Source organism: Streptomyces sp. NPDC041108, assembly GCF_055592645.1.
The window spans coordinates 227387-342611 of record NZ_JBVIYK010000004.1 but is presented as its reverse complement, the minus strand read 5'-3'; the positions used below and the strand labels follow the sequence as shown (position 1 = coordinate 342611).

The window sequence follows — 115225 nt, the reverse complement described above, 5'->3', positions numbered from 1 at the left end:
TGCTCCAACGGCGGCGGTGGCGGCGGTTACGGCGACCACGGCCACGGCGGTCACGGTCCGTCGTACGGCGGCTCCCACGCGGACGGCCACACCGGTGACTCGCCGGGCGTGGCCTCCGGCAACCACGTACAGGTTCCGGTGCACATCCCGGTCAACGTGTGCGGCAACAGCGTCGACGTGGTCGGCATCGGCAACCCGGCCACCGGCAACGACTGCTCCAACGGCGGCGGTGGCGGCGGTTACGGCGACCACGGCCACGGCGGTCACGGTCCGTCGTACGGCGGCTCCCACGCGGACGGCCACACCGGCGGATCGCCGGGCGTGGGCTCCGGCAACAGCGTGCAGGTCCCGGTCGACGTGCCGGTCGACGTGTGCGGCAACAACATCGGCGTGATCGGCATCGGCAACGGGGTCACGGGCGACGACTGCGGGAACTCGGGCGGCGGAGGGGCGCACGAGAACCCGGACGGCGGCCACCGGACCCCGCCGGGCGACTCCGAGGAGGCGTCCCCGCAGACGCCGGACAAGCCGGTCCGGCCCGGCGACGAGATCCCCCGCGGGGACACCAACACCCCGGGCACCCAGACCGTCGACCGGCCCGACGGTGTCGCGCAGCTCGCCCAGACCGGCGGCGACCTGCCGCTGGGGCTCGTCCTCCCGGTGGGCGCGGGCGCTCTGATCGGGGGCGCCCTGATCTACCGCAAGGCACGGGCGGCCGCTCTGTAACCGGCCCCGCCCCGCCATGACGGAAGCGGGCCCCGCAGTCGCGGGGCCCGCTTCCGTCATGCCGCGCGCGTCACCAGGTGGCGCGCACCTGGCGGATGATCCGTCGGCGCAACCGCACCCTGCGGCTGCCGTCACGCAGCAGGCTCAGTCGGTCCAACTCCCAGTGTCCGTACTCGGCATGGTCCGTCAGCAGGCGTGTGGCGTCCTTGCGGGAAACCCCGCGCGGTACGTACACGTCGACAAATTCGTATTCCGGCATCGGTATCTATTGTGCGGGCTGGGGCCCGGTACGGATAGCGTCTGCACTATGTCTGATGCTGCGCAGCCCACCGCTGCCGAGGTACGCGCCGCCGCCGAGGCGGTCAAGACCGCGCTCGACCGCCACCTGGCCGCGGTCGAACGCCGGTCGGGGGAGGACGACCCGGCCGTCTACGAGGCGTTCAACGAGCTGGCCGCGGCCGCCGAGGAGTACGACGAACTGCTCTACGACCGCTACGACGAGGTCACTCCCTTCGAGATCCCCGGCACCGAGGACATGCCGCCGTACACCGGCCCCGAGGAACCCGGCGCGCTCAGCGTCCTGATCCGCCGGGACTACACGGTGGCCGAGCCGCAGCGTCTGCTGGCCCAGGCCCAGCGGGTGGAGGCGGCGGAGGAGCCGGCCGGCTCCGAGGGGGCGGCGAGCACCGTGCACGGTGCGCTGGGCCTGCTGTTCGGGGAGTTCGAACCGGACGAGATCGTCTCCCGGCACAAGGAGTTCGGGCTGGAGGAGGGCGACTCCACGCTCTGGGTGACCGCCGCGGACGACAGCGCCGATCCCGGCGAGTGGCTGGAGGCACCCTTCGACGGGGTCGATCCGCAGCGGGTCGTCTGCCGCTTCGACGTCAGCGCGGTCTTCGACGACGAGCCGGACGACGACGAGGACCTGGAGCCGCTGGACGCGGACCGGTAGCGGTACCCGGGGCACCCGGCGGCTCGCGGGGTGCCCCGGTCCGGCGGCACGGCACCCTCTAGCCCACCGGGGGCACCTGGGCCCTCAGCAACGCGGGCAGCCTTGTGGTGCGGGGCTTCGCCGGGGTCTCGGCCACGGCTCGCGGGAGCGCCTGCTCCACGCCGTGCACGACGGACAGGTGCCGCTCGGCCCGTCCGAACGCGGTGTAGACCCACGGGCGCGTCAGCAGCCGTGCCGCGTCGCCCGGCAGCACCACGACCGCGGCCGGCCACCGCTGCCCCACGGCCTGGTGCGCGGTGAGCGCCCAGCCGTGCCGCACGGTCTGCTCGACCCGCTCCTTCGGTACGACGACGGCCGTGCCGGCGCACTCCAGATGCAGCCCCTCGGCGTCGGCCTTCACCACCCGGCCCGGCGTCGAACGGCCCGGCACGGGGGAGTAGGCCACGCGGTCGCCCGGGTCGAACCCGCCGAAGCGGCCCGGGCCGGGGTTCAACCGCTCCTTGAGCGCGGTGTTGAGCGCGCGCGTGCCGGCCGCCCCGCCGTGCCCGGTAGTGATCACCTGCACCTGCTCGGCGGGGATCCCGAACGCCCTCGGCACCGAGTCCACCACGAGCTGCGCGGTCCGGTGCACCGCCTCGCCCGCGTCCCGCACCGGCACGATCACCACCTCCTTGCCGGGCGCGTCGACCTGGTTCAGCTCCCCGATCCCGATCCCGGAGACCAGTTCGCCGACGGGCCCGGGGTCGGGTGTCCGCGAGGCGATCTGCGGGCAGGCGCGCGCGGCCAGCAGGTCCGCGAAGACCCGGCCCGCCCCGGCGGACCACAGCACCCCCGGGTCGCCGCTGAGCACCAGCCGGGCCCCGTCGGGCAGCGACTCCATGAGCAGGGCGGCGGTCTCGACGTCCAGCTGGGGCGCGTCCAGCACCACGAGCAGGTCGAGGTCGAGGGCCCCGTCCCCGTCACGGCCGGGTCCCTCGGCGCCGGACAGCAGCCCGGCGAGGGTCGTGACGGCGGCGGGGTCGACCCCCTCGGCGGTGGCCGACCCCTCGGCGGCGGCCGGAGGGGAGACGAGGCGCCGCCTTCCGTCCGCGCCGTGCGTCGCCGCGTACGCCCGCAGTCCCAGTGCCCGGGCGGCCGTGAGCAGCGCCGCCGGTTCCGCGCGGGCCGCCTCGCCGCCGGTGTGCAGCACGAGTCCGTGTCCGGCGACGGCGCGGATCAGCTCCGCGGCGGAGCGCGGTGCCGAGGCGGCCGCCGACGCCCAGTCCGCCGTGTCCTGCTTGGGCAGGGAGTTCATGACGCGGGCGAGTCCGTCGGCCAGGCTCTCCTCGGCGAGGGCGTAACGCTCCAGGCCGACGAGGACACGGACCGGGCGCTCCTCCCCCGCCTCGTCGCCCTCGGTGCCGTCGGCCGGGGGCGCGGGCCGGGCCGCGGTCGGGGTGTCGTCGAGCGCGTCCTGGAAGACCAGGGCCTCCCCCTCGGCGACGGCGTTCTGGACGGCATCGTCGGGGTCGGGCACGGAACGCTGGGCGAGCGCGGCCTCCAGCGCCGGGGCCTCCAGCGCCGTGTGCCCGGCGACGGCCGCCTGCTCCAGCAGCCACACGGTGACCGCGCGGCCCCGCCGCTCGTCGTCCGGGCCGCACTCCGCGCCGAGCAGCGCTCGCGCGAACCCGTCGGCCTGCTCCGGCCGTACACCGGCGACCCGCAGCAACTGCCAGGGATCCGCGCGCAGCCGGGCGCCGGCGCCCTCACCCAGAGCCTCGACGACCTGCGCCACCAGCGCCTCGGGGGCGCCGCCCTCGGCCAGCACCGCGCGGACGTCCTCGACGGTCTCCTGCGAGAGGGCCGTCGCACCGGCCGCGGGCGTCACCGGCTGCGGCCGCCGAACGGCTTCCGGCGCGGGCCGGCGCGGAGCGGGCTCCGGCCCGGCGAAGGCGGTGGCCGTGGGCTTCTGCCCGCCCTCCACGGCCCGTACGGCGGCCAGCAGATCGGCGGCCGTGCCGCTGAGCCTGGCCCCGCTCGTGATGGGTGCCTTCTTCTCCGCCTTGCGCCGCTCGATCCGCTCCCGCTCCAGCCGCTGTGCCGCCAACTCGGCCTGAGCCTCGGAGGTTTCGGGCGCGGCTTCGGTGCCGTCACCCGCGGTCCCGTCGGTGTCGCCCGCGGTCCCGTCGGCGTCGCCGTCGGCGGCCTCTTCACCGGCCTCCGTGTCGCCCGCCCCGTCGGTCCCACCGGCTTCGCCCTCGGCGGTGACCCCGCCCTCGGCCTCCCGGTCGCCGGGCGCGTCGGTGCCGTCGGCGGAAGTCCCGTCGCCCCGTCCCTCCGGCTCGTCCGGCTCCGTGGTCGCGGGCTCCGTGCTCACAGCGTGCTCCAGTCGTGATCGGGATAGCGGTGCACGGGCGCCGACACGTCGTCGAGAGCCCGGCAGATCTCGTCAGGAAGACTAAGGCTCTCCACTGACAGTGCCCCCGTGAGCTGCAGCGCGTTGCGCGCGCCGATGATGGGCGCGGCCACGCCGGGCCGGTCGCGGACCCAGGCGAGGGCCACCTGGATCGGGGTCACCGCAAGGCCGTCCGCGGCGGTCTGCACCGCGTCGACGATGCTGGTCGCCGTGTCGTCGAGGTACGGCGCGACGAACGGGGCCATGTGCTCCGAGCCGCCCCGCGAGTCCGGGGGCGTGATGTGGCGGTACTTGGCGGTCAGCACGCCCCGGCCGAGCGGGGAGGACGGGAGCAGACCGATGCCCAGGTCCAGTGCGGCGGGCAGCACCTCGCGCTCGACACCGCGCTGCAGCAGGGAGTACTCCAGCTGCGTACTGGCCAGGCGGGTGCGTATCCCGGGGGCCGCGAGCTGCCAGGTGGCCGCCTTCGCGAGCTGCCAGCCGCAGAAGTTGGAGACCCCGGCGTAACGGGCCCGGCCGCTGCTGACGGCCAGGTCGAGGGCCTGGAGCGTTTCGTCCAAGGGGGTTTCGGGGTCGTAGGCGTGGATGTGCCACACGTCGACGTGGTCGGTGCCGAGCCGGGCCAGGGAGGCGTCGAGGGCGGCGAGGAGATGGCCGCGGGAGCCGTCGAAACGGCGGTGGGGGTCCGGGACGCTGCCGGCCTTCGTGGAGATCACGAGGTCGCGGCGGGGCACGAGCCCGTCCATCAACTGCCCGAGCAGATACTCCGCCTCGCCGTCGCCGTACACGTCGGCGGTGTCGACGAGTGTGCCGCCCGCCTCCCAGAACAGCTTCAACATGTCCGCGGCGTCATGCTCGTCCGTGTCACGGCCCCATGTCAGGGTGCCGAGCCCGATCCGGGACACTCGCAGGCCGGTACGGCCGAGATGCCTCTGCTCCATGAACGGCGACATTACTGGCCGGAGTTCCCCACGTGGGGGCCTGTGGACAACCGATTTCCGGGTGCGCGGCCCCCCGGACCCGGTGCGGGCGACCGCATCCGACCCGCACCCGTCGCCGGAAATCCCCGCCTCGCGCGTGCCGGCCCGCGACAGCCCGGTAGGGTCGGCGCGACAAAGACGTTACTGATCGGTAAGGGAAGGCGGGTCTCAATGAAGCTCGGGATCAACCTCGGCTACTGGGGCGCCGGGATGGACGGGGACAACCTGGCCGTGGCCCAGGAGGCCGACCGGCTGGGTTACGCGGTGTGCTGGGCGGCGGAGGCGTACGGCTCGGACGCCGCCACCGTGCTCAGCTGGGTCGCCGCCAAGACCGAACGCATCGACGTGGGATCGGCCATCTTCCAGATCCCGGCCCGCCAGCCCGCGATGACCGCGATGACCGCCGCGACGCTGGACTCGCTCTCCGGCGGCCGCTTCCGGCTCGGCCTCGGCGTCTCCGGACCGCAGGTCTCCGAGGGCTGGTACGGCGTCAAGTTCGACAAGCCGCTCGCCCGCACCCGCGAGTACGTGGAGATCGTCCGCAAGGCGATGACCCGCGAGCGTCTGTCGCACGACGGCGAGCACTGGACACTGCCGCTGCCCGGCGGCCCCGGCAAGCCGCTGAAGCTGACCGTGCACCCCACCCGCGAGCACATCCCGCTGTACATCGCCGCGATCGGCCCGAAGAACCTGGAGCAGACCGGCGAGATCGCCGACGGCGCCCTGCTGATCTTCCCCTCGGCCGCGCACCTGGAGGACACGGCCGTCACGTACCTGCGAGCGGGACGGGAGAAGGCCGGCAAGACCCTCGACGGCTTCGACATCTGCCCGACCCTGCCCCTCGCCGTCGGCGACGACAAGGACGTCGCGACCCTCGCCGACACCTTCCGCCCGTACACCGCGCTGTACGTGGGCGGCATGGGCAGCCGCAAGCAGAACTTCTACAACCAGCTCGCCCGGCGCATGGGCTACGAGAAGGAGGCCGCCGAGATCCAGGACAAGTACCTGGCCGGCGACAAGGCCGGGGCCGCGGCCGCCATCCCGCACGAGCTGATCGACCAGACGACGCTGCTCGGCTCCGTCGAGCGCATCGCCGACCGGATGACGGCCTACGCCGCGGCCGGGGTCACCACCCTCACGCTCGCCCCGGCGGGCTTCACCCTCGACGAGCGGATCGCCTCGCTGCGGGCCGGTTCGCAGGCCATGGAGCTGGCCGGGCTCGGGTAACCCGAACGGCGCAGTGGCGGACGAGAATCGACAAGGAAAGTACTACGGCCGTGGTGGGGGCTCGGGGGTCTTCCCCGCCACGGCCGTCACCCGGGACAACGCGGCAGGCTCTGCTCGGTTACGCCCCCGCGCCGCTCCCCGCATCATTCATTCGGCGGATTTGTCCGACACAGCTGTTGCCCGGCTCCTGTCACCCCATTTGACTCGTTTTCTGCAGGACCCTGCCAGGCCCCTGCAGAGAGGTGTCCTTCGATGCTTTCGGCCAAGAGTCTGTTCCAGGAGATCGTCGACAACGACGAGTCGTTCCGGCTGTTCTGTTCCATCGCCGCCGGCGGGGAGACACAGGGCGGCTGGGAGAACGCGCGCATCGCCGCCCTCGTCCCGCCGAGCGAGCGGACGCTCGCACCCAAGATCACCCGTCATGGTGCCGACGAGGACAAGCACGGGCGGATCTTCAACGCCCTGATGAAGAAGCGCGGCCTCCAGCCCGTGGAGGTCCCCACCGAGACCGACTACACCATGCTCCTGGAGCGCGGCGGCATCGGCCTCGCGCACGAGAAGCTCAAGGCCGATGACCCCCTCTCGGTACAGGACGTCATCGTCTACCTGTGCCACAGCCGGGTCACCGAACAGCGGGCCGCCGACCAGATGGTGATGCTCCGCAAGCACTTCGCACGGCACCCCGAGATCGGCAAGGCCGTCCGGATGATCTCCGACGACGAGGACAACCACCTCGCCTACACCCACGAGGAACTGCTGCGCTACGCGGCGGCCGGACACGGCCGCTTCATCCAGCGGACCCTCCGTGAGTGCGCCCTCGCCGAGATCGCCGTCCACCGGGACGTCAGCCTCGCGGTGATGGACCGCATGGGGCGCATCCTGGGCTGGCCGAAGGCCAAGGCCGCCGTTCTCGCCGCGGGCATCCGGGCGGTGTACGCCTACGAGCGGGTCCTCGGCTGGCGCCGCATGGTCAGCCTGGAGATGCCGGCCCGTCGCGACGCCCTCGGCGGCCCGGCCACGGCGGCCCCCGAGTTCGCCTGACCTGCCTCCCGCCTACGCGCGCGGGCACGGAACCCCGCCACGCGCGCGTACGGCCCGGGGACCTCCGTGAACGGGGACGGCCACCGGGGCCTCCGTGAACGGGCGACGGTTACAGCCAGCCCCGGCGCTTGAAGAGCCGGAACACCAGCACCTCCGTCACGACCATCAGCGCCATCAGCGCCGGATACGACCAACCCCAGTGCAGTTCCGGCATGTGCTCGAAGTTCATGCCGTAGATCCCGGCGGCCATCGTCGGGATCGCGGCCATGGCCGCCCAGGCGGAGATCTTCCGCATGTCGTCGTTCTGGCGGACGCTCATCTGCGCCAGGTGCGCGGAGAGGATGTCGGAGACCAGCCGGTCCAGTCCCTCCACGGACTCGTTGACGCGGGTGAGATGGTCGTTGACGTCACGGAAGAAGGGCTGGGCCTTCTCGTCGACGAAGGGCACGGCGGCGGCGTTCCCCGTGGAGGAGAGCCGGTTGAGCGGTGCGGCGAGGGGTCCGGTCGCCCGGCGGAACTCCAGGACCTGGCGTTTGAAGGTGTAGATCCGGGAGGCGGTGTTGCGTGAGCCGCCGACGTCGGGCGAGAAGACCTCCGCCTCCAGCTCCTCCAGGTCCGTCTGGAGTTCGGTCGCCACATCGAGGTAGTGGTCGACCGTGGCATCCGTGATCGCGTACAGCACGGACGTGGGCCCCTTGCCGAGCAGTTCCGGCTCCTGTTCCAGGCGATGGCGTACGACGCCCAGCGGCGAGCCCTCGCCGTGGCGGACGGTCACCACGAAGGCGTCGCCGAGGAAGACCATCACCTCGCCGGCGGTCACGGTGTCGGTGGACGGCTCGTAGCCCACCGGCTTGAGGACCATGAACAGCGAATCGTCGTACACCTCCAGTTTGGGCCGCTGGTGCGCCTTCAGGGCGTCCTCCACGGCCAGCGGATGCAGTGCGAACTCCTCCGTGACCAGGGCGAACTCCTTCTCCGACGGTTCGTGCAGGCCGATCCACACGAAGCCGCCCGAGGCGCGGGCGGCGGCGAGGGCGTCGGAGAGGTCCTCGGGGCCCTCGGTGCGGTGCCCGTCGTGGTAGACGGCACAGTCGACGATCACAGGGGGTTCCTTTCTCGGGCACTTCGTCCACGGCCGCCCCGTGCGCGGAGGCTTTGTCCACAGGTCCGCAAGGGGCCGTCGGGTGGACGTCTAGGCTGGGGCGCATGCCCACGTTGATCCTTGTCCGGCACGGACGTTCCACCGCCAACACCGAGGGCGTGCTCGCCGGGTGGACGCCCGGGATCGCGCTCGACGAGCGCGGCGCCGCGCAGGCCGCGGCGCTGCCCGGCCGCCTGGCCGGCCTGCCGATCGCCGAGGTCGTCACCAGCCCGCTCCAACGCTGCCAGGAGACCATCCGCCCGCTCCTCGACGCCCGGCCCGGCCTCGGCCCGCACACCGACGAGCGCATCGGCGAGTGCGACTACGGCGACTGGTCCGGCCGCAAGCTCGCCGAGCTGATGGACGAGCCGCTGATGGAGGTGGTCCAGGCGCATCCGACGGCCGTCGCGTTCCCCGGCGGCGAGTCGATGCGGGCCATGCAGCACCGGGCCGCCGAGGCGGTGCGGGAGTGGAACGCGCGCGTGGAGCGTGAGCACGGGGCCGACGCCGTGTATCTGATGTGCTCGCACGGCGACATCATCAAGTCGCTCGTCGCCGACGCACTCGGACTTCATCTGGACCTCTTCCAGCGGATCTCTGTCGAACCGTGTTCCATCACCGCGATCCGTTACACCCGGCTCAGGCCCTTTCTCGTCCGGCTCGGCGACACCGGGGACTTCGCGTCCCTGGCGCCGCGCGAGCAGCCCCCGAGCGGTGACGCCACCGTCGGGGGCGGTGCGGGGGCATCGTGATCGTCAACCGCAGTAGGGTGAAGCGGTCGCGGCGGCGCTGAACCAGTCAGCAGCCGGCGCGGCCGGTCCCGACGTCGATTCCAATGGAGACAGGACGTGTCCCGTCAGGTGTTCCTCTACGACCCCCCGGACCGCTTCGTGGCCGGTACGGTCGGGCTGCCCGGGCGCCGGACCTTCTTCCTGCAGGCCTCGTCCGGGCAGCGTGTCACCAGTGTCGCGCTGGAGAAGACGCAGGTCGCCGCGCTCGCCGAGCGCATGGACGAGCTGCTCGACGAGGTCGTGCGGCGCAGCGGCGGCAGCGCCGCGGTGCCGGCCGTCGCGCCCAGCGAGGTGTCGGACACGGCGCCGCTGGAGGCCCCCGTCGAGGAGGAGTTCCGGGTCGGCACCATGGCGCTGGCCTGGGACGGCGACGAGGAGCGGATGATCGTCGAGGCCCAGGCCCTGGTCGAGCTGGACGCGGACTCCGAGGAGGATCTCGCCGAGGCGGAGGAGCGGATGCTCCAGGACGAGGAGAACGGTCCGCCGATGCTCCGCGTCCGCCTCACCGGTTCGCAGGCCCGTGCCTTCGCCAAGCGCGCCCTCGAGGTCGTCAACGCGGGACGGCCGCCGTGCCCGCTGTGCAGCCTGCCGCTCGATCCGGAGGGACACGTATGTCCGCGCCAGAACGGATACCGGCGCGGGGCGTGACCCCCTCCGCCTCCGCTGCCTCCGCCGGCTCGTCCCCGCCCGACCCGCCCTACGCCGAGCTGCTCGCCGAGGGCGAGTTGACCGTGCGCGGACGGGTGCGGGAGGCATCCAACGCCGTGCTGTACTGCACGGTCGCCCACGAGGGCCGCGAGGCCGCCTGCGTCTACAAGCCCGTCGCCGGGGAGCGGCCCCTGTGGGACTTCCCCGACGGGACGCTCGCCCAGCGGGAGGTCGCCGCGTACGAGGTGTCCGAGGCGACCGGCTGGGGGCTGGTCCCGCCCACCGTCCTGCGGGACGGACCGTACGGGCAGGGCATGTGCCAGCTGTGGATCGAGGGCGAGCCCGGCTCCGAGCTGCTGGCCCTCGTGGAGGGCGAGGAGGCCGGGGAGGGCTGGAAGGCCGTCGGCTTCGCCGAGGTCGGGGAGGGGGAGACCGCGCTCCTCGTGCACGCCGACGATCAGCGGCTGCGACGGCTCGCCGTCCTCGACGCGGTCGTCAACAACGCCGACCGCAAGGGCGGGCACCTGCTGCCCGCCGCCGAGGGAAGGCTCTACGGCATCGACCACGGAGTGACCTTCAACGTCGAGAACAAGCTGCGGACGCTGCTGTGGGGCTGGGCGGGGGAGCCGCTCACGGACGAGGCCGTGGGCGTCCTGGAGCGGCTGCGGGGCGCGCTCGGTGAGGGCGGCGCGCTGGCCGCGAAGCTCGTCGCGTTGATCACACCGGCCGAGCTGGACGCCACGCGGGAGCGGGTCGCCGCGCTGCTGAAGAGCGGACGCCACCCGGAGCCGAGCGGCGAGTGGCCGGCGATCCCGTGGCCCCCGGTCTGAGGGCCCCTGCCGGTGCCGAGCGGCAAGGTCCCGCTGCCCGGCCGTGCGCCCCACAGGGGCGCGGGGAACCGCGCGATCAGCCGTGTCCCGGCGGCGGTCGCCGTACCGCGCCCACCCGCGAGTCGAGGGGCGGCCCGCCCGCCCACCCACCCGGCCGCACCCGCGCAACAGCGCGCACCCCCGGGCCACGGGCCGGCGGGCCGAACCCCCGGAGGCGCCCGGCATAGTGATGCGACGATCGGGTTAGGCTCGTGGCATGCATGCCTGGCCCGCTTCTGAGGTCCCCGCCCTGCCCGGCAAGGGCCGCGACCTTCGGATCCACGACACCGCGACCGATGGGCTCATCACCCTTGACCCCGGTCCCGTCGCCCGTATCTACGTCTGCGGGATCACCCCGTACGACGCGACCCACATGGGTCACGCGGCGACCTACAACGCGTTCGACCTCGTCCAGCGCGTGTGGCTCGACACCAAGCGGCAGGTTCACTACGTCCAGAACGTGACGGACGTCGACGACCCCCTGCTGGAGCGGGCCGCGCGTGACGACATCGACTGGGTGGCCCTCGCCGAGAAGGAGACCGCCCTCTTCCGCGAGGACATGACCGCCCTGCGGATGCTCCCGCCGCGCCACTACATCGGCGCTGTCGAGGCCATCCCCGGAATCGTCCCGCTCGTCGAGCGGCTCCTCGCCTCCGGTTCCGCGTACGAACTCGAAGGAGACGTCTACTTCTCCGTCGAGGCCGACCCCGACTTCGGCAAGGTCTCGCGCCTGGACGCGGCCACGATGCGGCTGCTCTCGGCCGAGCGGGGCGGGGACCCGGACCGGGCCGGGAAGAAGAACCCGCTCGACCCGATGCTCTGGATGGCCGCGCGTGAGGGCGAGCCCAGCTGGGACGGCGGCTCCCTCGGCCGCGGCCGGCCCGGCTGGCACATCGAGTGCGTCGCCATCGCCCTCGACCACCTGGGCATGGGCTTCGACGTCCAGGGCGGCGGCTCCGACCTCGCCTTCCCGCACCACGAGATGGGCGCCTCGCACGCCCAGGCACTGACCGGCGAGTTCCCCATGGCCAAGGCGTACGTCCACGCCGGCATGGTGGCGCTGCACGGCGAGAAGATGTCGAAGTCCAAGGGCAACCTGGTCTTCGTCTCCGCACTGCGCCGCGACGGGGTCGACCCGGCCGCGATACGGCTCGCGCTCCTCGCCCACCACTACCGGGCCGACTGGGAGTGGACCGACCAGGTGCTCCAGGACGCCGTCGGCCGTCTCGGCCGGTGGCGGGCCGCCGTCTCCCGGCCCGACGGGCCGTCCGCCGAGGCCCTCGTCGAGGAGATCCGCGAGGCCCTCGCGCACGACCTGGACGCGCCCGCCGCGCTCACCGCGGTCGATCGCTGGGCCGCGCTCCAGGAGGAGCGGGGCGGTACGGACGAGGGCGCGCCCGGCGTCGTGTCCCGTGCCGTGGACGCGCTTCTCGGCGTGGCCCTGTGACCCACCTGAAGTAACGACTCTGCACGGGTGTCGCAGCCGGCACCCCTGTCCCGTGCCGTGGACACGGGACGAGAGTGGAGGGGTGCCTCCTCCGGGCCGGAGGAGGCACCCCTTCGCCTTTCCCGGGAGTCCCGTCCCGTTCCGTCCCGAACACGAAGAGGCGCGGCCCGGGCGGGAGTTCATGAAACCCGCCGTCCCCGGAAGCCGGAAGTGAACAGGGGCTCCCGGACGCCCGTCGCCGAGAACGCCCCCGGCCCCGGCCGCTCCGCCTCTCCCGCGCCCTCCGCCGGCCGTACCTGACTGTCCCTCGGGTACCGCACCGTCCGGTCATCGCCTTCCGCTCCCTCCGGTTCCGCGGGTGCGGGGCGGGCGCTCGGCACTCCCGGGCACGGGAGACCGCCCGTACGGGAGCGGCGCGCGGGCCGGACCGGCACAGTACGGCCGGAGGCCGCTCCGGGGCTGTCGAGGCCCTGTCGGTCGACCGGTGAAGGGCTGCGGGGCCGGTCGGCATGTGATGGCATGACACACGTCAGTCGTAAGGCCGGACCGGCCAGTTGCCGGTCCCTTCGTGGAAGGGACGATCAGTGGCACCCCCGCAACCTCCGCAGGCCCCGCAACCCCCCTCAGCCCGTCATCTCAGTCGGCGAACACTGCTCACGACGTCCGCCGCCGGCGCGGCCGCGCTGCTCGTCGGATCGTCCGCCGCGACCGCCTCCGCCTCCACCTCCGCCGTCTCCAGGAGCACGTGGCCGGACCGCATCCCGCTGCCCCCCGGTTTCCGCCCCGAGGGCATCGCCATCGGCGGCCACCACGCCTACCTGGGCTCTCTCGGCGACGGCTCGATCTACCGCGCCGACCTGCGCACCGGCGAGGGCGGCATCATCTCCGCGGGCCCCGGCACACCCTCCGTCGGACTCAAACTCGACGACCGGGGGCGGCTGTTCGTCGCCGGACGGGCGCAGGGCGCCCGGGTGGTGGACGTCCGCACCGGCGCGGTCCTCGCCTCGTACCGTCTCACCACGAAGACGCCGACCTTCGCCAACGACGTCTTCCTCACCGCCCGCGCCGCCTGGTTCACCGACTCCTTCCAGCCCGTCCTGTACGCCCTGCCGCTCGGCAGCCACGGACGTCTGCCGGCCCCGGACAAGGTCGAGACTCTCACCCTGAGCGGTGACTGGTCCCAGGCTCCCGGTGAGGTCGTCAACGCCAACGGCATCACCGGCACCCCGGACGGCAAGGCACTCCTCGTCGTCCAGTCCGGCGCCGGCGGCCTCCACCGGGTCGATCCCAGGACCGGTGTCACCGAACTCGTCGACCTCGGCGACGCGGCCCCCCTCACCAACGGCGACGGCCTGCTGCTCCTCGGACGGCGGCTCTACGTCGTCCAGAACCGCCAGAACGCGATCGACGTGTTCAAGCTCTCCGCAGACGGTCGCAGCGGCATCTTCGAGGACCGTCTCATCGACGCCGGCTTCGACGTCCCGACGACGGCCGCGGCCCACGGCAACCGCCTCTACCTGCCCAACGCCCGCTTCACGACGACCCCGACCCCGGACACGGCGTACGCGGTGGTGGCGGTGAAGCGCTGAGCGCGCGGTGACCGCCGGCCGGTTCCCCGCGCCCCGCGACGGGCGCGGGGAACCGCGCGATCAGCCCCGACGAACCCGCGGCCACCGTGCTGCGGCACCCCCGCGGTGTCGTGTCACCCCCGCGCCAGAGGGGCGCTCAGTCGTCCGACGAATCCTCGTCCTCGGCTCCGGCCTCGGTCCCTGCCTCGGTCCCGGACCCCGCCTCGGCGTCGGCCTCGGGCCGTGCCGGCTTCGGCGGCCGCGCACGCCCGACGGGATTGTCCTTGGGGTTCCACGCCCCGGCGGTCCCGTCGCCACCGTCGACCGTGGCGTGACCGCCCGGCGCCGGACCGCCCCCGTCACGGCGCCGCAGATACCGCTCGAACTCGCGCGCGATCGCCTCTCCCGACGCCTCCGGCAGCTCCGCGGTGTCCCGGGCCTCCTCCAGCGTCTGCACGTACTCGGCGACCTCGCTGTCCTCCGCCGCCAGCTGGTCCACCCCCACCTGCCAGGCACGCGCGTCCTCGGGCAGCTCGCCCAGCGGGATGCGCACGTCGATCAGGTCCTCCAGCCGGTTCAGGAGGGCCAGCGTCGCCTTCGGGTTCGGCGGCTGCGACACGTAGTGCGGCACCGCCGCCCAGAGCGAGACGGCCGGGACGCCCGCGTGCGTGCACGCCTCCTGGAGGATGCCGACGATGCCCGTGGGGCCCTCGTACTTGGTCTCCTCCAGGTCCATCCGCTGCGCCAGGTCCGGGTCGGACGTGACCCCGCTGACCGGGACCGGACGTGTGTGCGGGGTGTCCCCGAGCAGCGCGCCCATGATGACCACCAGTTCCACGCCCAGCTCGTGGGCGAAGCCCAGCAGCTCGTTGCAGAACGAGCGCCAGCGCATCGACGGTTCGATGCCCCGGACGAGTACGAGATCGCGGGGCTTGTCGCCGCCGACCCGGACCACCGACAGCCTCGTCGTCGGCCAGGTGATCTTCCGTACGCCGCCGTCCAGCCACACCGTGGGGCGGTTCACCTGGAAGTCGTAGTAGTCCTCGGCGTCCAGCGCCGCGAACACCTCGCCCTTCCACTCCTTGTCCAGATGCGCGACCGCGGTGGAGGCGGCGTCGCCGGCGTCGTTCCAGCCTTCGAACGCGGCCACCATCACTGGGTCGATCAGCTCGGGAACCCCCTCCAGCTCGATCACCCAGCGCCTCCTTCCGACGTGCCCTCGCGTACGCCCCAACCTTACGGCGTGCGGCGGGAGCCTCCGCAGCCCCCTTGCACGGGGGAGTGAACGGATCAATGCCCCGTTCGCACGGCACAAACCCTCGTGGGCGACGAGGGTCGCGCGTGATCGACTTGTCAGAGCGTGGACCGCAGCCACTGCTCCACGCTCGCGATGTGCACCGTGGCCCAGGAACGCGCGGCGTCGGCGTCCCGGTCGCGCAGGGCGGCCAGGATGGCGCGGTGCTCGTGCAGGGTCCGGCTGACGGCGTCCTCCTGCGTCAGACCGCGCCAGATGCGGGCCCGGGTGGTCGGCCCCGACAGACCGTCGAGGAGCGAGCACAGGACCGAGTTGCCGGAACTCTGCACGATGCCCCGGTGGAACTCCAGGTCGCAGGCGACCAGTTCCTCCACCGAGGGGTCGGTGCCGAGCCTGTCCAGCTGGGTCGTGAGCGCGTCCAGCTGCTGCTCGCTGATCCGCAGGGCGGCCATCGCCGTCGCCGCGGGTTCGAGTATGCGGCGCACGGCGAGGAACTCCAGGACCGTGTCGTCGCGGTGGAAGTCGACGACGAAGCTCAGCGCTTCGAGCAGGAGCTGGGGGTCGAGGCTGGTGACATAGGTGCCGTCGCCCTGCCGTACGTCGAGGATGCGGATCAGGGACAGGGCACGTACGGCCTCGCGCAGGGAGTTGCGGGACAGCCCGAGGTCGGCGGCCAGCTCACTCTCCTTCGGGAGCCGGTCGCCGGGGCGCAGGGCGCCGGAGACGATCATCCCCTTGATCTTCTCGATCGCCTCGTCGGTGACTGCCATGGGTGGGCCCCTCCCTTGTCGTTTCAGACATCCGATGTCTCAGGCCATTATGGAGGCTCCCTCGCCTCTATCAGGCCAAAGCATCCAGATCGGCCGAGGTCGCGCCCGCGTCCGTCGGCCTGGTGGTCGGCGTGGGCGGTACGGGCGAGGCACAGGCGGGGGCGGGCCCGTCCGGCCGCTTCGAACTGTGGTTCCCGTCGATTCTCCGAGGTCATGTACGGTGTCGGGCACCGTCGGAACACCAGGAGTGCCCCGCTATGCCCCAGGAACTGCGCGCCGTCGACTGGACCGGAAACAGCCTTGCGCTCATCGACCAGACGGTCCTGCCGCACCGCACGGAGACGGTCGAGATCCGTGAGGTCGGCGCGCTGATCACCGCCATCCAGCGCCTCGTCGTCCGCGGCGCGCCCGCGATCGGGGCCGCGGGAGCGTACGGCGTGGCGATCGCGCTGCTGCAGGGGGAGCGCGAGGGCTGGTCGGCCGAGGAGGTGCGTGCCGCCGTGGCCCGGGTCCGTGCGGCCCGCCCGACCGCCGTGAACCTGATGGTGTGCGTGGACCGTGTCATGACCCGCTTCGACGAGGGGCTGGAGGCGGTGCTGGAGGAGGCCGCCGCCGTCCAGCGCGAGGACGTCGAGGCGAACCGGGCGATGGGCGCGCACGGCGCCGACTGGCTGTTGAAGCGGGTGGACGTCGACCGTCCGCTGCGGGTGCTGACGCACTGCAACACGGGGGCGCTCGCGACCGCCGGGTGAGGCACGGCTCTCGGCGTCGTCCGGGAACTCCACGCGCGCGGCCGCCTCGAAGTGGTCTACGCCGACGAGACAACGTCCCCTTCTCCAGGGATCCCGGCTGACCGCCTGGGAGTTGGTCCAGGAGGGCACTACGCGATCGGCGCCAACCCCGAGCCTCCCGTCTGGCCGGCATCCGCGTCGGCGCGTACCGCGCGCTGGCGTACGTCCTGTCCGGTGTCCTCGCCTCGGTCGGCGGTCTGATCCTGGCCTCCCGCATCGGCCAGGGCGATGTGAGCGCCGGCACCTCCCAGCTGCTGGAGGCGGTCGCCGTGGCACTGGTCGGCACCTCGGTCCTCGGCCGGGGCCGCCCGAACGTCTGGGGCACCGCCCTCGGCGCCGTACTCATCGGCATCATCACCACGGGCCTGACCATCAAGGGCCTGCCGTACTACACCCAGGACGTCGTCGAGGGCGCGGTCCTCATCCTCGCCCTGGTCTTCAGCTTCACGTTGTCCAAGCGCCGCACCGCATAAGGGAGTTCACCGACCATGGGCTACCGCATCCTGGAGACCGACGACATCCCCGCGTACCTGCGCGAGCGGGGCCACTGGGAGGACACCGGCGACATCACCGTCCGCGAGGTGTCGGACGGCAACGTCAACCGGGTCTTCCTCGCCTCGAACGCCGCCGGCACCCGCGGTCTCGCCCTCAAGCAGGCGCTGCCCTGGGTCCGTGTGGCCGGCCCGTCCTGGCCGCTGAGCCCCGACCGCGCCGACGCCGAGGCCCGCGCGTACGAGCAGCTCGCCAGGGTCGCGCCCGACGAGATCCCCGCCGTCCACGGCTACGACCCCGAGCACCACACCCTCGTCATGGAGGACCTGTCCGACCTGGAGGTCCTGCGCACCCTGCTCAACGAGGGCGCCTCCTACGGCCCGCACACCTCCCCGCAGATCGGCCGCCTCGTCGCCCGGCTCTCCTTCGCCACCAGCGACTTCGGCATGGACTCCGCCGACCGCAAGGCGCTGATCGCCGTCTCGGTCAACCCCGAGCTGTGCAGGATCACCGAGGACGTCGTCCTCTCCGAGCCGTACGTCGAGCACGAACACAACCACTGGCACCCGGCGCTGGACGGCCTGGCCGCCGCCTTCCGCGCGGACACCGCCCTGCGCACCGAGGTCGCCGACCTGCGCCATGTCTTCATGACGAGCGCCCAGGCCCTCCTGCACGGCGACCTCCACTCGGGCAGCGTCATGGTCGGCGAACGCGACGGCGCCCATGTCGTACGGGTCTTCGACCCCGAGTTCTCCTTCGTCGGCCCCATCGGCTTCGACCTCGGCCTGTACTGGGCCAACGCGCTCGTCTCCGAGGAACGGGCCCGCGCCCTCGGCACCCTCACGGACCACGGCGACCAGCTCCGGCTGTCCTGGGACGCCTTCGAGACCGAGTTCCGCCGTCTCTGGCCCACCCGCGTCGACACCTTCTTCGACGACGCCTACCTGGAGCGCTTCCTGACCCGCGTCTGGACGGAGTCCCTGGGCTTCGCCGGCACGGAACTCGTCCGCCGTGTCATCGGCTTCGCCCACCTCACGGACCTGACGACCCTGGACGACCCGGCCCCGGCCTCCCGCCGGGCCCTGCTCCTGGGCCGCGAACTCATCGTCCGCCGTACGGAGCTGACCTCACCGGACACCGTACGCGACCTCGTGGCCTCACCACTGGGCTGACTCGGCGTCGAACCACTCCTTCCCGGCGGCCCAGTGCGCCACCCAGCCGCCGAAGCCGGGCGCGGAGGTCGTGTGCCCGAACTCCGCGCCGAACGGCATCGCGCCCACGTCGGTGATGTGCCATATGTGGCCCCGGTGGGGGCCGGTGACGACGAGATGCCAGTTCATGGCGCACCCGTCCGTGCCGAGGACGATCGAGCCGTGGTCGTAGACCTTGCCGACGGCCTCGTCCCAGTCGTCGTACGGGCCCTCGTCCTCCTCCCACAGCCAGGGCGCGGTGAGCGGGAACGGTTCGCCGAGGACCCGGTCCGCGCCGTCCTCGCCCCAGTCCGCCGGCAGCTCGGCCAGCCCCACGAGCCCGTACTCGGGCGGCCCCTGCGACGAGCCGTCGGAGATCTCCGCCACGAACGTCCGGTACGGCTCGGGGAGCACCACCGAGTGTTCCGCCTCGAAGGCGCGCACGGCGGCCCAGCCGAGCGCCGACTCCCCGCTGTCGTCGACGGCGAAGACAGCGCGCAGGGCGGCCAGTTCGGCGGGGTCGGCATGATCGATGTTCATGCGGTCATGAAAGCACCCGGCACCGACAACCGGGCCGGCGACGAAGGGGCGGCTCCGTCGAGGGAACCGCCCCATGCCGTGGTCCGGCCCCGGAGGAGCAGGGGCCGACCGTCTCGGTGCGGGCCCAGGTCAGGGGAGGGGCCGGCACCGAGATCCGCTCACTTCTTGTCGAGCAGGTCCTGGACCTTCGCCCGGACCTCGTCCGTCGCCAGGCCGCGTATGGTCAGCGTCGTCCGGCGGCGCAGGACGTCGTCGGCCGTCTCGGCCCACTCGGTGTCGCGGGCGTAGACGACCTGCGCCCAGATCTCGGGGGCGTCCGGGTGGACGCGCTCGCCCAGCTCGGGGTTCTCGTTGGCGAGGCGGGCGATGTCGAAGGCCAGCGAACCGTAGTGCGTGGCCAGGTGCCGCGCGGTGTCGGCACCCATACGGGGGCCGGGCGCCGGGCGGTCGACGAGGAGCCGGTGGGCGACCGCGCGCGGGTTGGCGACACCCGGCAGCGGCAGCTTCTTCGGCAGCGAGCCGACCGGCTCGAAGTCCTCACCCAGCGGGTGCCCCGGCAGCGCCTCCAGCTTCTTCATGATCGTGCGGCCGATGTGCCGGAAGGTCGTCCACTTGCCGCCCGCGACGGACAGCATGCCGCCCCGGCCCTCGGTGACGACCGTCTCGCGCTTGGCCTTCGCGGTGTCACCGGGACCGCCCGGCAGCACCCGCAGACCGGCGAAGGAGTAGGTGATCAGGTCCCGGTCGAGCTGCTGGTCCCGGATGGAGAACGCGGCCTCGTCCAGGATCTGGGCTATGTCCTTGTCGTTGACCGCGACATCGCCCGGGTCGCCTTCGTACATCTCGTCGGTCGTGCCGAGCAGCAGCATGTCCTCCCAGGGGAGGGCGAAGGTGATGCGGTACTTGTCGATGGGCGTGGCGAGCGCGGCCTTCCACGGAGCCGTCCGCTTGAGCACGAGGTGCGCGCCCTTGGACAGGCGGATGGAGGGGGCCGCGTCCGGGTTCTCCATCCTGCGCAGGTGGTCCACCCACGGCCCGGTCGCGTTCAGCACCAGCCGGGCGCTGACGCCGAACTCGTCGCCGGACAGCCGGTCGCGCAGCTCGGCACCGGTCACCCGGCCCCTGGTGAACCGCAGCCCCGTGACCTCGGCGTGGTTCAGGACGACGGCACCCGACTCGACGGCCGCGCGGACCGTCATCAGAGCCATCCGGGAGTCGTTCATCTGGTCGTCGCCGTACACGGCCACGGCCTTGAGGTTGTCGGTGCGCAGCTCGGGCACGTCCTGCGCGGCCTTCGACGGCGAGAGCAGATGCCCCACGCCGTCACCGAAGGCCGACAGCGCCGAGTAGGCGAAGACGCCCGCCCCGAGCTTCGCCGCGCCGTGCGGCCCGCCCTTGTACACGGGGAGGTAGAACGTGAGCGGGTTCGCCAGGTGGGGGGCCACCTGACGGGACACCGCACGGCGCTCGAAGTGGTTCTCCGCCACCAGCTTCACCGCGCCGGTCTGCAGATAGCGCAGGCCGCCGTGCAGCAGCTTGGAGGAGGCGGAGGAGGTGGCGCCGGCGAAGTCGCCGGCGTCGACCAGAGCCACCCTGAGCCCGGACTGCGCGGCGTGCCAGGCGGTCGAGATGCCCAGGATGCCGCCGCCGATCACGAGGAGGTCGTACGACGCCTTGGAGAGTTGCTCCCGGGTCTCGGCACGGCTCGGGTTCGAGCCGGACGCCGGGCGCGTCCCCAGGGCAGGCAGGGTCTGCAGGGTGGTCTGACTGGTCATGTCGGGTTATTACTCCTCATCAGAGCCGGTGTCGGAGCCGTCGAGGGCTCTGGCTCAGCTCTCGTCCTCGATCCAGCCCATGGTCCGCTCGACGGCCTTGAGCCAGCTCTTGTACTCACGGTCGCGGGTCTCCGCGTCCATGCGGGGGGTCCATTCGGCGGCCCGCCGCCAGTTGGCGCGCAGGTCGTCGGTGCTGTTCCAGAAGCCGACGGCGAGTCCGGCGGCGTAGGCGGCGCCGAGGCAGGTGGTCTCGGCGACCATCGGGCGCACCACGGGTGCGTCGAGGAAGTCCGAGAGGGTCTGCATCAGCAGGTTGTTGGAGGTCATGCCGCCGTCGACCTTGAGGGCCGCGAGCTCGACGCCCGAGTCCTTGGTCATGGCGTCCGTGATCTCACGGGTCTGCCACGCGGTGGCCTCCAGGACGGCACGCGCGAGGTGCGCCTTGGTGACGTACCGGGTCAGGCCGGCGATCACACCGCGGGCGTCGGAGCGCCAGTACGGGGCGAAGAGTCCGGAGAAGGCCGGTACGAAGTACGCGCCGCCGTTGTCCTCGACCGAGAGCGCGAGGGTCTCGATCTCGGCGGCCGTGGAGATCAGGCCCATCTGGTCGCGCATCCACTGCACCAGCGAACCGGTGACGGCGATCGAGCCCTCCAGCGCGTAGACCGGCTTCTGGTCGCCGATCCGGTAGCCGACCGTGGTCAGCAGGCCGCTGTAGGAGTTGATGATCTTCTCGCCGGTGTTCAGCAGCATGAACGTGCCGGTGCCGTACGTGGACTTCGCCTCGCCCTCCTCGAAGCAGGTCTGGCCGAACAGGGCCGCCTGCTGGTCGCCGAGCGCGGAGGCGACCGGGATGCCGCCCAGCAGGTCGCCGAGGCGGCCGCCGGTGACCTCGCCGTACACCTCGGCGGAGGAGCGGATCTCGGGCAGCATGTTCAGCGGGACGCCGATGGACTCGGCGATCTTCTCGTCCCACTCCAGCGTGTGCAGGTTCATCAGCATGGTGCGGGAGGCGTTGGTGACGTCGGTGACGTGGTGGCCGCCGTCGACACCGCCGGTCAGGTTCCAGATGACCCAGCTGTCCATGGTGCCGAAGAGGATGTCCCCGGCCTCGGCGCGCTCGCGCAGGCCCTCGACGTTGTCGAGCAGCCAGCGGGCCTTCGGACCGGCGAAGTACGAGGCCAGCGGCAGGCCGGTCTCGCGGCGGAAACGGTCCTGCCCGACGTTGCGGCCGAGCTCCCGGCAGAGGGCGTCGGTGCGGGTGTCCTGCCAGACGATGGCGTTGTGGACGGGCTCACCGGTGTTCTTGTCCCAGAGCAGCGTGGTCTCGCGCTGGTTGGTGATGCCGATGGCCTTGATGTCGTCGCGGGTGATGCCGGCCTTCGCGATGGCTCCGGCGACGACCTCCTCGACGTTGGTCCAGATCTCGGTGGCGTCGTGCTCGACCCAGCCCGGCTTGGGGAAGATCTGCTCGTGCTCCTTCTGGTCGACGGAGACGATGCGTCCGTCGCGGTCGAAGACGATGCAGCGGGACGAGGTCGTGCCCTGGTCGATCGCGGCGATGAAGGGGCCGGCGGTGTGGGCGTCGGTCACGGTGCTCTCCTGAAAGGTCAACTGGTCAACGGGCTGTACGTACGGCGCGTGCTGAGCGTTCCGCGGGACCGACCCGCGGAACGGCGGCTGGGCGGTCTTCTCAGGCGAATGCGACGTTGTAGAGGCCTGCGGCGATGGCGGCACCGATCAGGGGGCCGACCACCGGGACCCAGGCGTAGCTCCAGTCCGACCCGCCCTTGTTGGGCAGGGGCAGCAGGGCGTGCACGATGCGCGGGCCGAGGTCACGGGCCGGGTTGATCGCGTAACCGGTCGGGCCACCGAGGGACAGACCGATGGAGACCACGACGAGCGCGGTGATCAGGGCGCCGAGCGTGCCGAGGCCCTTGCCGTCGCCGTTGAGGCCCTGGGTCAGGACCGCGATGACGAGCACGATGGTGCCGATGACCTCGGTGGCGACGTTCTGCCAGGCGACGCGGACCTCGGGGCCGGTGGAGAAGATGCCGAGCACGGGGCCTGCGCCCAGCTCACGGGCCTCCACGGACTTGGTCCTGGCGGCCTCCGCCGGCTCGCCGACGATCTCGCGGTCGGTGAGGTGGGCGTGGAACTGGCCGTAGTAGGCGACCCAGACCAGCGCCGCGCCGATCATCGCGCCGAGCAGCTGACCGCCCCAGTAGATCGGGACGTCGCCCCAGGGGATGCCGTCCTTCTTCAGCGCGAGCGCGAGGGTGACGGCCGGGTTGAGGTGGGCGCCGGAAAGCGGCGCGGAGGTGTAGACGGCCGTCAGAACGGCGAAACCCCACCCGAAGGTGATGGCGAGCCAACCGGCGTTACGGGCCTTGGAGGCCTTCAGCGTGACGGCCGCGCAGACGCCGCCGCCGAGCAGGATGAGTATGGCGGTACCGATGGTCTCGCCGATGAAGATGTCGGAGCTGGACACCCGCGACTCCTTTGTCCTTCGTCCAGGGGAAAGAGTTCGGCCCATGGCGTTGTCACACTCTAGCGCGTATTGCCGGTAGGTGTTCGACAATGTCGACCGATGGACGGGAGTCTTGCTCGGTGTCTCAGGTGCGTCAAGAGCTCTGTTGTCGAAAACGCGATCGTTATTGATCGAACCGGCCCATCGATCTTGAAACTGCTGCTAAAGGGCCTCGCGAGCGGTCGCGCAGGGCCGAGCGAGCAGCCGCGCAGGGCCGAGCGGCCGGGCGCGGGGCACGCGCCCGTACGGCGAAGGCCGGGACACCCCGCGGGGTGTCCCGGCCTTCGCCGTACGGGCGGACGGGCGGTGGTCAGAACCGGGCGGCGCCCAGGTCCCGCGACACCGCGCGGGCGCAGTCCCGCACGGCCGCGACCAGCTCGGGGCGCGGCTCGCCCTCGCGGCACAGCCGCTCCACGGCGCCGGTGATGCCGACCGCGCCCACGGGCATGCGCCGCCGGTCGTGGATGGGGGCGGCGACGGAGGCCACACCCTCCCAGGTCTCCTCCACGTCGGCCGCGTACCCCCGTGCGCGGGTGAGGTCCAGAACCCCTTCGAAGTCCTCCAGGGCGTGGACGGTCCGGTCGGTGAACGGCTTGCGCTCGGCCTCCAGGACCTCGCTGTGCGCCACCGGGTCGTACGCCGAGAGGACCTTGCCGAGGGCCGTGGAGTGCAGGGGCTGCATGGCGCCTATCTCCAGGACCTGCCGGCTGTCGTCGGGCCGGAAGACGTGGTGCACGATCAGCACCCCCTGCTGGTGCAGCACCCCCAGGTGGACGCTCTCGCCGCTGGAACGGGCCAGGTCGTCCGTCCAGACCAGGGCGCGTGCCCGCAGCTCGTGGACGTCCAGGTACGTGGTCCCGAGCCGCAGCAGCTCCGCGCCCAGCTGATAGCGCCCGGAGGCGTCGTCCTGCTCGACGAACCCCTCCTGCTGGAGCGTGCGCAGGATGCCGTGGGCGGTGCCCTTGGCGAGGCCCAGCGACGAGGCGATGTCCGACAGGCCGAGCCGCCGTTCGCCGCCCGCGAGCAGGCGCAGCATCGCGGCCGCCCGTTCGAGCGACTGGATGTTCCGTGCCATCGCCGTCCTGCCTCCGTCCCCTTCGGCCGCCGTACGCGACTGAACTTCCAACGTTCGGCAATGCCGAACACTACCGGTCGTTGCCGACCTCTCGCCAATGGCCGTCGACAGCTTTTCGGACACGGTCCCCGCACGGTGCCACCCTGTGACCGTCCCGTGTCCGTCCGGTGCGCCTTCGGCGACCGTGTGATCGTGAGGTGTACGTGTGGTGTCGGAGCGGTGTCCGGTGTTCGCCTGCGTCGTCGGAGTAAACCGCACTCGGCCGCGTACGCCACGTCCGTCCGCCCCGTGGACCGCCCTGACCGTCGGCGGCGCTCCGGGCTACCCTTGCGGCGTGCGGCTTCCATGGGAGGCCGCAAAGCCGACAGCCGTCGCACTCCAGGGAGCAGCTCCATGGCCTCGTTGCCGAACCCGTCCCCCTCGTCCGCCGCCGCCGGCCGGGCCCGATCCGACGCCCTGCGCGAGGCCCTCGCCACCCGAGTGGTGGTCGCCGACGGCGCCATGGGCACGATGCTCCAGGCGCAGGACCCCACCCTGGAGGACTTCCAGCAGCTGGAGGGCTGCAACGAGGTCCTCAACGTCACCCGCCCCGACATCGTCCGCTCGGTGCACGCCGCGTACTTCGACGCGGGCGTCGACTGCGTGGAGACCAACACCTTCGGCGCGAACCTCACCGCCCTGGGCGAGTACGACATCCCCGAACGCACCACCGAGCTGTCCGAGGCGGGCGCCCGCATCGCCCGCGAGACGGCGGACGAGTACACCGCGCGCGACGGCCGCCCGCGCTGGGTGCTGGGCTCGATCGGCCCCGGCACCAAGCTGCCCACCCTCGGCCACACCACCTTCACCGCCATCCGGGACGCCTACCAGCAGAACGCCGAGGGCCTGCTCGCGGGCGGCGCCGACGCCCTGCTGGTGGAGACCACCCAGGACCTGCTGCAGACGAAGGCCTCCGTCGTCGCCGCCCGCCGCGCGATGCGGACGGCCGGACACGACGTCCCCCTGATCGTCTCGGTGACGGTCGAGACGACCGGCACCATGCTGCTCGGCTCCGAGATCGGTGCCGCGCTGACGGCGCTGGAGCCGCTCGGCATCGACATGATCGGCCTGAACTGCGCGACCGGCCCCGCCGAGATGAGCGAGCACCTGCGCTATCTGGCCCGCCACTCCCGCATCCAGCTGTCCTGCATGCCCAACGCCGGCCTGCCGGTGCTCACCAAGGACGGCGCCCACTACCCGCTGACCGCCCCCGAACTCGCCGACGCGCAGGAGAACTTCGTCCGCGAGTACGGCCTCTCCCTGATCGGCGGCTGCTGCGGCACCACCCCCGAGCACCTGCGGCAGGTCGTCGAACGCGTCCGGGACCTCACTCCCGCCCCGCGCGACCCGCGCCCCGAGCCCGGCGCCGCCTCGCTCTACCAGACGGTGCCCTTCCGCCAGGACACCTCGTACATGGCCATCGGCGAACGGACGAACGCCAACGGCTCCAAGAAGTTCCGCGAGGCCATGCTGGAGGCCCGCTGGGACGACTGTGTGGAGATGGCCCGCGACCAGATCCGCGAGGGCGCCCACATGCTCGACCTCTGCGTCGACTACGTGGGCCGCGACGGCGTCGCCGACATGGCCGAACTCGCCGGCCGCTTCGCCACCGCCTCCACCCTGCCCATCGTCCTGGACTCCACCGAGGTGGACGTGATCCGGGCCGGGCTGGAGAAGCTCGGCGGCCGTGCGGTCATCAACTCCGTCAACTACGAGGACGGCGACGGCCCCGAGTCCCGCTTCGCCAAGGTCACCGCGCTGGCCCAGGAGCACGGCGCCGCGCTGATCGCCCTCACCATCGACGAGGAGGGCCAGGCCCGTACCCCCGAGAAGAAGGTCGAGATCGCCGAGCGGCTCATCGACGACCTCACCGGCAACTGGGGCATCCATGAGTCGGACATCCTCATCGACACCCTGACCTTCACCATCTGCACCGGTCAGGAGGAGTCCCGCAAGGACGGCATCGCCACCATCGAGGCGATCCGCGAACTCAAGCGCCGCCACCCCGACGTCCAGACGACGCTGGGCCTGTCCAACATCTCCTTCGGCCTCAACCCGGCCGCCCGCATCCTCCTCAACTCCGTCTTCCTCGACGAGTGCGCGAAGGCGGGCCTCGACTCCGCCATCGTGCACGCCTCCAAGATCCTGCCCATCGCCCGCTTCAGCGAGGAGGAGGTCCAGACCGCCCTCGACCTCATCCACGACCGCCGTGCGGAGGGCTACGACCCCCTGCAGAAGCTGATGGCGCTGTTCGAGGGCGCCACCGCCAAGTCCCTGAAGGCCGGCAAGGCCGAGGAACTGGCCGCCCTCCCGCTGGAGGAGCGCCTCAAGCGCCGCATCATCGACGGCGAGAAGAACGGCCTGGAAGCCGACCTCGACGAGGCCCTCCAGACCCGCCCCGCCCTCGACATCGTCAACGACACCCTGCTGGACGGCATGAAGGTCGTCGGCGAACTGTTCGGCTCCGGCCAGATGCAGCTGCCGTTCGTGCTGCAGTCCGCCGAGGTCATGAAGTCGGCGGTGGCTCATCTGGAGCCTCACATGGAGAAGTCCGACGCCGAGGGCAAGGGCACCATCGTGCTGGCCACCGTCCGCGGCGACGTCCACGACATCGGCAAGAACCTCGTCGACATCATCCTGTCCAACAACGGCTACAACGTCGTCAACCTCGGCATCAAGCAGCCGGTCTCCGCGATCCTCGACGCGGCCAAGGAGCACCGGGCGGACGTCATCGGCATGTCCGGCCTCCTGGTCAAGTCCACGGTGATCATGAAGGAGAACCTGCAGGAGCTGAACCAGCGGGGCCTCGCCGCAGACTTCCCGGTCATCCTCGGCGGCGCTGCGCTGACCAGGGCGTACGTCGAGCAGGACCTGTACGAGATCTACGAGGGCGAGGTCCGCTACGCCCGCGACGCCTTCGAGGGCCTGCGGCTGATGGACGCGCTCATCGGCGTCAAGCGCGGCGTGCCGGGGGCCGTCCTGCCCGAGCTGAGGCAGCGCCGGGTACGGGCCACGGCCGGCGCCACCGCCGTCGAGGAACGCCCGGAGGAGGGCCACGTCCGCTCCGACGTCGCCACCGACAACCCGATCCCCACGCCCCCCTTCCGGGGCACCCGCGTCATCAAGGGCATCCAGCTCAAGGAGTACGCGACCTGGCTGGACGAGGGCGCCCTCTTCAAGGGCCAGTGGGGCCTGAAGCAGGCCCGCACCGGAGACGGACCCACCTACGAGGAGCTCGTCGAGACCGAGGGCCGGCCCCGGCTGCGCGGGCTGCTGGACAAGCTGCAGACCGACAACCTCCTCGAAGCGGCCGTCGTCTACGGCTACTTCCCCTGTGTCTCCAAGGACGACGACCTGATCATCCTGGACGACGACGGCAACGAGCGGACCCGGTTCTCCTTCCCGCGCCAGCGCCGCGGCCGCCGGCTGTGCCTGGCCGACTTCTTCCGCCCGGAGGAGTCCGGCGAGACCGACGTGGTCGGCCTCCAGGTCGTCACCGTCGGCTCCCGCATCGGCGAGGAGACCGCCAAGCTCTTCGAGGCCAACTCCTACCGCGACTACCTCGAACTCCACGGCCTGTCCGTGCAGCTCGCCGAGGCCCTCGCCGAGTACTGGCACGCCCGTGTCCGCTCGGAGCTGGGCTTCGCCGGGGAGGACCCGGCCGCGATCGAGGACATGTTCGACCTCAAGTACCGGGGCGCCCGTTTCTCCCTCGGTTACGGCGCCTGTCCCGACCTGGAGGACCGCGCCAAGATCGCCGAGCTGCTGGAGCCCGAGCGGATCGGCGTCCGGCTCTCGGAGGAGTTCCAGCTCCACCCCGAGCAGTCCACCGACGCCATCGTGATCCATCATCCCGAGGCGAAGTACTTCAACGCGCGGTAGCCCCGCCGGGACGGGCCGCAGCCGGCCGCGACGCCATGTCGTGGCCGGTCACACCCCTCGCCGGGCCCGGCACGGCTGCTCCGCGAGGCGTTCGTCCGCGCGGCGTCGTAGACTGGTCGGTCCACCGCAGGCCGGTTCCCCACCCGGGAACCGGCCTGCTCGTCCCCCAAGGAGGTGCGCCGGATGACCACGACGATTCCCGCGCCAGGAACCCGTACGGCCGAAGGCTCCGCACTGCAGGCCGTGCTCCTCGACATGGACGGCACCCTGGTGGACACCGAGGGCTTCTGGTGGGACGTGGAGGTGGAGGTCTTCGCCGGCCTCGGCCACGCCCTCGACGACTCCTGGCGCCATGTCGTGGTCGGCGGCCCCATGAGCCGCAGCGCGGGCTTCCTGATCGAGGCCACCGGCGCCGACATCACCCTCTCCGAGCTGAGCGTGCTGCTCAACGACGGCTTCGAGGCCCGCATCGGACGCACGCTGCCGCTGATGCCCGGCGCCTCCAGACTCCTCGCCGAACTCGCCGCACACGGTGTCCCCACGGCCCTGGTCTCCGCCTCGCACCGGCGCATCATCGACCGCGTCCTCGCCTCCCTCGGCCCCCAGCACTTCGCGCTGACCGTCGCGGGCGACGAGGTCGAGCGGACCAAGCCGTTCCCCGACCCCTACCTCCTCGCGGCCTCCGGCCTCGGCGCGGAGCCCACCCGCTGCGCGGTCATCGAGGACACCGCGACCGGTGTCGCCGCCGCCGAGGCAGCCGGCTGCCACGTGGTCGCCGTCCCGTCCGTCGCCCCCATCGCCCCCGCCGTGCGACGCACCGTCGTGACCTCTCTGGAAGAGGTCGACCTGCCCTTTCTGCATGGTCTGATGACGATGACGGGCAATTGAAAACGCAAGAAATTCCAAGATCACGCACAGGGCCCGGACCAGGGAATTCGATCCGGTCCGCATGACTGAATTCCCGGGCCCGGGAACCCCTTTTCGGCTGTGACGTTTACCACTCCCGGAGGCGTCCGGCGCGCCCTTGGGGCATGGTCAATCCCCTCATTCAGGGGTGTTCGACACGCCCTTGTGTCCTAATTGGCGAAGGCTGCACCCAAACATTCCGTGCGTACTACACCGTTTGTGTCCACGCCCGGTTCCGTAGCGTGATGGGAACTCAACTCCGGTGCGCGCGGGCCCCTTCGGCGGTGCGGGCTAATCTCGACCCGAGAACATCGCCGTACTTCCCGTGACGCGCTCGCACCACCCCGCAGGCACCCGTCCCGGACCACAGCTCTGGAGAAACCGAGCATGAACCGCAAGACCCTGGTGCTCCCGGCCGTGATCGGACTGCTCGCTCCGGTGCTCGCCGCCTGCGGTGCCACCGACGGCGCGGGCGCGAGCGGCGACGCGATCGTCGTCGGCACCACCGACCGGTTCACCGCCTCGAAGGAGGCCCCGGCCCCGATCGACCCGGCCTACGCCTACGACGTCGGCACGTGGAACATCCTCCGCCAGACCGTCCAGACCCTCCTGGTGCAGCCGCGCGGCGACGGCGAACCGGAACCCGAGGCCGCCTCCAGCTGCTCCTTCACCGACAGCGGCAACGAGCGCTACGTCTGCACGCTGCGCTCCGGCCTGAAGTTCGCCGACGGCTCCCCGGTCACCGCCGAGGACGTCAAGTTCTCCATCGACCGCGCCCGCTCCCTCAAGGCCGACAGCGGTGTCTTCGCCCTGCTGTCCACCATCGACCTCGTCGAGACCAAGGGCGACAACGAGGTGATCTTCCACCTCAACGGCCCCGACGCGACCCTCCCGTACAAGCTGTCCACCCCGGTCGCCGGCATCGTCAACCCGGCCGACTACGACAAGGGCAAGCTGCGCGACGGCTTCGCGGTCGACGGCTCCGGTCCCTACACCCTGGACGCCGAGGTCGAGAACAACGAGCTGGTCCGGGCCGTGTTCACCAAGAACCCCCACTACAGGGGCCAGTTGGACCCCAAGAACGACAAGGTCGAACTGCGCTCCTTCGCGGACGCCGACGCCATGGGCGCCGCCCTGAAGGACGGCGACATCGACCTGATGACCCGTTCCATGACGCCGGAACAGATCACCAAGCTCTCCGGCGCCCCCGACGGCGACATCGACGTGATCGAGTCCGCCGGCCTGGAGATCCGCTACCTCGCCTTCAACACCGACGCCGCCCCCGTCAAGAGCACGGCCGTCCGCCGGGCCATGGCCGAGGTGATCGACCGCGGCGAACTCGTCGCCAAGGTCTACGGCTCCCAGGCCGAACCCCTCTTCTCGCTGGTCCCGGCCGGCATCACCGGCCACTCCAACTCGTTCTTCAACAAGTACGGCGACCCGGACGTCGCCAAGGCGAAGTCGACCCTGCGGAGCGCGGGCGTCACCGCCCCGGTGAAGCTGACCCTCCACTACACCACCGACCACTACGGCTCGGCCACGAAGAAGGAGTTCGAGCTGCTGAAGAAGCAGCTCAACGACAGCGGCCTGTTCGACGTGACCATCAAGGGCGCCCCCTGGTCCACGTTCCGCCCCGCCGAACAGGAGGGCGAGTACGCGGTCTACGGCATGGGCTGGTTCCCGGACTTCCCCGACGCCGACAACTACCTCGCCCCCTTCCTCGACAAGGACAACTTCCTCGGCTCGCCGTACGCCAACAGCGAGATCCGCGGCAAGCTGATCCCCGAGTCCCGCCGCGCGTCCGACCGTCTCTCCGCCTCGGACAGCCTCACCGGCATCCAGGACATCGTCGCCGACGACGTGCCGATCCTCCCGCTGTGGCAGGGCAAGCAGTACGTCGCCACCCGGGACGACATCACCGGTGCCGAGTACGCCCTCAACGCCGCCTCGACGCTCCAGCTCTGGGAGCTCGCCCGCGGCAGGGGAAACTGACCGGACCTCACCACCCTCCGGACAGAGGCCCGTCGGCCTCGGGGGAACCCGGAGCGCCCGCAATGCACCGACGACACAAGGCATCCATACGTGAACATACGCACCCAGTGGCCCGTCCTGACCATCGCGACAGGGCTGGCCGCCGGTCTGCTGACCGGTTGCGGCTCAGACTCGGGGGGCCCGGGGGGCTCCGGATCCGGCATCGTGATGGGGATGTCCGACGACGTCCTGGCCACCGACCCCGCCTCCGGCTACGACCCCGGATCCTGGCTCCTCTTCAACAACGTCTTCCAGTCGTTGCTGAGCTTCCCCAACGGCGCCACCGAGCCCGAACCCGACCTCGCCGAGGAATGCTCCTTCACGGACAGCGGCACCCGCGTCTACGAGTGCACCCTCAAGAAGGGCCTGAAGTTCAGCAACGGTGAGGCGCTCACCGCCAAGGACGTCAAGTTCTCCTTCGACCGCATGCTGAAGATCAACGACGACGCCGGCCCCGCGATCATGTTCCCCATGCTCGACAAGGTCGAGACCCCGGACGACCGGACCGTCCGCTTCGACCTCAAGTACGCCGACGCCACCTTCCCCAGCAAGATCGCCTCCGGCGCCGGCTCGATCGTCGACGAGAGCTCCTACGACGCCGACGGACTCCGCGAGGACGGCGAGGCCGTCGGCTCCGGCCCCTACAAGCTGGAGTCCTTCGGCGAGGACGAGGCCGTCTTCACCGTCAACGACAACTACAAGGGCCCCGCCGACGTCGAGAACACCGGCGTCACCCTCAGGTTCTTCCACGGCGACCAGGACGCCCTGAAGAAGGCCCTGCTGGAGGGCGACCTCGACGTCACCTACCGCGGCCTCAGCGCCTCCGACATCTCCGACATCGAGACCGACACCTCCACCGCCAGCGGCATCGACATCGTCGACGGCACCGGCGCCGAGGTCCAGCACCTCGTCCTCAACATGGACGACCCGGTCACCGGCAAGCTCGGCGTCCGCCAGGCCATCGCCTACCTCCTGGACCGTGAGGCCCTCGTCGACGAGGTCTACCAGGGCACCGCCACACCGCTGTACTCGATCATCCCGGCCGGCATCACCGGCCACAACACGGCGTTCTTCGACACCTACGGCGCCCGACCCTCCAAGGACAAGGCCGAGGCCGCGCTCCGCGCCGACGGCATCACCGACAAGGTCCGGCTGACCCTCTGGTCCACCCCCTCGCGCTACGGCCCCTCCACCGACCAGGAGCTGAAGGCCATCGCGAAGCAGCTCAACGACAGCGGCCTGTTCGACGCCGACGTCAAGTCCGTCGCCTTCGCCCAGTACGAGAAGGACATCGCCGCCGGCAAGTACGGCGTCTACGTCAAGGGCTGGGTCCCCGACTACCCGGACCCCGACAACTTCACCGGCCCCTTCTTCGGCAAGGGCAACGTGCTGGACAACAACTACAGCAACCCCACCATCACCGGTGACCTCCTCCCCAAGACCGCCGCCGAGAGCGAGCGCTCCTCCACGGAGAAGGAGTACGCCGAACTGCAGAACATCGTCGCCACCGACGTCCCCCTCATCCCCATCTGGCAGGCCAAGCAGTACGCCGTCATCGGCGACAACGTCTACGGCCTGGAGTACTGCCTGGACGCGTCCACCGTCTTCCGCTTCTGGGAGCTGAGCAAGGGCTGACGCCCCACCACGGCCACACACACCGAGGGCGCCCTCTTCATGGGAAGAGGGCGCCCTCGGCGCGTGAACCACGGTGCGCGGCGCGCTACTGAGCGCCGGGGCGCACCAGCCCGCTCTCGTAGGCGTACACCGCAGCCTGCACCCGGTCGCGCAGCCCCAGCTTGGTCAGCACATGACCCACATGCGTCTTGACCGTGGTCTCGCTGACGAACAGGTCGGCGGCGATCTCCGCGTTCGACAGACCCCGCGCCACCAGCTTCAGCACCTCGACCTCACGGTCGGTCAGCGTGTGCAGCGTGTCCGGCACCGGCTCGTCGCCCGACGGCAGATGCTCCGCGTACTTGTCCAGCAGCCGGCGCGTGATGCTCGGCGCGAGCATCGCCTCCCCGCCCGCCACCACCCGGATCGCCTGCACCAGCTCATTGGCCGGCGCGTCCTTGAGCAGGAACCCGCTGGCCCCCGCCCGCAGCGCCTCCACCACGTACTCGTCCAGGTCGAACGTCGTCAGCACCAGCACCTTCGCCGGACCGTCCCGCCCGGGACCGGTGATCTGCCGCGTCGCCTCCACCCCGTCCATCCGGGGCATCCGGATGTCCATCAGCACCACATCGGGCTGCAGCGCCCGCACCTGGTCGATCGCCTGCAGACCGTCACCGGCCTCCCCGACGACCGCGATGTCCTGCTCCGCCTCCAGAATCATCCGGAAGCCGGTGCGCAGCAGCGGCTGATCGTCGACCAGTAGGACCCGGACGGCCACGAACGTCTCCTTCGCTAGGGCCTGATGCGGAATCAGACCGGCTTCGGGCCCCCGCGGCCCAGGCCTGATCCACCGGACAGGCCCCAGGGCCCTTCTGACGGATCTCCGCGGCGGGCCCTAGTCCGGCCCCATTCTGCCCTGTCCGCCGACGTCCGACCCGGGCGACCTCACCTGGAGCGGGTACGGCGGGGGAGTGCCGCCGAACTCCGGACACACCGCCCGGTGGTCGCACCAGCCGCACAGCTTCGTCGGCCGGGGCCGCCAGTCACCGCTCTCCGTGGCCAGCCGGATCGCCTCCCACAGCGCCAGCAGCTTGCGCTCCACCCGCTCCAGATCCGCGATCACCGGGTCGTACGTCAGGACGTCACCACTGCCCAGGTACACCAGCTGCAGCCGGCGCGGCACCACCCGCTTCAGCCGCCACACCACCAGGGCGTAGAACTTCATCTGGAACAGCGCGCCCTCCGCGTACTCAGGACGCGGCGCCTTCCCCGTCTTGTAGTCGACGATCCGCACCTCCCCGGTGGGCGCCACATCCACCCGGTCGATGATCCCGCGCAGCCTCAGCCCCGACTCCAGCTCCGCCTCCACGAACAGCTCCCGCTCGGCGGGCTCCAGACGCGTGGGGTCCTCCAGCGTGAACCAGCGCTCCACCAGCTGCTCGGCCTCGGCCAGCCAGCGCGCCAGCCGCTCACCCTCCGCGTCGTCCGCGAACAGCTCCTCGACCTCCGGCCGGGTCTCCCGCAGCCGGTCCCACTGCCCGGGCACCAGCGACCTGGCGCGCGGCGCCGTACGCTCCGCCGCCGGTGCGTCGAAGAGTCTCTCCAGCACCGCGTGCACCAGCGTCCCGCGCGTCGCCGCCTCGCTCGGCTTCTCGGGCAGCCGGTCGATCACCCGGAACCGGTACAGCAGCGGACACTGCATGAAGTCACTGGCGCGCGACGGCGACAGCGAGGCAGGCGGGGCGGCGGCCCGCACGACAGGACGGGCGTCCTCCCCGCCCACGGGGGCGGGGGCGGGGACGGTGCCGTCGGTGCTGGTTTCCATGACCTCAGACCATACGGCCCACCACTGACAGTGACAGTCACGGGTCCGTGCCGTCGGCGGCCGACGACCCCCGCCACGAAACCCGTGTGCCCGGGGCGACGCGGGGGAGAACAGAGGGGGTGCCGGGGCGGAACACGCCCCGGTGACCGCATAGCATCGACGACAGACCCTTCCGCCCGGCCACCGGGCGCGGAAGACGCTTCGAACGAGGGGACATCGTGGAGACGAGCGGCGGGAGCGGGCAGCCGCGGTCCGACAGGGACGAGGCCCCCGAGCGCGCGCACCGCGACGCGACCGAGCCACCGGCGACGAGCGGCGCCCCCACCCCGGCCCCGCACACCCCCCACGAGCCCCCCGCCCCCGCCGAGGCCCCCGGAGCGGCAGCCCCCGGGCGAACCGACACCCCCGGGCCGTCGGACGCCGACCGGCCCGGCGGCGACCCCGACGACCGGGAGGCGGCCGCAGTGCAGAGCCCCGCGGACGCCTCCGACGCGCAGGACACCGGCGACGCGCAGGACACCATCGGCGCGCAGGCCACCACCGGCCCGCAGGACACCACCGGCCCGCAGGACGGCGGTGACGCGACGGGCGCCGGCGACGCGGAGAACACCACCGGCGCACAGGACGGCGGTGACCCGCAGGTCACCACCGGCCGGCACGGCACCACAGAGCCCGCACCCGCCCCCGGTGACCCCTCGGCGCACCCGGCGCCCGAGTCCTCCTCGCAGCCGCAGCCGCAGCCGCAGCCGGAGCCCGCCCCGGACCCGGAGCCCGCCCCGGACCCGGAGCCCGCCCCGGACCCGGCATCGCCGCCCGCCGCCCCCGTCGACCTGGACAAGGCGCCGGAGGACGAACGGGAGCGCACAGCGGCTTTCGCACGCCCCCACGCCCACACGGACGGCCCCAAGCCCCCCGGGCGTCGCCCCAAGGGGCCCGGCGGCGGCATCCTCATGGGCCGCCCCTTCGGCGTCCCCGTCTACGTCGCCCCCAGCTGGTTCCTCGTCGCCGCCCTGATCACCTGGGTCTTCGGCGGCCAGCTCGACCGCGTCCTGCCCGAACTCGGAGCCCTCCGCTACCTCGTCGCCCTCTTCTTCGCGGTCGCCTTCTACGCCTCCGTCCTCGTCCACGAACTCGCCCACACCCTCGCCGCCCTGCGCTACAAACTGCCGGTCCGCCGCATCCAGCTCCAGTTCTTCGGCGGCGTCTCGGAGATCGAGAAGGAGTCCGAGACCCCCGGGCGCGAGTTCGTCCTCGCCTTCGTCGGACCGCTGCTCTCCCTCGTCCTCGCGGGCGTCTTCTACCTCGCCCTGCTCGCCGTCGAGCCCGGCACCGTCCCCGGCGTCCTGCTCGCCGGCCTGATGGTCTCCAACCTGATCGTGGCCGCATTCAACCTGCTGCCCGGTCTCCCCCTCGACGGCGGCCGCATGCTCCGCGCCGTCGTCTGGAAGATCACCGGCAAACCCATGAGCGGCACCGTCGCTGCCGCCTGGGTCGGCCGCGCCCTCGCCCTCTCCGTCCTCATCGGACTGCCGCTCCTCACCCAGTCCGGCCTGCTCGGCTCGGCCGCCGAGGACAGCGTCGGCATGGACACCGTCCTGGACGCCCTGCTCGCCGCGATCCTCGCCGCGATCATCTGGACCGGCGCCGGCAACAGCCTCCGCATGGCCCGCCTGCGCGAACACCTGCCCGAACTCCAGGCCCGCGCCCTCACCCGCCGCGCCGTCCCCGTCGAGACCGACACCCCCCTCTCCGAGGCCCTGCGCCGCGCCAACGAGGCCGGCGCCCGCGCCCTCGTCGTCGTCGACCCCGACGGCGAACCCCTCTCCCTCGTCCGCGAGGCCGCCATCGTCGGCGTACCCGAACACCGCCGCCCCTGGGTCGCCGTCAGCGGCCTCGCCCAGGACCTCACCGACGGCATGCGGGTCTCCGCCGAACTGGCCGGCGAAGAACTCCTCGACGCCCTGCGCGCCGCCCCCGCCACCGAGTACCTGGTGGTCGAGGACTCCGGCGAGATCTACGGCGTCCTCTCGGCCGCCGACGTGGAACGGGCCTTCGTCAAGGCGATGGCCAGGCCCAGCTGACCTCCCGCCGACCGTGGTCGGCGGCCCCCGCAATCGCCGGTAGGGTGGGTCACATGTCCGAACCGACCGGTGCCGCCCGCCGTCGCGGGCCCTTCAAGGTCGGGGACCAGGTCCAGCTCACCGACCCCAAGGGACGCCACTACACGTTCACGCTCGAAGAGGGAAAGAACTTCCACACCCACAAGGGTTCCTTCCCGCACGACGAGCTGATCGGCGCTCCCGAGGGCAGTGTTGTCCGCACCACGGGGAACGTCGCCTACCTGGCGCTCCGCCCCCTGCTCCCCGACTACGTCCTGTCCATGCCCCGCGGCGCCGCCGTGGTCTACCCCAAGGACGCGGGGCAGATCCTCGCCTTCGCCGACATCTTCCCCGGCGCCCGCGTCGTCGAGGCCGGCGTCGGCTCCGGCTCGCTCAGCAGCTTCCTGCTGCGCGCCATCGGCGACCAGGGCATGCTGCACAGCTACGAGCGCCGCGAGGACTTCGCCGAGATCGCGCAGGCCAACGTGGAACGCTACTTCGGCGGCCCCCACCCCGCCTGGCAGCTCACCGTCGGCGACCTCCAGGACAACCTGAGCGACACCGAGGTCGACCGCGTCGTCCTCGACATGCTCGCCCCCTGGGAGTGCCTCGAAGCCGTCTCCAAGGCCCTCGTCCCCGGCGGCATCGTCTGCTGCTACGTGGCGACCACCACCCAGCTCGCCCGGACCGTCGAGTCCATCCGCGAGATCGGCTGCTTCAACGAGCCGAGCGCCTGGGAGTCGATGATCCGCAACTGGCACATCGAGGGCCTCGCCGTCCGCCCCGACCACCGCATGATCGGCCACACCGGCTTCCTGCTCACCGCCCGCCGCCTCGCCGACGGCGTCGAGCCGCCCATGCGCCGCCGCCGCCCCTCCAAGGGCGCCTACGGCGAGGACTACACCGGCCCCAACGCCGACGGCGGCTCCGGCCGCTGAACCCCCGGCCACCGGGGCGGGCGGCCCACGCCGTCCCCCCGGTGCCGCGGACGGCAGCCCGCCGCGGACAACACGCTCTCGGCGTGCCGGAGTTCCAGGAGGCGCCCGCGAACTCGGGCACGCCGCTCATCCGTTGACGCGCCACCGGAAAGCCGCGGGAACCACCCACCCCGCTGTTCCACCCCCACTGTGACGTGTGGCACCATGCGGGTCACCCCCACCGGCACAGCACCCCCAGGAGACGCTCCTAGTGCAGCAATCCGCCGTCCCGGAACTGGCACACGCACACACCCGCCCCATCCACTGGCTCGCCACGGCCACCGCCCTCGCCGGCGTCGTCGCCCTGTCGTCCGCCCTCCAGCCCGACGCGGCACGAGCGGCCCAGCCCGTCACGAAGGCGGACCCCGCCCCGGCCGTGGTGGCGGCCCCCGACCCCGCCGAGACGGACCTCCCCCTCGACTGCGGACCCGTCGGCATCATCGTGAAGAAGAAGGCCTCCGGAGACCTCGACGGGGACGGCCGCCCCGAAACCGTGGCCGTCGTGCACTGCGACGCCAGCATGGGCACCCCGCCGGACGGCGTCTACGTCCTCACCCGCTCCACCGACGCCGCCCGGCCCCGCGTCGTCGCCACCCTCGTGAACCCGAAGCGCCGCGAGACGGTGTCCGACCTCGCCGTCCGGGACGCCGCCGTCACCGCCACCCTGCACGGCTACTCGTCGGCCGACATACCCAACTGCTGCCCCGACGTCACCGACCCCGTCAAGTGGCAGTGGAGGAACGGGGCGTTCGTACGCTCGACGCCCGCCGGAGCACAAAGCGTCTGACACCGCCCACCTCGGGCGAACGGGAAGTGATCACCCGGCAAACCCGCTGTGAGAAAGCAGACACACGGCGACGCGGAGTGCCCGGCCGATCACTCCGCGTCGGGACCGAACACCTCTACGCTGTCCGAAACGCGACGTACATGGATGCACTCGCCCGGACACTCCTTCGCGGAGTCCACCACATCCGTGAGAAGCGGCAGCGGAACGGGCGTTGTCGCCCCCGGGGCCTGCAGCAACTCGTCACCCGAGCCCTTCACGTAGGCCAGTCCGTCGATGTCCAGCTCGAAGACCTCGGGCGCGTACTGCACACAGATACCGTCACCGGTGCAGAGATCCTGGTCGATCCAGACCTCCAGCGCCTCACCCTCGGCCACGGCCTCCTGCTGCACGGTCATCTCTCCAGTCCGTCTCGATCGCCGAGCCGCTCGGGAACGATGCAGGCTCTGACGGGTGTTGAACACTTCGACCCTACCCGGGGCGGCTTCCCAATCATGTTCGGTGGGTATTCCCCTGGCGTGAGGGAGAGCGCAAGGGTGAAGATCGGACCCACCCCGACCGTCTTTGTGATCTAGGGGTTTCAATCGACACCCACCCAGGTAGGGTCTGGAAGCGTCCAGCTCCCCTTGGAGGAGGTGAGGACCGTGGCAGCCCACGACGACGACATGAACCGCGGCATCCGCCCGGGACGAGGGTCCGACGACCCGTCCGGGCAGATTGCCTACCTTGAGCAGGAGATCGCCGTCCTGCGGCGCAAGCTCGCCGACTCTCCGCGACACACGAGGATTCTCGAAGAGCGGATCGTCGAGCTGCAGACCAATCTGGCCGGCGTGTCCGCGCAGAACGAGCGGCTCGCCAACACCCTCCGCGAGGCCCGCGACCAGATCGTGGCCCTCAAGGAAGAAGTCGACCGGCTCGCGCAGCCGCCGGCCGGCTTCGGTGTCTTCCTCGCGGCGAACGAGGACGGCACCGCCGACATCTTCACCGGAGGCCGAAAGCTCCGCGTGAACGTCAGCCCCAGCGTCGACCTGGAAGAGCTCCGGCGAGGCCAGGAAGTGATGCTGAACGAAGCTCTCAACGTGGTCGAGGCCATGGAGTACGAGAGCGTCGGCGACATCGTCACCCTCAAGGAGATCCTCGAGGACGGCGAGCGCGCACTGGTACAGGGGCACACCGACGAGGAACGGGTGGTGCGGCTCGCCGAGCCACTGCTGGACATCACCATCCGCCCCGGCGACGCCCTCCTGCTCGAACCCCGCTCCGGCTACGTCTACGAGGTCGTGCCCAAGAGCGAGGTCGAGGAACTCGTCCTCGAAGAGGTCCCCGACATCGGGTACGAGCAGATCGGTGGCCTCGGCAACCAGATCGAGATGATCCGCGACGCGGTCGAGCTCCCCTACCTCTACCCGGACCTGTTCAAGGAGCACGAACTGCGCCCGCCCAAGGGTGTCCTGCTCTACGGACCCCCCGGATGCGGAAAGACGCTCATCGCCAAGGCCGTCGCCAACTCCCTGGCCAAGAAGGTCGCCGAGGTCACCGGCCAGGCCCAGGGCAAGAGCTTCTTCCTCAACATCAAGGGCCCCGAGCTCCTCAACAAGTACGTCGGCGAGACCGAGCGACAGATCCGCCTCGTCTTCCAGCGTGCGAGGGAGAAGGCCAGCGAGGGCACCCCCGTCATCGTCTTCTTCGACGAGATGGAATCCCTCTTCCGCACCCGTGGCTCCGGCGTCAGCTCGGACGTGGAGAACACCATCGTCCCGCAGCTCCTCGCCGAGATCGACGGTGTGGAGGGCCTGCAGAACGTCGTGGTCATCGGCGCCTCCAACCGCGAGGACATGATCGACCCCGCCATCCTGCGCCCCGGCCGGCTCGACGTGAAGATCAAGATCGAGCGTCCGGACGCCGAAGCGGCCAAGGACATCTTCCAGAAGTACCTCACCGAACGCCTTCCGCTCCACACGGACGACCTCGGCGAACACGGCGGCTCCAAGGCCACCACCGTCCAGAGCATGATCCAGACGGCGGTGGAACACATGTACGCCGAATCCGAGGAGAACCGCTTCCTGGAAGTCACCTACGCCAACGGAGACAAGGAAGTCCTCTACTTCAAGGACTTCAACTCCGGCGCCATGATCGAGAACATCGTCGGCCGCGCCAAGAAAATGGCGATCAAGGACTTCCTCGACAAGAACCAGAAGGGCCTGCGCGTCTCCCACCTCCTCCAGGCATGCGTGGACGAGTTCAAGGAGAACGAGGACCTGCCCAACACCACCAACCCGGACGACTGGGCCCGAATCTCCGGCAAGAAGGGTGAACGGATCGTCTACATCCGTACGCTCATCACCGGAAAGCAGGGCGCTGACACCGGACGCTCCATCGACACGGTGGCGAACACCGGACAGTACCTGTAAAACACAGGGCGGCTGCGGGTGCCCTCAATGGGTACCCGCAGCCGAGTGTTTTCCAGGCACAGGCCGGAGCAAGGCAATGACGCAAATGATCTCCCCACCAGCGCTGAGCCGTTCTAGGCTCTTTCGTACCGCCGAGTCGCGCAGTGCGGGGACGGGCACCGCACACGCACCGGAGCGCCAGCGGTACTTGAGCGACGTCCCCGACCGAGGACGCCGCCGGGCAAGGAGGGCCGCATGACCGTACGGCGAGTAATGGGCATCGAGACGGAGTACGGGATCTCCGTCCCCGGCCACCCCAATGCCAATGCCATGCTCACCTCGTCCCAGATCGTCAACGCCTACGCAGCGGCGATGCACCGGGCCCGCCGGGCCCGCTGGGACTTCGAGGAGGAGAACCCGCTGCGGGACGCGCGAGGCTTCGACCTCGCCCGCGAGGCCGCCGACTCCAGCCAGCTCACCGACGAGGACATCGGCCTCGCCAATGTCATCCTCACCAACGGCGCGCGGCTCTACGTCGACCACGCCCACCCCGAATACAGCGCACCCGAGGTCACCAACCCCCTGGACGCCGTCCTGTGGGACAAAGCCGGCGAGCGCATCATGGCCGAAGCCGCCGAACGCGCCGCCCAGCTCCCCGGCGCCCAGCCGATCCACCTCTACAAGAACAACACCGACAACAAGGGCGCCTCCTACGGCACGCACGAGAACTACCTGATGAAGCGGGAAACCGCCTTCTCGGACATCGTGCGCCACCTCACCCCGTTCTTCGTCTCCCGCCAGGTCTTCGCCGGCGCCGGCCGCGTCGGCATCGGCCAGGACGGCCACGAACACGGCTTCCAGCTCAGCCAGCGCGCCGACTACTTCGAGGTCGAGGTCGGCCTGGAGACCACGCTGAAGCGCCCCATCATCAACACCCGCGACGAACCCCACGCGGACGCGGAGAAGTACCGCCGCCTCCACGTGATCATCGGCGACGCCAACCTCTCGGAGATCTCCACCTACCTGAAACTGGGCACCACGGCCCTGGTCCTCTCCATGATCGAAGACGGCTTCATCGCCGTCGACCTGGCCGTCGACCAGCCTGTTCGTACACTGCACCAGGTCTCCCACGACCCGAGCCTGCAACGCCTCATCACCCTGCGCAGCGGACGCACCCTGACCGCCGTACAGCTCCAGATGGAGTACTACGAGCTGTCGCGCAAATACGTGGAGGAGCGGTTCGGGGCGGACGCGGACGATCAGACCAAGGACGTCCTGAGCAGGTGGGAGGACACCCTCAACCGGCTCGAGAACGACCCGATGAGCCTCTCCGGGGAACTGGACTGGGTCGCCAAGCGAGAGCTGATGGAGGGCTACAGGCGCCGCGACAGCCTCGACTGGGACGCCGCCCGGCTGCACCTCGTCGACCTGCAGTACGCCGACGTGCGGGCCGAGAAGGGCCTCTACAACCGTCTCGCGGCCCGCGGCAAGATGAAGCGGCTCCTGACCGAGACGGACGTCGACCGGGCCCGTACCAAGCCGCCGGAGGACACCCGCGCGTACTTCCGCGGTCGCTGTCTGGAGCAGTACGCGGACGACGTCGCGGCGGCCTCCTGGGACTCGGTGATCTTCGACCTCCCCGGCCGGGACTCGCTCCAGCGCGTCCCAACCCTCGAACCGCTTCGCGGAACGCGAAATCACGTCAAGGAGCTCCTGGACCGCTGCCGCACGGCAGAAGACCTGGTCAGGGTGTTGTCCGGGCACTGAACCGGGCTTCAATCGTGATCAGCCGAGCAGGGTGGAAACACCGCCGTCCGGGAATCATCGAGGTGGCCCCCGGACGTTGAGGAAACGACGGGGCCAATGTCGGACCCGGCTTGTAGGGTCTGATCATCACCGATCGGCAGGAAAGCCGACCTGCCGACCATGTCGGGCAAACAGAGCGGGGTGAGGGTTATGGCGACCAAGGACACCGGCGGCGGCCAGCAGAAGGCCACCCGTTCCACCGAGGAGACCGAGGCGGCGCCGGAGGCGCAGGCCTCGGAGGACCTCAAGGAACGCCAGGAGAAGCTGAGCGACGACGTGGACTCGGTTCTCGACGAAATCGATGACGTACTCGAGGAAAATGCCGAGGATTTCGTGCGCTCCTTCGTGCAAAAGGGTGGCGAGTAAAGGGACAGGGTGGAGTTCACCTTCGGATTGAAGATTCGGGCGGCGGGGGATGGAAGAGTCCGGCAAGCGGTGTAGCGGGTGTGGGCGAGTGCTGCCCGTCACGGCGTTCGCGAAGGACAAGAACCGTAGCGATGGCCTCCAGGTGAGGTGCCGGGAGTGCGTGGCCGAGTACAGCGCCGCGCACTACCGGCGTCGCCGGGAGGCCATGGGGAAGCCCGTACGGGAACAGGTGGAGGTTTCCGCTGGGCACAAGCTCTGCCGGACATGCGGCGAGGTCAAGCCGCACAGCGAGTGGCATCGCAACGCAACCGCCTCCGACGGCCTGTCGACGCGTGGTAAGGCGTGCCGAGCTTTCCAGAGCCGGCAGGACCATCTGAAGCGCCAATACGGCATCACCGAAGCCGAACGTGACGAGTTGATCGCCTCTCAAGGAGGCGTCTGCTGCATATGTTTGGCGGCTTTGCCGGTGCATGTGGATCACTGCCACGAGACGGGTAGGGTCCGAGGCGTACTGTGCTTCAGCTGCAACGCGGCGCTGGGGCAGTTCAAGGATCGGCCCGACGTCATAAGGCGGGCTGCGACATACGTGGAAGGAAACGCGTGGAAGCCAACACTCGTAGCACCGGGCGTCTACCAGCTGCCTTCCTGACGCCTGGGTCGTCGTCCTTCATGGACTTCCTGTCGGACCACCAGCCGGAGCTGCTCCCCGGCAAGCGGCAGCTGCCGCCGACCCAGGGCGTCATCGAGGCCCCGCACGGAACGACGATCGTCGCCGTGACGTTCCCCGGCGGCGTGGTGCTCGCCGGTGACCGCCGGGCCACGATGGGGAACATGATCGCGCAGCGGGACATCGAGAAGGTGTTCCCGGCGGACGAGTACTCGGCGGTGGGTATCGCCGGCACGGCCGGTCTGGCCGTGGAGATGGTGAAGCTGTTCCAGCTGGAGCTGGAGCACTTCGAGAAGGTGGAAGGCGCCCAGCTCTCCCTGGAGGGCAAGGCGAACCGGCTGTCCACCATGATCCGTTCCAACCTCGGCATGGCCATGCAGGGTCTGGCCGTCGTCCCGCTCTTCGCCGGTTACGACGTGGACCGCGAGAAGGGGCGCATCTTCTCCTACGACGTGACGGGCGGCCGTTCCGAGGAGAGCGGTTACGCGGCCACCGGCTCCGGCTCGATCTTCGCGCGCGGTGCCATGAAGAAGCTCTTCCGTGCCGACCTCGCCGAGGACGAGGCCACGACCCTGGTGATCCAGGCCCTCTACGACGCGGCAGACGACGACTCGGCCACCGGTGGCCCCGATGTCGCCCGCCGGATCTACCCCATCGTCACCGTGATCACCGAGGACGGTTTCCGCCGTCTCACCGACGAGGAGTCCTCCGAGATCGCCCGTTCGATCCTGGAGCGGCGTCTGGAGCAGCCGGACGGTCCCCGGGCCGCGCTGCTCTAGCCGGTCCGGCCCGCGACGGCCCTCTTATCAAGGTGATCCAGTGACTTCGACAGAAAGGGACGGATAACCGGTGTCGACTCCGTTCTATGTCTCACCCCAGCAGGCGATGGCGGACCGGGCGGAGTACGCCCGCAAGGGCATCGCCCGGGGCCGCAGCCTGGTCGTGCTGCAGTATGCCGACGGCATCGTGTTCGTCGGCGAGAACCCGTCCCGCGCGCTGCACAAGTTCAGCGAGATCTACGACCGGATCGGCTTCGCGGCCGCCGGCAAGTACAACGAGTACGAGAACCTGCGGATCGGTGGTGTGCGCTACGCCGACCTTCGTGGGTACACCTACGACCGTGACGATGTGACCGCTCGTGGTCTGGCGAACGTCTACGCCCAGACCCTGGGCACGATCTTCTCCTCGGCGGCCGAGAAGCCGTACGAGGTGGAGCTGGTCGTGGCCGAGGTGGGGGAGACCCCTGAGGGTGATCAGATCTATCGGCTGCCGCATGACGGTTCGATCGTCGACGAGCACGGTTCGGTCGCGGTCGGTGGCAACGCCGAGCAGATCAGCAGCTATCTGGATCAGCGGCACCAGGACGGCATGTCCCTGGCGGAGGCGCTGAAGCTCGCCGTCCAGGCTCTGTCGCGTGACACCAACGGCACCGAGCGGGAGATCCCCGCCGAGCGTCTGGAGGTGGCGGTCCTGGACCGTACGCGACCGCAGCAGCGCAAGTTCAAGCGCATCGTCGGTCGTCAGCTCGCCCGTCTGCTGGAGGTGGGTGGCGCCACCACGGAGGCGGAGAGCTCCACGGAGGACGAGGACGAGTAGCCCTTGCGGCTCGTACAGCCCTGTCCGTAGTGCGCCCCGGCCGGTACAGGCCGGGGCGCGCGGCGTTCCGTGTCGTTCGCGGAGGCGCCCGACGGTGCCGTGTCTCAGGCTCTTGCCCGGGCCGTGGATCCCCGTACCACCAGCTGGACCGGGATGTCCCCCTCCGGCGGCGTGCGCCCGTCCAGGACGGCGAGCAGTGCTTCCATGCCCCGTTCCCCGAACAGCTCGGAGTCCAGTCGCACGGTGGTCAGCTCGGGGTCGAGTGCTGTGGCGAGGGCGAGGTCGTCGAGGCCGGTCACGGAGACGTCCTCGGGGATCCGCAGTCCCAGTCGCCGTACGGCCTTGTAGACCCCGGCCGCCAGCTTGTCGTCGTCGCACACCACCGCGGTGGGACGTCCGTCGGCGCCGCCGGTTTCGGTCAGGGCCGCTTCCGCCGCGGCCAGTGCCCCCTCGATGGAGATCGGAGCGGCGGCTGTCCGCAGGGATGTGCCCGGCACGGAACCCACCCGTGCGGCCAGCTCCCGCGCGCGGACGTGGAAGGTCCAGGAGGGGATGTCCGCGGCGAGGTGCAGGAAGTCGCGGTGTCCCAGGGCGAGCAGGTGTTCGGCGACCTGTCGGACGCCGTCGCGGATGTCGAGGTTGACCGTCGCGGCTCCGAGGCTGCCCTCGGGGTCGCTGTCGAGCATGACGAGGGGCAGTTGGTCGCCGCGGATGGCGGTGAGGGCGTCGGCGGCCATGGAGGAGGCGATCACGCCGTCGAGGGCGGCCTGGGCGGAGGCGAAGGGGTCGCGGGCGGGGCCGACGCCTTCGGGGGAGGGGTAGAGGACGACGCCGAAGCCGTGGCGGGCGGCGACGCGGGCGGCGCCGGTGTAGACGCCGGCGAAGAATTCGGTGGTCAGGGCGGGGACGACGAGCAGGACGGTGCGGGTGCGGCCGAGGCGGAGGTTGCGGGCGGCGAGGTTGGGGCGGTAGCCCAGGTCGCGTGCGGTGTCGCGGACGCGTTGGGCGGTGGCCTCGGAGACGCGGCCGCGCCATTTGTCGCCGAGGACGAGGGAGACGGCGGCCTGGGAGACGCCTGCGGCCTGGGCGACGTCACGGCTCGTGGGCCGTGTACTACCTCGTGCCACGGTCGGCGTGCTCCTTCGTATGGACTGGTGGACAGGGCACATGGTACGTATGACGGGAGACGTTATACGTAACACTTCGCTCGTCGAGCGCCCTTCGAGAGGCAGGACATGGCCGCCGGATATCTCGGGATCCTCAGGACGCGGCACGCCGCGCGGCTGCTCGCCGGAACGCTGGTGGGCCGGCTGCCGAACGCCACGGCCGCGATCGCGATCGTGCTCTTCGTGCGGGCGGAAGGCGGCAGCTACAGCCTCGCGGGCGCGCTGGCGGCCGTGTACGGCCTCGCCAACGCCGTGGGCCAGCCGCTGCTGGGACGGCTCGTGGATCTGCACGGCCAGCCGCGTGTGCAGCTCCCGGCGGCCGTCGTGTCGGCCCTGGCCATGTCCGCCTTCGCCCTGTCGGGGCTGGATCCCCTGCCGGTGGCGTATCTCGCCATGGCGGTCGCCGGGCTGTTCACGCCCCCGCTGGAGGGCGGGCTGCGGGCGCTGTGGTCCTCCGTGCTGCGCGGGGAGGAGCAGGTGCACACGGCGTACGCGATGGACGCGGTGGCGCAGGAGGTCATGTTCACGGTCGGGCCGCTGCTGGTGACCCTGTGCGTGGCGCTGTGGTCGGCGTCGGCGGCGCTCGTCGTGCTCAGTGTCGTGGGGGTGCTCGGCGCGCTGTGGGTGGTCGTGTCGCCGCCTTCGCGGGCCTGGCGTTCGGCTCCGCGTGAGGCCCACTGGCTGGGCGCGCTGCGTTCGCCGGGGCTGCTGGCGCTGCTCGGCGCGTTCTTCTTCGTCGGTATCGCGCTCGGTTCGATCACGGTGGCCGCCGTGTCGTACGCGGACGGTCACGGCGGGGACGCCGTCTACGGGTGGCTGATGGCGGGTGTGGGGCTGGGCGCCCTCGTGGGCGGGACGGTGTACGGCGCGCGGCGGTGGCGCGGGGCGCCGGAGCGGCGTCTGCAGGTGCTGGTGGCGCTTCTGGCGGTCTGTTATGTGCCGCTGACGCTGATGCCGGGCCCGGTGGGCATGACGGGGCTGACGGCGCTCGCGGGTGTGTTCCTGGCGCCGGCCATCGCTTGTGTGTTCGTTCTTGTCGACCGGCACGCGCCGCGTGGCACGGTGACGGAGGCGTTCTCGTGGATCGTGACGACGTTCACTGTGGGCCAGTCGGCCGGAACGGCGGTGGCGGGGCCGGTGGTCGAGTGGGGCGGGTCCCTGTGGGGATTCGTGGTGCCGGGCGCGGCAGGGGCGGTGTCGTTGCTGGTTCTGCTGGCCACCGGACGGGTTCTCGCTGTTCCCTCCGGGGGTGCGGTGGTTGCGGTCTCATCGGAAAATGATCCAAACCGTGCTGCCGAACCCCGTTTCAGCTCGGTGGATCGGGCGTAATGTTCAGTCATGGACCGCCGCATTTTCGGGCTGGAGAACGAGTACGGCGTCACGTGCACGTTCAGGGGACAGCGCCGTCTGTCTCCTGACGAGGTGGCGCGGTACCTCTTCCGCCGTGTCGTGTCATGGGGCCGCAGCAGCAATGTGTTTCTGCGGAACGGGGCCCGCCTCTATCTCGACGTGGGCTCACATCCGGAATACGCGACACCCGAATGTGACAACGTGACCGAACTCGTCACTCACGACAAGGCCGGCGAGCGCATTCTCGAAGGACTGCTGGTCGACGCCGAACGCCGCCTGCACGAGGAGGGAATCGCGGGCGACGTCTATCTCTTCAAGAACAACACGGACTCGGCGGGCAACTCGTACGGGTGCCATGAGAACTATCTGGTGGCCCGGCACGGGGAGTTCTCCCGGCTCGCCGACATCCTGATTCCGTTCCTCGTCACCCGGCAGCTGCTCTGCGGCGCGGGCAAGGTGCTGCAGACCCCGCGTGGTGCGGTGTACTGCGTGAGCCAGCGCGCGGAGCACATCTGGGAGGGTGTCAGCTCGGCGACCACCCGCTCCCGGCCGATCATCAACACCCGCGACGAGCCGCACGCGGACGCCGAGCGCTACCGCCGTCTCCACGTCATCGTGGGCGACTCGAACATGTCCGAGACGACCATGCTGCTGAAGGTCGGGGCCACCGACCTGGTGCTGCGCATGATCGAGGCGGGCACGGTCATGCGTGACCTCACCCTGGAGAACCCGATCCGGGCGATCCGCGAGGTCAGTCATGACCTGACCGGCCGCCGCAAGGTGCGGCTGGCCAGCGGCCGTGAGGCCTCCGCGCTGGAGGTGCAGCGCGAGTACTACGAGAAGGCCGTGGACTTCGTGGAGCGCCGCGGTATCCGTACGGGCACCGTCGAGCAGGTCCTGGAGCTGTGGGGCCGCACGCTGGACGCGATCGAGGCCGAGGACCTCGACCGGATCGGCACCGAGATCGACTGGGTGATGAAGTACAAGCTCATCGAGCGGTACCGGGCCAAGCACAACATGACCATGTCGCATCCGCGGGTCGCTCAGATAGACCTCGCGTATCACGACATCCACCGCCGTCGTGGCCTCTACTACCTGTTGGAGAGGAAAGGTCAGGCCACCCGTATCTGCAATGACTTGAAGATCTTCGAGGGCAAGTCGGTTCCGCCGCAGACGACTCGGGCGCGGCTGCGCGGTGACTTCATCCGGCGTGCGCAGGAACAGCGTCGGGATTTCACGGTCGACTGGGTGCATCTCAAGCTCAACGACCAGGCGCAACGGACGGTGTTGTGCAAGGACCCGTTCCGTTCGGTGGACGACCGGGTGGAGAAGCTGATCGCCGGAATGTGAGCCGGAATGTTCCGGCCCGGATTGTCGGAACGCAACGCGGGGCGCCGTACGTTTGCCGTACGGCGCCCTTCGCACGCCGTAGAGTTGCGCGCACGCCATCCGACAAGATCGACCGATACGAGGCCTTCATCGTGCGCCGACGCTCCCTCCTCATCGCTGTTCCCGCTGGACTGGTCACGCTCGCCGCCTGTGGTGACGGTGAGTCCGACTCGGCCAAGGCCAGCAGCAGTCCGTCCGCGTCGGCGAGTGGGGCGAAGCCGCCGAAGATCGTGGACGGTCCGCTGCCGGCGATCACGGGCGGGGTGAAGTTCGACGAGAAGCCGACCGTGGCCAAGGGCAGCGGTGAGCCGTCGAAGGACCTGGCGGTGAAGACGGTCATCGCGGGCAGCGGGAAGACGGTCGCCGAGGGCGACTACATCCAGGCGAACTACCTGGGGCAGATCTGGTCGACGGCGAAGGTCTTCGACAACTCCTACGACCGCAAGACGCCGCTGGTCATCCAGCTCTCCCCGCAGGGCATCATCGACGGCTGGCGGTACGCGCTGGCGGGCAAGAAGGCCGGCAGCCGGGTGCAGATGGCCGTGCCGCCGACCTGGGGCTACGGTCCGGACGGCAACGCGCAGGCGGGTATCAAGGGCACCGACACGCTGGTCTTCGTGGTGGACGTGCAGGACACCTTCAACGCCAAGAGTTCGGCGAAGGGCACGAAGGTCGCGCAGGACGACGCGAACCTGCCGAAGGTGGGCACCAACACCGACGGCAAGGCCCCCTCCATCGAGGTGCCGAAGGTCGACCCGCCGACGAAGCTGGTGGCGAACTACATCATCGAGGGAGACGGCCCCGAGGTCGGCGCCGACGACAGCCTCCTCGTGCAGTACAAGGGCGTGCTCTGGGACACCGGCAAGGAGTTCGATTCCTCGTACAGCCGTGGGGCGCTGAGCTCGTTCGGGCTGAAGCAGGTCGTCAAGGGCTGGTCACAGGGCATGACCGGCAAGAAGGTGGGCAGTCGCCTTCTCATCGTCATCCCGCCGAAGCTGGGTTACGGGGACACGCCGCCGAGCGGCAGCGACATCAAGAAGGACTCCGTGATGGTGTTCACCGTGGACATCCTCGCGAAGATGTGAGGCCCCGGGATGCGAGACTGTCCGGCGTTGTCCAGTACATACACAAGCAGGAGCCTGAAGACGTGAGCATTGACAAGCCCGAGATCGACTTCCCCGAGGGCGCGCCGCCGGCCGACCTGGAGATCAAGGACATCTGGGAGGGCGACGGCGAGGTGGCCCAGGCGGGCCAGACCGTGACGGTGCACTACGTGGGTGTGTCCTTCTCCACCGGTGAGGAGTTCGACGCCAGCTGGAACCGTGGGGCGCCGTTCCGCTTCCCGCTCGGTGGCGGTCGTGTCATCAAGGGCTGGGACCAGGGCGTGCAGGGCATGAAGGTCGGTGGCCGCCGTCAGCTGACCATTCCGGCGCACCTCGCCTACGGCAACCAGAGCCCGACGCCGGCGATCAAGCCCGGTGAGACGCTGATCTTCGTGGTCGATCTGCTCGGGGTCTGATCTGTCGGAAGCCGTGTCAGGGACGACCGTGTCGTGACCGGTCTCGACTGTCTGGGGTCCATGCCTGTTCGGGCATGGGCCCTCGGCTTTTGCCGCGACGCTTCGTAGCGGTAGGTTCGTGCCGCGGAAACACCCGGAGGAAGGGCGTCGATGGCCATTGCCAAGGCCGAGCGGTTGATGAACCTGGCGCTGTGTCTGCTGGGGACGCGCCGGCCGCTCAGCAAGCGCGAGCTGCGGGAGTCGATCGAGGCCTATCTCGAAGCGGGAAGCGACGACTCCTTCAACCGCATGTTCGAGCGCGACAAGGACGATCTGCGCGAACTCGGCCTGGTCATCGAGACGGTGGAGAACCTCGACGGCGAGGTCGGCTATCTGGCCCGCCGTGTCAGCAACAGCCTTCCCCCCATCACCCTCGACGCCGAGGAGGCCGCGGCCCTCGGGCTCGCCGCGAAGGTCTGGCAGCAGGCCCGTCTCGCCGGAGCGGCGAGCGGCGCCCTGCAGAAGCTGCGCGCGGCCGGGCTGCCCGAGGAGGTCGACCCCTACGAGGCCCATGGCGCCCTGGAACCGCGCATCCCGGTGCACGAGGCCGCCTTCGAACCGCTGATGCTGGCCTGCCGCGACCGGCGCCCGGTCGTGTTCGACTACCGCAAGGCGACCGCCGCGCGTCCCGAGCCCCGCCATGTGGAGCCGTGGGCCCTGGAGTGCTGGCGCGGTCACTGGTATCTCGCCGGGTTCGACCGTGACCGGGGCGCGGAGCGTGTCTTCCGGCTCTCCCGGATCACCGGCAAGGTCCGCAGCCGCGGGGGCGCCTTCACCGCCGAGGTGCCGGACGTCGTCACGGTCCGGGAGACGGTCGCGAGCTGGGCCGGGGAGACCGCCGACCGGTCCGCGCTGATCCGGCTGCGCTCCGGCGCCGGCTACCCGCTGCGGGCGAAGGCCTCCGCCGTACGGGAACTCGGGGACGGCTGGGACGAGTTGGAGATTCCGTACGGGCACGGGCTGGATGCCTGGCTGGTCGAGTTCGGGCCCGACGTGGTGGTCCTGGAGCCCGCCGAGCTGCGGGCCGACGTGATGGACCGGCTGCGTGCCGTGGCCAAGGGTTGAGGGGACGTAAGAACGTGGTGGGAAAACCGGCCCGGCCGGCGAACGCCATCGACCAGACCCGGCGGATGCTGTCCCTGGTGACCTATCTGCGGGAGCGGCCCGGCGCCCGGATCGAGGACGTCGCCCGTGCCTTCGGGATCACCGAGGACGAGCTGGTCTCGGACCTCGATGTGCTGCCCATGTGCGGGACCAGCTTCCGCGGCGGTGATCTGCTCGACATCGACACCGACGGCGAGCGCATCTGGTGGCACAACCCGGCCGCCCTCGGCGCGGAGGCGGCCGAGCCGCTGCGGCTCGCCGCCGACGAGGCCACCGCCCTGCTGGTGGCCGCCCGCGCGGTGGCCACCCTGCCCGGACTGCGCGAGAGCGACCGGCAGGCCCTGCTGCGGGCCACCGCCAAGGTCGAGGGCGCGGCCGGGGAGGCGGCGGGCGCCAGCTCGCGGCTGTCGGTCACCTTCGAGGCCGAGGGCGGGGTCTTCGCGGACGTCGACCGGGCCATCTCGGAGCGCCGGCGGCTGTGGATCCGCTACTACTCGCCGGCCCGGGACGAGGTCACCGAACGCGAGATCGACCCGATCCGCCTGGTCAGCGTGGGTCACACCTATGTCGAGGCCTGGTGCCGCCGCTCCGAGGCGCGGCGTACGTTCCGGCTGGACCGGGTCGCCGAGATCAAGATCCTCGACGAGCCGTCCGCGCCGCCCGAGATCGAGCTGCGGGACCTGTCCCAGGCGCTGGTGCAGCCCGCCGCCGAGGATCCCGAGGTCGTCGTCGAGGTCGGGCCAGGGGGGCGCTGGGTCGCCGAGTACTACCCGCACGACACCGCCGAGGAGCTGCCGGAGGGCGGGCTGCGCATCAGCCTGCGCACCCCCGACCCGGCCTCGCTGCGGCGCCTGGCGCTGCGGCTCGGGCGCGACGGCCGGATCGTCTCCCCGCAGGACCTCGCGGACAGTGCCCGCAGGGCGGCCCGCGAGGCACTGGCGGCCTACGACGAGGCCGCGACGACGGTGACGACGGGTCCCTGACGGCGGGACCGTGACGACGGCGTACGACCGGAACAAGGAGATGCGAGGGCTGTGAGCGGCGGTTCGGTTGTGTCGGGTGTGAAGGCCGGCGTGAGGTCGGGCGTGAAGTCCGGTGTGCAGGAGATCCAGGAGATCCGGGAGATGACCGTGGCCGTCGCCTTCGCGGGCATGAAGAAGGCCGTGGACGTGGTGTTCAGAGCCGGCTGCCCCGACTGCCGGGCCCATGTCGAACTGGGTGCGAGCGCGCTGCGCCTGGCCATCGGCGCCAGCAGCAGGACCACGTTCTACTCCTTCACCTGCCCGGAGTGCGGCATCGCCGTCCGCAAGCCGGCCGGCGAGCGGATCGTGGAGCTGCTGACCGGGGGCGGGGTGCGGACCCTGCGGCTGCATTCGGCGGGCTAGGGTCGTCGCCATGTTCTGGGCGATGTTCGCGGTGGCTGTGGGTTTCGTGGGGCTGGTCGTGCTCGGGGTGCTCGCTGCACGGGTCTTTGTGGAGGCCCGGCGGCTGGGTACGCAGGTCACGGAGTCGGCGCGCAGGATCAGCCGGGCGGCGGAGGATCTGGAGCGGGCGTCGGCGAGCGCGGCCCGCTCCGCGGACGCCCTGTGAGTTCCGGTCGAGCCTTCTGAGACTTGCCCGGTGAGTGCGTTTTGTGTCACTTCGTCTTGTCGCCTTCTCACCTTTGGCAGGTACGCTCGTGGGCGCGGCCCAGGGACGAGGTGCGGGCCGAACACGAAGTATGCGCAGGCATTGCCAGGCGTTTACTCCTGCGGGTTACGATCGCACTGCTCGGATGTATGTCCGGCTGGACGGTCGGAACCCACCCCCGACCACGCCGTCAGAAGGAGTCCAACATGATCGGCAACCTGAAGCCCCTTGAGATCGTTCTGATCATCGCCGTCATTCTGCTGCTGTTCGGTGCCAAGAAGCTTCCTGACATGGCTCGGTCGCTGGGCAAGTCGGCTCGCATCCTGAAGAGCGAGGCGAAGGCGATGAAGAAGGACGACGAGGCGGCCACCGCTTCGGAGACCACCCAGGACCAGGCTGCGCAGCAGCCGATCGCTCCGCGCACCATCCAGGCTGCCCCCGGCGACGTCTCCAGCTCCCGTCCCGTCACAGAGACGCAACGCACGACTCAGAGCTGACTCCTTACCGCTGAGGCCTTTGGACGAGACGAGGATGTGGGTTGCTCAAGTCTGCCCGCAAGCAGGAGAAGGATGCCGAGGGGCGAATGCCTCTCGGTGAGCACCTGCGTGAGCTACGCAATCGACTGCTGAAGTCGGTACTCGCCGTTGTCGCCGTCACGATCGTGGCGGCGTTCTTTCAGAAACAGATCTTCGAGTTCCTGATGCGGCCGATTCTCGAGTCGGTCGGTTGTGTCGACGGTGCCACGACCATGCGGAACGGCAAGCCGTGCGCTTCCATGACCACGAACGGACTGCTGTCGCCGTTCACGATCGCACTGAAAGTCGCTCTGATGACGGGCGTGTTGGCCGCCACCCCGATCTGGCTCTACCAGCTGTGGGCCTTCATCGCCCCCGGGCTGCATCAGCACGAGAAGCGCTACGCGCTCGGGTTCGTGGGGGCCGGTGTCCCCCTCTTCCTGGGCGGTGCGTATCTTGCCTACTCGATCCTGCCGCAGACGGCAGAGATCATGCTCAGCTTCACGCCCGACAATGCCCAGAACCTGCTGCCGCTCGACGACTACCTGGACTTGATCACACGCATGGTGATCGTCTTCGGCCTGGCGTTTGAGCTGCCTCTCCTGCTGGTGTTGCTGAACATGACGAACGTGTTGAGCGGCAGGAAAATGCTCGGCTGGTGGCGGGGCATGATCGTCGGCCTGACGGCCTTCGCTGCGATCGCCACGCCTGGCGGCGAGCCGATTTCGATGCTGCTGCTCGCTGGGCCCCTGTGCGTGCTCTACTTCGTCGCCGTCGCCTTCTCCGTGCTCAATGACATGCGGCGGAGCCGGAACGACGCGGACGCCCGGCTGAGTGACGACGAGGCATCCGAGCTGGATCTCACGCCCGAGGATGTCGGCGAGATCGAGTCCGTCTCGGCGAGCCCGGAACTCCCTGCGCAGGCCGAGCGAGGGCGGGAACGGATCAACGGGTACGACGACGTCACCTGACACCCGGCCGCCGCCCGGGAGCGGTGGCCACGGCGGCGGGCCCCACCGGAGGTACTCGGTGGGGCCCGCCGCCGTTCTCGGACGCCTTTTCGGACGCCGGGGCGTCCGGATCTCGACGGTGCCACGATCCGGATAATGATCGTCCTGTTGTCAGTGGGGCCCGGTACGCTCGAAAGCACGATGACAGAGGACCTCTCCCCGGCCGAGCGGTACGCGGCAGCACGTAGGCGCGCCGTCGAGCAGGCCACCGCGCTCGCCGGTTTCCGCGCGATGTACGACTTCGGTCTCGACCCGTTCCAGATCGAGGCCTGCCAGGCGCTGGAGTCGGGCAAGGGCGTCCTGGTGGCCGCCCCCACCGGCTCGGGCAAGACGATCGTCGGCGAGTTCGCCGTCCACCTCGCCCTGGAACAGGGCAAGAAGTGCTTCTACACGACACCCATCAAGGCCCTGTCGAACCAGAAGTACTCCGACCTGTGCCGCCGCTACGGCGCCGACAAGGTCGGCCTGCTCACCGGCGACAACAGTGTCAACTCCGACGCCCCGGTGGTCGTGATGACCACCGAGGTGCTGCGGAACATGCTGTACGCGGGCTCCCAGACGCTTCTGGGCCTCGGGTACGTGGTCATGGACGAGGTGCACTACCTCTCCGACCGCTTCCGGGGGGCCGTCTGGGAAGAGGTGATCATCCACCTTCCCGAGTCGGTCACCCTCGTCTCCCTCTCGGCCACCGTGTCCAACGCGGAGGAGTTCGGCGACTGGCTGGACACCGTCCGCGGCGACACCGATGTGATCGTCTCCGAACACCGGCCCGTGCCGCTGTTCCAGCACGTGCTCGCCGGACGGCGGATGTACGACCTGTTCGAGGAGGGCGAGGGCAACAAGAAGGCCGTCAACCCGGACTTGACCCGGATGGCGCGGATGGAGGCGAGCCGACCCTCCTACCAGGACCGCCGGCGCGGCCGTGCCATGCGCGAGGCCGACCGTGAGCGCGAGCGCAGACAGCGGTCGAGGATCTGGATCCCGAGCCGGCCCGAAGTGATCGAACGGCTCGACTCCGAGGGCCTGTTGCCCGCCATCACCTTCATCTTCAGCCGCGCTGCCTGCGAGGCCGCCGTCCAGCAGTGCCTGTACGCGGGTCTGCGGCTGAACGACGACGAGGCCCGGCTCAAGGTGCGCGCCCTCGTCGAGGAGCGCACCGCCTCCATCCCCCACGAGGACCTTCATGTCCTCGGCTACTACGAATGGCTGGAGGGCCTGGAGCGCGGTATCGCGGCCCACCACGCCGGCATGCTGCCGACGTTCAAGGAGGTCGTCGAGGAACTCTTCGTACGCGGCCTGGTGAAGGCCGTGTTCGCCACCGAGACCCTCGCCCTCGGCATCAACATGCCCGCCCGCTCGGTGGTGTTGGAGAAGCTCGTCAAGTGGAACGGCGAGCAGCACGCCGACATCACCCCCGGCGAGTACACGCAGCTGACGGGCCGCGCGGGCCGGCGCGGCATCGATGTCGAGGGCCACGCGGTGGTGCTCTGGCAGCGCGGGATGAACCCCGACCACCTGGCCGGACTCGCGGGCACCCGCACGTACCCGCTGCGCTCCAGCTTCAAGCCGTCGTACAACATGGCGGTCAACCTTGTCGAGCAGTTCGGGCGACACCGCTCGCGGGAGCTGCTGGAGACCTCGTTCGCGCAGTTCCAGGCCGACAAGTCGGTCGTCGGGATCTCCCGGCAGGTCCAGCGCAACGAGGAGGGTCTGGAGGGCTACCAGGAGTCCATGACCTGCCACCTCGGGGACTTCGAGGAGTACGCGCGCCTGCGGCGGGACCTGAAGGACCGTGAGACCGATCTGGCGAAGCAGGGCGCTGCCCAGCGACGGGCCGAGGCGGCCGTCGCACTGGAGAAGCTGAAGCCGGGCGACGTCATCCACGTGCCCACCGGCAAGTACGCGGGGCTGGCGCTGGTGCTGGATCCCGGGCTGTCCGCCGGGCGGTCCAACGGTCATCGCGGGTTCGAGCAGCACGACGGGCCGCGTCCGCTGGTGCTGACGGCCGAGCGGCAGGTCAAGCGGCTGGCCTCGATGGACTTCCCGGTGCCGGTGGAGGCGCTGGAGCGGATGCGGATCCCGAAGTCCTTCAACCCGCGTTCTCCCCAGTCGCGGCGGGACCTGGCGTCCGCGCTGCGCACCAAGGCAGGGCATCTCGTGCCCGACCGGCACCGCAAGCGCAGGGCCGCCGCCGCGGACGACCGTGAGATCGCCCGGCTGCGGGCGGAGCTGCGGGCGCATCCGTGCCACGGCTGCAGCGACCGGGAGGACCACGCGCGGTGGGCCGAGCGCTACTACCGGCTCAAGCGGGACACCGCGCAGCTGGAGCGGCGAATCGAGGGCCGTACGAACACCATCGCGCGGACCTTCGACCGGATCGTGGCCCTGCTGACGGAGCTGGACTATCTGCGGGCGGACGAGGTCACCGAGCACGGGAAGCGGCTCGCGCGGCTCTACGGCGAGCTGGACCTGCTGGCGAGCGAGTGCCTGCGGGCGGGCGTCTGGGAGGGGCTCGGGCCTGCCGAGCTGGCCGCGTGTGTCTCCGCCCTGGTGTACGAGGCGCGGGCCGCGGACGACGCGATGGCGCCGAAGCTGCCGTCCGGGAACGCCAAGGCCGCGCTGGGGGAGATGGTGCGGATCTGGGGGCGGCTGGACGCGCTGGAGGAGGAGTTCCGGATCACGCAGAGCGAAGGGGTGGGGCAACGCGAGCCCGACCTCGGCTTCGCCTGGGCCGCGTACATGTGGGCCTCGGGGTCGGGGCTCGACGAGGTGCTGCGGGAGGTGGAGATGCCGGCCGGTGACTTCGTGCGGTGGTGCAAGCAGGTGATCGACGTGCTGGGGCAGATCTCGGCGGCGGCGCCTCCCGGGTCGAGCGTGGGGAAGAACGCGCGGAAGGCCGTGGACGGGCTGCTGAGGGGGGTCGTGGCCTACTCCTCGGTGGGGTGAGGCCCCGCCGGGCGTGGGCGGGACGGGTCGTTCGACGGGCGCGGGTGGGGAGCTTGTCTCCCGGGTCCCCGCGCCCCCGCAGGACCTCGCGGTGCCCCTCGGCCGCAGGAGTGCCGGGTCGTCAGCGGGACAGGAAGCCTCGCCAGCCGCCGTACTGAGTGATGTCCTTGGCGTCCCGCAGGGCCGTCGGCTCGCAGAGGAAGCCCGGGGCCCGGGTGCCGTCGGACAGTTCGACGGTGCCCAGGGCCATGGGGCGGGGCAGCGCGGTCAGGAGGCGGCCCAGGCCCGCTGCCGGGAGGCGCCAGATCTCGGCCTCGACGGCGGCGCCGCCCTCGCCCACATGGACCAGACCCGGCTTCGGCGGGGTCGTGCGCAGGGCGTGCAGGCGGTAGACGGGCGCGGTCGTGGTCGTACGCTCCAGCCGGGCGCCCAGGGACAGGAGTTGGGGGTTCAGGGGCTGGCCCGAGAGATGGGCGCCCACGACCGCCAGCCGGGCCTCCGGCTGGAGGAGGGCGGCGACCCGGGCCAGGCGGTCGTCGGTGAAGGCCGGGCCGATCAGCATGACGCCGAAGGGCAGGCCGTTCACCTCGCCCGCCGGCACGGCCACGGCCGCCAGGTCGAAGAGGTTCGTGGAGTTGGTGAAACGGCCGAGCCGGGCGTTCGCGCGGAGCGGGTCGGCGGCGACCTCGGCGAGTGTCGGGTGCCCCGGAGCCGTCGGCAGCAACAGGGCGTCCGCGTCGCCCAGTTCGGCGAGGGCGCGGGCGCGCAGGACCGCCAGCCGGTCCTGGTCGGCGAAGAGCTGGTGGGCCGGGATGTCCCGGGCCCGGGTGATGATGCCGGCGACCGTGGGGTCGAGGGAGCCGACGCCGTCCGCGAGCGCCTTGTCGACGAACGTGCCGACGGCCGTGTAGCGCTCGGCGACGAACGCGCCTTGGTAGAGCATGGCCGCGGCCTCGGTGAAGGGGGTGAGGTCGAGGGGGCGTACGTCCGCTCCCGAGGCCCTGAGGAGGGTCACCGCCGACTCGTACGCCTCCGCCCAGCCCTCGTCCAGTTCGCCCAGCTGCTCGCGTGGCGGGACGGCGACGCGCCACGGGCCCGGGGTGCGCTGGGGGAGGGGCGGGAGGGGCCGGCCGGGCGGGGAGACCATGTGGGCGAGGGCCTGTTCGGCCTCCGGGAGGGTGCGCGCGAACACCGTGACGCAGTCGATCGAGGCACAGGCCGGGACCACGCCGGTGGTGGGGACCAGGCCCCGGGTGGGCTTCAGGCCGACGATGCCGTTGAAGGCGGCGGGGACCCTGCCGGAGCCGGCCGTGTCGGTGCCGAGCGCGAGGTCGACGACACCGAGCGCCACCGCCACGGCCGAGCCGGAGCTGGAGCCGCCGCTGATACGGGACGGGTCGTGGGCGCTGCGCACGGCACCGTGCGGGGAGCGGGTGCCGACGAGGCCGGTGGCGAACTGGTCGAGGTTGGTGGTGCCGAGGACGAGGGCGCCGGCCTCGCGCAGCCGGGCGACCACGGGGGCGTCGGCGGCGGGGGTGTAGGCGTACGCCGGGCAGCCCGCGGTGGTGGGGAGGCCGTGGACGTCGATGTTGCCCTTCACGGCGACGAGGCGGCCGGCGAGGGGGAGGGGGGTGCCGGCGGCCAGACGGGCGTCGAGGGCGCGGGCCTCGGCCTCCACCTCCGGCTGGGGCCGTAGGTCGATCCAGATCTCGGGGCGGTCGACGGCTTCGATGCGGGCGTAGGCCGTGCGGACTCTGGTGAGGGTGGGGGAGGCGGGCATGTGTGCTCCTGGCGGCTGTGAGGTGCGCGTGTTCGTTTCGTTCGTCTCGCCCCCGCCGCCCCTACCCTTCCCATCCCCAGGAGCTGTGCCCCTTCGCCCCCCTTGCACGTGAGGGCTCGGAGGGTACGGATCGTCGGCGGGTGCGGGTGTGCGGGGCTTGTCGCGCGGTTCCCCGGGCCCCTAAAGGGGGCTCGGGGTCAGGACGATCAAGGGCGTGCCCGCGGTGACCTGGGTGCCCGGGGTGGTCAGGACGCGGTCGACGACGCCGTCCGCGGGGGAGGGGACACGGGACTCCATCTTCATCGCCTCCAGGGTCAGCAGGGGCTGGCCGGTGGTCACCCGGTCGCCCGGTCGTACGTTCACCTGCCAGACGGAGGCGGTGAACTCGGCCTCGACCAGGTGGCCGCCCTCCGGGACCCGGATCTCCGCCGGGGCGGCCGGGGGCGTGGCCGCCGTCTCCGCCCGGGTGAACTCGCCGGCCGCCTCCCAGGCCGCGCGCTCCGCCGCGAAGGCGCTCTGCTGCCGGGTCCTGAACTCGGCTATGGAGTCGGCGTGTTCGGCGAGGAAGGTCTCGTACTCGGCCAGGGAGAACGTGCCGGGCTCCACGCGCGGGACGAAGCGGCCCGAGACGATGTCCGCGCGCAGGGACAGGAGTTCGTCGGCGTCCACCGGGTACCACCGGATCCGGTCGAAGAAGCGGAGCAGCCACGGGGAGCCGGGCTCGAAGGCGCCGCGTTGCTGCCAGGGGGACCACACCTGGGTGGTGCGGCCGACGAACTGGTAGCCGCCGGGGCCCTCCATGCCGTACACGCAGAGATACGCGCCGCCGATGCCGACCGAGTTCTCCGCCGTCCAGGTGCGGGCCGGGTTGTACTTCGTCGTCACCAGGCGGTGGCGCGGGTCCAGCGGCGTCGCGACCGGGGCGCCCAGATAGACGTCGCCCAGGCCCAGGACCAGGTACTCCGCGGCGAAGACCGTGTCGTGGACGTCGGCCGTCGAGTCCAGGCCGTTGACGCGGCGGATGAACTCGATGTTCCAGGGGCACCAGGGCGCGTCGTCGCGGACGCCCGCCATGTAGCGGGCGATGGCCTCACGGGTCGCCGGGTCGTCCCAGGAGAGGGGAAGGTGGATCGTGCGGGACGGGACGACGAGTCGGTCCGTCGGGGGGAGGGACGCCACGATCCGGCGTACCGCCGTGAGGAGTCCGTGTTGGGGCAGGACGGCCGGGTCCGTCCGGATCTGCAGGGAGCGGATGCCGGGGGTGAGGTCGGTGACGCCGTCGAGGGCCGCGTCGCCGACCGCCTCCATCAGGGCGTGCACGCGCATCCGCAGGGCCAGGTCGAGCTGCATGGGGCCGAACTCGACGAGAAGGTTGTCGTCGCCGCTGCGCCGGTACGTCACGTCGCCGTCGCGGGCCAGGACGCCGCCGTCGACGATCGCGGGGCGGGGCGAGGTGTCGTCGGCCACCGGGACGAAGCGGACCGTGTCGCCCGGGCGCAGCTGGCCGAGCTTCCAGCGCTCGGTGGACAGGACCGTGGCCGGGCAGACGAAGCCGCCGAGGGAGGGGCCGTCGGGGCCCAGGAGGACCGGCATGTCGCCGGTGTAGTCGACGGCGCCGACCGAGTACGGGGTGTCGTGGATGTTGGAGGGGTGCAGACCCGCCTCGCCGCCGTCGGCGCGGGCCCAGCGGGGCTTGGGGCCGACCAGGCGGACGCCGGTGCGGGCCGAGTTGAAGTGGACCGTCCAGTCGGCCGCGTAGAACTCGTGGATGTCCTCCTCGGTGAAGAACTCCGGTGCCGCGTGCGGGCCTTCGAGGGCGGCGACCCGCCAGGCGGAGGTGAGGGACGGGCGGACCTCCGGCGGGACCGGGCCGCCCTCGGCCGTGACCTCACCGCCGTGCAGCACGTCGCCGGTGCGCAGCGCCCGGCCGCCGTGGCCGCCGAAGCGACCCAGGGTGAAGGTGGCCGCGCTGCCCAGGAACGACGGCACGTCCAGGCCGCCGCCCGCGAACAGCACGTAGGTGCGCAGGCCGTGCTCCGCGGGGGCGCCGACGGACAGGACGGCTCCGGCGGGTACGGTCACCGGCTCCCACTGCGCGATCGGCGCCCCGGCCACGGTCACCTCGGCGGGGGCGCCCGTCACACAGACCGTGGTGGCACGGGTGAAACGCAGGGTCGGCCCCTGGAGGGTGCATTCGAGGCCGGGGGCGCCCTCGGCGTTGCCCAGCGCCCGGTTGCCGAGCCGGAACGACAGGTCGTCCATGGGACCGCAGGGCGGGACGCCGACCTGCCAGTGGCCGGTGCGGCCCGGCCAGTCCTGGACGGTGGTGAGGGTGCCGCCGGAGACGACCTCGATCCGGGGGGTCGGGTCGGTGACGGTGGCGAGGGTGGCCGTGGAGTGGGTGGCGTGCCGGACGTCCCCGTCGGCGAGGGCGGCCCGGACCAGGCCCAGGTTGGTCTCGATGCCGTCGATCCGGGTCCCGGCCAGCGCCTCGTCCAGCCGGCGCAGGGCCTCGGCGCGGTCGGAGCCGTACGCGACGACCTTGGCGAGCAGCGGGTCGTACGCGGTCGTGACCTCGGTTCCGGTCTCGGCCCAGCCGTCGACCCGGACGCCCTGCGGGAACGCGACCCGGGTCAACAGGCCCGCGCTCGGCCGGTGTTCGCGCGAGGGGTCCTCGGCGTAGATCCGGGCCTCGACGGCATGGCCGCGGGGCTGCGCCGGGGCCCGCACGACAGCGGAGTCGCCGCGGGCCAGGCGCAGCATCCACTCGACGAGGTCGACGCCGTGGATCTCCTCGGTGACGGTGTGCTCGACCTGGAGGCGGGCGTTGACCTCCAGGAAGTACGCCTCCTCGCGGGCGGCGTCGTAGACGAACTCGACGGTTCCGGCGGAGCGGTACTCGACGCTCGCGCACAGGTCGCGGGCGGCGGTGGCCAGCCGCGCGCGCACATGGTCGGGCAGGCCGGGGGCCGGGGCCTCCTCGACGACCTTCTGGTTGCGGCGCTGGAGGGAGCAGTCGCGGTCGCCGAAGGTGACGACCAGGCCGTCCCCGTCGCCGAAGACCTGCACCTCGACGTGGCGGGCCCGTTCGACGAGACGTTCGAGGTAGACGCCGGCGGAGGAGAAGGAGGCAGCGGCGACGCGCTGCACCCGCTCCCATGCCTCGGTCAGCTCGGAGGCGGACCGGCAGGCGGACATGCCGATGCCACCGCCTCCGCCGGTGGCCTTGAGCATCACCGGGTAGCCGACGGCCGAGGCGTGGGCGAGGGCGTCGGTGAGCGAGGGCAGCAGGTCGGTGCCGGGCAGGAGCGGGACGCCGGCCGCCTCGGCGGCCGCCCGCGCGGTGTGTTTCGTGCCGAACAGTTCGAGCTGGTCGGGGGTCGGGCCGACGAACACGAGGTCCGCGTCCTCGCAGCGGCGGGCGAAGCCGGCGTCCTCGGAGAGGAAGCCGTAGCCGGGGTGGACCGCTCCGGCGCCCGTGTCCTTGGCGGCCTTGAGGATCAGGTCCGCGTCGAGGTACGACTCCTTCGCGGGTGCCGGGCCGAGCCGTACCGCCTCGTCGGCGAGCCGGACGTGGGCGGCGGCGCGGTCGGCGTCGGAGTACACCGCGACCGTGCGCAGGCCCAGTGCGCGGGCCGTGCGGATGATCCGGACGGCGATCTCGCCGCGGTTGGCGACCAGCAGGGTGTCGAAGGTCATGTGCCCGTCCCGGTGATCGTCATCTCCACGGCCGTCGGATCGAAGCCGTTGCAGGGGTTGTTGACCTGGGGGCAGTTGGAGACCAGCACGAGCACGTCGCACTCGGCGCGCAGGGTCAGGGCGAGACCGGGGGCGGAGATGCCGTCGACGATGCCGAGGGTGCCGTCCTTCTCGACCGGCACGTTCATGTACCAGTTGATGTTGGACACCAGGTCGCGCTTGCCGAGGCCGTGTTTCGCGCCCTCGGCGAGGAAGTTGTCGACGCAGGCGTGCTGGGACCAGGTGTGGTGTCCGTACCGCAGGGTGTTCGACTCCTTGGAGCAGGCGCCGCCGACCGTGTCGTGGCGGCCCACGTCGTCGGCGGTCACGGTCATCAGCGGGGTGTGCTCGTTGGACATCAGCACGCTGCCGGTGGTGAGGAAGATGCCGCCCTGCGCGTGGATCGTGTCGGGCGCGCTGTAGCGGACGGCCGTGTCGTGGGCGTCGTACACGAGGAAGTCGACGGCCTGGTTGCCGTGCAGGTCGGTGAGGGTGAGGGTCTGACCGGCGCGGATCACGCACGACCAGGCGGCGCGGGCCGGGACGACGGTTCTCACGGAGGTGGCGGTCTTCATGCGATCCCCCTCGCGGCGAGGAACTCGGCGGTGTTCAGGAAGGCGCGGCGGCCCTCGGGGCCGGTGTCCCACAGGGGATCGCCCGGGCGGGTCGGCGAGGCGCGCCAGGCGAGCACCTCCAGCGGGGTGCAGACGTACTCGGGGCGTGGGTCGGCCGGGTGCGGCACGTTGGCGATCAGTACGGTCACGTCCTGCTCGGTGCGCAGGGTCACGGCGGCTCCGGGGCCGGCCGAGCCGGTGAAGTCGAGGGTGCCGTCCTCGCGCACTTCCACGCCCTGGAAGAACGAGAGCGAGGGCGGGAGGTCCCGGGGTCCGAGGCCGTTCTTGGCGGCGGCCAGCTTGAACAGCTCACGTCCGGCGGGGGAGGGCGACTGCGCGGTGCCGTCCCCGTACCGCTCGGTGTTGCGGACGAGGGTGCTGGTGCCGCACAGCGCGTCGTGACGGCCCGAGGTGTCCGCGACCACCGACGCGAGGACGCGGCCCTGGTCGGACAGGAGCAGGACGCCCTCGCCCAGGTAGGCGTTCCACTGGACCTTGACGGTGTCGGCGACGTTCAGCCGCTCCCAGGGGCGGTCGGCGTGGTGCAGCAGCAGATGGGCGCAGGCGTCGCCGCGTACGTCGGTGAGCCGGAGTTCGGTGCCGCGGGCGAGCACCCTGTGGGTGTAGTTCCCGCCCGCCACCGTCTCCGCCCACACCAGCCGTTCCGGCGCGCAGGGCGGGTCCGGCCAGTGGGCGGCGGGCACCACGGGCATCGCCTCGGCCCGGGCGCCCTCCTGCGCGCGGGCGTGGTCGCGTGCTCCGTACGTCGTCGATGTCGCCATCGGGGGACCTCCGGGTGCGGCGTGTATTTCTGTCGTGCGACAGAAATTAGGGGCCCGGCGGGTCGCCGCCATGTCCCGTGCGTTGCGGTGCGGTTACCGAGCCCTCACGGACTTCTGCCTCGGCGGCGGGTCGGGGAACCGTGCGGCCGGGCGTGCCCGCGTGCGGGTGTCGTGTGCGTCGTGCGGCCGGCCGCCGGGGTGTGCGGGTGCCGTGTGCGAGGATCGAACACATGGGAAGCGCGGGTGGCACCGGTGGGCGGCGGGTCGGCAGGCCCCGGGCCCAGGGGCGTGCGGAGAGCGGACTGCCGCCCCGCGACGAACTGCTCGCGGCCGCGGCCGAGTTGTTCACCACGCGAGGCTACGCGGCCACCACCACCCGGGCCGTCGCCGAACGGGCCGGTATGCGGCAGGCGTCCATGTACCACTACGTCTCCGGCAAGGAGGAACTGCTCGCCGAGCTGCTGGAGTCGACCGTCACCCCCTCGCTCGCGTACGCCCGTGAACTCCTCGCCCGGGACGGCGTCCGCGTCGAGGACCGGCTCCGGGAGCTGTGCCGCGCCGATGTCGCCCTCCTGTGCGGCGGCACGCACAACCTCGGCGGTCTGTATCTCCTCCCGGAGGTCCGCGCCGAGCGCTTCGCCGGATTCCACGCCGTACGGGCCGAACTGAAGGACGCCTACCGGCAGTTGATCGCGGCGACGGCCGCGGGCGGGGCACTCGCCAAGAATGAGCTGGATCTGCGTACGGATCTCGTCTTCGGGCTGATCGAGGGTGTCATCCTCGTCCATCGCTCCGATCCCGACCGCCCCGTCTCCGCCTTTGCCGAGGCAACGGCGGACGCCGCGCTGCGCATCGTCGGCGTCTGAGGAAGACACCCCGGCGGCCCGTTCTCCGGCGCCGGTTCACCCTGTCAAGAGGCTCCGCTCGTACGCCCGTACGCCGTCACGCACTGTGTGCGAATGACGCCCCAGCGTGTAAATGACCAGAGCGTACTCCTGTCGCGAGGGTGATTTCAGGCGGTTGCTGAATATGACACAGCGATGATCCGGTCGGACTAAGCTCGCCCGCAGCGCACCGAGTTGAGATGTATTCGGGCGCTTGTTCCAAAAAATACCGAAGACGCAGTTTGATTCGCGGATGAACCCGAGCAACCCCCGGCAACTCCCCGCAAGTCACCCGACCATCAGCCGAACCGTCTTTAGAGGGCATACATGGTGAGTGTTCAATCGCCTCCCGGTGGCCGTGAACTTCCCTACGCGCGCTTGCTACCGCTACCGGCGATACTGATGGCCGCGGCGACCGGAACCACCGTCTCCCTGGTGACGGGCCCGGTCCGGCTCGCCGTCGGCTTGTGCGGAGCCGCCGCGACGCTCCTGCTGACCGTCGTGGCCGTTCTCGCGGTGCGCGGCGGCCGTCGTACCGTCCGGGAACTGCGCGCCGAACAGCAGCGGCGGACCGCGCTCCTCGAACAGCGCATCGCCGCCCACGACCAGGAGTTCACCCGGCTGGGCAAGGAGATCCTGCCCGCCACGCTGTACCGGCTGCGCACCGGAGAATCCCCCTCAGAGGTGATTCGTCACGTCGTCGACGGCGATACCGAGTGGCGCCAACTCCCTGCCGCCCAGCGAGATTTGCTGCGCACCCTGCTCACCATCGTCGACCGTGAGGTAGCGCTGCGCGACTCCTCGCAGCGGTCCTTCGTGAACATCGCCCGCCGCGTCCAGGCGATCGTCCACCAGCAGAACAACGAACTCCGCGAGATGGAGGAGGACCACGGGCGCAATCCCGAGGTCTTCGACGACCTGCTGCGCATCGACCACGGCACCGCCCTGATCGGCCGCCTCGCCGACTCCATCGCCGTCCTCGGCGGCGGCCGCCCCGGCCGCGTCTGGTCCCGGCCCGTCCCGCTGTACAGCGTGCTGCGCGGCGCCATGTCCCGCATCCTGGAGTACCGCCGCATCGAGCTGGACTCGATCGCCAAGGTCAACGTCGACGGCGTCGGCGTCGAGCCCGTCATCCACGCCTGCGCCGAACTCCTGGACAACGCCACCCGCTACTCACCGCCCCAGACCAAGGTGCACGTCACCGCCGTGGAGGTGCAGACCGGCATCGCCATCGAGATCGAGGACGGCGGGATCAGTCTCAGCGAGGAGACCCGCGCCAAGGTCGAGGACATGCTCGCCAAGGCCCAGCAGGGCGTCGACATGCAGGAGATGGGTGACACCCCACGCCTCGGCCTCGCCGTCGTGGGCCGGCTGTCGACCATGTACAACATGCAGATCTCGCTGCGGCCGTCCGCCTACGGCGGCGTCCGCGCCGTCGTCGTCGTACCGCGCAACCTGCTCACCGAGGAGCCCGCCCCCGGCCTCGCCCACGGCATCGGCGCCGGCGCCGTGACGACCATGGACACCGACGGCGTCGAGGGCCCCAACCGCAAGGCCAAGCGCCGCCGCCCGACCACCGGCCCGCGGATCCCGAGTTCCGCGGAGGACATGGGCCAGGGCATGGACGACGACGTTCCCGTCGTCACCGAGTGGACGGCCAACGGCCTGCCGCAGCGCCGCAGCCGGAGCAAGATCCCGCTGAGCCAGCGCTACGCCGAGGCCGCCGCCGCGGAGGCCGCGGCCGAGGCCGCCATGGCCGCCGCCCCCGTGTGGCAGGAGCCCGCACCCGAGAAGGAGCAGCCTCCGCCCGGCATGTGGGTCGAGGCGTTCATGGCCGGGCTCAAGGGCGACCCCGACCCGAACGCCTTCAGGAACCACCCGGACGACCCGGAGCCGTCCACCGCACGCACCGCGAACACCGAGCCGGCCCGTACCGAGGCCGACGACGAGGGGGACCTCAAGTGATCCAGCAACGGGCCAATTTCGACTGGCTGCTGAAGGATCTGGCCGACGGCGTACCCGGCATCCAGCAGATCGTCGTGCTCTCCGCCGACGGCCTGCGGATCGCCCGCCACGGAGGCGACCCGGACGCCGCCGACCGGGTCGCCGCGGCGTGCGCGGGACTGCAGAGCCTGGCCGGTGCCATGGCCGGTGAGATCCCGCAGAGCGACGGCCACATGCGGATGGTCATCATCGAGATCAACGGCGGCTACTTCTACATGATGGCCGCCGGATCCAACGCCTATCTCGCGGTGCTCGCCAACGAGGTCGCCGAACCCGGACTGATGAGCAACCGCATGCGCGACCTCGTCGACCGCATCGGCTCCCACCTCACCAGTCCGCCGCGGCGGAACGGGCAGACCGTATGACGCCTCCGCGTCGACGGCGGCGCCAGCCCCAGCACGAACCGCCTCCCCCGCCGCCGCCCGGGGACGGCCCCCCGAGCGGGACGGGGGAGCGCCGGGCCCCCGAGCGGCTCTACATCCTCACCGGCGAGGACGGCGAGCGGGCCCCGATCGACCTCGTCACGTTAATCGTGGCGCGCGCCGACCCGCCGCCGTCCGCCGCCCCGGAGCAGTCCGCGCTGCTGCGGATCTGTGAGGCACCCCTGTCCGTGGCCGAGATCTCGGCCTACCTCAACCTGCCGATCAGCGTGGTGACCGTCCTGCTCACCGAGCTGCTGACGGCCGAACTGGTACAGGCACGCGCACCGGTCGTCCGGCAGGCGCGGGCAGACCGTTCCCTCCTCGAAGCGGTGATGCATGGACTTCAAAAGCTCTGACACCATCACGGGTCCACGGACCGAGGACCACCTGCCGCACACCGCGCAGGCCGCGGCGAAGATCGTGATCGTGGGCGGTTTCGGCGTCGGCAAGACGACCATGGTGGGGTCCGTCAGCGAGATCAGGCCGCTGACGACCGAGGAGACCATGACGCAGGCCGGTGTGGGGGTCGACGACAACTACGGCTCCAAGTCCAAGACGGCCACCACCGTGGCCATGGACTTCGGCCGCATCAGCATCACCGACGAGCTGGTGCTCTATCTGTTCGGCACCCCCGGCCAGGAGCGCTTCTGGTTCCTGTGGAACGGCCTGTTCGAGGGCGCCCTGGGCGCTGTCGTCCTGGTCGACACCCGACGGCTGGAGGTCAGCTTCGACGTCATGGGCCGCCTGGAGGAGCGGGACGTGCCCTTCGTCGTGGCGGTCAACGACTTCCCCGACGCGCCCCGCTACGCCGTCGACGAACTGCGTCAGGCCCTCGACCTGGCCCCGGAGATCCCGATCATCCGCTGCGACGCGCGCCGCCGGGCGTCCAGCCGGGACGTCCTGATGACCCTCACGACCTTCCTGCACTCGCTGGCGATGTCGGGGGCGGGGGTGCCGGGCACGGCGCCGGGGACGGCGTCGGCATGACCCACGTCCGAGCCCCGTACACCTCGAAGGGCCGCTACTCCTCGAACGGCCGCTCTCCCTCGAACAGCCCATGCACCCAGCACGACTCGTGCGCCCCGTACCACCCGTACGCCCTGTACCAGCCGTGCACGCCGTACGCCCCCGGCGGCCTCACCGACACAGACAACGGATCCACCTCAGTTCGGAGCGATCACCGTGACGCCTGAATCACACTCCCTCACCGGCACGGACGACCCCACCTTCGGGCCGCCCCCCGGCTGCCCCGCCCACGGCACGGGCCCCGGCGGACTCCGCCGTCTCTACGGCCCCGAGGCGGAGGACCTGGGAGCCGTGTACGAGAAGCTCCGCGCGGAGCACGGCCCGGTGGCTCCGGCCCTGCTCCACGACGACGTGCCGATCTGGGTGGTGCTCGGGCACGGGGAGAACATGCACATGGTGTGCACACCGTCGCAGTACTCCCGCGACACCCGTCTCTGGAACAAGCTCCAGGACGGCACGTTCAAGCCCGACAACCCGCTGATGCCGCACATCGCGTGGCAGCCCATCTGCTGTCACGCCGAGGGCGACGAGCATCTGCGGCTGCGCGGCGCGGTCACCGGCGCCATGTCGACCATCAACTTCCGGGGCATCCGGCGCAGCATCAACCGCTACACCCAGCAACTCGTCAACGAGTTCTGCGAGGAGGGCGAGGCGGATCTCGTCGGCCAGTTCGCCGAGCATCTGCCGATGGCGGTGATGTGCGAGATCCTCGGCATGCCCGAGGAGTACAACGACCAGATCGTGCACGCCGCCCGGGACATGCTCAAGGGAACCGACACCGCGATCGCCAGCAACGCCTACATCATGGAAGCCCTCATGCGGCTCACCGCGCGCCGCAGGGCCGAGCCGCAGGAGGACTTCACCAGCCACCTGATCAACCACCCGGCGCGGCTCACCGACGAGGAGGTGGGCCAGCACCTGCGCGTCGTGCTCATCGCCGCGTACGAGGCCACCACCAACCTGCTCGCCAACGTGCTGCGCGTGGTGCTGACCAACCCCGGATTCCGCGCCCAGCTGAAGGGCGGCCAGATGACGGTGCCGGAGGCGGTCGAGCAGTCCCTGTGGGACGAGCCGCCGTTCAGCACGCAGCTCGCCTACTTCGCCAAACAGGACACGGAGCTGGGCGGTCAGCGCGTGCGCAAGGGCGACGGTCTGCTCTTCGGCATCGCGCCGGGCAACGTCGACCCGCGGGTACGGCCCGACCTCACCGCGAACATGCAGGGCAACCGGTCGCACCTCGCCTTCGGCGGCGGTCCGCACGAGTGCCCCGGCCAGGACACCGGCCGTGCCATCGCCGACGTGGGCGTCGACGCGCTGCTCACACGTCTTCCCGACATCCGGCTCAACTGCGAGGAGAGCGAGCTGCGCTGGCGGGCCTCCATCTCGACCCGGCACCTGGTCAGGCTCCCGGTGCGCTTCGAGCCCAAGGAGAGGGAGGCTCTCGAACTGCCGCCCGTCGGCCGCCCGGTGCCCGCACAGCGCGAGGGCCGGCAGGCGGCCAACCCGGACACCCCGCTTCGGGCCGCCTCCACCGCGCCCCGGCCGGCGCCGCCGGTCCCGGCCGCCGAACCGAGCGGCCGTCCCGGTCTCCTGCGCCGCGTGCTGCGGTGGTTGAGCGGCCGCTAGGAGACGCCGTCAGGCCTGGTCCTCGGGGTCGTCCCGGCCCACGTCTCGTACGACGACCAGGCCTGCAGCACCCTCCCGCTCACGAACCGGTGGTCGAGCCCCGTGACCGGATCGGCGAACTCCAGCGCGCGTGCCAGCAGTTGCAGCGGGCGCCGGAAGTCGCCGGACGGCACGGGGTCCCGCACCTGCGGATACAGCGGATCCCCGAGGATGGGCAAGCCCAACGACGCCATGTGCACCCGTAGTTGGTGGGTCTGCCCGGTGCGGGGCAGCAACCGGTAGCGAGCCGGCCCGCCCTCCCGCCGGTCCAGCAGCTCCACACCGCTCACGGCATTGGGTTCGCCCTCCACCTCGCGGGCCGCCATCACCCCGCGCTCCTTCACGATCCGGCTGCGTACGGTGCACGGCAGGGCGACCGACGGGTCGTACGGGGCGACGGCCTCGTACTCCTTGGTGACGAGCCGGTCGCGGAACAGCGACTGGTAGGCGCCGCGTTCCTCGGGGCGGACGGTGAACAGCACCAGTCCGGCGGTGAGCCTGTCCAGACGGTGGGCGGCGCCCAGCGTGGGCACCCCCAGCTCCCGGCGCAGCCGGGCGAGTGCCGTCTGCGTGATGTGGCTGCCCCGCGGTGTCGTGGCCAGGAAGTGCGGCTTGTCGACGACGACGATGTGGTCGTCCCGGTACACGACCTCCAGCGGGAAGGGGACCGGCACTTCGTGCGGAAGGTCCCGGTGGAACCAGACCGACATGCCCGGCAGGTATGCCATGTCGCGCGACACCGCATGTCCGTCGGCGTCCACGATCAGCCCCGCGTCGAGCATCCCGTCGATCACTCCGGTCCCGGCCGCGAGCCGTTCCACCAGGTGATCCCGCACGGTCGCCCACGCGGTCCCCTGCGGCAGCCTCACCCGCACGGGGTCGATCCCGTCGCGCTGCGGCAGGGGCGCGGGGGGAGCCGGGCTTCTGCGTCTCATCACGGTCAAGCGTACGGGGGACCGCCGGCGCAAGCGCCCGGCGATCCCCCGTCTCGGTCCGGCGGTCCCCCGTCCAGGTCCGGCGGTCGTGCGCCGCGCCGGGTCAGGCGGCGCAGCGGTATCGGTCGGTGTCCTCGTGCCAGTGGTAGGAGCCTGCCGCCCAGCCCTGGATGGCACGGGCGTGGCGGAGCACGGCGCGCTGTGTGTGCTGATTGGTGCGCAGGTCGTGCAGTGCTTGCGGAAGGTCCGTCCTGACCGTCTCGTCCAGGGTCCTGACCCGCCCGGTCAGGATGCGGTTGACGAACGAGACCGCCTCGTGGAGCGGGAGGCCGTGCAGTTCCTGGGTCACGCGCACGATGTTGTTCCTGGCGACACCCTCACGGACCTCCTTGGGGTAGGACACGATGTCGTTGTGCAGATCGACGGTGTCCCTGAACGCGTCGATCAGGACGCGGAACGAGCGGGTCGCGCGGATGTCCTCGGTGATCTCCCAGCCGAGCGAGTGCTCCATCAGCAGTGCGCTGCAGCCGGCCGCGCCGTAGTCGCGCCGCATCTCCGTCTGCTCTATGACGTCGGGGTACCGGTGCCGTGTGAGGTTCTCCGTCTCCCACAGCGACGCCTGGAGGAACTGTCGTACGGATCTGGTGTAGAGGAACTGCCATGCGAGCGAGGCCGAGGGCGCCGTACGGCGCCACAGGTCCGCCAGGGCGCGTTCCAACGGTTCCTCCGGGATCGGTCCCGTGCCGGCGGGGTGTGTCCCGACCGGGAGGAAGTCCATCAACCGCTCGATGCGGTCGAGGATCTGCTCCCGTTTGCCGAGGGCCTCGCACCAGGGCAGAAAGATGTCGTCGAGGCACCAGATCACGCTGTGCCAGCTGGACAGCAGCTCCAGCTCGCGGGCGGAGGTGTGCGGATAGGTCAGGGCGGTGAAGCGGGTGAAGTCCGCCCGGTCGAAGGTCTCGGCACTCCACCCGCCGTGGTGCGATTCGGTGTGCTGAGGTTCGAGTAATCCCATGGAGTGCGCCCAGGCGCGGACGCGCGGACGGACCTCCCGCAAATGAGGGTTCACCCTGGCCTGGAACGGCATGTAGAACGAGGGTATCTGGAAGGTGTCCGCCACGGCTGCCTCCTGTCTGTGACGACTGGCCTCTGCACCGCCCTCTGACCCGGGCCGACGGCGCGCGGCCGCCACCAGGTCCATGAACCACGCGCTGTGCTCCCTGCGCCGCGATCGCGGCGCGGTGGACTTGCGTACGCTTTCGGCGGCCGGCGCGAGCCGGTCCGACCGAAACCAGTTGCCTGCGTGCCGGGCGGTGTCGTCGGCCATGATCTTCGAGGCGGCCGACAGACGGTGCAGGAGTCCGTGGGTCACCATCGCCGCGATCATGCCGTCGGCGACAAGGTCATGAAACGACCCCACCTTCCTCTGGACGCTCTCCGGGGAATTGACCTTCCAAACCACCATCCGCTCAGCGTTGTCCTGCGTCAACCTCGGTGTACGGTCGTTGGGGCCGAGGAGACGGTACAAAACGGATTTGTCAACTGTTCGCGTCGCCATGAGGGCCCTGGGAGGTGGAAACCGGCCAGGCTCTCGCACGCGGTGTGCGACACACGGCCGGTGCCTCGGGTCGGCATCCGGACACCACCTCCTCGGACGGGGGCGGGGAGCCCTGCCCCCTCCCGGCGTCAACGCGCCCCGTCGGCACACCACTTCGCACCATGCGCCGGGCCGAGGTCGTCCGACAGGGCGCGCGCGCCCGCGCACGGAGCGGCCCGGCGTCTCGCTCTGCCCGGCGCGCCGCCCGTGCCGGGCCCGTGCGGCGGCCGGGGAAGGAGCACGCCGCCGGGGCGGGACACGACGGCGCCGGGCGGGCCGAGCGCTATGCCGAACGAGCGCGGCGGTGTCGGGTCAGGTGGTGGAGGAGGCCGGCGGCCACCGTGGTGAGGAGGAACAGGACGGTGAACCACTGGAAGTACCAGTGGCCGCCCGCCGGGTCGTAGACCTCCGCGCGGGGCCAGGCCAGGTTGACGGTCATGAAGAGGCCGTAGAGCAGGGCGAGGGCGTTGACGGGGATGCCCCAGCGACCGAGGGAGAAGAGGGGACGGCCGGTCTCGTCCGTGCCGGCGAAGGGGAAGGTGCCCTTCAGGCGTTGGATCAGCAGCGGACCGGTGACCATCGCGTACGCCAGGTACAGCATCACGATGCAGGTGGTGCCGATCGCCAGGAACGCCTCCGGTGAGGCGAAGTTGAGGAGCAGCAGGGCGGCTGCGAGGGCGCCGACGACCAGGGCGGGAGCGGTCGGCATGCCCGTGCGGGGGTTGACCTCGGCGAGCCGCGCGGCGAAGGGGAGGCGGCCGTCGCGGGCCATCGAGAAGAGCATGCGGCAGGCCGACGTCTGGATCGCCAGCGTGGCCACGGCGATCGCCACCACCACGTCGGCGAGCAGGAGGCGCCCCACTCCGTCACCGAGGCTGCTGGTCAGGACATAGCTCAGGCCGTCCACACCCAGCCGGCCGTCGGTGAGGCTGGGCGCGGCGAGCAGACCGGCCAGGACGAGGAGACCGCCGAGCAGACCGGCCGCGCCGAGTGCCGTGAGGATCGTGCGGGGCGCCACCCGGCGGGGGTGGTGGGTCTCCTCGCTCATCTCGCCCGCGCTGTCGAAGCCGATCATCACGTACGCCGCCATGAACGAGCCCACCAGCAGGGCGCCGAGGAGGCCGGTGCTGCCCTCCGCCGTGTGGAAGGTGATGCCGGGGGAGCGCTCGGCGTGGGTGAGCAGGAGCACGACGATCAGGATCGCGCCGATGATCTCCGCGGTCACACCGACCCGGTTGACCACGGACAGCACCCGGTTGTCGAGGACGTTCACGAACGTGGTGACGGCCAGCAGGATCACACCCAGGACGGCCGCGTTCGCCGCGCCCGTCGCCGTGGTGGGCGCCGGGTCGCCGCCCACGATCTGGAAGCCCGACCAGATGGCGGGCATCACCATCTGCAGCGCGAGCGCGGCCGCCGCGACCACCACGATCTGCCCGATCACCATGATCCAGCCGGCGAACCAGCCGAAGGTCGGGTTAGACAGCCGGGACGACCACTGGTAGATCGCGCCCGATATCGGGTAGCGCGCGGCCAGTTCCGCGAAGCACGCGGCCACCAGCAGCTGGCCGATCAGTACCGCGGGCCAGGTCCAGAAGAAGACCGGCCCGCCGAACGCGTAGCCGAAGGCGAAGAACTGGAAGACGGTCGTGAGGACGGAGATGAAGGAGAAACCGGCGGCGAACGAGGCGTACCTGCTGAGGCTGCGGTGCAGTTCCTGGCGGTAGCCGAACTCGTCGAGGGAGGCGTCGTCGGGGGAGCGGGGCGGCTCCGGACGGACATCGGGGGCGGTGCTCGTCATGGCGGCAACCTGCTTTCGCACAAGCGGCGCGAGCGTTCGCGCCCGAGCGGCGCGAATTCCTGTCGGGCGACAGAAATTAGGGGAGACCTGTGTCGCGCGTGTCACGCGGCCATGTCCGGATCGAGCCCAAATCCTCACGTCCGTGCCCGGTGCGCGGGTCTCGCCGGCGGGGGAGCCGGCGACGTCGTGCGAGGATCCCCGGATGAATGACGCGTCGCCCTCCCACCGGCTCCTCGCGGGCGCGCCCCGCTCGCCCGTACTGCTGCATGTGCCGCACGGTTCACGGGTGATCCCGGCCGCCGTACGGGCCGGCATCTTGCTCGACGACGCCGCGCTGGAACGGGAGTTGGACCACATCACCGACGCGCACACGGACCGGATCGCCGAGCGGGCGGCCGGGCGGTCGGGCGTCCGCCCCTGGAGATTCGTCAACCGGCTGTCCCGGCTCGTCGTCGACCCCGAGCGCTTCCCGGACGAGCGGGAGGAGATGCTGGCGGTGGGGATGGGGGCCGTCTACACGCGGACCACGCACCGGGAGCCCCTTCGCGAACCCGGGTACGACGGGCAGCCGCTCGTCGAGCGCTACTTCCGTCCCTACGCCGACGCCGTGACCGACGCCGTGACCGGCCGGCTGGAGGCCGTGGGCCGGGCCGTGGTCGTCGACGTCCACTCGTATCCGAGCGAGCCGCTGCCCTACGAGCTGCACGGCGACGGTCCCCGCCCGCCCGTCTGTCTGGGCACCGACCCCTTCCACACCCCGGCGGACCTGATGGCCGCCGCGGAGGAGGCGTTCGCCGGCTTCGGCGGCACGGGCGTCGACAGCCCGTTCGCGGGCACGTACGTCCCGCTGAAGTACTACGGGAAGGATCCGCGGGTGAGCGCGCTGATGATCGAGATCCGCCGCGACGTGTACATGGCCGAGCCGGGTGGGGCGGCGGGGCCGGGGGTGGCGGCGCTCGGGGACGCGCTGGCCGCGCTGGTGGACGTGCTCACGCACGACTGAAGGCGCCCGGCCCGGTGCCGTCGAACACCTCGACGGTCACCGACGTCGCCGCTCCGTCCGCGTCGCTCTCGGCGGTCGGACCGGCCGGGGCCGTGTCGAAGAAGCCGAGGACGAGGGCGGCATGGCAGTGCGGGACGAGGGCGCCGGGGCCGTACGAGGCAGGGCCCGCGTACTCGTACGGCAGCACGTCGGCCGGTCCGCCGGCCCTCGCGCGGTCCTGCGGGCGCCGGTGTCGCGTGCGGATCCCGTGGGCCGCGGCTTTTCGCCGGGCCCGGGGGTCACGCCGTCGGCGTGCCCTCCTGTTCCGCCTCCACGCGTGCGTTCCACTCCTTCTTCGACGCCTGCCAGCCGTCCTCGTCGTGCCCGAGACGCCAGTAGCCGGAGACCGACAAGTCCTCGCGGGGGACGGCGAGTTCGACGCGGAGCAGGCGGCGCAGCTCCTTCACGAAGCCCGCCTCGCCGTGGACGAAGGCGTGCATCCGGCCCTCGGGGAACCTCAGCGCGCGCACGGCTTCGACCAGGGCCGCGCCGACGGGGCGGTCGCCTCGGTGCAGCCAGACGACCTCCACATCGGAGTTGATCTTCTGCTCCTCCTCGGGGCCGGCGACCTCGACGATCGCGTGGGCGCGAGCGCCGTCGGGGAGGGCCTCCAGGGACGCGCCGATCGCCGGCAGGGCGCTCTCGTCGCCGACGAGGAGGTGCCAGTCCGCCTCCGGGTTGGGTGCGTAGGCGCCACCGGGGCCGAGGAAACGGATCAGCTCGCCGGGCTGGACGCGGGTGGCCCAGGGGCCGGCGATGCCCTCGTCGCCGTGGAGCACGAAGTCGACGGTCAGTTCGCCCAGTTCGCGGTCCCAGGCGCGCACGGTGTACGTCCGGGTCACGGGCCACTGCTCCCGGGGGAACTCCGCGCGGATCCGCTCGATGTCGAACGGCTCCGGGTAGGTGACACCCTCGGGGCCGAACAGGAGCTTCACGTAGTGATCCGTGCTGCCGCGCGGTGAGAACTCGGCGAGGCCGTCGCCACCGAGTACGACGCGCTGCATGTGCGGGGTGAGCCGCTCGGTGCGGACGACTCGCGCGGAGTGGGGCTTCGGGGTCCTGCGTACCGGACGCTCTGCCATGACGGCCTCCCAAATACCTTGCTAAGGCTTACCTAAGTTAGCATCTTCCCCTCGTCGGCACCTCACGCTCGTGGCGTGTGCGAGGACTTCACGATGTGAATCGCGCCTCAAAGTCCTCACCACCGAAGTGTCTCCTACCCTCCGGCGTACGCCCCAGCCATGGGACGCGCGCCTCACGCCTGCAGCGTACCGAGCAGCCGTTGCAGTGATCCGCCGAGCCCCCAGCGCTCCGCGAGCGCCTCCAGCGCCGCGGGGTCCTTCGGTTCGCGCGGCAGAGCCGTGTCGACGTCCGGCAGGGGGACGTCCGCCGCCACCAGCACCACCTTGGGTGCCACCGCGACATAGGGGCGGGCCTCGTCGAGCCTCTTGCGCTGCGACGGCGTGAGCTTCGCCGTCGGGTCGTCGACCGCCGCCATGATCCCGGCCAGGTCGCCGAACTGGTCGAGCAGCTTGGCCGCCGTCTTCTCGCCGATGCCCGGCACGCCGGGCAGTCCGTCGCTCGGGTCGCCGCGCAGCAGGGCCAGATCCGCGTACCCGCGCCCGACCACCCCGTACTTCTCGCGCAGCCACGCCTCGTCGGTCAGCTGCAGGGTGCCCACGCCCTTCAGCGGGTACAGCACCCGGACCCCGCGCGCGTCGTCGACCAGCTGGTACAGGTCGCGGTCGCCGGTGACGATGTCGACCGGGTCCTTCGCGAGGGCGGTGAAGGTGCCGATCACGTCGTCCGCCTCGTACCCGGCGACGCCCACGCGCGCGATGCCGAGGGCGTCGAGGACCGCCTCGATCACCGGCACCTGCGGCGACAGGGTGTCCGGCACCTGCTCCTCGTCCGGTCCGGCCTCGTGCTCCTCGGCGACGCGGTGCGCCTTGTAGGAGGGGATCAGGTCGACCCGCCACTGCGGCCGCCAGTCCGCGTCCATGCACGCCACCAGGTCGGTCGGCCGGTGATCCTTGACCAGCCGGTCGATGAATTCGAGCAGCCCGCGCACGGCGTTCACCGGGGTGCCGTCCGGGGCCTTCACGGATTCCGGTACCCCGAAGTAGGCGCGGAAGTACAGCGAGGCGGTGTCGAGAAGCATCAGGCGTCGGGTCACGCCCCGCATCATGCCGTACACCACCGGCACCCGGGCCCCCGGCGCAACCGGCGCGCACCGCCCCGGCGGCCCCCCTCGGCGAGGTGGGCCGGCGCGCGCGCCCGCTCCGACGGCCGCCGGGCTCCGCCGTGCGCGGTCGCCCCGAACGGACCGGCGTGGTTCCGTACAGGAGTACGGGAAAGATCCGGACAACCCTTCACAGGGCCCGGCCACCCGGTCCGGGTGCCCCTTCGTGCAGGTGGGGTGTGTCGGATGGGGATCGCCAACTCCGTTACCCGGTGGGCGACTTCGTGGCCGAAGGAGAGGCCGGGCGGCCCGGCGGACCGTGTCGTGGCTGCGCGGGACGGTTCCGGCGGGCGCGGGACCGCGGGTCACCGGACCGGTGACGGGGTGTGCCGGAAGGGCCACCCGGCGCGGTCGCCGAGGTGGCGCTCGCATCTCCGCGGGGCACGAGAGGCCCGGGAAGACCGAGGTGGGACGGTGACTGCGCTGGCGCGAAGTGTGAGCATGGACCCTCCGCCGGTTCACAGGGATGTGACGGGCGCGTGAAACGGTTTGCCGAACATGCGTAGGGTGCAGAGAACTCCTCAGGAGAAGTGCTCCCGACGAGTGCCGGACGGGTGGACATCCGTCACCGGACCAGTGAGCGCTCGCGAGCCCAGTAGTGGGTGTCCGTGAGCCGACCGACGAGCTGAGGAGGGAGCCGGAGCGATGGGCGACCACAAAGAACAGCCCCTCCGGGTGGGCGCGGCCGTCCGGCGGCGGCGCCGGACACAGCAGCTCACCCTCGCCGCCGTGGCCGAGCGCAGCGGTCTGTCGGTCCCCTTCCTCAGCCAGGTCGAGAACGAGCGGGCCCGGCCCAGCAAGCCCTCCCTGGAGCGCATCGCCGACGCCCTCGGCACCACCGCCGTCGAACTGCTCGCCGCGGCCGACCCGGCGTGCAGCGTCGATGTCGTTCGGGCGGCCGACGAGGACGGTTTCACGCCCCCCGATTCATACGCGCGCTCCCTGGTGCGCGGTCACCACCAGTTGCACGCCATGGAGTTCACCGGCGACCACGACGAGGGCCGCGAGGTCCAGCACCGCAACGACGAGCTGATGTACGTCGTCGACGGCGCGGTCGAGGTCGAGGCGGAGGGCCGTGCCCACCGCCTCGGCCGCGGCGACACGCTGTACATGTCCGGTGGCGTACGGCACCGCTGGCGGGCCACCGAACCGGAGACCCGGGTGATCGTGGTGGCCGTCGCGGACCACATCGAGGCCCTGGAAGACCGTCACCGCCGGGGCTCGTGAGGCCGCCGTGCGCTCCGTGTCCCGTGTCGTCTCCCTCGTCCCGTCGCTGACGGAGGCCGTCGCCGTCACGCTGCCCGGCGTGCTGGTCGGCGCCACCGACTGGTGCGCCCACCCGGGTGATCTCGACGTCGTACGCGTCGGCGGCACCAAGAACCCGAAGACCGACGTCATCGCCCGCCTCGGTCCCGACCTCGTGATCGCCAACGAGGAGGAGAACCGCGAGCCCGACCTCGCCGCCCTGCGTGAGGCGGGGGTGGAGGTCCTCGTCACCGAGGTGCGCGACGTGCCCGGCGCCTTCCTCGAACTGGACCGTGTGCTGCGGGCCTGCGGAGCCCGTTCCCGGCCGGGCTGGCTGGACGAGGCGGAGTCGGCGTGGTCCGCGCCGCCGGACGCCGTGGCCGGTCCCGGCCGTCGTACGACCGCCGTGGTGCCCGTGTGGCGGCGGCCCTGGATGGTCCTCGGCCGGGACACCTTCGCCGGCGACGTGCTCGCACGGCTCGGCGTGGACCACCTGTACGCCGGGCACGAGGAGCGCTATCCCCGGGTTCCCGTCGAGGAGCTGCGAGCCGCCGCGCCGGACGTCGTGGTCCTGCCGGACGAGCCGTACCGCTTCACCGCCGACGACGGACCCGAGGCGTTCCCGGGGGTGCCGTGCGCCCTGGTGAGCGGGCGCCACCTCACCTGGTACGGGCCGTCGCTGGCCGAGGCTCCGCGGGTGCTGGGCGCGGCGCTGCGAGCAGCCCGCCGCTGACCAGCCCGCGCGCGGTGCACACGGCGGCCGACGCCCACGCCGCCAGCAGCAGCGCGTACAGCGCCACGGCGAGGACGTCCAGGGCGACGAGCCCGGTGAGCCGGGCCAGACCCCGCGCGCCGGTCGCACAGGTCCCCACCGGGAAGGTGAAGGCCCACCACGCCATGGAGAAGCCCATGCCCCGCCGCCGGGCGCGCACGACCATGGCCCCGGCGAGCGCGAGCCAGAGCATCGCGAAGCCCAGGACGGGCACGCCGTAGAGGACGGCGAACGCGGTGAGGCCGTGCGGGTACGGGGCCGGTACGGTGCCGGGGGCCGCGTCGGCGAGGTGGGCGACGGCGGTGGCCGACTGCCCGAGCGGCCCCAGGACCAGGAACAGGCTCGGTGTGAGGGCCAGCGGCAGCGGTCCCGCCGTGATCAGCCGGCCGAACACCAGTGGCAGCACGAGCAGCGTGGCCAGCAGGCTCAGCCCGAACAGGGCGAGACAGCCGAGCAGCAGCGTCTGCTGCGCCTGGCCGGCCGGCAGATAGGGGACCAGCAGCGGGCCGAGCGCGGCGGACACCATGGGCGCGACGAGGGGGAGGAGCAGCACGGGGGTGATCCCGGCCGGCTCGATCCGGTGCCGGACGATCATCAGATACGGCACGGCCACGGCGGCCGCCAGGCCCGTGACCGTGCCGGCGCCGAAGAGCACGACGTCCAGCGCGAGGGCCGCCCGGACTCCGATCCAGTCCCGGCCGACGACGAGGGCGCCGCCGCCGACGGCGAGCAGGGCCATGGAGAGGCAGCCGTGGAAGGGGGCCACGGCCGGGTCGAGGAGGTGGGCGCGGGCCTGGTCACGGTGGTGGGCCCAATGCAGGGCGCGGGCGCCCAGCACGGTGACCAGGGCGAGGAGCGCGAGCGCCCACACGGCCGCGCAGGCCGTCCGCAGGCCCGGGAGGTCCAGGGGGAGCCCGGCGCCGGCGGAGGCCACGATCGCGGTGCCCATGACCGGGGCGTACCAGTGGGGGCCGAGGTGGCGGAGAGCGGGAAGTCGGGGGCTTGCGCCGGAGCGTGTGCCGGGGCGTGTTCCGGAGTGCGTCGTGGAGGGGCGAGTGGACCGGGCTGGGCGGACTGCGGTGGCCATGTGCCGAGCGTCGCGCCGTCCGGCGGGGCCCACCAGGGAGTCCGGTTGTATGGGGGCATAAGCTGGAGTTATGAGCGAGAGCGAGGGGCGGGGCGGGCTGGCCCATCGGGTGCCGGATCTCGGGGCCCTCGAACTGCTGCTGGCCGTGGCCCGGCTGGGCTCGCTGGGGCGGGCGGCGCGGGAGCTGGGCATCACCCAGCCTGCCGCCAGCAGCCGGATCCGCTCGATGGAACGGCAACTGGGTGTCGCCCTCGTCGACCGGTCCCCGCGCGGGTCCCGGCTCACCGACGCGGGGGCGCTCGTGACGGACTGGGCCCGGCGGATCGTGGAGGCGGCCGAGGCGTTCGACGCGGGCGCGCAGGCGCTGCGGGACCGGCGCGACTCCCGGCTCCGGGTGGCGGCGAGCATGACCATCGCCGAGTACCTGCTGCCCGGCTGGCTCATCGCGCTGCGTGCCGCCCGCCCCGACACGGCGGTGTCGCTTCTCGCGGGCAACTCGACCGTCGTCGCGGAGCGGCTGCTCGCGGACGAGGCCGACCTGGGGTTCGTGGAGGGGCCGACGGTGCCGGCCGGGCTGGACGCGGCCGTCATCGCGCACGACCACCTGATCGTCGTGACCGCGCCCGGCCATCCGTGGGCCCGCCGCCGCAAGCCCGTGGAGGCGGCCGAACTGGCCGCCACGCCGCTGATCCTCCGGGAGAAGGGTTCCGGGACGCGGCAGGTCCTGGAGGGGGCGCTCGGCAGCCTGGCGCGCCCCCTGATCGAGCTGTCCTCCACCACGGCGGTCAAGTCCTCCGCGCTGAGCGGCGCCGGGCCCGCGGTCCTGAGCGAGCTGGCCCTCGGCGAGGAACTCTCCGCCCGCCGTCTGGTCCCCATCCCCGTCCACGGCGTACGCCTGCGACGATCCCTCCGCGCGGTCTGGCCCACCGGCCACCGGCCCACGGGCCCGGCCCGGGACCTCCTGGGACTGACCCAGGCACCCGCGGCCGACTGATCCGGGCACCCGCGGCCGACTGACCCAGGCACCCGCGGCCGACTGATCCGGGCACCCGCGGCCGACTGATCCGGGCACCCGCGGCCGACTGACCCGGGCACCCGCGGCCGACTGACCCGGGTTCACGCGGCCGACTGATCCGGGTTCACGCGGCCGACCGACCCGGGTTCACGCATCCGACGACCCGGGCCCCCTTGGCCGACTGGCCTGGGCCCACGCGGCCGACTGAGCCGAGCGCCTGCGGCCGACTGAGCCCAGCGCCCGCGGCCGACTGAGCCGAGCACCCGCGGCCGACTGAGCCGAGCACCCGCGGCCGACCGACCCGAGCACCCCCGGCCCGACCGATCCGAACGCCCGCGGCCGACCGGCCCGGCCACGCCTTCGCCCGACGCCGCCAGGGGACCGCGCTCCCTCTCCCCGCAGCCCCGGGCCCGGGCGCCTTCAGGTCACCCGGCAGGACGACGCCTCTGTCAGGGCCCGCATCACTCGGGTGTCCTCGCCCATCTCGGGGTGCCACTGGACGCCCAGGGCCCAGGCGGGGGAGGGGAGTTCGATGGCCTCGATCGTGCCGTCCGAGGCGTGGGCCGACGGCACCAGGCCGGTGCCGAGGCGGTCGACCGCCTGGTGGTGGTAGGTCGGGACGTCGGTCTCCTCGGCGTTGATGTCCGCGTACCGCGTGCCGGGTACCGGCTTCACGGGGTGGCGGCCGAAGACGCCGACCTCGACGACGTGGTCGTCGAGGTGCTGGACGAGCGTGCCGCCGAGGGCGACGTTGAGGAGTTGCATGCCGCGGCAGATGCCGAGCAGGGGCGTGCCGTTGTCCAGCGCCGCCCGGATCAGGGCCAGCTCCCACGCGTCGCGCAGCGGTGCGGGCGGGCCGCAGCGCGGGGAGCGCTCGGCGCCGTAGAGAGCGGGGTCCACATCGGGCCCGCCCGCGATGACCAGGCCGTCGAGGCGGGCGACCACCCCGGCGGCGTACGAGGGGTCGTCCGGCGGCAGCATCGCGGCGATGCCGCCCGCCGCCTGCACGAGCCGGGGGTAGCCGACCGGCAGCAGGGCCGCCTCCAGCTCCCACACGCCCCAGCGTGCGCCGGACTCCAGATACGTACTCACACCGATCAGCGGCCTGGTCACGCCGGCTTGCTCCTTGCTCGTGGAACCTGTGCGACTCGTGGGACTCGGGGCACCTGGGGCGCCGGTGGAGATCGGGAACCCGATCAGTCCCGCGCCAACTCTGCCTCGGCCGCGGCCAGCGCGGCGAATTCCTCCTCCGGCGCCTTCGCCACCAGGTGCTTGCGGCTGTAAAGGCCGAAGTACGCCGCCGCCACCGCGTACACGACGAGTGCGATGATCGCGGCGGTCACGTCCACCAGGAAGGTCGCCACCAGCGCCGAGCACGCGAGGACGAGGGCGACCGAGGAGGTCAGGACACCGCCCGGCGTGCGGTACGGCCGCTCCAGCTCCGGCTCCCTGCGGCGCAGGACGATGTGCGACAGGGACATCAGCGCGTAGCTGATCGTGGCGCCGAAGACGGCGATGTTGAGCATCCGGCCGCCGTCACCCGTGGCGGTGGCCAGCGCGAAGCCGATCGTGCCCGGCACCAGCAGGCCCAGGTAGGGGGCCTTGCGCTTGCTGGTGAGAGACAGGACCCGGGGCAGGTAGCCGGCCCGGGAGAGCGCGAAGAGCTGCCGGGAGCCCGCGTAGATCAGGGAGAAGAACGAGGCGACGAGGCCGGCCAGACCGGCGTAGTTCACGAACAGGCTGAGCGCGGTGGCCTTGCCGTCCGGCTGGAGCGCCTCGACCAGCGGGTTGCCCGCGTCCTGGATGGCGGCGGAGCCGCGCGCCCCGGCCGCGGCGAAGAAGGTGATCACCGCCAGCACCACGAGGACGCCCATCGACCAGCGGATCGCCTTCGGCAGCGCGCGGGCCGGGTCCTTGGTCTCCTCGGCGGCCAGCGGCACGCCCTCCACGCCCAGGAAGAACCACATGCCGAACGGGAACGCCGCCCAGATGCCGAGCAACCCCATGGGCAGCCATGAACTGGCGCCGAACGCCGAGGAGTCGACCGGGATGTCGTCGAGCGCGGCCACGCTGAACTCGGGCAGCGCGCCCACGGCGAACACGATCAGGGCGAAGACCGCGAAGCCGGTGACGACGAAGCTCGCGATCAGTGCCTCGCCGACGCCCCACAGGTGGATGCCGATGAAGAGCGCGAAACAGACCAGGTAGACCGGCCAGCTCGACGTCAGGCCGAACAGGCCGAGCGACTCGATGTAGTCGCCGATGAAGATCACGATGGCTGCCGGGGCGAGCACGTACTCGATCAGGATCGCCGTGCCGGTCAGGAAGCCGCCCCACGGGCCGAGCGCCCGGCGTGCGAAGCCGTAGCCGCCGCCCGCCGTGGGCAGGATCGCCGAGAGTTCGGCGAGGGCGAAGACCATACAGGCGTACATGGTGCCCATCAGCACCGTGGCGATCGCCAGACCGCCGAAGCCGCCCTCCGCCAGGCCGAGGTTCCAGCCGGAGAAGTCGCCGGAGACGACATAGGCGACGCCGAGGCCGGTCAGCAGCACCCAGCCGGCGCTGCCCCGGCGGAGCGTCCGGCGCTCCAGGTAGTCGTCCGCCGCGTCGGCGGTGTCCGCGTCTTTCAAGGACATGGCGCTCTCCCCACTCAAAGGAATGGATCCATACCTTTGTGGGGTGAGTGGCCGAAATGCAATACCCCTGCGTTAAGCGAGCGTAAATACGTGCTCATCTCCGGAGGCCGTGCGGCGGGGACGTGCTCATCCGAGGAAGCCGCGCAGCAGGGCCGCCGTGCCGGAGCAGTGCTCCCGCATGATCTCCCGCGCCGCCTCGGCGTCCTCGTCCAGCACGGCCTCCACCAGGGCCGTGTGCTGCTGCTGGGAGTGCTCCAGGTTGCGCACCAGCAGCGGGATGCAGTCCAGCAGGTCGTTGACGCCCGCGCGGACGGCCGCGTACTGGCCGGCGAGCGAGGGGGAGCCGGACAGCTCGGCGACGGTGAGGTGCAGGAGGGTGTCCAGGCGGCGGTACTCCGTGAGCGGCGCGTTGTGCGTGCGGGTCAGGGCCGTCCGCAACCGGTCGGCCTCCTCGCTGGTCAGACCGTGTGCCGCGCACAGCCCCGCCGCGCCCACCTCCAGCACCTCGCGGAAGCGCAGCGTGTCCTCGACGTCGATGCCCTTCAGGCGGCGGCGCAGCTCGTCCTCGCCCGGGGTGGCCACGCGCGGCAGGACGAACGTGCCCCCGTACCGGCCGCGCCGCGCCTCGATCAGGCCCTGGTCCTGCAGCACCTTGAGCACCTCGCGCAGCGTCACCCGGCTGATCCCGAGCCGCTCCGCCAGCTCGCGTTCCGCCGGCAGCCGTTCACCGCCCGGCACCAGGCCGAGCCGGACGACCTGGAGGATCTGCTCCAGTGCCTCCTCGAAGCCGTTGCCGGCCCGCACCGGCCGCAGGACGGACGCCAGTCGGTCGTCGGCCCAGGGAGTGCCCGGTTCCGCCCCTGTCTGCGACATGTGGACGTTGCCCCTTCCCAACTAATGGTTACGGGTAATACCTTATGGCTCCCGGATGGCTGAATGCCTCCGGGGTGGCCGAAGAAGCCCCTAGGAGGCTTTCCCGTGGCAGACCGCACACCCCCGCTCACCGTCGAGGAGCTGCATGCCCTCGTCGCGGCCGGTGAGATCGACACTGTCGTCCTGGCCTTCCCCGACATGCAAGGGCGCCTCCAGGGCAAGCGGTTCGCCGCGCGCTTCTTCCTCGACGACGTCCTCTCCCATGGCACCGAGGGCTGCAACTACCTGCTCGCCGTCGACACCGAGATGAACACCGTCGACGGTTACGCGATGTCCTCCTGGGACCGCGGCTACGGCGACTTCGCCATGCACCCGGACCTGAGCACCCTGCGCCGGGTGCCGTGGAACGCGGGCACGGCGATGCTGATCGCCGACCTCGCCTGGAACGACGGCTCGCCGGTCGCCGCCGCGCCCCGCCAGATCCTGCGCCGCCAGCTGGAGCGCCTCGCCGAACTGGGCTACACGGCCAACGTGGGCACCGAGCTGGAGTTCATCGTCTTCAAGGACACCTACGAGCAGGCCTGGGACGCCGGTTACAAGGGGCTGACACCGGCCAACCAGTACAACATCGACTACTCGGTCCTCGGCACCGGCCGGATCGAGCCCCTGCTGCGGCGCATCCGCAACGAGATGGAGGCCGCGGGGCTGACCGTCGAGTCCGCCAAGGGCGAGTGCAACCCCGGCCAGCACGAGATCGTGTTCAAGTACGACGAGGCCCTGGTCACCTGCGACCAGCACGCCGTCTACAAGACCGGCGCCAAGGAGATCGCCTCGCAGGAGGGCGTCTCGCTCACCTTCATGGCGAAGTACAACGAGCGCGAGGGCAACTCCTGTCACATCCACCTCTCGCTCGCGAACGCCGACGGCACCAACGTCATGGCCGACGGCCATGACATGTCGCAGGTCATGCGTCACTTCCTCGCCGGCCAGCTCGCCGCGCTGCGCGACTTCTCGCTGCTCTACGCGCCCAACATCAACTCCTACAAGAGGTTCCAGCCGGGCTCCTTCGCGCCGACCGCCGTTGCCTGGGGGTACGACAACCGGACCTGCGCGCTGCGCGTCGTCGGCCACGGCCGCTCGATGCGCTTCGAGAACCGGCTCCCCGGCGGTGACGTCAACCCGCACCTCGCCGTCTCCGGGCTGATCGCGGCCGGGCTGTACGGCATCGAGCAGAAGCTCGAACTGCCGGAGGTGTGCACGGGGAACGCGTACGCCGCCGGGTACGACCAGGTACCGACCACCCTCCGCGAGGCCGCCGAGCTGTGGGAGAACAGCCCCATCGCCCAGGCCGCCTTCGGCGAGGAGGTCGTCGCGCACTACGCCAACATGGCCCGCGTCGAGCTGGCCGCCTTCGACGCCGCCGTGACCGACTGGGAGCTGCGCCGTTCCTTCGAACGTCTGTGAGCCCCCGCGTACGCCCCTGAGCCACGGAGCACATCCGTGAGTCACGGCGTACGTCCATGACCCACCGAGCACATCCGTGAGTCACCGCGTACGTCCATGACCCACCGAGCACATCCGTGCGTCACCGAGTGGTCGTGAGTCACCCCGTACGTCCGTGAGTCACCGGGCCCGCCCCTGACCCACCCGCTGTGAGAGGCCCTGTCTTGTCCGAGCATCAGCTCCAGGTACTGAACCCCGCCACCGAGGAGGTCGTCGCCACCGTCCCGGCCGCCACGGCGGCGGACGTCGACGCCGCCGTCGCCCTGGCGACGAAGGCCCAGCGGCTGTGGGCCGCCATGGCCCCCGGCGACCGTGCCCGGCTGCTGCGCCGCTTCGCGGTGACCGTGGACGAGCACCTGGAGGAACTGGCGCTGCTGGAGGTCCGGGAGGCCGGACACACCCTCGGCAACGCCCGCTGGGAGGCCGGCAACGTCCGGGACCTGCTCGACTACGCGGCGGGCGGCGTGGAGCGGCTCACCGGCCGGCAGATCCCGGTGGCCGGGGGTCTCGACGTCACCTTCCTCGAACCGCTCGGCGTCGTCGGCGTGATCGCCCCCTGGAACTTCCCGATGCCCATCGCGGCGTGGGGCGTCGCCCCCGCGCTCGCGGCGGGCAACGCGGTGCTCCTCAAGCCCGCCGAGACGACGCCGCTCACCGCGCTGCGCCTCGCCGAGCTGGCCCGCGAGGCGGGGCTCCCCGAGGGCCTGTTCCAGGTGCTGCCCGGCCACGGCCGCGTCACCGGCAACGCCCTCGTCGAGCACCCCGGCGTCGCGAAGATCGTGTTCACCGGGTCGACGGCCGTGGGCAAGCAGGTGCTGGCGAAGGGCTCGGCCCTGCTCAAGCGCGTCACCCTCGAACTCGGCGGCAAGAGCCCCAACATCGTCTTCGCCGACTCCGACCTGGAGGCCGCCGCCGCGGCCGCCCCCATGGCGTTCCTCGACAACGCCGGCCAGGACTGCTGCGCCCGGACCCGCATCCTCGTCCAGCGCTCCGCCTACGACCGCTTCCTCGACCTCCTCGCCCCCGGCATCGAGTCCGTCCGGGTCGGCGACCCGGCCGACGAGGCCACCCAGATGGGCCCGCTCATCTCCCGGGTCCAGCTGGACCGGGTCCGCGCGTACGTCGACCCGGACGCGCCCGGCATCCGCGGCAAGGCCCCCGAGGGCCCCGGATTCTGGTTCCCGCCGACCGTCCTCACCGGTGTCGGGCCCGACGCGCCGGTGGCCGCCGAGGAGGTCTTCGGCCCCGTCGCCGTCGTCCTCCCCTTCGAGGACGAGGTCGACGCGATCCGCCTCGCCAACGACACCCCCTACGGCCTGTCCGGCTCCATCTGGACCCGGGACGTCGGGCGCGCGCTGCGCGTCTCCCAGGCCGTCCGTGCGGGCAACCTGTCCGTCAACTCCCACTCCAGCGTCCGCTACTGGACCCCCTTCGGCGGCTTCAAGCAGTCCGGCATCGGCCGTGAACTCGGCCCGGACGCCCTGACCGCCTTCACCGAAACCAAGAACGTCTTCATCAGCACGGAGGGCCCCGCACAGTGACCTCAGAAAACACCTGCCGCCGCCTGGTCGGCCGCACCGCCGTCATCACCGGTGCCGGCAGCGGCATCGGTCTCGCCACCGCGCGCCGGCTCGCCGCCGAGGGCGCCCACGTCGTCTGCGGCGACCTCGACGAGGAGCGCGGCAAGGCGGCGGCCGAGGAGGTCGGCGGGCTCTTCGTCAAGGTCGACGTCACCGACGCCGAGCAGGTCGAAGCGCTGTTCAAGGCCGCGTTCGACACCTACGGCAGCGTCGACATCGCCTTCAACAACGCCGGTATCTCGCCGCCCGACGACGACTCCATCCTGGAGACCGGACTGGAGGCGTGGAAGCGGGTCCAAGAGGTCAACCTCACCTCCGTGTACCTGTGCTGCAAGGCCGCGATCCCCTACATGCGGCGCCAGGGCAAGGGCTCGATCATCAACACCGCGTCCTTCGTGGCCCGCATGGGCGCGGCGACCTCCCAGATCTCGTACACGGCATCCAAGGGCGGTGTGCTGGCCATGTCACGGGAACTGGGCGTGCAGTTCGCGCGCGAGGGCATCCGCGTCAACGCGCTCTGCCCGGGACCGGTCAACACCCCGCTGCTGCAGGAGCTGTTCGCGAAGGACCCGGAGCGGGCCGCGCGCCGGCTCGTGCACATCCCGGTCGGCCGGTTCGCCGAGGCCACCGAGATCGCGGCCGCCGTGGCGTTCCTCGCCAGCGACGACTCGTCGTTCGTCAACGCCACCGACTTCCTGGTCGACGGCGGCATTTCGGGCGCGTACGTCACCCCGCTCTAGGCGCCCTTCGGACAGCACACCCGGGGCCCGGACCACCGGTCCCGTCGGTGTGATTAAAGTGCCGGGATGAGCAGTTCGCCGCCGCCCGGCTGGTACCGCGACCCGTCCTACCCGCTCACCGAACGCTGGTGGGACGGGACCGCGTGGACCGACCACCGGCGCCAGCCGGAGCAGCCCGTGCCGCCGGGGCTCCGGCCGGGGCCGCCCGCGCGCGGGGGCCTCGGCCGCACCAAGGTCGTGGCGCTGGCCGCCGCCGGTGCCGTCCTGGCCGCCGGGGCGGTCACGGGCGGCGTCCTCCTGCTCGGCGGCGACGGGGACGGCGGGGACGGCGGCCGGGAGACGAGGACCGCGACGACCTCACCGGCCTCCGGCCCCGACGGCGACGACAGCCCCACCCCGACGAAGCCCGCCACCGCGTCGCCCACCGGCGCCCCGAACGTCGTCACGGACGACCTCAACGGCATCACGTTCCCCGTCCCCGACGGCTGGGAGGACGGCGACGGTTCGGCCGAGGACGACGCGGTCCTGGTCACGGACGACGGCATCTACGACTGCCCCGGCGACAACGGCCTGTGCCGCCGGGGCACGGTCGTCTCGCGGACCGTCACCGGCAGCGCCGAGACCTCCCCGAAGGTCCTCGCCGAGAACGACATCGCGGACGCGGCCGACGACGCCTACGACCGCGACGAACTCGACCGGCGCCCCTACGACGGCATCACCGGCCACGAGGTCGTCGGCTCCGGCTCGGTCGCCGTCGCGGGCCGCGCCGGCTACTACGTGCGCTGGCGCGTCACGACCGGGGCCGGGCCCGGCGGGTACGTCCAGTCCCTCGTCTTCCCGTCCAGCAGCGGCTCCGAGGCCCCGGTCCTCGTCCGGTTCGCCCTCGACGCGGGCGACGACGGCCCGCCGCTCGACGACATCGACGAGATCGTCGAGGGCATCCGCGCGGTGGGCGACGCGGACGCGGACGCGGACACGGGCGGGGGAGTGGGCAGCAGTCTCGGCCCCTCGTGAGACCGCGCGCCGCCCCCGCCGCCCCCGGCTACAGGAACGTGTGGCCCTCGCCGCGGTACGTCGGCACGGCCGCCGTCACCTCGTCGCCCTCCACCAGGTGCAGCACGTCGAACCGCTCGCACAGTTCGCCGGCCTTGGCGTGCCGGAACCACACCTTGTCGCCGAGCAGCAGGTCGTCGGCGGGCGCCCCCAGCAGCGGGGTCTGCACCTCGCCGGGACCCTCCTGGGGGTCGTACTTCAGCCCCTCGGGCAGATACGGCACGGGCAGCCGGTCGGGGCCGGGCGCGCCCGAGGCCGGATAGCCGCCGCCCAGGACCGTGACGACCCCGACACCCGGACGCCGTACGACGGGCATGGCGAACAGGGCGGCCGGACGCCCGCTGAACGACGTGTAGTTGTCGAAGAGACGCGGCACGTAGAGCCCGGAGCCGGCGCCGATCTCGGTGACCGAGTCCTCCGCCGCCGTGTGCTGCACACTGCCCGTGCCGCCGCCGTTCACGAACTCCAGGTCCGGGGCCACCCGCCGTACGGCACGCACCACTTCGGCCCGCCGCGCGGCCAGCTCCTTCTTCGCCGTGGCCTGCATCAGCCGGATGGCACGGGAACGCAGCGGCCGCCCCGCCACCGCGTCGCCGACACCCGCGATGTGTCCCTCGTACGCCATGATCCCGACCAGCTTGAACCCCGGGCGCTCGGCGACGGCGCGGGCCATCTCGCCGACCTGCGCGGGGGAGTGCAACGGGGAGCGCAGGGCGCCGACGCGCACCCGTCCGCCGAGCAGCTTCAGCGAGGTGTCCAACTCCAGGCAGACACGCACGACTTCGGTGCCGCCCCGCCGGGAGTCGTCGATCAGCTGGAGCTGGGCGGGGTCGTCGACCATGACGGTCACGGCGGCGGCGAGCTTGGGGTCGCCCGCCAGTTCGGCGAAGGCCTCGTGGTCGGCCGACGGGTAGGCGAGGAGCACGTCCTCGAATCCGGAGCGGGCCAGCCACAGGGACTCGGCGAGGGTGAACGACATGATGCCCTCGAAGCCGTCACGGGCCAGGACCCTCTCCAACAGGGCCCGGCAGCGAACGGACTTGCTCGCGACGCGGATCGGCTTGCCGCCGGCCCTGCGCAGGAGGTCGTCGGCGTTCGCGTCGAAGGCGTCGAGGTCGACGATCGCCAGAGGGGCGTCGAGATGAGCTGTGGCCCGGTCGTACCGGGCCCGGTCGGCGGCGCGCGCAGTCATGCACGAAGCCTGCCAGACATGATTACCGCAGGGTAGGGGGACGTTCCGGGCAGAAGCCACGGGCCGGCGGACCGGTTCCCGTTCGACGGGGGCCAACCCGTAGAGTGACGCGCACGCAGGGACGACCTCGACGGGGATGCCGATCCGCTGCCGCGGGTATGGCTTGCCCGTGGTGACGGCGGCCGCCGGCGGGCGCGTCCCGGGTACGCGTGACGACCGCTCCCCACGGGCGGTCGGGCGCCCGGACGACCTCCGGGTCGCACGGGACGAGGAAACGGGGGGTGCATGAGCACGGAAGCACGTCGTGCCTCCATCCCCCCACGGCCACCGGTCCCGCCCCGCCCGTCCATACCGCCGGACCACGAGCCGACGGCCACGCCACCGGCCGCACCACCGACCACCCCGCCTCGGCCTCCGTCGAGGGAACCCGGCTCCGACCGCCGGGCGAGGGACACGAGTCCGCCTGTATCGAGTCCGCCTGTATCGGGCTCCTCCGCCTCGACCACACGTCCGCACGGCACGACCACGCGTGCGTCCGCCCCGGGCACGCGTCCGTCCGGCCCGGGTGCGTCCGGCCCGGGCGCTCCGCTCGGATCCGGCCCGACGGGGGGCTCCTCGGTCCCCCCGCCCCGCCCGGACCGCGCGCCGTCGGCCGGGAACGGCCCGACCGTGCCACGCCGCCCGCAGCGGCCCCCCGTGACGCCCGCGCGGCCCAGTACTCCGCCCCGCCCGTCCTCGGCGCCCGCGGCGACGCCGGACGCGCTCCGGGAGGTACGGCGCCCCCGCACGGCGGACACGCCGAACACCCCGGACAGCGGCCGGAGTTCCGCCGGCCGGCCCACGCCCTCCCGTCCGGCCGGCACCGACCCGACGGCCCGTCAGGACGGTCTCCCGGGAGGCTCCCGGCAGACAGCCGGACAGGGCCCCGTACGAGGCTCCGGCGCGGCGGCCGGGCCCGACCCCGTACGGGGGCCGGGCGAGGCGGCCGCGGGCCCGGCTCCCGCTCGGGGTGCCGGCCAGACCATGACCGGTCGCACCTCGGCGCGGGACGCCGCCGGACGGCCGGACGGCCGGAGCCCGGCACGCGACGCCGCCCAGCCGGCCGGACAGGGCCCCGCCCGTGATGCCGCCGTGGACGGCGGCACCGCCCCGCGTCGCGGCGAGCACCCGCGCTTCTCCGACTTCCGGCGCACCGCCGGCCAGAACGGCGCCACCCCGGCCACCCCACCGCCCCCGGCCGCCTCCGCCCGTTTCCCGGACGCCCCGCCGCCGGCCTGGACCCGCTTCCTGAACGCTCCACCGACGGCTCCGACACACTTCCCGGACGCCCCGCCCGCGGCCTCGGCCCGCTTCCCGGACGGCCCCCCGTCCGCCGACCGCCGGCAGGACGGCCCACCTCCGGCCTCGGCACGCTTCCCCGACGCCCCGCCGTCGACACGAGACACCACACGACGGACGGCTCCCGCACGTCCTTCCCGTCCCGCACCGTCCTCGGGACCCGCGCGGCCTTCCGGTCCCGCACCGTCCCCGGGTTCCGCACGGCTCTCGGGCGCGCGGGCCGCCGACCCGGCCCCACCCGCCGACGGTTTCCCGGGCCGTTCGCCCCGGCCTTCCGGCCCTCCCGCCGACAGCGCGCCGCCACGCGCCTGCGACCCGTCCTCCGACGGCGCGGGCGCCCGGCCCGCCGACGCCTCCGCCGGTGGGGCACCACCGCGCTCCTCCGGCGGCGCGCCCGCCCGGCCCGTGGGCTCCTTCACCGACGGCGCGCCCCCTCGCCCCTCCGGCCCGTCGGCCCCCGGCGGCCGTCCGCCCCGAACCTCCGCGCCCTCCACCGACGGCCGCCCGAGCCGAACCTCCGGCTCCACCCCCGGCGGCGCACCGGCCCGCCCGGTCGGACAGTCCCGGCTGTCGGCCCCCCGCGACGGCGGGACGGCATCGGCCGGTGCCGTCCCGTCCTCCGGTCCACCCCCCGCCGCACCGCCCCTGCGCCGCCCCCTGCCCGAGGAGCGGGGCCCCGAGGGCACTCCGCACCCGCGGCCTCTCACACCCGAGCGTCCCGGCGCCTGGCAGCCCCCGTCGGGTTCGTCCCGGCGATCCGCCGAAGCCCTCGACGGCGTCCTCGGCACGGCCCCCGGACGGCCCTACGTGACGTTCGCGCAGCCCGACACCTCGCCGTGGACCACTCCGGAGCCGTACGGCGCGCGGCGGCGCAGACCCCGGCCCACCAAGGCGCGGGCCGCCGCCGTGACCCTGTGCGTGGTGCTCGGCGTCGGGCTCATCGGCGGAGCGGCGGCCGGGAGCTGGCTCACCGGCGAGTCCGGGACCGACGACTCCCGTGACACCTTCGCGTTGGCAGGCCAGCTGTGGCACGGCGTACCCGTCGACGAACTGTTCCCGCCCACCGTGCGGGGCGAGGGCGCCGGACCCGGCGGCACCGACCGCACCTGGACCCGGATCGCCGTCGCGCCCGACAGCGGCTGCGCGGACGCCTTCGACCCCCTGCTGCGCAAGGTCCTCGCCCCCGTCGGCTGTCTGCGACTGCTGCGCGCCACCTACACCGACGCGACCAGCAGCAACGTCACCACCGTCGGCCTGATGTTCACCAAGTCCGACGCCGCCGCCATGACCGCGCTCAGGAACCGCTTCGCGAAGGACGGACTCGACCACCGCACCGACCTGATGCCGCGGCCGTACGCCGCCGAGGACACCGTCGCGGCCGGCTTCGGCGACGACCAGCGGGCCTCCTGGACGATCTCCGTCCTCACCGACGTTCCCGTCGTCGTCTACGCCGTCTCGGGCTTCGCCGACGGCCGCACCGTCACCGAACCCCAGCCCGCCGAGGACGCGATGAAGGCCGGCGCCACCACCGCCCCCGCCCAGTCCGGTCTCGGCCACGAGGCGAAGGGCCTCGCCGACCGCATCGAACGCGGTCTGCGCGGGACCGCCGCGTCCGCCACGGAGCAGCCTTCATGAACGCCGGTGAATCCGGGACCGCCAGGATCCCCGCGACGGCGCAGGACACCGGGCACCCCGTGACGCCCACCCGTCCCGCCCGCCGTGCCCGGCGCCCGCGCCGCGCCCTGCTCAGCCTCCCCCTCGCCGCCTCCCTGGCCCTCCTGCCGTCCACCGCCGCGCACGCCGACGGCATCCGGGACCAGCAGTGGGCGCTGCAGGCGATGCACACCCAGGAGGCATGGCGCACCACGAAGGGGGCGGGCATCACCGTCGCGGTGCTCGACACCGGCGTCGACGACGAGCACCCGGACCTGGCCGGCAACATCCTGCCGACAAAGGACATGGTCGGCTTCGGGGCCTCGCGGGGCGACCGCCCCTGGGCCCGGCACGGCACCGCCATGGCCGGGATCATCGCCGGACACGGACACGGCGCGAACGACGCCGACGGCGTCCTCGGCATCGCCCCCGAGGCGAAGATCCTCCCCGTCCGCGTCATCCTGGAGGACAAGGACCCGGCCCGCTCCAAGGCCCGCAGCACCCGTGGCAACGCCCTCGCCGAAGGCATCCGCTGGGCCGCCGACCAGGGCGTCGACGTCATCAACCTCTCCCTCGGCGACGACTCCGAGTCCGCCCACCCGGAACCCTCCGAGGACGACGCCGTCCAGTACGCGCTGGCGAAGGGCTCGATCGTCGTCGCCTCGGCCGGCAACGGCGGCGCGAAGGGCGACCACATCTCCTACCCGGCCGCCTATCCGGGGGTGATCGCGGTCACCGCCGTCGACGAGGACGGCGACCGCGCCCCGTTCTCCACCCGCCGCTGGTACGCCACCGTCAGCGCCCCCGGCGTCGACGTCGTCATCGCCGACCCGGACCGCAAGTACTACGAGGGCTGGGGCACCAGCGCCGCCGCGGCCTTCGTCTCCGGCGCCGTCGCGCTCATCAAGGCGGCCCACCCGAGCCTGACTCCCGCCCAGGTCAAACGCCTCCTGGAGGACACCGCCCGAGAGGCCCCCGCCGGCGGCCGCGACGACTCCCGGGGCTTCGGCTTCGTCGACCCGGCGGCTGCCATCCGGGAGGGCGCCGCGCTCACCTCCGACGACCTCAAGACCGCGTCGTACGGCGGCAAGTACTTCGGTTCCGGACCGGACCCGGTGGAGAAGGAGGACCCGACGGTCGGCTGGGCCGCCCCCGCCGCGGGCGGACTCGGTGTGTTCCTGCTGGTCGTCGCCGTGATGGTGTGGCGGGGACGCGGTCGGGGCCGGCCCGACGAGTACGTGGTCTGACACCGGCGCCTACGAGGTGCCGGCCGCACCCGCCGCATTCGCCCCGGCCGCCCCGGTCGCTCCGCCCGTTCCGCCCTCGAACACCGAGACGGCCGCCCGTGCCGCCGCCTCCACCAACGAGATCCCCTTCGCCTTCGTCGTGTTGCCGTTCGACACCACCGCGACCAGGTAGGCCCGCCCGTCCACCGCCACCCGGCCGACGCTGTTGACGACCCACAGCCCGGTGGCGGTACGCGGCAACCAGCCGTTCTTCAGGGCGAATCCGGACCCCGAGACCCCGCCCGACGCCGCTGCCGAGACGCCCCAGTCCTGCCCCTGGGCGATGTGTCCCATCAGCTCCTGGACGTACGCCCGCGAGGCCGCGCTCAGCTCCGAGGTGTCGTCGTCCCCGAACACCTGCTGGAGCAGGGCGAGTTGATCGGCCGCCGTGGTCCGGGTTAGACCCCAGTACAGACCGTCGCCGCCCTCGGTGTCCGTCAGGCCGAACCGTTCGTTCGCGGCGTCGAGCCCGTCCGCCTGCCCGACGGCCTTCCACAGGGCCGTCGCGGACGCGTTGTCGCTGTCCCGGATCATCGCGGAGGCGTACGTCCGCTCCTGCGCGGTGAGGTGCCGGTCGGCGTCCTGCGCCCGCAGCAGCAGGGCCGCCAGGATGTCCGTCTTGACGATGCTCGCGGTGTCGAAGCGCGCGTCCCCGTACCCGGCCGACTCCCCGGACGCGACGTCCCGCACCGCCACCGACACCGCCGCCCCGTCCTCGACGGTGATCTCCGCCAGAGCCGTCGCGAGCAGCGCGTCGTGGTCCGCCCCCGGCGCCGCCACAGGTTCCACCGAAGCCTCCTCAGCGACCCCGTCCGCCCCCGGCGCGGTGGAGGCCGGGGCCGAGGGCGTCACCGACGATGACGCCGACGACGATACGGCGGAACCCGCGCCGTCCAGCGCCCGGGCCCGCATGTACACCGACCCGGCGGCCGTGCCGCCGACCAGGACGAGGGCGGCGAGCGCGAGATGCGGGAGCGGACGGAGCACGGAAGGACGGGCGCGGCGACGGGCTCTGGAGGACGGCATGCCGTGATGGTTCTGCGTCGCGCTGTGCGTGTGGTGAGGCGGTTGTTAAATCCCGGTCAGGGAGAGCTGATAAAACCGTGAGCGAGGTGACCGTCACGTTTCCGGCCTGCCGGACGCCCGGGAGACCTGCCCCGATAGGGTCGACGACCGTGGCGAACAAGAACATCCCCGACCCCGGCTTCTCCGACGACGACGGATCCGCGGACCCCCGGCTGAGCGCCGCGCTCGCCGCCTGGGCCGAGGACCGGACCGCCGTGGGCCCCGTCCTCGAAGCCCTCGGGGGCGCCCGGCTGCTCGTGCCCGTAGTGGCCGTGCTCGGCGAGGCCGAGGTGGACGAGAACGGGCTGCGCCGCGAGAAGACCAGTGACATGGCCGTCCCCACCCTGAAGGCCGGCGGCCGCACCGCCCTGCCCGCCTTCACCTCCACCGACTCCCTGGCCCGCTGGGACCCCGCCGCCCGCCCCGTCGCCGTGCCCCTGCACCAGGCCCTGCGGGCCGCCGCGCACGAGAAGGCCGACACGATCGTCCTCGACCTCGCGGGTCCGGTCACCTACGAGCTGACCGGCCGCGCCCTGCTCGCGCTCGCCGAGGGGCGCACCACCACCGACCCGCTCGCCGACCCCGCCGTCCTCGACGCCGTGCGCGCCGCCGTCGCCGCCGAGCCGGCCGTGCTCCGGGCCCACCTCGGCCCCGGACAGGCCGACGGCACCCTCGCCCTCGTCCTCGACCCGTCCGCGGGCCCGGCCGAGGCCGCGCGGTCCGTCGCGGGCCGCCTCGCCGCCGACGAGACACTGAGGGCCCGCCTGGTCCGCGGCCTCGACCTGGCACTGCTGCCGGCCGGGGCGACGCCACCGGGCGAGCCCTTGTACGTACGGGAGTAGCGGCCGGTACGGGGTCGGGTACTACCGGTACGGGCTCGGGTACTAGCCGTAGACCGGGCCCGTGTACTTCTCGCCCGGACCCTGGCCCGGCTCGTCCGGGACGACCGACGCCTCGCGGAACGCCAGCTGCAGCGACTTCAGACCGTCGCGCAGCGGCGCCGCGTGGAAGGAGCTGATCTCGGTCGCGGAAGCGTCCAGCAGACCGGCGAGGGCGGAGACCAGCTTGCGGGCCTCGTCCAGGTCCTTGTACTTGTCGCCCTCCTCCGTCAGGCCGAGCTTCACCGCGGCGGCGCTCATCAGGTTGACGGCGACCGTCACGATCACCTCGACCGCGGGGACCTCGGCGATGTCGCGGGTCATCGAGTCGAAGTCGGGGTTCTCAGGAGGGGTCTCACTCATGCCCCACACGATAGGCCCCGGCGCGTACGCCCCGACCTGCGGGAGGCCGCCGCACCTCGATTGGCACGCCGGGTTTCAACCCGGTATGGTGGTGTCAACGACCGGCTGGACACTTGTGTGCCCGGCCCGCAAGTGGAGGCTCCGAACTCCCACCTGACCGCCCTCCGGGACGGCAGGTCAACCGGTCAGACGGCCCCCACCGTTCCGTACGGACGGTGGAGCCGTCCGATACTGCGCCCCGCGGGACACCGCGGCGGTGCTCCGGCAGTACATGGAGCCCCGCCTGTGTCTCGTCCGGGGCATTTTTCGTGGCTCCTGACGGTTGGTCCTGATGTCAACCAGACATGACGCGGCGGTCCGCCAGACCGTCGTGTGGTGCTACCGAGGAGGATCCATCAGCGCCGAGCCCCGCATCAACGACCGGATTCGCGTTCCCGAGGTGCGACTTGTCGGTCCCAGCGGCGAGCAGGTCGGGATTGTTCCGCTTGCCAAGGCCCTGGAGCTTGCGCAGGAGTACGACCTCGACCTGGTCGAGGTGGCCGCGAACGCCCGTCCGCCGGTCTGCAAGCTCATGGACTACGGGAAGTTCAAGTACGAGTCGGCCATGAAGGCCCGTGAGGCGCGCAAGAACCAGGCGCACACGGTCATCAAGGAGATGAAGCTCCGGCCGAAGATCGACCCGCACGACTACGACACCAAAAAGGGTCACGTCGTCCGGTTCCTCAAGCAGGGCGACAAGGTCAAGATCACGATCATGTTCCGTGGTCGCGAGCAGTCCCGGCCCGAGCTGGGCTACCGACTGCTGCAGCGGCTCGCCTCGGACGTCGAGGACCTCGGGTTCGTCGAGTCGAACCCGAAGCAGGACGGCCGAAACATGATCATGGTTCTCGGTCCGCACAAGAAGAAGACCGAGGCGATGGCCGAGGCCCGTCAGGCGCAGGAAGCCCGGAAGGCGGAAGCGAAGGCCAACCCTGGCAAGTCGCAGAACGCCGCCGAGCACTCCGACGCCGAGCACTCCGACGTGGAACACGTCGAAGCGGCGCCGGCCGAGGAGCCTGCGGAGGCGTAAGTCCCCGGGACGCGAGTCCGGGGGAAGCCCTGGACACCCGTCCAGGGTGTCAACCGAAAGAAATGACGTTCCGTCGTGCCCGGTTTCGCGACCGGGCACCGGAGCGCCACTGACGAGGAGAGAACGGCGCTATGCCGAAGAACAAGTCGCACAGCGGTGCCAGCAAGCGCTTCAAGATCACCGGCTCCGGCAAGGTGCTCCGTGAGCGCGCCGGCAAGCGCCACCTGCTCGAGCACAAGTCGTCCCGCGTGACGCGCCGCCTCACCGGCACCGCCGAGATGGCCCCGGGCGACGCCGCGAAGATCAAGAAGCTTCTCGGCAAGTGACGCGGCGGCGCCTGACCGGCTGACCGGCCGGCCGCAGCGCGCCGTACGTACGTCAGGACCGGGACCCCATCGATTTCGGGTCGTGTGACGACAACCACGGCCCCGCTACAAGGAGTGAAAAGTGGCACGCGTCAAGCGGGCAGTCAACGCCCACAAGAAGCGCCGGGCGATCCTCGAGGCGGCCTCCGGCTACCGCGGTCAGCGTTCGCGTCTGTACCGCAAGGCCAAGGAGCAGGTCACCCACTCGCTGGTCTACAACTACAACGACCGCAAGAAGCGCAAGGGCGACTTCCGTCAGCTGTGGATCCAGCGCATCAACGCTGCGGCCCGCCAGAACGGCATGACGTACAACCGCCTCATCCAGGGTCTGAAGGCCGCGAACATCGAGGTCGACCGCAAGATCCTCGCCGAGCTGGCCGTCAACGACGCCACGGCGTTCGCGGCGCTGGTCGAGGTCGCGCAGAAGGCACTGCCGGCGGACGTGAACGCGCCCAAGGCGGCGTGACGCTCGCGCCGGCCTGAGCCGTGTGAGATGTGACCCGGACCCGCAGGTGCTCGCCGCCTGCGGGTCCGGGCTTTTTCCGGGTGCGTTGTCGGCTGCGGGGCCGCTGGGGCTTCTCGCGCAGTTCCCCGCGCCCCTGAAAGCAGGGGCTGCGGCCTGTGCTTCTCGTCTTCAGAGGCGCGGGGAACGGCGCGAGCAACCACGAACCACCCGCGCCCGCCGACGCTCGGCCCCCCGAGTTCTCAGGCGCCCATCCGCCCTCCACCCGATCCAAAGGTGACCAATGCCCGCCGCCCCTGAGTTGATCTCCCCGCGTTCCGCCCGCGTCTCCGCGGCCCGCCGGCTCGCGAGGCGGAACTTCCGGGGGAAGGACCGGCTGTTCCTGGCGGAGGGGCCGCAGGCCGTGCGGGAGGCCGCCGGGCACGGGGACACCCTGGTCGAGCTGTTCGCGACGGCCGAGGCCGCCGAACGGTACGCCGACGTCGTCGCACGGGCCCGCGCGGCCGGAGCCCGCGTGCACCTCGCCGACGAGACCGTCGTCGCCGACATCTCCACCACCGTCACCCCGCAGGGCCTCGTCGGGGTCTGCCGGTTCCTCGACACCCCGTTCGCGGAGATCCTCAACAGCCGGCCCAAGCTCGTCGCCGTCCTCGCCCACGTCCGCGACCCCGGCAACGCCGGCACCGTACTGCGCTGCGCCGACGCCGCCGGGGCGGAGGCGGTCGTGCTCACCGACGCGTCCGTGGACCTCTACAACCCCAAGGCCGTACGCGCCTCGGTCGGGTCGCTGTTCCATCTGCCCGTCGCCGTCGGCGTGCCCGTCGAGGAGGCCGTGGCGGGGCTCAGGGACGCCGGGGTGCGGATCCTCGCCGCCGACGGCGCGGGCGACGACGACCTCGACGCGGAGCTCGACAAGGGGACGATGGGCGGGCCCACGGCATGGGTGTTCGGCAACGAGGCGTGGGGGCTGCCCGAGGAGACCCGGGAACTGGCCGACGCCGTCGTACGGGTGCCGATCCACGGAAAGGCGGAAAGCCTGAACCTCGCGACCGCCGCCGCCGTATGTCTCTACGCGTCCGCCCGTGCACAGCGCGCCTTCGGAGGGTGCCGCACCGTCACGCCCAGCTAGTAGGGTGACGGGCTCGGGGGCCCACTGCAAACGCGAGAGGTGGGGTACGGGGATGAGGGTCGGCACGAGCGGCACACGGGAGGCACGGGACGTGCTCGCCCCGACGGCGGCCCGGCACGATGATCTCGCAGAGCTGGGCATCGACCCCGACGACCTCCCCGACGGACTGGTCGTGGCCGACGAGAACGGCCGCGTGATCTGTTTCAACGCCGCCGCCGCCCGGATCACCGCCACCCCCGCCGCCGACGCCCTCGGCCGCCCGCTGGAACGTGCCCTCCCCCTGGAGGACCTCGAAGGCCGCCGCTGGTGGCAGCTGACAGACCCGTACGGAGGGCTCGCCATCCGGGTCGGACAGCCCGAGCGGAACCTGCTGCTGCCCGGGGCGCGCGAGATCCTCGTCTCGGCCCGCTACCTCCGTACCGGGCCGACCGGACCCGTCCGGCGGGTGGTCGTGTCCCTGCGCGACACCGAGGCCCGGCGCCGCACCGAACGCAGTCACGCCGAGCTGATCGCCACCGTCGCCCACGAGCTGCGGTCGCCGCTGACCTCGGTCAAGGGGTTCACCGCCACCCTGCTGGCGAAGTGGGAGCGGTTCACGGACGACCAGAAGAAACTGATGCTGGAGACCGTGGACGCCGACGCCAACCGGGTCACCCGGCTCATCGCCGAGCTGCTGGACATCTCACGGATCGACTCCGGGCGGCTCGAAGTGCGCAGGCAGCCCGTCGACATCGGCGCGGCCGTCGGACGGCACATCCAGGCGTACGTCGCCGCGGGGCAGCCGGCCGACCGGTTCCTGCTGCGGATCGGGCAGCCGCTCCCCGATCTGTGGGCCGACCCGGACAAGATCGACCAGGTGCTGAGCAACCTGCTGGAAAATGCGGTGCGGCACGGCGAGGGAACGGTCACGATTGACGTCACGCCCACGGCGTCCCCCCGGGAGGGGGAGGACACCGGTACGTCGGTCACGGTGAGCGACGAGGGCAGTGGCATCCCGGAGGAGTCCATGAACCGCGTCTTCACCCGCTTCTGGCGGGGCAGCAAGCGCGGCGGCACCGGCCTCGGGCTGTACATCGTCAAGGGCATCGTCGAAGCCCACGGCGGCACCATCACCGTCGGACGCGCCCCTCTCGGTGGCGCCGAGTTCCGATTTACGTTGCCCGTGAGCGCTCCGGCCTACCTGGCCTGAGCAGCCTGCGGGCGCATCCGGACACCACCACCCCGTTAGACTCGGCCTTTGGCACCTTTGTGTCCTGCACACGGCCCTGAGCGCCGGGCACGGGGACATTCAGCCTGGGGGCACCTCCCAGCGGTAGCTGGGGGACAATCGGAAGCACGGGAAGAGATGTCGGCACCGAATAAGTCGTACGACCCTGTAGAGGTCGAGGCCTTGAAACCGGAAGAGATCGAGCGCATGCGGGACGAGGCGCTCGCCGCCTTCGCCGCCGCGGACTCCCTCGAAGCGCTCCAGGAGGCCAAGGTCGCCCACACCGGCGGCACCTCCCCGCTGTCCCTCGCCAACCGCGAGATCGGCGCACTGCCCCCGCAGGCCAAGGCCGCCGCCGGCAAGCTGGTCGGCCAGGCGCGGGGCGCGGTGAACAAGGGACTCGCCGCCCGCCAGAGCGAGCTGGAGGCCGAGCGTGACGCCCGGGTGCTGGTCGAGGAGGCGGTGGACGTCACCCTGCCGTACGACCGCGTACCGGCCGGCGCCCGCCACCCCCTCACCACCCTCTCGGAGCGCATCGAGGACGTCTTCGTGGCCATGGGCTACGAGGTCGCCGAGGGCCCGCAGGTCGAGGCCGAGTGGTTCAACTTCGACGCCCTCAACATCGGCCCGGACCACCCGGCCCGCGGCGAGGCCGACACCTTCTTCGTGCAGGGCCCCGAGGGCGGCACCGAGTCCGGTGTCGTGCTGCGCACCCACACCTCGCCCGTGCAGATCCGCTCGCTGCTCAGCCGCGAGCTGCCGGTCTACGTGATCTGCCCCGGTGTCGTCTACCGCACCGACGAGCTGGACGCCACGCACACCCCGGTCTTCCGCCAGGTCGAGCTGCTGGCCGTCGACGAGGGCCTCACCATGGCCGACCTCAAGGGCACCATGGACCACATGGTCCAGGCCCTGTTCGGCGAGGGCATGAAGACCCGGCTGCGGCCGAACTTCTTCCCGTTCACCGAGCCGTCCGCCGAGATGGACATGGTCTGCTACGTCTGCCGCGGCGAGTCCGTCGGCAACCCCGACCGCCCCTGCCGCACCTGCTCCAGCGAGGGCTGGATCGAGCTGGGCGGCTGCGGCATGGTCAACCCCAAGGTGCTCACCGCCTGCGGTGTCGACCCCGAGAGGTACAGCGGCTTCGCCTTCGGGTTCGGCATCGAACGGATGCTGATGTTCCGCCACAACGTCGAAGACATGCGAGACATGGTCGAGGGTGACGTCCGGTTCACCCGGCCGTTCGGGATGGAGATCTGATGCGGGTCCCGCTTTCCTGGCTGCGGGAGTACGTCGACCTCCCGGCCACCCAGACCGGCCGTGACGTCCAGGCCAAACTCATCTCGGCCGGGCTGGAGGTCGAGACGGTCGAACAGCTCGGCGACGGCCTCAAGGGCCCGCTCGTCGTCGGTCAGGTGCTGACCATCGAGGAGCTGACGGAGTTCAAGAAGCCCATCCGCTTCTGCACCGTCGACGTCGGCACCGCCAACGGCACCGGCGAGCCGCAGGAGATCGTCTGCGGCGCCCGCAACTTCGCCCTCGGCGACAAGGTCGTGGTCGTCCTCCCCGGCGCCGAACTGCCCGGTGGATTCGCCATCTCCGCCCGCAAGACCTACGGCCGCAACTCGCACGGCATGATCTGCTCCAGCGACGAGCTGGGCATGGGCGACGACGGCACCAAGGGCATCATCGTGCTGCCGCCGGAGACCGAGGTCGGCAAGGACGCCGTCGAGCTGCTGGAGCTGGTCGACGAGGTCCTCGACATCGCCGTCACCGCCAACCGCGGCGACTGCCTGTCGATCCGGGGCGTCGCCCGCGAGACCGCCATCGCCTACGGCCTGCCGCTGCGCGACCCGGCCCTCCTCGACGTCCCCGGCCCGAACGCCTTCGGCCACCCCGTCCAGGTCTCCGACCCGCTCGGCTGCGACCGCTTCACCGCCCGCACCGTCACCGGTCTCGACCCCGAGGCGCGCTCCCCGATCTGGCTCAAGCGCCGGCTGCAGAAGGTCGGCATGCGCCCGATCTCGCTCGCCGTCGACGTCACCAACTACGTGATGATGGAGCTGGGCCAGCCGCTGCACGCCTACGACCGCTCCCTCGTCCAGGGCACCATCGGCGTGCGCCGGGCCGAGGAGGGCGAGAAGATCGTCACCCTCGACGGCGTCACGCGGAAGCTGCACGCCGAGGACCTGGTGATCACCGACGAGCGCGGCCCCATCGGCCTCGCCGGGGTCATGGGCGGCGCCGAGACCGAGATCGCCGACCACGACGCCGCCGAGAACGGCGGGAGCGCCTCCACCGACGTCGTCATCGAGGCCGCCCACTTCGACCAGGTCGCCATCGCGCGGACGGCCCGCCGGCACAAGCTGTCGTCGGAGGCGTCCCGCCGCTTCGAGCGCGGCGTCGACCCGCTGGCCGCGGCCGCTGCCGCCCAGCGCACCGTCGACCTGCTCGTGCTCCTCGCGGGCGGCACCGCCGACGCGGGCGTCACCGAGGTGGTCGCCCCCTCCGCGCCGCACACCATCACCGTCCCGGCGGACCACCCGGACAAGGTCGCGGGCGTCCACTACGGCCGCGAGACCGTCGTACGCCGTCTCCAGGAGGTCGGCTGCGACGTGTACGGGACGGACGACCTGATCGTCACCGTGCCGTCCTGGCGGCCCGATCTCGCCGAGGTCAACGACCTCGCCGAGGAGGTCATCCGCCTGGAGGGCTACGAGAACCTGCCCTCCACCCTGCCCAAACCGCCCTCGGGCCGCGGCCTGACCCACCGGCAGCGGCTGCACCGCCGGGTCGGCCGGGCGCTGGCCGGCGCCGGGTACGTCGAGGCGCCGAACTACCCGTTCATCGGCGAGCAGGTCTTCGACCAGCTCGGTCTGGACGCCGACGACCCGGCCCGCCGTGTCGTCAGGCTGACCAACCCGCTCAACGACGAGGAGCCCGCGCTCCGCACGTCGCTGCTGCCGGGACTGCTGGGCGCGCTGCGGCGCAACGACGGCCGGGGCACGCACGACCTCGCCCTGTTCGAGACCGGGCTGGTGTTCCTCCCGCGTGCCGAGCAGCGCGTCGCCGTCGCGCCGCCGGTCGACCGCCGGCCCACCGACGAGGAGATCGCGGCGCTGAACGCCGCGCTGCCCGAGCAGCCGCGCCATGTCGCCGTGGTCGTCGCCGGGGCCCGTGAGCAGGCCGGCTGGTGGGGCCGGGGCCGCCCGGCCGACTGGGCCGACACCGTTGAGGCGGGCCGCGCCGTCGCACGCGAGGCCGGTGCCGAGCTGATCGTCCGCAAGGGCCGCTACGGTCCCTGGCACCCGGGCCGGTGCGCCGAGTTCGTGGTCGTCGCCGACGGCACCGAGCGGGTCGTCGGCCACGCCGGTGAGCTGCACCCCCGCGTGCTCAAGGCGCTCGGGCTGCCGGCCCGCACCGCCGCGATGGAGCTCGACCTGGATGCCGTGGAGCAGGTGGGGGACAGCACCCCGCAGGCGCCGCGCATCTCCTCGTTCCCGGTGGCCACGCAGGACGTCGCGCTCGTGGTCGACGCGTTCGTGCCGCACGCCGACGTGGAGGCCGCGCTGCGCGAGGGGGCGGGCGAGCTGCTGGAGGGCATCCGGCTGTTCGACGTCTACGAGAACGCGGAGCAGCTCGGTGACGGGCGGAAGTCGCTGGCGTACGCGCTGCGGTTCCGTGCCGAGGACCGGACGCTGACCGTGGACGAGGCCTCGGCGGCCCGGGACGCGGCGGTCGCCCTCGCGGGCGAGCGCACGGGCGCGGTGCTGCGGAGCTAGGGGGCCTTCCTCGCGTCCCTGGTGCCTTCCTCGCGTCCCTGGACGGATGCTCGGCCATCCGTCCGGGGACGCCCGGGGGCACCTCACTCGTTCGGGTGAGAATCCCGGGTGGGCTCCCCGGTCGGGGCGGGCAGTGGACAGAATCGGACCGGCCTCTCTGGGGCCTACGCGCTGTCCGGGCCTGATGGGGGGCCAACGGCATGATTCGAGTCAGGGCTGGGCTTCCTCGCAGGACATGGTCCCGGGGACGCGGGCTGTTCGGTCGGCGGTCCGCCCGTGTCGGGGCCCGGGTCGCCGGTGGTGCCGTGTGCCTCGCGGCCGGCACCGGGCTGCTGCTGCACGTCAGGCGGGTGATGCTGCGGGAGACGCGGCAGGCCCGCGAGGCCGCGGCCGCCGTGCGCAGCGCGCTGCTGAGGCCGCTGCCCGCACGGATCGACGGACTGGCCACCGCCGCCGCGCTGCTCTCCGCCGACCGGGGCACGAGGGTCGGCGGCGACCTGTACGAGGTGATCCCCACCGAGCACGGCGTCCGGGTGGTGATGGGCGATGTACGGGGGCACGGCATCGCCGCCATCGGCACCGTCGCCGCCGTGCTGGCCGGCTTCCGCGAGGCCGTCCACGACGAGGCCGAGCTGGCCGGGGTCCTCGCCCGCCTCGACCGCGCCCTCGCCCGGCATCTGCGGGACCGCGACCGCGCCCGTGCCGGGAACACCGCGGACACCGAGGACACCGAGGACTTCGTCACCGTCCTCCTCCTGGAGATCGCCCCCGACGGCGCCCTCCACGCCCTGAACTGCGGTCATCCGTGGCCGTACCTGCTCGGTGTCGGCCGAGCGACACCGCTCGCCCGCGCCGACCCCATGCCCCCGCTCGGGCTCTTCCCGCTGCCCGCCGAACTCCCGGTCACCGCCTGCGGCCGACTCCTCCCGGGCGAGGCCCTGTTCCTGCACACGGACGGCGTGGAGGACGCGAGGGACAGCCAGGGCCGCTTCTTTCCCCTGGCGGTCGCGCTGACGGAAGCCGTCCGGGGCCGCCCCGTCCTGCCCCGGGCGGTACTCCGCGCGGTGTTCACCCGACTCCTCCGTCACGCAGGGGGACGGCCCAAGGACGACATCGCGATACTGGTCCTTCGCAACGAACGTCCGCTCACCCTCAGGGGAGCGCGGAACGGCGCGACCGGCCAGGGACGCCCCGCGGCCGACAACTCGCCGCTCGCTCCCGCCCCTTAGGGCCCTCACGCGGAGCGGAGCGTCCCGGCAGGGCCACCGCACTGTACGAGGGGGAGCCGGCGGCCCGGCCGGCCTCTTGCGAGGCATTTCAGTCAACCGGTCCGGAACTCTCCGCGACAGCGCGCGCACCGTCCGAATCCGGGCATTCCTTTCACACCCCGTGTGAAACGGGAGGCGCTACGCTGCGATGCGCCGGCACCGAGCCACCGGAGGGCCTCCATGCAGCCCAACACCCTGCTCGACGCGATCCTCGACGAAGCCGGTATCTCCCACGCCGGTCTCGCCGCCCACGTCAACCAGGCGGGGCGGGCCCGGGGGCTCGCCCTGAGATACGAACACACCGCCGTGGCCCGGTGGTTGAAGGGCCAGCGGCCGCGCGGCCAGGTGCCCGACCTGATCTGCGAGGTGCTCGCCGGACGGCTGCGCCGGGCGGTCACCCTCGACGACATCGGGCTCGGCGTGCCCGGCGAGCCGGTCTCCTCGCACGGAGCCGGGCTCTCCGGGTTCGTGGAGCGCGCCACCGCGCTGTGGCGCTCCGACGAGCAGCAGCGCCCGCACGTCCTCGGTGCCCCCGCCGTCACCGGCACGCCCGCCGTGATGCCGGTCTGGGAGTGGGAGAACCCGCCGGAGGACGTCGACGTGTCCCGCGGCGGACGGCATCACGTGAGCATGGCCGACATCGAGATGCTGCGCGCGGCCCGTACGCACTACGAGCAGATGTACCGCAAGGCCGGCGGTGTCGCCACGCGCACCCGGATCGTCGGTTTCCTCAACGCGGAGGCCGCACCGCTGCTGCGGGGCAGCTACACCGACGCCACCGGGCGCCAACTGCACCGGGCCACCGGGGGGCTGGTGGCCATCGCCGGGATCTGCGCGTACGACTCCGACGCCCACGGGCTGGCCCAGCGCTACTTCCACCAGGCGCTGCGGCTGGCGAAGGCCAGCGGGGACCGGGGGCTGGGCGCCTATGTGATCGCTCTCCTCGTCAACCAGTCGCTGTTCATGCGGGAGCACCGGCAGGCCGTCGCCTTCGCCGAGGCGGCGCTGCGCACCGCGGGCCGGCACATCACCCCCGCGCTCTCCTCCGACCTCTACGCGATGCAGGCGAAGGCGTACGCGCACCTGGGCGACGGTACGAGTGCCCTGTCCTGCATCCGGCGGGCCGAGCAGGCCGCCGAGCACATCCGGCGCGGTCATGAACCCGATGAGACCGGCTATGTCCAACCCGGCCTGGTGAACGTACAGGTGGCGGAGGCACTGCTCAGCCTCGGCGATCTGGCGGCCGCGGCGGAGCACGCGGCGGCGGCCGTCGGCACCCCGGCGCACGACCGGGGGCGGGTGCACCGGCTCGCGATGCTCAGCCAGATCGAGCTGCGCCAGGGCAACGCGGACAAGGCGGTGGCCACCGCCGTGGAAATGGCCGAGCGAGCACGGGGAATGGAGTCCATGCGCCTGCGCGACAGACTGCGGGCGGTGCGCGAACACCTCGTGCGCAGCGGCTGCGCGAGGACCTCCGAAGCCGCCGAACTCATCGACGGAGCACTGCGCGTACCGATCTGACGCGGTGCCCGGGGCGCGGCCGTGCACCGGCTGTGCGCCTGCTGTCCCTCAGCTCCTGCTGCGATATTGCCACTTACTCGGCGGAAGGTGGCAGAGCCATGCAGTGGGCGAAACAGAGCGAACAAACTGTGTACTCGAACCGCTGGTTCAGCGTCAATCTCGCAGATGTCGCGTTGCCCGACGGGCGACACCTCGATCACTTCCTGATACGGCTGCGGCCCGTGGCCGTGGCCACCGTGATCAACGAGGCCAACGAGGTGCTGCTGCTGTGGCGGCACCGCTTCATCACCGACAGCTGGGGGTGGGAGCTCGCGGCGGGCGTCGTCGAGGACGGCGAGGCCGTCGCCGAGGCCGCCGCCCGCGAACTGGAGGAGGAGACAGGATGGCGGCCGGGACCCCTGCGCCATCTGATGAGCGTCGAGCCGTCCAACGGGCTCACCGACGCCCGGCACCACATCTACTGGGCCGACGAGGGTGCGTACGTCGGCCATCCGGTGGACGACTTCGAGTCGGACCGCAGGGAATGGGTTCCCCTCAAGCTCGTTCCCGACATGGTCGCCCGCGGCGAGGTCCCGGCCGCCAACATGGCGGCCGCCCTGCTCCTGCTGCACCACCTGCGTCTCGGGCAGGACGCCAGGCACTGAAAGCCTCCGGGCGTCCCGCCCCGGGGCCTAGCGGCCCAGCGCCTGCCAGACGGACACCACCAGGGCGCCCAGGGCCGTGAGGGCCGCCACCGCGGGCAGGGGCCAGCGGGCGTGCTCCAGGGTGACGACCCGGGTGTTCAGGTCGTCCAGTTCCTTGGCGCTCTGTTCGGCGCGGTGGCTCAACAGGGTCAGCCCTCCTTCGACGCGTGTGTGCGCCACATCCAGGCGGCGGCGTAACTCTGCGAGTTCGCCGTGGTGCACGGGATGCTCGGGGTCGATGGCCACGAGTCCGCTCCTCTCTGTAGTCGTTCCATCCCTTGCATGCGCACGTACAGTCAACTCGCCTGGTGGACAGGTGGGGAGAGTGTGCGAACGGCATATGCGTGTCCGCCGCGCACACGGTGTGTGAATGCGACGGGCCCGGCACCTTTCCAGGTACCGGGCCCGTGGGCACCGAAGGAGGCTGACCGTCCGTAGTCAGGCGTACGAGTAGAAGCCGGACCCCGTCTTCCGGCCGAGCCGTCCCGCGTCCACCATGCGCTGCAGCAGCGGGGGAGCGGCGTAGAGCGGCTCCTTGTACTCCTCGTACATGCTGTTGGCGATGGAGACGATGGTGTCCAGGCCGATCAGGTCGGAGAGCTTCAGCGGCCCCATCGGATGCGCGCAGCCCAGCTCCATGCCGTTGTCGATGTCCTCGCGGCCCGCGATGCCCGACTCGAACATCCGGATCGCGGAGAGCAGATACGGCACGAGCAGCGCGTTGACGACGAAGCCCGAGCGGTCCTGGGCACGCACACTGTGCTTGCCGAGCACCTTCTCGGCGAACAACTGCGCCCGGCTGAGGGTGCCCTCGGAGGTGGTGAGCGCCGGGATCAGCTCGACGAGCTTCTGCACCGGGGCCGGGTTGAAGAAGTGGATGCCGATGACGTGGTCGGGCCGCGAGGTGGCGACCGCGAGCTTCACCAGCGGGATGGAGGAGGTGTTGGAGGCGAGGATCGCGTCGGGGCGGGTCACCACCTGGTCGAGCACCTGGAAGATCTGCGTCTTCACCTGCTCGTTCTCCACGACCGCCTCGATGACGAGGTCGCGGTCGGCGAACTCGCCGAGGTCGGTGGTGAAGCCGAGGCGCGCCTGCGTCCCGTCCCGCTCCGCCTCGGTGATCTTGCCGCGCTCCGCCGCCTTGGACAGGGAGTTGAACAGCCGGGTACGGCCGATCTCCAGAGCCTCGCCGCTGGTCTCGGCGACCTTCACGTCCAGTCCGGCGCGGGCGCACACCTCGGCGATGCCCGCTCCCATCTGGCCGCAGCCCACGACTCCGACTCGTGCGAGATCTCCCGTCGGGAAGTCCGTCACATCGTCCCTTTCACTGGTCCACGTGCCTGGCAGATACCCCTGGTTCGGTCCTGCGCCAAACCCGCACGTTACCCGTGACGTCTACTGATCAGTATTCCGGGTGTCCCGTGGAAGGCTGGCCGGGACCGGTCCGCGACGCGGCGGACACGCGGGAAGCGGGACGCGGAGGTACGGCCATGCATCGAAAGCCACGCATGTCACGACGGGCGTTCTGGGCGACCGCGGCGGCGACTCTCGTGGCGGCAGGCGGTGCGGCGGCCGGTACCGCCATCGCCGGCGGGGAGCCCGGCCCCCGCCGCAGGGCGGCCGAGGGCGAGCTGCGCGGCATGTGGCTGGCCACCGTCCTCAACCGGGACTGGCCCTCCGCACCCGGCCTGCCCGCCCGCGAGCAGCGCGCCGAACTCCGCACCCACCTCGACACCGCCGTGGCCCGCCGTCTCAACGCGGTGATCTTCCAGGTCCGCCCCACCGCAGACGCGCTCTGGCCCTCCCCGTACGAGCCCTGGTCCCAGTACCTCACCGGCACCCAGGGCAAGGACCCCGGCTGGGACCCCCTCGGCACGGCGGTCGAGGAGGCCCACGCGCGGGGCCTGGAACTGCACGCCTGGTTCAACCCGTACCGGATCGCCGTCCACTCCGACCCGAGCCGTCTCGTCGCCTCGCATCCGGCCCGGAAGAACCCCGACTGGGTCGTCCCCTACGGCGGCAAGCTCCACTACAACCCCGGCATCCCCGCGGTCCGCGCCTTCGTGCGCGAGGCCATGCTCGACGCCCTGCGGAAGTACCCGGTCGACGCCGTGCACTTCGACGACTACTTCTACCCGTATCCGGTGGCCGGCCAGGTCTTCGTCGACGACGTGGCGTACGACCGGTACGGCGGCGGCTTCCCCAACCGGGCCGCCTGGCGGCGCGACAACATCGACCGGCTGGTCCGGGAGACCGCAGCGGAGATCAGGACGATCCGCCCCGGCACACAGTTCGGGATCAGCCCCTTCGGGGTGTGGCGCAACGCCGAGACCGACGAACGGGGCTCGGACACACGGGCCGGCGTACAGACGTACGACGATCTGCACGCGGACACACGGACCTGGGTCCGGGAGAACTGGATCGACTACATCGTTCCGCAGCTGTACTGGCACATCGGCTTCGCGGCCGCCGACTACGCCGAGCTGCTGCCCTGGTGGGCGGAGACCGCCCGGGGCAGCGGGACGCGGCTGTACATCGGGGAGGCCCTGTACAAGGCGGGTGACCCGGCACAGCCCGCGGCCTGGCAGGACCCGGCCGAGCTGTCGAGACACCTCACCCTCGCCCGCGACGTCCCGGAGGCGCGCGGACACGTCTTCTTCTCGGGCAGGGAGGTCGCGGCCGACACGATCGGCGCGATGGCACGCGTGGTCGCCGACCACTACCAGCGGCCGGCGGAACCACCGCGCTGACGGGACCGGGCGGGCGGCCCCGGTCCCGGTCCCGGAGAACGGGACCGGGCGGGCGGGGCCAGGGGGGTGGCCCGGAGAACGGGACCGGGTGGGGACCTGTTACCTGGGGTCTCCGGGGTGACGGACGACCGTGTCCGGGCCCGGAGACATCAGCGCCTCGTGCCCGTCGTCCTCGAACCGGACCCGGTAGGGCGGGTTGCCGTCGTGGCCGAGCACTTCCAGGACCTGTGCGGTCCGGTCGTGGTGCCCGACGGTCCTGCCGTGCACCAGCAGGGTGTCGCCTACAGCTGCCTGCATCGGGGGCCTCCTCGTCTCGCACGGGAGTGGCGTTCCGTGACCGCAGTCTAGTGCGGGCGGCGCCGGTTGGACCGGTGTGCGCGACGGGCTCCCAGACGTCCTCAGGCGGAGGAACGCTGGGTGACCGCGATGCAGACCAGCACGGCGGCGGCCGTCAGGGGAGCGGCCGGGGTGAGCTGCTCGCCGAGGAGCAGCACCGACCACACCAGTGTGAGCAGGGGCTGCGCCAGCTGCAACTGGCTGGCCTTCGGTATGCCGATCGCCGCCATGCCCCGGTACCAGACCACCAGCCCCAGGAACTGGGACCCGGCCGCCACCCACAGCAGCCCGGCCACGCCGTGCGCGCTCAGCCGGACCGGCTCGTGGGTCAGGGCCAGCAGGGCTCCCGGCACGCTCAGCGGCAGACACAGCACCAGGGCCCAGCCGATGACCTGCCAGCCGGGTATCACCCGGGCCAGTCGGCCGCCCTCGGTGTAACCGGCCGCGCAGACCAGCAGGGCGGCGAAGAGGTACAGGTCGGCGGTGGTCAGGGCGCCGCCGCTCTGCGTCACGGTGAAGGCGATCACGGCGGCGGCCCCGGCGAGGGCGGCGGCCCAGAAGGTGCGCGAGGGGCGCGTACCCGTGCGCAGTGCCGAGAGCAGCGCCGTCGTCAGCGGCAGCAGGCCGACCACCACGGCGGCGTGGGCGGTGGTCGAGGTCCGCAGCGCGAGCGTGGTCAGAAGGGGGAACCCCAGGACGACGCCGGCGGCCACGACCGCGAGCCCCGCCCAGTGCCGGCGGGCGGGCGGCCGCACCCGCAGGGCCAGCAGACAGCCCCCCGCGGCGACGGCGGCGAGGACACAGCGCACGGCGACCAGCGACCAGGGGCCGAAGCTCTCCAGGCCCCAGGCGGTGGCCGGGAAGGTGAGGGAGAAGGCGGTGACACCGAGGGCGGCCTGGAGGGTGCCGCCCGTGCGGGTACGGGTGCGGGGGACGGTCGCGGTGGTCCCCGGCGCCCGGGTCCCGGCGGGCCCCGGGCGTTGCCCACCGGGCTGCGGGCCGCGGTCCACCGCTACTGAATCATCGGCGATAGCGCTACTCTCTGCTCTCATGCATGAGCGTAGCAGTGGTGCGGAACTGGCGGAACAGCTGAGGAAGGAGCTGGACCGCTACTCTCCCGGTGGAAAGCTGCCGTCGAGTCGGGCGCTCGTCGAGCGCTTCCGGGTGAGCCCGGTGACCGTCTCGCGGGCCCTGGCGCAACTGGCCGCCGAGGGGCTCGTGGTGACCCGGCCGGGGGCGGGCGCCTTCCGGGCGCGGCCGCGCGAGAGCGGGGCGCCGGCGGGGGACACCTCCTGGCAGGAGGTCGCGCTCAGCGCGGACGGCGGCGCCGAGCCGTCGCCCCGCACGGTGGACGCCTCCGGGGTGCTGGTCTCCCTCGCCTCCCCGCCTCCCGGTGTGATCGAGTTCAACAGCGGCTATCTGCACCCGTCGCTGCAACCGGAGCAGGCCATGGGCGCCGCCCTGTCGAGAGCCGGGCGGCGGCCCGGAGTGTGGGCCCGGCCGCCGGTCGAGGGCGTACCGGAACTGCGGGAGTGGTTCGCGCGGAGCATCGGCGGGGCGATCACCGCGGCCGAGGTGATCGTCGCGGCGGGCGGCCAGTCCGCCCTGACCACCGCCCTGCGCGCCCTCGCGCCGCCCGGAGCGCCGGTACTGGTCGAATCGCCCACCTATCCGGGCATGCTGGCGATCGCGCGGGCGGCCGGGCTGCGGCCCGTGCCCGTGCCCGTGGACGCGGACGGGGTCAGGCCCGCCCTGCTCGCCGACGCGTTCAAGGCGTCCGGGGCCCGGGTCTTCGTCTGCCAGCCCCTCTTCCAGAACCCCACCGGCGCCGCCCTCTCGGTGGAGCGCCGGGGTGAGGTGCTGCGGATCGCCCGCGAGGCGGGGGCCTTCGTCGTGGAGGACGACTTCGTCCGCCGGCTCGTGCACGAGGACGCCGGCCCCCTGCCCGCGCCCCTGGCGGCCGAGGACCCCGACGGCGTGGTCGTGCAC

The 115225-nt window shown here is 71.8% G+C and carries 100 protein-coding genes and 1 pseudogene (1 of these 101 only partly in view); 65 read left to right on the top strand and 36 right to left on the bottom strand.

The features are described from left to right. A partial coding sequence (locus tag ACZ6BB_RS14680; protein ID WP_471615567.1) for a chaplin family protein occupies positions 1–726 on the top strand: 726 nt, incomplete at its 5' end. Positions 727–796: 70 nt separating this feature from the next. Here ACZ6BB_RS14680 and ACZ6BB_RS14675 read toward each other — a convergent pair. Continuing rightward, on the bottom strand, positions 797–985 hold the full coding sequence (locus ACZ6BB_RS14675; RefSeq protein ID WP_005485166.1) for a DUF5703 family protein: 189 nt from the start codon (positions 983–985) through the stop codon (positions 797–799). Positions 986–1033: 48 nt separating this feature from the next. Here ACZ6BB_RS14675 and ACZ6BB_RS14670 point away from each other — a divergent pair, with 48 nt between their 5' ends. Continuing rightward, positions 1034–1678 (top strand): hypothetical protein, encoded by a 645-nt coding sequence (locus tag ACZ6BB_RS14670; protein WP_319369290.1) that lies wholly within the window; start codon positions 1034–1036, stop codon positions 1676–1678. 58 nt (positions 1679–1736) lie between these two features. On the opposite strand, the gene ACZ6BB_RS14665 is transcribed toward ACZ6BB_RS14670, so the two are convergent. Then, the gene (locus ACZ6BB_RS14665) at positions 1737–4034 is read right to left on the bottom strand and encodes a helix-hairpin-helix domain-containing protein (protein ID WP_471615566.1); all 2298 of its coding nucleotides are present in this window, start codon (positions 4032–4034) and stop codon (positions 1737–1739) included. Continuing rightward, positions 4031–5014, bottom strand: a complete 984-nt coding sequence (locus ACZ6BB_RS14660; protein ID WP_471615565.1) for an aldo/keto reductase — start codon at positions 5012–5014, stop codon at positions 4031–4033. Before ACZ6BB_RS14660 ends, ACZ6BB_RS14665 begins: the two co-directional genes overlap by 4 nt. Positions 5015–5224: 210 nt before the next feature. On the opposite strand from ACZ6BB_RS14660, the gene ACZ6BB_RS14655 reads away from it, so the two are divergent. Together ACZ6BB_RS14655 and ACZ6BB_RS14650 are read left to right on the top strand one after the other, a co-directional pair. Continuing rightward, positions 5225–6280 (top strand): LLM class F420-dependent oxidoreductase, encoded by a 1056-nt coding sequence (locus ACZ6BB_RS14655; RefSeq protein WP_471615564.1) that lies wholly within the window; start codon positions 5225–5227, stop codon positions 6278–6280. A 252-nt stretch (positions 6281–6532) separates the two neighbouring features. Next, entirely contained in the window at positions 6533–7321 is a 789-nt protein-coding gene (locus ACZ6BB_RS14650; RefSeq protein WP_471615563.1) for a ferritin-like domain-containing protein, read from the top strand. Between the two features lie 109 nt (positions 7322–7430). On the opposite strand, the gene corA is transcribed toward ACZ6BB_RS14650, so the two are convergent. Further along, a complete protein-coding gene (corA, locus tag ACZ6BB_RS14645) occupies positions 7431–8423 on the bottom strand; it encodes a magnesium/cobalt transporter CorA (RefSeq protein ID WP_471615562.1) in 993 nt (330 codons plus the stop codon). 104 nt (positions 8424–8527) lie between these two features. On the opposite strand from corA, the gene ACZ6BB_RS14640 reads away from it, so the two are divergent. From ACZ6BB_RS14640 to ACZ6BB_RS14620, 5 genes are all read left to right on the top strand, one after another. Further along, complete coding sequence (locus ACZ6BB_RS14640; RefSeq protein ID WP_471615561.1) at positions 8528–9214, top strand: histidine phosphatase family protein; 687 nt, start codon at positions 8528–8530, stop codon at positions 9212–9214. Between the two features lie 96 nt (positions 9215–9310). After that, positions 9311–9901, top strand: coding sequence for a DUF3090 domain-containing protein (locus ACZ6BB_RS14635; RefSeq protein ID WP_471615560.1), 591 nt, complete (start codon positions 9311–9313; stop codon positions 9899–9901). Then, a complete protein-coding gene (locus ACZ6BB_RS14630; RefSeq protein WP_471615559.1) occupies positions 9865–10731 on the top strand; it encodes an SCO1664 family protein in 867 nt (288 codons plus the stop codon). The genes ACZ6BB_RS14635 and ACZ6BB_RS14630 overlap by 37 nt, the downstream gene beginning before the upstream one ends. A 256-nt stretch (positions 10732–10987) precedes the next feature. Continuing rightward, positions 10988–12217, top strand: a complete 1230-nt coding sequence (mshC, locus tag ACZ6BB_RS14625; protein WP_471615558.1) for a cysteine--1-D-myo-inosityl 2-amino-2-deoxy-alpha-D-glucopyranoside ligase — start codon at positions 10988–10990, stop codon at positions 12215–12217. Positions 12218–12801: 584 nt separating this feature from the next. Further along, a complete protein-coding gene (locus ACZ6BB_RS14620) occupies positions 12802–13806 on the top strand; it encodes an SMP-30/gluconolactonase/LRE family protein (protein ID WP_471615557.1) in 1005 nt (334 codons plus the stop codon). Positions 13807–13942: 136 nt separating this feature from the next. Here ACZ6BB_RS14620 and ACZ6BB_RS14615 read toward each other — a convergent pair whose 3' ends face one another. Further along, positions 13943–14980, bottom strand: coding sequence for a PAC2 family protein (locus ACZ6BB_RS14615; protein WP_471615556.1), 1038 nt, complete (start codon positions 14978–14980; stop codon positions 13943–13945). 158 nt (positions 14981–15138) lie between these two features. After that, complete coding sequence (locus ACZ6BB_RS14610) at positions 15139–15810, bottom strand: FadR/GntR family transcriptional regulator (RefSeq protein ID WP_471615555.1); 672 nt, start codon at positions 15808–15810, stop codon at positions 15139–15141. A 257-nt stretch (positions 15811–16067) separates the two neighbouring features. On the opposite strand from ACZ6BB_RS14610, the pseudogene ACZ6BB_RS14605 reads away from it, so the two are divergent. From ACZ6BB_RS14605 to mtnK, 3 genes and pseudogenes are all read left to right on the top strand, one after another. Continuing rightward, positions 16068–16693: pseudogene (locus ACZ6BB_RS14605) on the top strand (translation initiation factor eIF-2B alpha/beta/delta subunit family protein); the annotation flags it as partial. Positions 16694–16723: 30 nt separating this feature from the next. Continuing rightward, entirely contained in the window at positions 16724–17074 is a 351-nt protein-coding gene (locus ACZ6BB_RS14600) for an ABC transporter permease (protein ID WP_471615737.1), read from the top strand. Positions 17075–17089: 15 nt separating this feature from the next. Further along, positions 17090–18265, top strand: a complete 1176-nt coding sequence (gene mtnK / locus ACZ6BB_RS14595) for an S-methyl-5-thioribose kinase (protein WP_471615554.1) — start codon at positions 17090–17092, stop codon at positions 18263–18265. Here the strand turns inward: mtnK and ACZ6BB_RS14590 are convergent. From ACZ6BB_RS14590 to ACZ6BB_RS14570, 5 genes are all read right to left on the bottom strand, one after another. After that, positions 18251–18823, bottom strand: coding sequence for an SMI1/KNR4 family protein (locus ACZ6BB_RS14590; RefSeq protein ID WP_471615553.1), 573 nt, complete (start codon positions 18821–18823; stop codon positions 18251–18253). The two genes, mtnK and ACZ6BB_RS14590, sit on opposite strands and share 15 nt — an antisense overlap. A gap of 158 nt (positions 18824–18981) precedes the next feature. Next, positions 18982–20598: a glycerol-3-phosphate dehydrogenase/oxidase gene (locus ACZ6BB_RS14585; protein WP_471615552.1), complete on the bottom strand. Its 1617-nt coding sequence runs from the start codon at positions 20596–20598 to the stop codon at positions 18982–18984. A gap of 54 nt (positions 20599–20652) precedes the next feature. After that, complete coding sequence (glpK, locus tag ACZ6BB_RS14580; RefSeq protein ID WP_471615551.1) at positions 20653–22191, bottom strand: glycerol kinase GlpK; 1539 nt, start codon at positions 22189–22191, stop codon at positions 20653–20655. A gap of 100 nt (positions 22192–22291) precedes the next feature. Next, complete coding sequence (locus ACZ6BB_RS14575) at positions 22292–23089, bottom strand: MIP/aquaporin family protein (RefSeq protein ID WP_471615550.1); 798 nt, start codon at positions 23087–23089, stop codon at positions 22292–22294. Between the two features lie 349 nt (positions 23090–23438). Then, complete coding sequence (locus ACZ6BB_RS14570; RefSeq protein ID WP_471615549.1) at positions 23439–24203, bottom strand: IclR family transcriptional regulator; 765 nt, start codon at positions 24201–24203, stop codon at positions 23439–23441. Positions 24204–24596: 393 nt separating this feature from the next. Between ACZ6BB_RS14570 and metH the strand changes: the two genes are divergently transcribed. The 4 genes from metH to ACZ6BB_RS14550 all read left to right on the top strand — a co-directional run bounded on the left by metH (position 24597) and on the right by ACZ6BB_RS14550 (position 32696). Then, a complete protein-coding gene (metH, locus tag ACZ6BB_RS14565) occupies positions 24597–28124 on the top strand; it encodes a methionine synthase (protein WP_471615548.1) in 3528 nt (1175 codons plus the stop codon). 183 nt (positions 28125–28307) lie between these two features. Further along, complete coding sequence (locus ACZ6BB_RS14560; RefSeq protein ID WP_471615547.1) at positions 28308–29012, top strand: HAD family hydrolase; 705 nt, start codon at positions 28308–28310, stop codon at positions 29010–29012. A gap of 405 nt (positions 29013–29417) precedes the next feature. Then, positions 29418–31022, top strand: coding sequence for an ABC transporter substrate-binding protein (locus tag ACZ6BB_RS14555; protein ID WP_471615546.1), 1605 nt, complete (start codon positions 29418–29420; stop codon positions 31020–31022). A 90-nt stretch (positions 31023–31112) separates the two neighbouring features. After that, a complete protein-coding gene (locus ACZ6BB_RS14550; RefSeq protein ID WP_471615545.1) occupies positions 31113–32696 on the top strand; it encodes an ABC transporter substrate-binding protein in 1584 nt (527 codons plus the stop codon). Positions 32697–32781: 85 nt separating this feature from the next. Here the strand turns inward: ACZ6BB_RS14550 and ACZ6BB_RS14545 are convergent, their stop codons facing one another. Both ACZ6BB_RS14545 and ACZ6BB_RS14540 read right to left on the bottom strand, forming a co-directional pair. After that, complete coding sequence (locus tag ACZ6BB_RS14545) at positions 32782–33453, bottom strand: response regulator (RefSeq protein WP_086760267.1); 672 nt, start codon at positions 33451–33453, stop codon at positions 32782–32784. Positions 33454–33570: 117 nt separating this feature from the next. Continuing rightward, positions 33571–34500 (bottom strand): RecB family exonuclease, encoded by a 930-nt coding sequence (locus ACZ6BB_RS14540; protein WP_471615544.1) that lies wholly within the window; start codon positions 34498–34500, stop codon positions 33571–33573. Between the two features lie 218 nt (positions 34501–34718). Here ACZ6BB_RS14540 and ACZ6BB_RS14535 point away from each other — a divergent pair, with 218 nt between their 5' ends. From ACZ6BB_RS14535 to ACZ6BB_RS14525, 3 genes are all read left to right on the top strand, one after another. Beyond that, a complete protein-coding gene (locus tag ACZ6BB_RS14535) occupies positions 34719–36581 on the top strand; it encodes a site-2 protease family protein (protein ID WP_471615543.1) in 1863 nt (620 codons plus the stop codon). A gap of 53 nt (positions 36582–36634) precedes the next feature. Next, on the top strand, positions 36635–37537 hold the full coding sequence (locus ACZ6BB_RS14530; RefSeq protein ID WP_037725588.1) for a tRNA (adenine-N1)-methyltransferase: 903 nt from the start codon (positions 36635–36637) through the stop codon (positions 37535–37537). Positions 37538–37787: 250 nt separating this feature from the next. Next, the gene (locus tag ACZ6BB_RS14525) at positions 37788–38363 is read left to right on the top strand and encodes a hypothetical protein (RefSeq protein ID WP_471615542.1); all 576 of its coding nucleotides are present in this window, start codon (positions 37788–37790) and stop codon (positions 38361–38363) included. A gap of 89 nt (positions 38364–38452) precedes the next feature. Here the strand turns inward: ACZ6BB_RS14525 and ACZ6BB_RS14520 are convergent, their stop codons facing one another. Further along, positions 38453–38758 (bottom strand): ferredoxin, encoded by a 306-nt coding sequence (locus tag ACZ6BB_RS14520; protein WP_013004868.1) that lies wholly within the window; start codon positions 38756–38758, stop codon positions 38453–38455. Positions 38759–39004: 246 nt separating this feature from the next. On the opposite strand from ACZ6BB_RS14520, the gene arc reads away from it, so the two are divergent. The 6 genes from arc to prcA all read left to right on the top strand — a co-directional run bounded on the left by arc (position 39005) and on the right by prcA (position 45185). Beyond that, entirely contained in the window at positions 39005–40771 is a 1767-nt protein-coding gene (arc, locus tag ACZ6BB_RS14515) for a proteasome ATPase (protein WP_059082021.1), read from the top strand. Positions 40772–41005: 234 nt separating this feature from the next. Then, positions 41006–42517, top strand: coding sequence for a depupylase/deamidase Dop (gene dop / locus ACZ6BB_RS14510; protein ID WP_471615541.1), 1512 nt, complete (start codon positions 41006–41008; stop codon positions 42515–42517). A 189-nt stretch (positions 42518–42706) separates the two neighbouring features. After that, positions 42707–42922 carry a ubiquitin-like protein Pup gene (locus ACZ6BB_RS14505; protein WP_005485230.1) on the top strand — a complete coding sequence of 72 codons (216 nt, stop codon included), beginning with the start codon at positions 42707–42709 and terminating at the stop codon, positions 42920–42922. A 49-nt stretch (positions 42923–42971) separates the two neighbouring features. Then, positions 42972–43571 (top strand): endonuclease VII domain-containing protein, encoded by a 600-nt coding sequence (locus ACZ6BB_RS14500; protein ID WP_471615540.1) that lies wholly within the window; start codon positions 42972–42974, stop codon positions 43569–43571. After that, positions 43523–44368 carry a proteasome subunit beta gene (gene prcB / locus ACZ6BB_RS14495; RefSeq protein WP_471615539.1) on the top strand — a complete coding sequence of 282 codons (846 nt, stop codon included), beginning with the start codon at positions 43523–43525 and terminating at the stop codon, positions 44366–44368. Before ACZ6BB_RS14500 ends, prcB begins: the two co-directional genes overlap by 49 nt. 70 nt (positions 44369–44438) lie before the next feature. Further along, a complete protein-coding gene (prcA, locus tag ACZ6BB_RS14490; RefSeq protein ID WP_033531664.1) occupies positions 44439–45185 on the top strand; it encodes a proteasome subunit alpha in 747 nt (248 codons plus the stop codon). Between the two features lie 104 nt (positions 45186–45289). On the opposite strand, the gene ACZ6BB_RS14485 is transcribed toward prcA, so the two are convergent. Continuing rightward, positions 45290–46312 carry a LacI family DNA-binding transcriptional regulator gene (locus tag ACZ6BB_RS14485; protein ID WP_471615538.1) on the bottom strand — a complete coding sequence of 341 codons (1023 nt, stop codon included), beginning with the start codon at positions 46310–46312 and terminating at the stop codon, positions 45290–45292. A gap of 108 nt (positions 46313–46420) precedes the next feature. Between ACZ6BB_RS14485 and ACZ6BB_RS14480 the strand changes: the two genes are divergently transcribed. The 11 genes from ACZ6BB_RS14480 to ACZ6BB_RS14430 all read left to right on the top strand — a co-directional run bounded on the left by ACZ6BB_RS14480 (position 46421) and on the right by ACZ6BB_RS14430 (position 57852). Continuing rightward, on the top strand, positions 46421–47680 hold the full coding sequence (locus ACZ6BB_RS14480) for an MFS transporter (RefSeq protein WP_471615537.1): 1260 nt from the start codon (positions 46421–46423) through the stop codon (positions 47678–47680). Positions 47681–47689: 9 nt separating this feature from the next. Then, entirely contained in the window at positions 47690–49051 is a 1362-nt protein-coding gene (gene pafA, locus ACZ6BB_RS14475) for a Pup--protein ligase (RefSeq protein ID WP_037701799.1), read from the top strand. Between the two features lie 131 nt (positions 49052–49182). Continuing rightward, the gene (locus tag ACZ6BB_RS14470; protein ID WP_471615536.1) at positions 49183–50175 is read left to right on the top strand and encodes an FKBP-type peptidyl-prolyl cis-trans isomerase; all 993 of its coding nucleotides are present in this window, start codon (positions 49183–49185) and stop codon (positions 50173–50175) included. A 62-nt stretch (positions 50176–50237) separates the two neighbouring features. Beyond that, positions 50238–50609, top strand: a complete 372-nt coding sequence (locus tag ACZ6BB_RS14465; protein ID WP_079663377.1) for an FKBP-type peptidyl-prolyl cis-trans isomerase — start codon at positions 50238–50240, stop codon at positions 50607–50609. Between the two features lie 150 nt (positions 50610–50759). Beyond that, positions 50760–51713, top strand: coding sequence for a helix-turn-helix transcriptional regulator (locus ACZ6BB_RS14460; RefSeq protein WP_471615535.1), 954 nt, complete (start codon positions 50760–50762; stop codon positions 51711–51713). A gap of 14 nt (positions 51714–51727) precedes the next feature. Beyond that, positions 51728–52735, top strand: coding sequence for a helix-turn-helix transcriptional regulator (locus ACZ6BB_RS14455; RefSeq protein WP_471615534.1), 1008 nt, complete (start codon positions 51728–51730; stop codon positions 52733–52735). A gap of 141 nt (positions 52736–52876) precedes the next feature. Continuing rightward, a complete protein-coding gene (locus ACZ6BB_RS14450; RefSeq protein ID WP_471615736.1) occupies positions 52877–53137 on the top strand; it encodes a hypothetical protein in 261 nt (86 codons plus the stop codon). Positions 53138–53147: 10 nt separating this feature from the next. Next, positions 53148–53342: a hypothetical protein gene (locus ACZ6BB_RS14445; protein ID WP_037701791.1), complete on the top strand. Its 195-nt coding sequence runs from the start codon at positions 53148–53150 to the stop codon at positions 53340–53342. Between the two features lie 245 nt (positions 53343–53587). Then, positions 53588–53878 (top strand): Sec-independent protein translocase subunit TatA, encoded by a 291-nt coding sequence (gene tatA / locus ACZ6BB_RS14440; RefSeq protein ID WP_390806670.1) that lies wholly within the window; start codon positions 53588–53590, stop codon positions 53876–53878. A gap of 41 nt (positions 53879–53919) precedes the next feature. Then, positions 53920–54867, top strand: a complete 948-nt coding sequence (tatC, locus tag ACZ6BB_RS14435) for a twin-arginine translocase subunit TatC (protein WP_390806669.1) — start codon at positions 53920–53922, stop codon at positions 54865–54867. A gap of 135 nt (positions 54868–55002) precedes the next feature. Beyond that, positions 55003–57852 (top strand): DEAD/DEAH box helicase, encoded by a 2850-nt coding sequence (locus ACZ6BB_RS14430; RefSeq protein WP_471615533.1) that lies wholly within the window; start codon positions 55003–55005, stop codon positions 57850–57852. 121 nt (positions 57853–57973) lie between these two features. On the opposite strand, the gene atzF is transcribed toward ACZ6BB_RS14430, so the two are convergent. The 4 genes from atzF to ACZ6BB_RS14410 all read right to left on the bottom strand — a co-directional run bounded on the left by atzF (position 57974) and on the right by ACZ6BB_RS14410 (position 64766). Next, a complete protein-coding gene (atzF, locus tag ACZ6BB_RS14425) occupies positions 57974–59632 on the bottom strand; it encodes an allophanate hydrolase (RefSeq protein WP_471615532.1) in 1659 nt (552 codons plus the stop codon). A gap of 180 nt (positions 59633–59812) precedes the next feature. Further along, complete coding sequence (locus tag ACZ6BB_RS14420) at positions 59813–63331, bottom strand: 5-oxoprolinase/urea amidolyase family protein (RefSeq protein ID WP_471615531.1); 3519 nt, start codon at positions 63329–63331, stop codon at positions 59813–59815. Beyond that, positions 63328–63945: an urea amidolyase associated protein UAAP2 gene (locus ACZ6BB_RS14415; protein WP_471615530.1), complete on the bottom strand. Its 618-nt coding sequence runs from the start codon at positions 63943–63945 to the stop codon at positions 63328–63330. The genes ACZ6BB_RS14420 and ACZ6BB_RS14415 overlap by 4 nt, the downstream gene beginning before the upstream one ends. Next, positions 63942–64766: an urea amidolyase associated protein UAAP1 gene (locus ACZ6BB_RS14410; protein ID WP_471615529.1), complete on the bottom strand. Its 825-nt coding sequence runs from the start codon at positions 64764–64766 to the stop codon at positions 63942–63944. The genes ACZ6BB_RS14415 and ACZ6BB_RS14410 overlap by 4 nt, the downstream gene beginning before the upstream one ends. 230 nt (positions 64767–64996) lie before the next feature. Here ACZ6BB_RS14410 and ACZ6BB_RS14405 point away from each other — a divergent pair, with 230 nt between their 5' ends. The 6 genes from ACZ6BB_RS14405 to ACZ6BB_RS14380 all read left to right on the top strand — a co-directional run bounded on the left by ACZ6BB_RS14405 (position 64997) and on the right by ACZ6BB_RS14380 (position 70728). Then, positions 64997–65632, top strand: coding sequence for a TetR/AcrR family transcriptional regulator (locus tag ACZ6BB_RS14405; protein WP_471615528.1), 636 nt, complete (start codon positions 64997–64999; stop codon positions 65630–65632). Between the two features lie 345 nt (positions 65633–65977). Beyond that, positions 65978–67615, top strand: a complete 1638-nt coding sequence (locus tag ACZ6BB_RS14400; RefSeq protein WP_471615527.1) for a sensor histidine kinase — start codon at positions 65978–65980, stop codon at positions 67613–67615. Next, positions 67612–68019: a roadblock/LC7 domain-containing protein gene (locus ACZ6BB_RS14395; RefSeq protein WP_318810776.1), complete on the top strand. Its 408-nt coding sequence runs from the start codon at positions 67612–67614 to the stop codon at positions 68017–68019. The genes ACZ6BB_RS14400 and ACZ6BB_RS14395 overlap by 4 nt, the downstream gene beginning before the upstream one ends. Next, positions 68016–68432, top strand: coding sequence for a DUF742 domain-containing protein (locus ACZ6BB_RS14390; protein WP_471615526.1), 417 nt, complete (start codon positions 68016–68018; stop codon positions 68430–68432). The genes ACZ6BB_RS14395 and ACZ6BB_RS14390 overlap by 4 nt, the downstream gene beginning before the upstream one ends. Next, positions 68413–69063, top strand: coding sequence for a GTP-binding protein (locus ACZ6BB_RS14385; RefSeq protein ID WP_471615525.1), 651 nt, complete (start codon positions 68413–68415; stop codon positions 69061–69063). Before ACZ6BB_RS14390 ends, ACZ6BB_RS14385 begins: the two co-directional genes overlap by 20 nt. A gap of 195 nt (positions 69064–69258) precedes the next feature. After that, positions 69259–70728, top strand: a complete 1470-nt coding sequence (locus ACZ6BB_RS14380) for a cytochrome P450 (protein ID WP_471615524.1) — start codon at positions 69259–69261, stop codon at positions 70726–70728. On the opposite strand, the gene ACZ6BB_RS14375 is transcribed toward ACZ6BB_RS14380, so the two are convergent. The 3 genes from ACZ6BB_RS14375 to ACZ6BB_RS14365 form a co-directional block, all read right to left on the bottom strand. Beyond that, positions 70725–71702, bottom strand: a complete 978-nt coding sequence (locus ACZ6BB_RS14375) for a pseudouridine synthase (RefSeq protein WP_471615523.1) — start codon at positions 71700–71702, stop codon at positions 70725–70727. The genes ACZ6BB_RS14380 and ACZ6BB_RS14375 overlap by 4 nt on opposite strands. 103 nt (positions 71703–71805) lie before the next feature. After that, on the bottom strand, positions 71806–73260 hold the full coding sequence (locus ACZ6BB_RS14370) for a DUF6192 family protein (protein ID WP_471615522.1): 1455 nt from the start codon (positions 73258–73260) through the stop codon (positions 71806–71808). Positions 73261–73582: 322 nt separating this feature from the next. Continuing rightward, positions 73583–75100, bottom strand: coding sequence for an amino acid permease (locus ACZ6BB_RS14365; RefSeq protein WP_471615521.1), 1518 nt, complete (start codon positions 75098–75100; stop codon positions 73583–73585). Positions 75101–75302: 202 nt separating this feature from the next. On the opposite strand from ACZ6BB_RS14365, the gene ACZ6BB_RS14360 reads away from it, so the two are divergent. Beyond that, positions 75303–76103 (top strand): N-formylglutamate amidohydrolase, encoded by an 801-nt coding sequence (locus ACZ6BB_RS14360; protein ID WP_471615520.1) that lies wholly within the window; start codon positions 75303–75305, stop codon positions 76101–76103. On the opposite strand, the gene ACZ6BB_RS14355 is transcribed toward ACZ6BB_RS14360, so the two are convergent. The 3 genes from ACZ6BB_RS14355 to ACZ6BB_RS14345 form a co-directional block, all read right to left on the bottom strand. Beyond that, a complete protein-coding gene (locus ACZ6BB_RS14355) occupies positions 76090–76290 on the bottom strand; it encodes a hypothetical protein (protein WP_471615519.1) in 201 nt (66 codons plus the stop codon). The two genes, ACZ6BB_RS14360 and ACZ6BB_RS14355, sit on opposite strands and share 14 nt — an antisense overlap. Positions 76291–76381: 91 nt before the next feature. Then, a complete protein-coding gene (locus ACZ6BB_RS14350) occupies positions 76382–77224 on the bottom strand; it encodes a siderophore-interacting protein (RefSeq protein WP_471615518.1) in 843 nt (280 codons plus the stop codon). Positions 77225–77397: 173 nt separating this feature from the next. Next, positions 77398–78327 carry a 5'-3' exonuclease gene (locus tag ACZ6BB_RS14345; protein ID WP_471615735.1) on the bottom strand — a complete coding sequence of 310 codons (930 nt, stop codon included), beginning with the start codon at positions 78325–78327 and terminating at the stop codon, positions 77398–77400. Positions 78328–79029: 702 nt separating this feature from the next. Between ACZ6BB_RS14345 and ACZ6BB_RS14340 the strand changes: the two genes are divergently transcribed. Together ACZ6BB_RS14340 and ACZ6BB_RS14335 are read left to right on the top strand one after the other, a co-directional pair. Beyond that, on the top strand, positions 79030–79611 hold the full coding sequence (locus ACZ6BB_RS14340) for a helix-turn-helix domain-containing protein (protein ID WP_471615517.1): 582 nt from the start codon (positions 79030–79032) through the stop codon (positions 79609–79611). 7 nt (positions 79612–79618) lie between these two features. Then, the gene (locus ACZ6BB_RS14335) at positions 79619–80362 is read left to right on the top strand and encodes a helical backbone metal receptor (RefSeq protein WP_471615516.1); all 744 of its coding nucleotides are present in this window, start codon (positions 79619–79621) and stop codon (positions 80360–80362) included. Here ACZ6BB_RS14335 and ACZ6BB_RS14330 read toward each other — a convergent pair. Next, entirely contained in the window at positions 80289–81488 is a 1200-nt protein-coding gene (locus tag ACZ6BB_RS14330) for a TDT family transporter (RefSeq protein ID WP_471615515.1), read from the bottom strand. The two genes, ACZ6BB_RS14335 and ACZ6BB_RS14330, sit on opposite strands and share 74 nt — an antisense overlap. Before the next feature lie 70 nt (positions 81489–81558). Here ACZ6BB_RS14330 and ACZ6BB_RS14325 point away from each other — a divergent pair, with 70 nt between their 5' ends. Continuing rightward, positions 81559–82482, top strand: a complete 924-nt coding sequence (locus tag ACZ6BB_RS14325) for a LysR family transcriptional regulator (RefSeq protein ID WP_471615514.1) — start codon at positions 81559–81561, stop codon at positions 82480–82482. Positions 82483–82923: 441 nt separating this feature from the next. On the opposite strand, the gene ACZ6BB_RS14320 is transcribed toward ACZ6BB_RS14325, so the two are convergent. The 3 genes from ACZ6BB_RS14320 to ACZ6BB_RS14310 all read right to left on the bottom strand — a co-directional run bounded on the left by ACZ6BB_RS14320 (position 82924) and on the right by ACZ6BB_RS14310 (position 86012). After that, positions 82924–83616 carry a gamma-glutamyl-gamma-aminobutyrate hydrolase family protein gene (locus ACZ6BB_RS14320; RefSeq protein WP_471615513.1) on the bottom strand — a complete coding sequence of 231 codons (693 nt, stop codon included), beginning with the start codon at positions 83614–83616 and terminating at the stop codon, positions 82924–82926. Between the two features lie 83 nt (positions 83617–83699). Next, positions 83700–85139, bottom strand: a complete 1440-nt coding sequence (gene eat, locus ACZ6BB_RS14315) for an ethanolamine permease (protein ID WP_471615512.1) — start codon at positions 85137–85139, stop codon at positions 83700–83702. A 126-nt stretch (positions 85140–85265) separates the two neighbouring features. Next, positions 85266–86012: a FadR/GntR family transcriptional regulator gene (locus ACZ6BB_RS14310; protein ID WP_471615511.1), complete on the bottom strand. Its 747-nt coding sequence runs from the start codon at positions 86010–86012 to the stop codon at positions 85266–85268. Between the two features lie 105 nt (positions 86013–86117). Here ACZ6BB_RS14310 and ACZ6BB_RS14305 point away from each other — a divergent pair, with 105 nt between their 5' ends. The 4 genes from ACZ6BB_RS14305 to ACZ6BB_RS14290 all read left to right on the top strand — a co-directional run bounded on the left by ACZ6BB_RS14305 (position 86118) and on the right by ACZ6BB_RS14290 (position 90849). Then, positions 86118–87476 (top strand): glutamine synthetase family protein, encoded by a 1359-nt coding sequence (locus tag ACZ6BB_RS14305; protein WP_471615510.1) that lies wholly within the window; start codon positions 86118–86120, stop codon positions 87474–87476. A gap of 203 nt (positions 87477–87679) precedes the next feature. Then, the gene (locus ACZ6BB_RS14300) at positions 87680–89056 is read left to right on the top strand and encodes an aldehyde dehydrogenase family protein (protein ID WP_471615509.1); all 1377 of its coding nucleotides are present in this window, start codon (positions 87680–87682) and stop codon (positions 89054–89056) included. Beyond that, on the top strand, positions 89053–89835 hold the full coding sequence (locus ACZ6BB_RS14295; protein WP_059081986.1) for a 3-oxoacyl-ACP reductase: 783 nt from the start codon (positions 89053–89055) through the stop codon (positions 89833–89835). Before ACZ6BB_RS14300 ends, ACZ6BB_RS14295 begins: the two co-directional genes overlap by 4 nt. A gap of 66 nt (positions 89836–89901) precedes the next feature. After that, a complete protein-coding gene (locus tag ACZ6BB_RS14290; protein ID WP_471615508.1) occupies positions 89902–90849 on the top strand; it encodes a DUF2510 domain-containing protein in 948 nt (315 codons plus the stop codon). A 28-nt stretch (positions 90850–90877) separates the two neighbouring features. On the opposite strand, the gene ACZ6BB_RS14285 is transcribed toward ACZ6BB_RS14290, so the two are convergent. Further along, positions 90878–92080, bottom strand: a complete 1203-nt coding sequence (locus tag ACZ6BB_RS14285; protein ID WP_471615507.1) for an amino acid deaminase/aldolase — start codon at positions 92078–92080, stop codon at positions 90878–90880. Positions 92081–93103: 1023 nt separating this feature from the next. Here ACZ6BB_RS14285 and ACZ6BB_RS14280 point away from each other — a divergent pair. Together ACZ6BB_RS14280 and mycP are read left to right on the top strand one after the other, a co-directional pair. Further along, on the top strand, positions 93104–95053 hold the full coding sequence (locus ACZ6BB_RS14280; protein WP_471615506.1) for a hypothetical protein: 1950 nt from the start codon (positions 93104–93106) through the stop codon (positions 95051–95053). After that, a complete protein-coding gene (gene mycP / locus ACZ6BB_RS14275; RefSeq protein ID WP_471615505.1) occupies positions 95050–96318 on the top strand; it encodes a type VII secretion-associated serine protease mycosin in 1269 nt (422 codons plus the stop codon). Before ACZ6BB_RS14280 ends, mycP begins: the two co-directional genes overlap by 4 nt. A gap of 9 nt (positions 96319–96327) precedes the next feature. On the opposite strand, the gene ACZ6BB_RS14270 is transcribed toward mycP, so the two are convergent. Further along, positions 96328–97383 (bottom strand): serine hydrolase, encoded by a 1056-nt coding sequence (locus tag ACZ6BB_RS14270; RefSeq protein ID WP_471615504.1) that lies wholly within the window; start codon positions 97381–97383, stop codon positions 96328–96330. 149 nt (positions 97384–97532) lie between these two features. Between ACZ6BB_RS14270 and ACZ6BB_RS14265 the strand changes: the two genes are divergently transcribed. Next, positions 97533–98264 carry an SseB family protein gene (locus ACZ6BB_RS14265; protein WP_471615503.1) on the top strand — a complete coding sequence of 244 codons (732 nt, stop codon included), beginning with the start codon at positions 97533–97535 and terminating at the stop codon, positions 98262–98264. A 42-nt stretch (positions 98265–98306) separates the two neighbouring features. Here the strand turns inward: ACZ6BB_RS14265 and ACZ6BB_RS14260 are convergent, their stop codons facing one another. After that, a complete protein-coding gene (locus tag ACZ6BB_RS14260; RefSeq protein WP_013004919.1) occupies positions 98307–98663 on the bottom strand; it encodes a DUF1844 domain-containing protein in 357 nt (118 codons plus the stop codon). A gap of 370 nt (positions 98664–99033) precedes the next feature. On the opposite strand from ACZ6BB_RS14260, the gene infC reads away from it, so the two are divergent. The 10 genes from infC to ACZ6BB_RS14210 all read left to right on the top strand — a co-directional run bounded on the left by infC (position 99034) and on the right by ACZ6BB_RS14210 (position 110111). Further along, positions 99034–99732 carry a translation initiation factor IF-3 gene (gene infC, locus ACZ6BB_RS14255; protein WP_471615734.1) on the top strand — a complete coding sequence of 233 codons (699 nt, stop codon included), beginning with the start codon at positions 99034–99036 and terminating at the stop codon, positions 99730–99732. A gap of 131 nt (positions 99733–99863) precedes the next feature. Continuing rightward, on the top strand, positions 99864–100058 hold the full coding sequence (gene rpmI, locus ACZ6BB_RS14250) for a 50S ribosomal protein L35 (RefSeq protein WP_006374321.1): 195 nt from the start codon (positions 99864–99866) through the stop codon (positions 100056–100058). Between the two features lie 121 nt (positions 100059–100179). Then, complete coding sequence (rplT, locus tag ACZ6BB_RS14245; protein WP_057580434.1) at positions 100180–100563, top strand: 50S ribosomal protein L20; 384 nt, start codon at positions 100180–100182, stop codon at positions 100561–100563. Between the two features lie 280 nt (positions 100564–100843). Beyond that, positions 100844–101689 carry a TrmH family RNA methyltransferase gene (locus ACZ6BB_RS14240; protein WP_471615502.1) on the top strand — a complete coding sequence of 282 codons (846 nt, stop codon included), beginning with the start codon at positions 100844–100846 and terminating at the stop codon, positions 101687–101689. A 52-nt stretch (positions 101690–101741) separates the two neighbouring features. Continuing rightward, positions 101742–102878 carry a sensor histidine kinase gene (locus ACZ6BB_RS14235; RefSeq protein WP_467348552.1) on the top strand — a complete coding sequence of 379 codons (1137 nt, stop codon included), beginning with the start codon at positions 101742–101744 and terminating at the stop codon, positions 102876–102878. A 156-nt stretch (positions 102879–103034) separates the two neighbouring features. Continuing rightward, the gene (gene pheS / locus ACZ6BB_RS14230) at positions 103035–104156 is read left to right on the top strand and encodes a phenylalanine--tRNA ligase subunit alpha (protein WP_471615501.1); all 1122 of its coding nucleotides are present in this window, start codon (positions 103035–103037) and stop codon (positions 104154–104156) included. Continuing rightward, positions 104156–106678, top strand: a complete 2523-nt coding sequence (gene pheT / locus ACZ6BB_RS14225; protein WP_471615500.1) for a phenylalanine--tRNA ligase subunit beta — start codon at positions 104156–104158, stop codon at positions 106676–106678. The genes pheS and pheT overlap by 1 nt, the downstream gene beginning before the upstream one ends. A gap of 305 nt (positions 106679–106983) precedes the next feature. Further along, positions 106984–107907 carry a PP2C family protein-serine/threonine phosphatase gene (locus ACZ6BB_RS14220; RefSeq protein ID WP_471615499.1) on the top strand — a complete coding sequence of 308 codons (924 nt, stop codon included), beginning with the start codon at positions 106984–106986 and terminating at the stop codon, positions 107905–107907. A 219-nt stretch (positions 107908–108126) separates the two neighbouring features. Continuing rightward, positions 108127–109467 carry a transcriptional regulator gene (locus ACZ6BB_RS14215; RefSeq protein ID WP_471615498.1) on the top strand — a complete coding sequence of 447 codons (1341 nt, stop codon included), beginning with the start codon at positions 108127–108129 and terminating at the stop codon, positions 109465–109467. A 98-nt stretch (positions 109468–109565) separates the two neighbouring features. After that, positions 109566–110111: an NUDIX domain-containing protein gene (locus ACZ6BB_RS14210; protein ID WP_471615497.1), complete on the top strand. Its 546-nt coding sequence runs from the start codon at positions 109566–109568 to the stop codon at positions 110109–110111. Between the two features lie 27 nt (positions 110112–110138). Here ACZ6BB_RS14210 and ACZ6BB_RS14205 read toward each other — a convergent pair whose 3' ends face one another. Together ACZ6BB_RS14205 and ACZ6BB_RS14200 are read right to left on the bottom strand one after the other, a co-directional pair. Next, positions 110139–110396, bottom strand: a complete 258-nt coding sequence (locus tag ACZ6BB_RS14205; protein WP_046916210.1) for a hypothetical protein — start codon at positions 110394–110396, stop codon at positions 110139–110141. Positions 110397–110588: 192 nt separating this feature from the next. Further along, positions 110589–111464 (bottom strand): 3-hydroxybutyryl-CoA dehydrogenase, encoded by an 876-nt coding sequence (locus ACZ6BB_RS14200; RefSeq protein ID WP_471615496.1) that lies wholly within the window; start codon positions 111462–111464, stop codon positions 110589–110591. A 194-nt stretch (positions 111465–111658) separates the two neighbouring features. Between ACZ6BB_RS14200 and ACZ6BB_RS14195 the strand changes: the two genes are divergently transcribed. Next, the gene (locus ACZ6BB_RS14195) at positions 111659–112900 is read left to right on the top strand and encodes a glycoside hydrolase family 10-like protein (RefSeq protein ID WP_471615733.1); all 1242 of its coding nucleotides are present in this window, start codon (positions 111659–111661) and stop codon (positions 112898–112900) included. A 99-nt stretch (positions 112901–112999) separates the two neighbouring features. Here ACZ6BB_RS14195 and ACZ6BB_RS14190 read toward each other — a convergent pair whose 3' ends face one another. Together ACZ6BB_RS14190 and ACZ6BB_RS14185 are read right to left on the bottom strand one after the other, a co-directional pair. Beyond that, positions 113000–113197, bottom strand: a complete 198-nt coding sequence (locus tag ACZ6BB_RS14190; RefSeq protein ID WP_471615495.1) for a DUF1918 domain-containing protein — start codon at positions 113195–113197, stop codon at positions 113000–113002. A 101-nt stretch (positions 113198–113298) separates the two neighbouring features. Further along, positions 113299–114288, bottom strand: a complete 990-nt coding sequence (locus ACZ6BB_RS14185) for a DMT family transporter (RefSeq protein ID WP_471615494.1) — start codon at positions 114286–114288, stop codon at positions 113299–113301. On the opposite strand from ACZ6BB_RS14185, the gene ACZ6BB_RS14180 reads away from it, so the two are divergent. Further along, positions 114287–115225, top strand: partial view of an aminotransferase-like domain-containing protein gene (locus ACZ6BB_RS14180; protein ID WP_471615493.1) — the 5' portion only. 504 nt of this gene lie beyond the right edge of the window; the window shows 939 of its 1443 coding nt (coding positions 1–939); the start codon lies at positions 114287–114289; its stop codon lies beyond the right edge, outside the window. The two genes, ACZ6BB_RS14185 and ACZ6BB_RS14180, sit on opposite strands and share 2 nt — an antisense overlap.

What these genes read in the sequence shown, in the direction of transcription:
- ACZ6BB_RS14675 (WP_005485166.1), bottom strand. Translation starts at nt 985, where the DNA reads ATGCCGGAATACGAATTTGTCGACGTGTACGTACCGCGCGGGGTTTCC.
- ACZ6BB_RS14670 (WP_319369290.1), top strand. Translation starts at nt 1,034, where the DNA reads ATGTCTGATGCTGCGCAGCCCACCGCTGCCGAGGTACGCGCCGCCGCC.
- ACZ6BB_RS14660 (WP_471615565.1), bottom strand. Translation starts at nt 5,014, where the DNA reads ATGGAGCAGAGGCATCTCGGCCGTACCGGCCTGCGAGTGTCCCGGATC.
- ACZ6BB_RS14655 (WP_471615564.1), top strand. Translation starts at nt 5,225, where the DNA reads ATGAAGCTCGGGATCAACCTCGGCTACTGGGGCGCCGGGATGGACGGG.
- ACZ6BB_RS14650 (WP_471615563.1), top strand. Translation starts at nt 6,533, where the DNA reads ATGCTTTCGGCCAAGAGTCTGTTCCAGGAGATCGTCGACAACGACGAG.
- ACZ6BB_RS14640 (WP_471615561.1), top strand. Translation starts at nt 8,528, where the DNA reads ATGCCCACGTTGATCCTTGTCCGGCACGGACGTTCCACCGCCAACACC.
- ACZ6BB_RS14630 (WP_471615559.1), top strand. Translation starts at nt 9,865, where the DNA reads ATGTCCGCGCCAGAACGGATACCGGCGCGGGGCGTGACCCCCTCCGCC.
- mshC (WP_471615558.1), top strand. Translation starts at nt 10,988, where the DNA reads ATGCATGCCTGGCCCGCTTCTGAGGTCCCCGCCCTGCCCGGCAAGGGC.
- ACZ6BB_RS14610 (WP_471615555.1), bottom strand. Translation starts at nt 15,810, where the DNA reads ATGGCAGTCACCGACGAGGCGATCGAGAAGATCAAGGGGATGATCGTC.
- mtnK (WP_471615554.1), top strand. Translation starts at nt 17,090, where the DNA reads ATGGGCTACCGCATCCTGGAGACCGACGACATCCCCGCGTACCTGCGC.
- ACZ6BB_RS14590 (WP_471615553.1), bottom strand. Translation starts at nt 18,823, where the DNA reads ATGAACATCGATCATGCCGACCCCGCCGAACTGGCCGCCCTGCGCGCT.
- ACZ6BB_RS14585 (WP_471615552.1), bottom strand. Translation starts at nt 20,598, where the DNA reads ATGACCAGTCAGACCACCCTGCAGACCCTGCCTGCCCTGGGGACGCGC.
- ACZ6BB_RS14570 (WP_471615549.1), bottom strand. Translation starts at nt 24,203, where the DNA reads ATGGCACGGAACATCCAGTCGCTCGAACGGGCGGCCGCGATGCTGCGC.
- metH (WP_471615548.1), top strand. Translation starts at nt 24,597, where the DNA reads ATGGCCTCGTTGCCGAACCCGTCCCCCTCGTCCGCCGCCGCCGGCCGG.
- ACZ6BB_RS14560 (WP_471615547.1), top strand. Translation starts at nt 28,308, where the DNA reads ATGACCACGACGATTCCCGCGCCAGGAACCCGTACGGCCGAAGGCTCC.
- ACZ6BB_RS14555 (WP_471615546.1), top strand. Translation starts at nt 29,418, where the DNA reads ATGAACCGCAAGACCCTGGTGCTCCCGGCCGTGATCGGACTGCTCGCT.
- ACZ6BB_RS14540 (WP_471615544.1), bottom strand. Translation starts at nt 34,500, where the DNA reads ATGGAAACCAGCACCGACGGCACCGTCCCCGCCCCCGCCCCCGTGGGC.
- ACZ6BB_RS14530 (WP_037725588.1), top strand. Translation starts at nt 36,635, where the DNA reads ATGTCCGAACCGACCGGTGCCGCCCGCCGTCGCGGGCCCTTCAAGGTC.
- ACZ6BB_RS14520 (WP_013004868.1), bottom strand. Translation starts at nt 38,758, where the DNA reads ATGACCGTGCAGCAGGAGGCCGTGGCCGAGGGTGAGGCGCTGGAGGTC.
- dop (WP_471615541.1), top strand. Translation starts at nt 41,006, where the DNA reads ATGACCGTACGGCGAGTAATGGGCATCGAGACGGAGTACGGGATCTCC.
- ACZ6BB_RS14505 (WP_005485230.1), top strand. Translation starts at nt 42,707, where the DNA reads ATGGCGACCAAGGACACCGGCGGCGGCCAGCAGAAGGCCACCCGTTCC.
- ACZ6BB_RS14500 (WP_471615540.1), top strand. Translation starts at nt 42,972, where the DNA reads ATGGAAGAGTCCGGCAAGCGGTGTAGCGGGTGTGGGCGAGTGCTGCCC.
- ACZ6BB_RS14480 (WP_471615537.1), top strand. Translation starts at nt 46,421, where the DNA reads ATGGCCGCCGGATATCTCGGGATCCTCAGGACGCGGCACGCCGCGCGG.
- pafA (WP_037701799.1), top strand. Translation starts at nt 47,690, where the DNA reads ATGGACCGCCGCATTTTCGGGCTGGAGAACGAGTACGGCGTCACGTGC.
- ACZ6BB_RS14460 (WP_471615535.1), top strand. Translation starts at nt 50,760, where the DNA reads ATGGCCATTGCCAAGGCCGAGCGGTTGATGAACCTGGCGCTGTGTCTG.
- ACZ6BB_RS14450 (WP_471615736.1), top strand. Translation starts at nt 52,877, where the DNA reads ATGACCGTGGCCGTCGCCTTCGCGGGCATGAAGAAGGCCGTGGACGTG.
- ACZ6BB_RS14445 (WP_037701791.1), top strand. Translation starts at nt 53,148, where the DNA reads ATGTTCTGGGCGATGTTCGCGGTGGCTGTGGGTTTCGTGGGGCTGGTC.
- tatA (WP_390806670.1), top strand. Translation starts at nt 53,588, where the DNA reads ATGATCGGCAACCTGAAGCCCCTTGAGATCGTTCTGATCATCGCCGTC.
- ACZ6BB_RS14430 (WP_471615533.1), top strand. Translation starts at nt 55,003, where the DNA reads ATGATCGTCCTGTTGTCAGTGGGGCCCGGTACGCTCGAAAGCACGATG.
- atzF (WP_471615532.1), bottom strand. Translation starts at nt 59,632, where the DNA reads ATGCCCGCCTCCCCCACCCTCACCAGAGTCCGCACGGCCTACGCCCGC.
- ACZ6BB_RS14420 (WP_471615531.1), bottom strand. Translation starts at nt 63,331, where the DNA reads ATGACCTTCGACACCCTGCTGGTCGCCAACCGCGGCGAGATCGCCGTC.
- ACZ6BB_RS14415 (WP_471615530.1), bottom strand. Translation starts at nt 63,945, where the DNA reads ATGAAGACCGCCACCTCCGTGAGAACCGTCGTCCCGGCCCGCGCCGCC.
- ACZ6BB_RS14410 (WP_471615529.1), bottom strand. Translation starts at nt 64,766, where the DNA reads ATGGCGACATCGACGACGTACGGAGCACGCGACCACGCCCGCGCGCAG.
- ACZ6BB_RS14405 (WP_471615528.1), top strand. Translation starts at nt 64,997, where the DNA reads ATGGGAAGCGCGGGTGGCACCGGTGGGCGGCGGGTCGGCAGGCCCCGG.
- ACZ6BB_RS14400 (WP_471615527.1), top strand. Translation starts at nt 65,978, where the DNA reads ATGGTGAGTGTTCAATCGCCTCCCGGTGGCCGTGAACTTCCCTACGCG.
- ACZ6BB_RS14390 (WP_471615526.1), top strand. Translation starts at nt 68,016, where the DNA reads ATGACGCCTCCGCGTCGACGGCGGCGCCAGCCCCAGCACGAACCGCCT.
- ACZ6BB_RS14385 (WP_471615525.1), top strand. Translation starts at nt 68,413, where the DNA reads ATGGACTTCAAAAGCTCTGACACCATCACGGGTCCACGGACCGAGGAC.
- ACZ6BB_RS14375 (WP_471615523.1), bottom strand. Translation starts at nt 71,702, where the DNA reads ATGAGACGCAGAAGCCCGGCTCCCCCCGCGCCCCTGCCGCAGCGCGAC.
- ACZ6BB_RS14370 (WP_471615522.1), bottom strand. Translation starts at nt 73,260, where the DNA reads ATGGCGACGCGAACAGTTGACAAATCCGTTTTGTACCGTCTCCTCGGC.
- ACZ6BB_RS14365 (WP_471615521.1), bottom strand. Translation starts at nt 75,100, where the DNA reads ATGACGAGCACCGCCCCCGATGTCCGTCCGGAGCCGCCCCGCTCCCCC.
- ACZ6BB_RS14360 (WP_471615520.1), top strand. Translation starts at nt 75,303, where the DNA reads ATGAATGACGCGTCGCCCTCCCACCGGCTCCTCGCGGGCGCGCCCCGC.
- ACZ6BB_RS14350 (WP_471615518.1), bottom strand. Translation starts at nt 77,224, where the DNA reads ATGGCAGAGCGTCCGGTACGCAGGACCCCGAAGCCCCACTCCGCGCGA.
- ACZ6BB_RS14345 (WP_471615735.1), bottom strand. Translation starts at nt 78,327, where the DNA reads ATGCGGGGCGTGACCCGACGCCTGATGCTTCTCGACACCGCCTCGCTG.
- ACZ6BB_RS14340 (WP_471615517.1), top strand. Translation starts at nt 79,030, where the DNA reads ATGGGCGACCACAAAGAACAGCCCCTCCGGGTGGGCGCGGCCGTCCGG.
- ACZ6BB_RS14330 (WP_471615515.1), bottom strand. Translation starts at nt 81,488, where the DNA reads ATGGCCACCGCAGTCCGCCCAGCCCGGTCCACTCGCCCCTCCACGACG.
- ACZ6BB_RS14325 (WP_471615514.1), top strand. Translation starts at nt 81,559, where the DNA reads ATGAGCGAGAGCGAGGGGCGGGGCGGGCTGGCCCATCGGGTGCCGGAT.
- eat (WP_471615512.1), bottom strand. Translation starts at nt 85,139, where the DNA reads ATGTCCTTGAAAGACGCGGACACCGCCGACGCGGCGGACGACTACCTG.
- ACZ6BB_RS14310 (WP_471615511.1), bottom strand. Translation starts at nt 86,012, where the DNA reads ATGTCGCAGACAGGGGCGGAACCGGGCACTCCCTGGGCCGACGACCGA.
- ACZ6BB_RS14290 (WP_471615508.1), top strand. Translation starts at nt 89,902, where the DNA reads ATGAGCAGTTCGCCGCCGCCCGGCTGGTACCGCGACCCGTCCTACCCG.
- ACZ6BB_RS14285 (WP_471615507.1), bottom strand. Translation starts at nt 92,080, where the DNA reads ATGACTGCGCGCGCCGCCGACCGGGCCCGGTACGACCGGGCCACAGCT.
- ACZ6BB_RS14280 (WP_471615506.1), top strand. Translation starts at nt 93,104, where the DNA reads ATGACCGGTCGCACCTCGGCGCGGGACGCCGCCGGACGGCCGGACGGC.
- mycP (WP_471615505.1), top strand. Translation starts at nt 95,050, where the DNA reads ATGAACGCCGGTGAATCCGGGACCGCCAGGATCCCCGCGACGGCGCAG.
- ACZ6BB_RS14270 (WP_471615504.1), bottom strand. Translation starts at nt 97,383, where the DNA reads ATGCCGTCCTCCAGAGCCCGTCGCCGCGCCCGTCCTTCCGTGCTCCGT.
- ACZ6BB_RS14260 (WP_013004919.1), bottom strand. Translation starts at nt 98,663, where the DNA reads ATGAGTGAGACCCCTCCTGAGAACCCCGACTTCGACTCGATGACCCGC.
- rpmI (WP_006374321.1), top strand. Translation starts at nt 99,864, where the DNA reads ATGCCGAAGAACAAGTCGCACAGCGGTGCCAGCAAGCGCTTCAAGATC.
- ACZ6BB_RS14240 (WP_471615502.1), top strand. Translation starts at nt 100,844, where the DNA reads ATGCCCGCCGCCCCTGAGTTGATCTCCCCGCGTTCCGCCCGCGTCTCC.
- ACZ6BB_RS14235 (WP_467348552.1), top strand. Translation starts at nt 101,742, where the DNA reads ATGAGGGTCGGCACGAGCGGCACACGGGAGGCACGGGACGTGCTCGCC.
- pheS (WP_471615501.1), top strand. Translation starts at nt 103,035, where the DNA reads ATGTCGGCACCGAATAAGTCGTACGACCCTGTAGAGGTCGAGGCCTTG.
- pheT (WP_471615500.1), top strand. Translation starts at nt 104,156, where the DNA reads ATGCGGGTCCCGCTTTCCTGGCTGCGGGAGTACGTCGACCTCCCGGCC.
- ACZ6BB_RS14215 (WP_471615498.1), top strand. Translation starts at nt 108,127, where the DNA reads ATGCAGCCCAACACCCTGCTCGACGCGATCCTCGACGAAGCCGGTATC.
- ACZ6BB_RS14210 (WP_471615497.1), top strand. Translation starts at nt 109,566, where the DNA reads ATGCAGTGGGCGAAACAGAGCGAACAAACTGTGTACTCGAACCGCTGG.
- ACZ6BB_RS14195 (WP_471615733.1), top strand. Translation starts at nt 111,659, where the DNA reads ATGTCACGACGGGCGTTCTGGGCGACCGCGGCGGCGACTCTCGTGGCG.
- ACZ6BB_RS14190 (WP_471615495.1), bottom strand. Translation starts at nt 113,197, where the DNA reads ATGCAGGCAGCTGTAGGCGACACCCTGCTGGTGCACGGCAGGACCGTC.
- ACZ6BB_RS14185 (WP_471615494.1), bottom strand. Translation starts at nt 114,288, where the DNA reads ATGAGAGCAGAGAGTAGCGCTATCGCCGATGATTCAGTAGCGGTGGAC.